This is a genomic window from Stenotrophomonas sp. Ker107b (assembly GCF_053847245.1).
Genome location: NZ_JBSPHX010000001.1, coordinates 55,507 through 167,455, shown reverse-complemented (window position 1 = coordinate 167,455; position 111,949 = coordinate 55,507). Strand labels below are relative to the sequence as shown.

The following is a 111,949-nucleotide window of genomic DNA, read 5'->3' as shown; positions in this document are numbered from 1 at the left end:
CCGAAATCTCCACCCCGTCCAGCCCCTGCGACAGCGTACGCGCATCACCGCCCTGCGAGAGCTTGATGCGCAGGCGCACTTCGTTCTGCGAATCGGCATAACGCAGCGCATCTTCGTAGCTGATCTCACCGGCCTGGTAGAGCTCGAACAGACTTTGATCGAAGGTCTTCATGCCCAGCTGGACCGAGTCCTTCATCACTTCCTTGAGCTTGTGGATTTCGCCGTCGCGGATGTAGTCCTGCACCAGCGGCGTGCCCAGCATGATCTCCATGGCGACCTTGCGCGACTTGCCGTCCGGCGAGGGAATCAGCTGCTGGGCGACCACGCCCTTGAGGTTCAACGAGAGATCCATCAGCAGCTGGTTGCGACGGTCTTCCGGGAAGAAGTTGATGATGCGGTCCATCGCCTGGTTGGCGTTGTTGGCGTGCAGCGTGCACAGCACCAGGTGGCCGGTTTCGGCGAAGGCGATGGCGTGGTCCATGCCCTCGCGGGTACGCACCTCGCCGATCATGATCACGTCCGGCGCCTGGCGCAGGGTGTTCTTCAGCGCCGCTTCCCAGCTGTCGGTATCGATGCCCACTTCGCGCTGGGTGATGATGCAGCCCTCATGCTTGTGGACGAACTCGATCGGGTCTTCGATGGTGATGATGTGGCCGGTCGAGTTGTGGTTGCGGTAGCCGATCATCGCCGCCAGCGAGGTGGACTTGCCGGTACCGGTCGCGCCCACGAACAGGATGATGCCGCGCTTGGTCATCGCCAGCGTCTTGATGATCGGCGGCAGGCTCAGCTCTTCCACAGTGGGAATGCGCGTCTCGATCCGGCGCAGCACCATGCCGACCTGGTTGCGCTGGTAGAAGCAGCTCACACGGAAGCGGCCGACCCCGGACAGGCCGATGGCGAAATTGCACTCGTGGGTCTTTTCGAACTCTTCGCGCTGCGCCGGCGTCATCACGTTCAACACCAGGTCGCGGCTCTGCTGCGGCGTCAGCGGTGTCTGGGTGATGGGCGAAATCTTGCCGTTGACCTTGATCGCCGGCGGCATGCCCGCGGTGATGAACAGGTCCGACGCCTTCTGGTGCGCCATCAGCTTGAGGAACGAGGTGAAGTCGATGGTGGTGGTGCTCATCGCGGTGTACTCCGAAGGTTTTCAGGAGCCGGCCAGCGGCCGGCACTACCACTATTCGAAAATCCGCTTGTCCTTGGCGTACTCGCGCGCCTGGTTGCGGGTGATCAGGCTGCGCTTGACCAGGTCCTGCAGGTGCTGGTCCAGGGTCATCATGCCCATCTGCTGGCCGGTCTGGATCGCCGAGTACATCTGCGCGACCTTGTCTTCGCGGATCAGGTTGCGGATGGCCGGGGTGCCCACCATGATTTCCCAGGCGGCCGTGCGCCCACCACCGACCTTCTTCAGCAGCGCCTGCGAGATCACCGCGCGCAGCGACTCGGACAGCATCGAGCGCACCATCGGCTTTTCGCCGGCAGGGAACACGTCGATGATGCGGTCGATGGTCTTGGCGGCCGAGCTGGTGTGCAGCGTGCCGAACACCAGGTGGCCGGTTTCCGCAGCGGTCAGCGCCAGGCGGATCGTTTCCAGATCGCGCAGTTCGCCGACCAGGATGATGTCCGGATCCTCACGCAGGGCCGAACGCAGCGCTTCGTTGAAGCCGTGCGTGTCGCGGTGCACTTCGCGCTGGTTGATCAGGCACTTCTGCGAGGTGTGCACGAATTCGATCGGATCCTCGACGGTGAGGATGTGGCCGTATTCGTTCTTGTTGATGTGATCGATCATCGCCGCCAGCGTGGTCGACTTGCCCGAACCGGTCGGGCCGGTGACCAGGATCAGGCCCTGCGGCTGATCGATCAGCTCACGGAAGATCGGCGGGCAGGCCAGGTCTTCCAGCGTGAGCACTTCCGAGGGAATGGTACGGAATACCGCACCCGCGCCGCGGTTCTGATTGAAGGCATTGACTCGGAAGCGCGCCAGCGAGGGAATCTCGAACGAGAAATCGACCTCGAGGAATTCTTCGTAATCACGACGCTGCTTGTCCGACATGATGTCGTACACCAGCGCGTGGACCTGCTTGTGGTCCAGGGCCGGAATATTGATGCGGCGGACATCGCCGTCGACGCGGATCATCGGCGGCAGGCCGGCCGACAGATGAAGATCCGACGCTTTGTTCTTTACAGAAAACGCCAACAGCTCGGCGATATCCATGCGCTGCTACTCCCCATGACTGCTGCGACTGGAAGGTTCTTTCCCCGGGCGGCAGTATAGAGCGAGATGTGCACAATACGCTCCAGCCCCTGATCCACCGGACCCGCCGTGACCATCCAGACCCTGCCTGCCATCCTGACGAACCTGCACAACGCGGCGGTGGCCGCCGGACGGCCAGATCCGGTCCTGCTGGCGGTCTCCAAGACCCAGCCGGCCGACGCCGTGCAGGCCTTGGCCGCGCAGGGCCAGCGGGCCTTCGGGGAGAACTACGTGCAGGAGGCGGTGGCCAAGATCGAGACGCTGGCGGCGCTGGGCCTGGAATGGCACCTGATCGGCCATCTGCAGTCCAACAAGGCCGAGCTGGCCGCCCGCCATTTCGACTGGGTGCAGAGCGTGGACCGGCCCAAGCTGGTCACCGCACTGGCCGCGCACCGCCCGCCCGGCCAGCCGCCGCTGAACGTGCTGATCCAGGTCAACATCGATGACGAGGACAGCAAGCACGGTTGCGCGCCGGAGGACATCGACGCGCTCGCGGCCGCCATCGCTGCGGCGCCGCAGCTGCGCCTGCGCGGGCTGATGGCGATCCCGGCGCCCTGGCCGGACGCCGCGCGTCGCCAAGCCGCCTTCACCCGCATGGCCGCGCTGTTCGCCACGCTGGCCGCAGCGCATCCGCAGGCGGATACGCTGTCGATGGGGATGAGCAGCGATTACCCTGAGGCCATCGCCCATGGCGCCACCATGGTCCGTATCGGCACCGCGCTGTTCGGCGCACGCCGGCAACCGATCTGAGCGCCCCGCCCGTTCCAAGGAGAGTTCATGAGTACGTCCCCCATCACCTTCATCGGCGGCGGCAACATGGCCCGCAGCCTGATCGCCGGCCTGGTCCGCCAGGGCGTGGCCCCGGCCAGCCTGCATGTCGCCGAGCCGGTCACTGAACTGCGTGAGCAGTTGACGGCCGAGTTCGGCGTCAAGACCTACGCCAGCGCGACCGAAGCCGCCGCGCAGGGCACGGTCTGGGTACTGGCGGTGAAGCCGCAGGTGCTGCGCGATGTCTGCGCCTCGCTGACCGATATCGCCCAAGGCAAGCAGCCGCTGGTGGTCTCCATCGCGGCCGGCATCACCAGCGGCCAGCTGGACCGCTGGCTGGGTCGCGGCCAGGCCGTGGTCCGTGCGATGCCCAATACGCCCGCCCTGCTCGGCGCCGGTGTGACCGGGCTGTTCGCCACCGCCGAGGTGAGCGCCGCGCAGCGCGCGCAGGCCGATACCGTGCTGGCCAGCGCCGGGCGCACCGTGTGGATCGAGGACGAAGCGCGCATGGATGCCGTCACCGCGGTCTCCGGCAGTGGTCCGGCCTATGTGTTCCTGCTGGCCGAAGCGATGGAAGCGGCCGGCATTGCGCAGGGCCTGCCTGCCGAGGCCGCCCGCACGCTGGTGGTGCAGACGCTGCTCGGTGCCTCGCGCATGCTCGATGAATCCGGTGAAGCCCCGGCCGAACTGCGTCGCCGCGTGACCTCGCCCAACGGCACCACGCAGGCGGCGATCGAGAGCTTCCAGGCTGACGGTTTCGAGGCCATCGTGGCACGCGCGATCGACGCGGCGACCACGCGTGGGCAGGCATTGTCGGCGGCAAATGATTGACGGCCAAACGCAGCCACGCATGGCGTGGCGCTACCCCTACGTTTACGGGAGACATGCACATGAAGATCCTGCTTGTCGGTGCCAGCGGCACCTTGGGCCAGGCGGTCGCCAGCACGCTCGGCGTACACCATGAACTGATCCACGCCGGCCGCCACGGTGGCGATGTGCAGGTCGATCTGACCGACGATGCCAGCGTGGAGGAGCTGTTCGCGAAGGTGGGCAAGGTCGATGCCGTGATCGCCACCACCGGCCGGGTGCACTTCGGTCCACTGGCCCAGATGCGGCCGGCCGACTTCAACCTCGGCCTGCAGGACAAGCTGCTCGGCCAGGTGCGGTTGAGTCTGGCCGCCCAGCATCACCTGAACACCGGCGGCTCGATCACGCTGACCAGCGGCATCATCAGCGCCCAGCCGATCCGCGATGGCGCCAACGCCACGGCATCCAATGCCGCGCTGGAAGGTTTCGTGCGCGCCGCCGCCTGCGAGCTGCTGCCGCGGGGGCTGCGCATCAATGCCGTGAGCCCGAACGTGCTGGCCGAATCGGTGGACGACTACGGCGCCTACTTCCCGGGCTTTGAACCGGTGACCGCGCAGCGCGCATCGCTGGCCTACCAGCGCAGCGTGGAAGGCATACAGAGCGGGCAGGTCTTCACCGTCTGGTGAGGCGGGAGCCGCCCAGCGGCCGGCCCTACTCCCAGCGGCGCGGGCCGTCGCCCTGGTCGCCGAGCGCATCACCGGGGTTGGTCAGGCGGCAGCGCTTCAAGGACAGGCAGCCGCAGCCGATGCAGTCGGTGAGCTGGTCGCGCAGCAGCAGCAACTGCTCGATGCGCTGGTCCAGCTCACTGCGCCACAGCGCCGACATCTTCGCCCACTCGGCCTTGGTCGGCGTCTTGTTCTCGGGCAACGCAGCAAACGCGGTCGCGACTGCTTCCAGCGGCATCCCGACCCGCTGGGCGACGCGGATCACCGCCAGCCGGCGCAGCACGTCGCGCGCGAAACGGCGCTGGTTGCCGGCGGTACGCAGACTGCGGATCAGCCCCTTGCGCTCATAGAAATGCAATGCCGATACGGCCACACCACTCCGTTTGGCGACGTCGCCTACACTCAGTTCCTGCGCGATCACTGCTTGACCTCAACCTTGGTTCAGGTGGCATCCTGCGCGCCGCCGGGGGTGCAGTGCAAGCCCGGCCCTCCTCCCGATGTCTGGAATCCGCATGTCCGCTGACGCCTCGTCTTCGCCCACCACCGCTCCGGTGGCGGGCGCCCCGATCCCCTCGATCCTGTCACCGGCCTACCGCGCCACCACGATCGGGATGGTCGCGCTGGTCTCGCTGCATGCCTTCGAGGCACTGGCCGTGGCCGCGGCGATGCCGACCGTCGCCCATGATCTGGATGGGCTGCGGCTGTACGCGCTGGCGTTCGGCGGCACCCTGGCCACCAGCGTGATCGGGATGACGCTGTCCGGCCGCTGGAGTGATCAGACCGGCCCGGCGCGGCCGCTGTGGCTGGGTCTGGCCTGCTTCGTCGCCGGCCTGCTGGTGGCCGGGTTCGCCCAGCACATGCCGGTGCTGGTGCTGGGCCGCTTGATGCAGGGCCTGGGCGCCGGTGCGATTTCGGTCGCGCTGTACGTGCTGGTCGGGCGCTCCTTCCCCGAGCCGATGCGACCGCGGGTATTCGCCGCGTTCTCCGCCGGGTGGGTGGTGCCCTCGTTGATCGGCCCCAGCATCAGCGGCCTGATCGTGCAGCATCTGGGCTGGCGCTGGGTGTTCCTGATCGTGCCGCTGCTGGCGATCCCGGCGGCGTTGCTGCTGCGTCCCGCCCTGCGCCAGGTCGGCCTCGTAACCGCAGGCAGCACCGGCCGCAACGTGGTGCCCTGGGCCGTGGGTGCCTCTCTGGGTGCGCTGGCGCTGTATATCGGCGGGCAACAACAGGGCTGGTTTGCGATCGCGCTGCTGGGCCCTGCATTGGCAGTGCTCGCGCTGTGCAGTTGGAAGCTGTTGCCAACCGGCACGTTGATGCTGCGCCGCGGCCTGCCCAGCGTGATCGCGCTGCGTGGCATCGCCGCCTCGGCGTTCTTCGGCTGCGAAGCCTTCCTGCCCCTGCTGCTGCAGCGCGAACGCGGCTTGACGCCGGTTCTGGCCGGTGTGGCGCTGAGCCTGGGCGCGCTGGGCTGGTTCTCCGGCTCCTGGCTGCAGGGCCATCAGCAGCGCGGCTGGTCGCGCCGACAGTTGCTGCAGTCCGGCGCGCTGTTGATGTGCGTGGGCATCCTGGCCACCTCGCTGGCGATCCAGCCCGGCATACCGCTGTGGTCGGCGATGGTGGGCTGGGTGCTGACCGGGCTGGGCATGGGGTTGATCTACCCCAGCCTGTCGGTGCTGACGCTGTCGCTGTCCGCGCCTGAGCACCAGGGCGCCAACACGTCTGCCCTGCAGCTCAGCGAGGCCCTCGGGGTGGCGACCACGCTGGCGATCTCCGGCTCGTTGTTCGCACTGTTCCTGGACGGCCGCGAAGTGCTGGGCTACCTGCTGACCTTCGCGATCATGCTGGTGCTGGCGCTGTCGAGCGTGGTCGTCGCGCGGCGGATCTGACGCTCAGCGGGACACGCCCCTTACGGATGCGTGTCGCCGACCTCTTCAAGATCCTCACGCAGGATGCGGCGGATCTCCAGCACGGCCTGCGGGGTTTCCTGCACGCTGTGCCCGGAGATGATCACCTTCTCCGACACCGCCCCCTCCAGGTGCGCGCTCCAGTACGGCACCAAGCCATCATCGGACTGCAGCAACGGCACTTCCGGTTTGCGCTGGGCGATGATCGAGTGGTACTTCAGCCCCGGCGTGATCGGCAGCGCACCGGCGGCCTTCACGAATGGATCGCTGGCCTTGAGGTTGTCGATGCTGTTGGGAATCTGCAGCTTGGTCGTGCTGTTGGCCGATTCGGATTCCTGCAGGGTCACGAATACATCCTCGAACTTGCCCAGCAGGGTGATCGGCAACCGCACCAGCCGGCCGATCAGGCGCCCCACCCGATTGCCGGCGATGTCCGTGCCCTTGTGCGGGGCGGCGATGAAGATTGCCCGCTCCACGTTCGGTTCGGCGGTGAAATGCAGCAGCGGCCCCAGCTTGGCTTCCACCCGCTTCAGGCGCTCGCCCTTGAGGTCGTAGTTGGCCAGCAGATCGTTCCACAGCACATCACCGGAGGAGGTCACCAGCAGGCGCGCGAGCACACCGCCCATGCTGTGGCCGATGAACACCATGTCCTTGGAAGCCGGCGTGCTGCCGGTCGGGTCGAAGTGGTTGAGCGTGTTGTTGAACGCCTGGTTGATCTCGTAGCGGTTGAGCGCGATCGGGGCGTTGGTCGGGTAATACACCTGCCAGACCTGGAAATGCCGGCGCAGCTCGGGATCGCCCATGATCTCGTTGGCCACGTTCACCCACGCTTCCGGGCTGCTGCCCAGGCCGTGCAGCATGAAGATGATGCGGCGGTTGGGATCCCACGGCTGCATCAGGTACATGTGCGGCGCACCGATGCCTTCGCTGAGGCCGAACAGCGTGCGCAGCGACTGGGTGGCAAAGCCGGACTGGGCCAGCCAGATACCGTAGGCAGCGGTGAAGTTGCCGGCCAGCGGCACCTTCTCACCGTGCAGGTCCACGCGCTCGGTGGATTCGGGCGAGTACACCTCGAACAGTACCTGGGTCGTATCCAGCACCTGCTGCAGGGTGTCGCCCTTGAAACGCAGCAGCGCGGTGGCGTTGATCGCCGACATCTCGCTGTACTGCGGAATCTCCACCTTTTCGCCATCGGCCGGGGCCACCAGCTTGGGCGGGTCCATGATCACCACCAGCTCGGCGCCGAAGCCATCACGGCGATAAGTACTGCGCAGGCCGGCGAAGCTCAGCGCCGAGGCGGACACCATCCGGGTCGGGATCGTCTGCATCCGCAGCTCGTCGAAATCGGCGGTCAGCGTCCAGCGCTCGCCCGCCACGGCGGCATTGTAATCCTCGCCTTCCAGCGCGCTCTCGCGGCTGCGCTTGAACACCACCGAGGCGGTCTGTTCGGCGGCGTAATTGTAGTAATCGCGGACCTGGGTCTGGCGATCCTCGAAGGCGCGGTCGGAGGGGGTGCGGCCGCTGAAGAACAGGTACGCATAGGCATAGCGTGCCGCCTCCAGCCAGGCATCCAGCGCCGCATCGGACATCGGCGTCTTTTCGCGGTCCTTGGGCTTGGGGGTGAGCGCCAGCGCCGTCTTCACCCACAGCTCGGACTGCGCGGACAGGCGCTGCTCCTCAGGAAGCACGTCGGTATGCCCCAGCGTCTTCTGGCAGGCGGCCACGTCCTTCTCGCACTGCGCCACGTCCATGCCGATGACGCTCAGCGTCTCCTGCGAGGCGGCGCTGAGCTTGCCAGAGGTGAGCACATCGCCGCGCTTGTTGGCGAGGTAGTCGGTCGGCGCCACCTGCTTCATGGTGACCATCGCACAGCCACTGGACAGCAGCAGCGAGAGCACCACGGCCAGCATCGGCAACGCGCGGTGCGGCAACAGCTTCAATGCGGAACTCATGGAACGCTTTCCTGCTCTGCCCCCGGGACGCCCCGGCGGATCACCTGTGAAAAATCATCGGTCTCGCTGCTGGCGCGTGCACGATCGGTAATGCGTCCGCGTGCCTTCAGCGTCTCGAACGGCACGCCCGGCGTGAGCACGCCCAGATCCCGCGCGTACTCGGCGAAGTAGCCCGAGGCCAGCAGCCGGTAATCCATCGGCAGGCCCGGCGCGATCTGCTTGGCCAGTTCGTACACGATGGTGGTGCAGTTGCTGGTCAGGGTGTTGTAGAACGCCGGCGCAGCATCGAGCTTGCGGGCCTCGCCCAGATAGGACAGGAACAAGCCCTTGAGCTGCTCGTGGGTCATGCCGTGCAGACGGTACAGATACACGTCTTCGCCCCGCGCGTTGGTACGCGTGCGCACGATGTCCGATTCCTCCGAAGCGACCAGGGTCATCTCGAACTTGCGGAAGAACCCGCCAAGCGCCGAGAACGACTCGCCGCGCTCCTTGCGGATCTCCAGTGAAAACACCAGGTAGCGGCCATCTTCGAAGCCGAACGAGATCAGCGTGTGCGCGATCGCCGGGCCCATCCAGTAGGACATGATCAGGTCGGCCGAGCGCAGCTGGTCCAGGTTGTACTCGCGGCGGACCCAGCGCGCGTCGTAGTCGGTCTCGCTGCGCCAGGTGAAGTCACGGACGTTGTCCAGCACCACCCGTGAGCCATCCACCTCGACCACTTTCAGGCGCTGGGCGACGTCATCGGCCCAGATCCGATCCTGGCGGGGAGTGAGCAGCAGCCACCAGATGCCCGAGAGCACCAGTGCAACGCCGTACAGGACGCCTGGCCAGCGCCCGGCGCGCGCACGCGCCACGCCCACCGCACCGGTGACGGCGAACACCGCCCACAGGCCCACCAGCAGATACCGCAACCAGCCCGGACCCGGCAGCTGATAGGCCAGCAAACCGGTGATCCACAGCGCCGCCAGCAGCATCAGCAGCGCCAGCCCCCGTCGTCCTGCCTTCTTCACGCATCGATCCGTCGTCTATCCGGGGCGCTAGTTAGCCATAACCCCTGTGTGCGCCGCATGTCGAGCCTGTTCAGCTTCGGGCGGCGTTCACCCGCCGGCAGCCGCCCGCTGGCCCGGGCCGGGCGACCGGCCGCATACTTCCAGCCCTCTGAACGGCTACAGGACGCGCCATCCATGCAGGGTCTGACCACGGTCGGGGGTGTCCCCATCCAGCGGCACCATTTACTCCGGTGTCATTGCGGCGCCGTCGTCCTGCGCCTGCATCTGCCCGACGGCGTGGTCTCGCCGCGGCGCTGCGACTGCTCGATGTGCCGGCGGCGCGGCGCGATCGTCGCCTCGGTGAAGCTGGCCGATCTGGAGGTCGTACAGGGGCACCACGAGCTGCGCCTGTATCAGTTCAACACACATGTCGCCCGTCATCACTTCTGCAGCGTGTGTGGCATCTATACCCACCACCAGCGCCGTTCATCGCCGGACGAATACGGCTACAACGTTGGCTGCCTGGACGGCGTCAATCCGTTCGATATCCATGAGGTGCCGGTCAACGACGGGGTCAACCACCCCGCCGATGCCAAACGCCCTTAGCGACGGCCTGGGCCAATCTTCTGCCACGGGGCCATGCCCTTGCGCCCGTGCAGTAGCGGGCGCTTGAGGGGCAGCCGGCGCGGCATCGGAATGCCCACCCCGGGTGCGGCCGTATCGTCCTGGCGCAGGGATTCCGCGCGCTCACCGACCAGCAGGGCCGCCACTTCTTCCAGTCCGTTGCGCATCGCGCGCGCGGCCGTCTGCAGGGGATTCATGGCATGTCTCCAAGTGCGGTGGGGACGATCTACGCTACTGACCGGTGGGCATCGAAACCGTGAACGGAATGGGTCAACAAGATGAAAGCGCCTTTTCCTGAACTCGCCAATGATGTGAGACGCATTTGCGTTTGAAGACCCCCGTCTCGATAATTCCGGCCCATACCGCGCCTCCAGCCATCGCCAGAGAGCTTTCATGCAACGTGCCACCATCAAGGCCTGGTTTGTGATCCATAAGTGGACCAGCCTGGTCTGTACCCTGTTCCTGTTGCTGCTGTGCCTGACCGGCCTGCCGCTGGTGTTCGCCGAGGAGATCGCCCACCTCAGCGAGCCGGAGGTCGCCACAACCGCCGCCGACGCCACCCCGCGTGATCTGGACGCGCAGGTAAGCACCGCGCTGGCGCAGTATCCGGGCGATGTGCCGCTGTTCGTCGGCTGGGATCCGGATGCGCCCACCGTGTACGTCAACACCGGCGCCCGCGCGGACACGCCGCCGCCGCAGATGCACACCGCGCTGCTGCATGCGACCACCGGCGAGGTACTGCCGGCCGCGCAGTTCAACGAAGGCGTGATGTATTTCCTCTACCGTCTGCACACCGATCTGTTCCTCGGTCTGCCGGGCATGTTGTTCATGGGCGCGATGGGGCTGTTGTTCGCGGTCGCGATCATCTCCGGGCTGGTGCTGTACGGACCGTTCATGCGCAAGCAGCGCTTCGGCACGCTGCGCACCGGTCGCAACCGTCGGTTGGCCTGGCTGGACCTGCACAACGTGCTGGGCATCGTCACCCTCGGCTGGGCACTGGTGGTGGGCATCACCGGCGCCATCAACACCATTGCCAAGCCGCTGGAACAGGCCTGGCAGAGCGAGCAGCTCGGCGAGTTCGCCGCCCGCTATGCCGGCCAACCGCGCCCGGCTACGCTGGCCTCGCTGCAGGCCGCCGTGGACACCGCCCGCGCCGCCGAGCCCGGCATGCGCCCGGCCTTTGTCAGCTTCCCCGGCACCGGCTACAGCGGTGACCATCACTATGGGGTGTTCATGCAGGGCAACACCGCGCTTACCGAACGGCTGTATCGCCCCGTGCTGATCGATGCCAAGACCGGCGAACTCACCGCGCAGCCGCAGCTGCCCACCTACATGAGCGTGCTGCTGCTGAGCCAGCCGCTGCACTTCGGCGACTACGGCAAGCTGCCGCTGAAGGTCCTGTGGGCGCTGCTGGATCTGCTCACCATCGTGGTGCTGATCAGCGGCCTGTACCTGTGGGTGAAGCGCGGCAGTACCGAGGCACGCGTCACCGAGATCGAGCGCGCCGCGAAGACCGGCGGTGCCGCATGAGCGCACCGGTGAAGCCACCGCGCAGCCCGTTCATCGCCCCGGCGTGGATCGCACTGGTCAGCGTGGTCGGGCTGGTCAGCGCCCTGATCGGCGACGGCGTGTTCGATGTGATCTCCTGGCTGGTGTTCACCGCGCTCATCGCGCTGGTGGTGCGCGCGTGGGTGAAGCGCACCCGTTGAGGCGGCGCGGTGGAGACGCCTCCGTGGCCAGATCCAGGAAATGGCGCAGCGCGGGCGCGGGCTCACTGGCCGGCGTGCACAGCTGCAACGCGAAGCGCGCCGCCTCGCCGGTGATCGGCCGGTAGACGATTTCGTCGGGACGAAAGCCAGCCATGCTGGCCGGCACGATCGCTACACCGGCTTCCACCGCCACCAGCGACAGCACCGCATGCATCCCGTGCGCTTCCTGCACTACCTGCGGATTGAAACCGGCATCGGCACACAGACGGATGACCTGCGCGTGAAAGCCTTGCCCCTCACGCGCGGGCCACAGCACGAACGGTTCGGCCGCCAGCGCGTCGACCGGCACGGTGACCTGCTGCGCCAGCGGATGGGCGCGCGGCAATGCAATGGCCAAGCGGTCCTCATCGAAGTCCTGCAGCCGCATGTCCGCCGCATCGTGGATCGGGGGGATCAGCACCGCCACATCGATGCGGCCCTCGCGCAGCAGCGTGAGCTGCCCTGCCGAGGTCGCTTCGATCAGCTCCAGCCGCACCTGCGGATGCTGCGCACGAAAGGCGCGGATCACCTGCGGCAACCGCCCGTACAGCGCGCTGCCCACATAGCCCAGCCTTACCAGCCCTGTGCGTCCGGCGGCTGCATCACGGGTGGCGAGCAACGCGTGGTCGGCCTGCTGCAAGGTCAGACGTGCTTCGGCCAGCAGCGTCTGGCCGGCAACTGTCAGCCCCAACGTGCGGTTGCCGCGCTGGATCAACTCCGCCCCGATCTCCTCCTCCAGCTTGCGGATCGCCGCCGTCAACGGTGGCTGCGACATATGCAGACGCGCAGCCGCACGGTGGAAGTGCAGCTCCTCGGCGACGGCGGCGAACTGACGGAGCTGGCGAAGATCGACCATGGGGCGGTGCCGGAGCGGGAAAACAGCCCCAAGGGTAGTACGCCGGGACGTGCGCAGGCGTCAGCGCGGCTCGATGGCCGCCGTGGCGATCTGCGGCCAGTGCGCGGCGACATCCTCCACACTGCCGGCGGACACCGCCTGCAGGTCGCGCGGATAGCGCACGCCCTCGGCCTCGGTCAGCCGCGTGGCATGGAACTGGCCGTTGCTGGAACGCAGGATCCAGCCACCCTCGGTGCAGGCGCGCGAGGCCAGGAACACCACACCGGGCGCCACCGCCTCCGGAAACAGTTCATCCGGCTCGCCCTGCACGCCCCACATGCGGGTTTTGGCCACCGGCGAGACCGCATTGACCACGATGCCCTGCGCCGCGCCCTCGGCCGCCAGCACGTTGACGATGCCGACCGCGGCCGATTTCGCCGCCGCATACGCCGCCAGCCCGTGCTGCACGTACTGCGGATACAGCGCGCGGTCGGAGGTGGTCAGCACGATGCGGCCATACCCCTGCGCCTGCATCGCCGGCCAGGCCGCCTGGGCCAGCCACAGCGGTGCCTTGGCCGCGACCGCCATCATGTGGTCGAAGCGATCCTCGTCCACCGCGTCGATCTGCTGATACTCGACCCAGCCGGCGTTGTGCAGGATCACGTCCAGGCGGCCATGCTGCAGCAGCAGCTCGGCAACCAGTGCGGCGGCCTCGATACGGGTAGCGATGCCTCGATGGCTGGCCTCGACAGAGAGGCCAGCCGCACGCAGGCGCGCAACTGCCTGATCGATCCGCTGCGGATCGCTGCCGGTGCCATCCAGCCCGGCGCCGACATCCTGCATCACCACGTGTGCGCCGCGCTGCGCGAGCAACCGGCTGTAGGCGAAGCCGAGACCGCCGGCGGCGCCGGTGACCAGGGCCACCTGGCCAGCGAAAGAAAGCGTGTTGTTGATCGTCATGTGGACAGCATCCGCGCTGCGCGGCGCGGATGCCAATACCAACCACAGGAGGCTGCGATACGCGGGACGTATCGCGAGCGGGCAGCTTAGAGGTGCGTCGGTTCGACGATCACCGCCGTGCCGTAGCACAGCACTTCGGTCAGACCGGTCATCACGTCGGTGGCGTCATAGCGCATCGCGATGATCGCGTTGGCGCCGAGCAGCCGCGCATGGTTGGACATGTCCCGGTAGGTCTCTTCGCGCGCCTGCTCGCACAGCTGCGTGTAGATGGTGATGTTGCCGCCGAAGATGGTCTGCAACCCGCCCAGGAAGTTGCCCACGATCGACCGCGAGCGCACGGTGATGCCGCGCACCACGCCCAGACTGCGCACCACGCGGAAGCCGGGCAGCTCCATCGCGGTGGTCACCATGGAATCATCGAGCCGGGTTGCGGGACCTGCGCGGCCACCGCTGTTGTAAGGATCTGCCATTGCTGCCTCTATCCAGGGTAAGTGCATCGGTCAGGCCAGCGCGCAGGGTGCGGCTGGAGCTGGCGGAAGGATAGCGCCAAGGCAAGCATGGAGGCGACGTCCCGTGACGCCCCAGCGGCGCCCCTATACCCCGCCGAGCCTGACCACTTGGTACACCGCGACATTGTGCTCGGCCAGCGCACGCACCACCTCGGGAATCAGCTGCATCGGCAGGTCCACTTCATAGCCGTGCGGACGCGCGTGCAGCAGCGAGGCGTCAAAGTCGAAGGCAGGATTGTCGCTGGCGCGCTCGACGAGGAAGGCGGAAATGGCATCGCCCGCGATCCCTTCCCACTCGCCCACTTCGAAGTAGACGCGGTATAGCGTGTCGCCGTAATCGTCGGGCGTGCCATGCACGGATGCCGCCGTTGAATCGGTCATCGTGTCCTCCTGTGTTGGCGCAAGCGCCGTGGCCAGCCGAAACCATACACCTCGGCCGGTCCACAGCGCCTGCACACAGGCGCACTTACGGGTGGCTCTCAGCGCCCGCGCGGGTCCACCAGATCGCTCTTGCTCCTGGCGAACACCGGCGCCCCCACGTCCAGCTCCGCATCACCCACCGGCCGACCCGCCAGGAAGTCCGTAATGCCCGCGGCGATGGCAGGGTTCCCGAGCCACAGCTCGTTGTCGTGACTGGCTCCACGCACCCGCAGCGTGCGGCTGTCGCTGAACCCCGGCCGCAGCGCCTCGGCATTGGCGGGCGGCGTGCGCCCATCCAACGTGCCACTGATGAACAACACCGGCACCTTGCTGCGCAGCGGCCCACGGAAAGCATCGCCAAGATCGACCAGTCCCAAGCCGTCCCCAAGTGCCGGGAACGGGAAGTTCAGCGCATCGCCGAACAGACTCTCGCGTGCCTGCGCGTCGACCAGTGCGCGGCGCTGCGGACTCTGGCCGGAGGCCACATCCATCGCCAGCGGCATCGCGCCGTAGCTGCCATGCTCGCTGCGCAGCAGCAGGACCATCGCTGCCAGCAGGTCGTAGTCGCCGTTCTCGGCGTCGCGCAGAATCAGCGGCAGCCACTGCTGGGTCATGCGGCGCCCGAGACAGGCACTGATCGCCAACTGCGCGTCGTACGCGCCGATCATCACCGGCTTGCCACCATGCATGACACTACGCCCCTGGCGTGGCTGCTCGCGCAGTGCTGCCAGCACGCGCGTGGCCGAGCCGGTCAGATCGTCGAATCCCGCCCCCTTGGCCAGCACGCTCAACTCAGCCAGCAGCGCATCGGCCGACAGCGGCAGCTTCAACGTGTCGTCGGGGCCTTCCGTCCCCATCAGCACCACGCGGTCCAGACCGGCGCCGTGCAGGCGCACCGTGGCCAGCGCCAGATGGGTGCCGTAGCTCATGCCCCACAGGCTGATCTTCGGTACCTTCAGCGCACGCCGCAGGTCCTCCAGATCGCCGGCACTCTCGGCGGTGGTGTAGGCCCCCAGGTCCACACCGGCTTCCCGCCAGTACGCCACGCAGCGGGCGGCGACGTCACGCAGCGCGGCGAGCGCCGCATCGTGCTGCAGCGGCTGTGCATCGTCGAACGTGTGCTGGTGCGGGCACGACGGCGGCGCCTCGGACTCGCCCGCCCCGCGCTGATCAAGCAGCAGCACATCGGTCTCGCGCCGGACCTGATCGAACACCGGCCAGCGCGGACCGCGCCCGGTCCCGATGCCCGAGCCACCGGGACCGCCGGCCAGGTACACCACGGGGGCCGCATTGCCATCGCCGCCTATCGCCGGAAGGCGCACCACCCGCAGACGCATGCGCGGTCCGTTGGGGTCGGCATGCCGACGCGGCACCTCCAGATAGCCTGCCTCGGCGTCGATGGTGCCGTGCTTCTGCGTCTCGAACGCGTACGGGGTGAACACCAGCGGCGCCGACGCGTCACGTGCCAGTACAGGCGAGGCGCCGACAAGGGCCAGGCACAGTGCCGCCAGTCGCATGACCCGCAGGCATCGACCGGACGAAGAGGAAGGTAACAGGCAGGGCGAGACAGTGGACATGACGGACTCCGCGTAGGAGGAAGGGGAACAGGGCGCCGAGGGCTGGCGCATGCACTACGCCGCCAGCATCACCGCGCCCAAGCCAACCGGGGACCGCCCGTCCGCCGAACAGCTCCAGGCGGGGGTCCAGTGACTCCGCGCAACCGATACGATGGGCCCATGCAGATCCCACGCACCCTGACCGCCCTCGCCGTCCTGCTCATCGCGGTCGCTGCGTGGCTGCTGTTGGTCGCGCCCCCACCGGGCGTGCACTACTACGAGCCACAGGAGATGGCACCCGCCACGTTGGATGCCGATGGCACACTGCCCACCGCACCACCGACGACACTGCAATGGCAACCGGCCAACCAACGCGAGCTGGTGCAGTGGCGCGGCCCTTACTGGCTGCGCTGGCGCCTGCCTGAGCAGACCGCACACGACGCGGCTGACCGTGCACTCCGCATCTCGGTGCGTGCCGCCAGTCAGCCCTTCTGGAACGGCAAGCCGTTGGCCGCCAATGGCGCCGTCGGCCGCAACGCAGACGAAGAGCAACCGGGACAGGTGGACATCATCCGCGTACTGCCGCCCTCCTCACCCAGCGGCGCCGATGAGCTGGTGCTGCTCGCCTCCAGCCATCACCAGTGGTTCAATCTGCGTGGCGCGGATGCCTTCGTTGCCATCGGGCCGGCCGCCTCGATCTACGGCCACGGCATCGGACCGTGGTTGATCGCCGCGCTTGCCACCGGTGCACTAGGCGCGGCGTGCCTGTACTTCCTCGCTGCACAGCGTGGCCGCCCGCACGTGCCGGGTGCGTGTCTGCTGCTGGCGCTGGGTGTGGTCGGCCTTGCACTACCCTTGGTTGAAGCATGGCGACCGCTGGTGGGCTATGCCTACCCGTGGCATGGGCCGCGTCTACTCATGCTCCTTCTGTTGCACCTCGCCGCAGCGATCCTGCTGCCCGCGTACCTCGCGCGTCGCTTCGAGGCCGCGGTGCCGAAGACAGCCCGCATGGTCTATCTCGCGACAGTGCTGGCGCTGGCCGCCTTCGTCCCCAGCTTCGATGGCCGCGGTGCCGCCCTCCTGCTGCTCAGCCTGCTGACCTCCGCCTACGTGCTGTTGCGCGCCCGTGGTGAGCCTGACGAGCGCTGGCCGATCCTGACGTTGGTGGTGGCCGGTGCACTCGCCGTGCCGCTGGCCGGTGGCATCTTCCTCGACGGCCCCTACTTCCTGTTCCTGGCCGTGCTGATGGGCTTTCTGCTGATCCGCCACGCCGCCCAGCTGCGGACGCTGGACCACCACAACGCGCAGCTGCGCGAAGAGCGTGCCCGCCTCTCGCTGCAACTGCTGCAACGGGGCATCCAGCCGCATTGGCTGATGAATACCCTCACCGGCCTGCAGGAGCTGATCGAACAGGTACCAATGCGCGCCAGCCGAATGGTGGAATCGCTGGCCGAGCAGTTCGATCGCCTGCGTGAAAGCAGCACCCGCCCCAGCGTGCCGATCGAAGAGGAGCTGGCGCTGTGCCGCAACCACCTGGACATCGTCGGCCTCGCGCTGGATCGCCACATCGGCTTCAAGGTCGAAGGCGAGCACACCAGCCTGTGGCTGCCGCCCGGCGTGCTGCATGCCCAGGTCGAGAATGCGCTCACCCATGCGGGGGCGGTGGCCTGTGCCGAGCATCCGTTCCGCCTGCGTGTTCAACGCGAGGACGATCGATGGATATTGGAGCTTCGCAGCGCACGCGGCACTGCTCCGCATCGCGGGCAAGGCACGGGCACCCGCTACATCGAGGCCAGCCTTGCAGCTACCTGTCCGGAGGGCTGGCGCTTTGAGCAGGGCCCCGATGGCAACGACTGGTACGGCCGCATGGAGCTGACATGCGCATCCTGATCGTCGAGGACGAGCTGTTGGTCCGCCAGCGGCTGCTGCGGATGTGTAGCGAACTGGCTGGCAGCCGCGCGCGATTCGATGCCGTGGCCGACCTGGACGCCGCCGGTGACCGACTGCAGCGCAGCGTGTACGACGGCCTGCTGCTGGATTTGAATCTGGGTGGAGAGGATGGCTTTGACCTGCTGAAGCGCGTGGTCGCTGGTCGCTATCACTGCGTGGTGGTATCAGCGCATCGAGAGCGGGCGCTGCAGGCGTTTGAGCATGGGGTGTTGGACTTCGTGCCGAAGCCGTTCTCGCGCGAGCGGTTGGGGCAGGCGCTGGAGCGGTTGCTGGATGTTGGGCGATATCGGTCTGGCGCGGCGCGTTACCTAGGCATCTGGCATGCGCAGGGGACCGCGATGGTGGAACTCGCGGATGTGCTGTGGATTCGTGCTGATGGGGATTACAGCGAGGTGCGCATGCGCGATGGGCGTAGCGAGCTGCATGACAAATCGCTGACCAACCTTACTGCTGTGCTACCGCCGGACTTTGTGCGTTGCCATCGGTCGTATCTGGTCAATCTGACGCATGTGCGGACGTTGCATGCGGCTTCGGGGAGCCGTTACTGGTTGGTGCTGAATGATGGGGCTGAGGTGCCGGTGGGGCGGGCGTTTGTTGAGGAAGTGCGCGGGGAGCTTGGGTCGATATAAGCGCTTTCCACCGAGCCTTCTCACTTGCCGGTCATCTTCAAGGCAGCGTCCGGCAAGCGCGCACCGCTGATACTGATCCGGGCCACGTCCTCATCGATACGCGCCAGGTCGGCCGCATCCAGTGCCAGTTCCACCGCACCCAGATTCTCATCCAATCGATGAAGCTTGGTCGTGCCGGGGATCGGTGAGATCCACGATCGCTGGGCCAGCAGCCAGGCCAAGGCCACCTGGGCAGGCGTGGCACCCTTCTCTGCCGCCATCGCCTTGACCACGTCAACCAACGCCATGTTGGCCCGGCGTGCTTCAGCGGAGAAGCGCGGCACCGCATTGCGAAAATCCGCTGCATCGAACTGCGTGTTCTCGTCGATCTTCCCGGTCAGAAACCCTGCACCCAGCGGGCTGAAGGGTACGAAGCCAATGCTCAGCTCTTCAAGCAAAGGAAGAAGCACCTTCTCTGGTTCACGCCAGAACAGCGAGTACTCGCTCTGCACCGCCGTCAGAGGCTGCACCGCATGCGCCTTGCGGATTGTCTGCACACCCGCTTCGGACAAACCGAAATGCGCAACCTTGCCCTCTGCAATGAGCGCCTTCACCGTGTCGGCAACATCCTCGATCGGCACCGCCGGGTCAACGCGATGCTGGTAAAGAAGGTCGATGCGCTCGGTGCGAAGCCGCTTCAGACTGGCCTCTACGGCAGCGCGGATGTGTGCGGGCTGGCTGTTGGTACCTGTGCCGCGAGCACCCGTCACCGGGTCGATGTCAAAGCCGAACTTGGTGGCGATCACCACCTGGTCACGAACGGGCGCCAGTGCCTCGCCCACCAGTTCTTCGTTGGCAAAGGGGCCGTAGGCTTCGGCGGTGTCGAAGTGGGTGATGCCACGCTCCACCGCAGTGCGGATCAGCGCAATCATGTCCAGCTTGCCTGCGGCCGGGCCATACGCCGCGCTCATGCCCATGCAGCCCAGGCCGAGGGCGGAAACTTCAAGGCCTTGTCCAAGGGTACGGGTCTTCATGGTCGACTCCTCATCGGGCAGTGTGCGGAGTGGTCAACCAGGCGTTGACGCTCTCCATGGTTTTACGTTCCTGGTCGGCCTGCATCACGAATGCATTCAGGATGCGGGCGTTGGGTGCGTGGCTGGCGACCACGCGCAGGCTGCTGCCCACGCCGAAGCCGCCGTGGGTGATGAACGGCACGATCGTCTTGCCCCTCATGTCGTGCTGCGACAACAACGATCGAATGATCGGCGGCGCGGTCTCGCCCCAGATGGGGAAGCCCAGGTAGACGGTGTCATAGCGATCCATGCTGGCAATGCGGGTGCGCAGTGCCGGCTCTACCCCATCGTCGCGCTCCTGCCGCGCCTGGGCCACCGTTTCCAGGTAGTCGGCCGGGTAGTCGACGGCAGGCTGTATCTCGAACAGGTCGCTGGGCATGCTGCGATGAATGAGGCCGGCAACGACCCGGGTGTTGCCCGAGCGTGAGAAGCAGGCAACCAGTGTCCGTGCGTCTGATCGACCCGCAGCGCCGCCCTCCGGCCGCTCCGCACCGGAGCATCCCAGCGGCAGCGACGCCAGCGCCGCAACGACTGCCCGGCGACCATGATTGGGGGTTGGAATCGTCATGGCGCCAATCTACGCCCCCCAAACACATTCTTGCAGAGGCATAATCGGATATCGCTTATATCCGATGCGCATCAATGAGCGTAGACAATTACGACCAGTTGGCCATGTTCGTCCTGGTGGCGCGGGAGCGCAGCTTTACCCGTGCTGCCGCCCAGCTGGGCATGTCCCAGCCGGCCCTGAGCCGATCGATGCGTCAGTTGGAAGAGCGCCTGGGTGTGCGCCTGCTTGCCCGGACCACGCGCAGTGTTTCGCCCACCGAAGCCGGAGAGCAGCTGCTGCGGGTGATTTCACCGCGCTTCGAGGAAATCGACACGGAGCTCGCCCAGCTCAACGCTTACCGCGACAAGCCCGCCGGTCGCCTCCGCATCACGGCGGGTGAGCATGCCGCGCTCACCGTGATGCAGCCGGTACTGGGCAAACTGCTGCCGGCCAATCCCGACCTGAACATCGAGGTGATCGTCGACTACGGACTGACCGACATCGTGGCCGAGGGCTTCGATGCCGGTATCCGCATGGGTGAGCAGGTGGCCAAGGATATGATCGCCGTGCGCGTGGGGCCGGACCTGCGCATGGCAGTGGTCGGATCGCCTGCCTATTTCCAGCACCATCCGAAGCCGAAATCACCGCACGACCTCACCCAGCACAATTGCATCACCATCCGCCTGCCGACCCACGGTGGCATTTTCGCGTGGGAGTTCGAAAAGAAGGGCCAGGAGCTGAAAGTACGGGTGGAAGGCCAACTGGTGTTCAACAACATCGCCCTGCGCCTGGGCGCCGCACTGGAGGGACTGGGGCTTGCCTACATGCCCGAGGATCTGGTGCGCGCCCATGTGCACGCAGGCACCCTGGTTCACGTGCTGCAGGACTGGTGCCCCTCCTTCCCCGGCTACCACCTGTACTACCCCAGTCGCAGGCAGTCATCGCCGGCGTTCACCGTGCTGCGTGATGCGTTGCGCTATCGGGAATGAGCGCTAACGCAGTGGCGCCTCCACGCCACTGTAGGCCTGTACCGCTGGCGGAAGACGCTCGCCCTGCACTGCCACCGCAGCAACTGCAGCATTGAGCTCCCGCAGCTCACCTGCGCTGAAGACCACCTCGCCTGCGCCCAGGTTGTCGAGCAGATGTGCCATCTGCGTGGTGCCGGGAATCGGCACGATCCAAGGTTGCTGCGCCATCAGCCAGGCCAACGCGATCCGTGCAGGCGTGGCCTGCTTTCGCTCGGCCCAGTCCCTGAGCAAGCGCACCAATGCCAGGTTATGTTCGATGTTCGGCGGGGTGAAGCGCGTTTCGATGCCGCGAATGTCGCCCTCGGCAAACCGTGTTCTGGCGTCGATCGCACCGGTCAGGAAGCCTACGCCCAGTGGGCTCCATGGCACGAATCCGATGCCCAGCTCGGCGCACGTGGCAAGCACCTCCTGTTCCGGTCCGCGCCAGAGCATCGAGTACTCGCTCTGCACAGCGGTCACCGGCAGTGCAGCGTGCGCGCGGCGAAGCGTCTTCAGGCCCATCTCGCACAGGCCCCAATGCAGCACCTTGCCCTCGGTCATCAGGTCCTGGATCGCACCGGCCACGTCTTCGATCGGCACCTGCGGGTCCACGCGATGCTGGTACAGCAGGTCGATGCGGTCGGTACGTAGCCGCGTGAGCATGCCCTCCACCGCCCGCTTGATATGTGCGGGCCTGCTGATCAGGCCCGGGCCACGCGCACCGGTTTCCAGGTCGATGTTCCAGCCGAACTTGGTGGCGATCACCACGTCGTTGCGGAATGAGGCAACGCCTTCTCCCAGGATTCGTTCCACTTCATGCGGGCCATAGGCCTCGGCCGCATCGTAGAACGTCATCCCCCGATCGAACGCGGCACGGATGATGCGGTGCATCTCGGTGCGCGAGGGGATGGTGGTCTGGTAGGTGCGGCTCATGTTCTGCACGCCCAGCCCGATGCTGGAAACCTGCAGCGTTCCGAGCGTGCGGCGGCCGTCCATTTTCTGCGCGGCAGCTGCGGGGGAGGCGTTTGCCGTGGACGTGGCCAGCGCGCCGGCCAGCGGCAGCGCCGCCAGCGTAGCGGCGCCCTTCAGAAGGGAGCGGCGTTGGGCATTGGTGGGTAGGGTGTTCATTGGGGTCTCCATGTGGGGCGCTGTCAGGGCCCGGGTGCCGGGGTCTGTTCCAGTGCCTGCACTGCGCGAGCGGATGCGGCTGCGTAGCCGCTGTGGGCCAGCAGTTGGGCCAGGTGCTGCAACTGTGCGCGGCTGAGGCCCACGCGCTGGCTGGCCGCCATGTGCGAGCGCAACTGCGCCTCCACGCCGGGCATCACTGCCAGCGCGCCAACCGTGCCCAGTTCACGGCTCTGCCAGTCCAGGTTGTCGCGCTCGAAGATGTCGCCGAACAGGTGCGTCTGCAGGTACTGGTTGATGATCGGGGCGAAGTCCATGAGCGGCCCGGTCACCGGGGCGCCGGAGATCCGGGTCTGGTTGGCGGTGCCCACCGCGCGCAGCGCGTCGCCCACGGGAACGTTCCTGGTGGGCGGCTGCCCGGGTGCAGTGGCGACGCCCTGCGCTTCACGTACGCGCACCACCTCCATCAGCTCGCCCAAGGCATTGAGGCTCTTCGGGAAACCCGCATAGGCATACAGCTGCACGAGCACTTCCTTGGTCTCACTCAGCGTCAGCCCTGCATCCAGTCCCCGGCGCAACGCGGCAGTGAGCTGCGGCATGTCGCTGCTGGCGGCGGCGGCCGCAATCAGCGGGATCGCCTGCTGCCTGGGCGAAAGCGGCCCGGCAACGGGAGCGACGATGCCTGCTGATGCCTCGCGATACTGGTCATCACTGACCTGCTCCAGCCACGCCACCGACTTGCCGTCTGCTACCCCGGTCACGGCAAGGTGGGTCATTGCGCTGTGGGGCGCGGCGCCGTGCCAATGCTTGACCCCGGCAGGACACACCACCACATCCCCGGCGTGTATCTGCTGCACCGGCTTACCCATTCCTGGGTCAGCCCAACGCCGGAGGTAACCACCAGTCGCTGACCGGAGGGGTGCGTGTGCCAGGCCGAGCGCGCACCCGGTTCGAAGCTGACGTATGCGGAAGAGACGTGCACCTGCTCGTCCGCCGGGAACAGCGGATCTACCCGCACCTTGCCGACGAAGGTCGCTGCCGGACCGGCAACGGACGACTGCGTTCCCGCTCGGGTGATCTGCTGCGTAGGTGTTTCGACGGCGCCAGCGAATGGTGCCGCCACGCTCAATGCCGCGCCAAGCAGCGCCGTCTGCGCGGTTGATTTACGAGGCGCGCTCATGGCGCAAGCGTCCGGCCGTAGAACGTGGTCAGCGAGGCGACGGCGGCGTCCACGTATTTCGGCACCCAGTAGGTTTCGATATGCGTAGCGCCGTCCAGCAGCACCAGTTGTTTGTCGGCGGTACCGGTCGCCTTGGCGAAAGCGTCCTGGGTCATGTACAGGCTGTCAGCCTTGCTACCGGCAATCATCAGCAGCGGCTGGTTGATGATCTCAAGCTGGTCGGTGGCGTCCCAACGCATGAGGTCCAGCAGGCTGCTGGTCGTATAGCGGAAGGTGGAGTTGGGATGGGCGTGCGTTTTCCAGTAGTACGCATAACCTTGCCGATACAGATCGAAGGGAAGCGTGGCGATCTGCGCGTCGGTGAGGTTGGCGTCGCCGGAGTACAGCACTTCGCCGCCGGCGGCTTCCTGTGCTCGCGCATTGGAAGCCTGCTGCAGGCGCTGCTGGATCGTGTCCAGCTGCGAGTCGGCATAGCCGTTACGGCGCACCCGGCCGGAGTTGAACATGCTGATCGTGGCTACGGCCATGAACCGCTTGTCGGTCTGCGCGGCCGCCAACGAATAGCCGCCGCCGCCACAGATGCCCAGCAGACCCAGGCGCGTAGTGTCGACCCAGGGGAATCGACTGATGAAGTCCGCCATGCCGTGGATGTCTTCGATGCGGTGTGAAGGCATGTCCACGCTGCGCGGCTGGCCGCCACTCGCGCCCTGATAGGCCGCATCGGCGGTAATGGCGATGTAGCCCTGCTCGGCCAAACGCTGCGCGTACAGGCCGGCCACCTGCTCCTTGACCCCACCATTGGGGTGGGCAACCACGATGGTCGGGTATTTCCGTGCAGCATCGAAGTTGGCCGGCGTGTAGAAGTTTGCCGCGATCTCGATTCCATTCAGCGGATAGGACACCGAGTGGACGTTGACCTCGCTGGGCACATTCCGTGTGATCGCACCTTCGTAGGCCAATTTGAAGGGGTTGAGCTTGTAGTCGGCGGCGGACGTGTTGCCTGCCGCCAAGCCAAGGGACATCGCCAACAGCGTGGCGTGCACGATGTGCTTCATTCAACTGCTCCCAGTGTGGACGTTACCCCGGCCGGTGCATGTGGCGCGCCCACGTTGGCGGGGATCAGGCGTAAAACTAACCGCCGTGCACTCATAGAAAAAGAGCATCAGCCGGATATCACTCATGCATGAATGATATGAATCTGGCGGGCGACGCAGCCGCCATGGCGCCACACGCCTTTCATGGCGCGATCAATGCACGAGGCAATCCGGCTCACTGATCCAGATTCTTCTTCGCCAGAAACCCGCTCACCAGATCGGCGATCTGGACGTTGTTGAGGTCCGAGAACAAGAAGTGGCTGTTGCCACGGATTCCCATGTCCGGCAAATGGATCAGGGTCACGTCCCCACCCTGCCGATTGACGGCGTCGCGCCAGGCGCGCGCCATTTCCAAGCGTGCCCGCCAGCTGTCCTGCGCGGGCAGGTCAACGGGCTTGTCAGGGATGTTGTCGCCATACAGCACCAGAATGGGAATCCGCGTCAGCGCCTTGAACGCTTCGGGCGAAACCACCGCCGGTGCGACCGTATCGAATGCACTGGGAATCGGCGCCGGCGCGTCGTTTTTGGGAAATACGAAACTGCTGCCAGGCTCGAAGGCGACGATGGCGCGCACATTCGGGCTTTTTATCGCCGTCATCCAGCCAGGGCCACCCGCCTGCGAATGGGTAAACAGGATGGCAGGACCGGTCTTCTGCAGCACGGCAGCTACTCCGTCGGAGACCAGCCCGAGGTCGAACGGCCCCGTATTCGGCGTGACCGAACGGAAAAACTGGTCAAGCGTCGCCTCCCCTGTCGGAAATTGACTGCCACCGAAATACGTCGGCCAGAGGCCAATTCGGAACTGGTTGAACCACATCTGATCGTCTGCCACGGGCTTCAGCGTGGACTCGACCATGCTTCGGCCGGCTTTGCCTCGCCGTGGCTGATCGATCAGGTAGGTAGTGAAGCGACGACGCAGGAACAGGTTCTGGAAGCCCTCGCGCCCATCGGCCGTCGTTTCCCAACTTTTGGACGACTGGCCCGCACCGTGCCACATCACAATCGGCAGCGAACGCGCATTCACCGGCGTCTGGTAGAAGGCATAGACGTGATCACCGTGGTAGCTCTGGCCCTGCGGATTGGACGGCTTCAACGGATCGAACGTGCCAGGTTCCGTCTTTTCCATGCCACCCGCGAGGAAACTCCCCTGCGCCTCGATCTGCAGTGGCTCGTTGGCCATGGCGGCCGTGGAACAGAGGGAAACCGCCATCCAGATCAGCGTGGAGGAAAAGCCAGGCACCAGAGTGCGAAGGCGGGTGCGTGTCTGCATGGGTCACTCCGTGACAGATTGTCAGGGGAATCTACCGTCGGGGCCATGCTGGAAGAAGCGCGCACGCGCATATCACTCATGCATGGGGGGTATATATGCCATATCTACGACATGGCAGTGGCCAGCAGGTGCACATCGTCGAGCGATATTTTCAATAAGGCGACCTCGTAAGCGGGGCAGCGAGCTGGGCGCGCCGGGCATTCGCGATTGGTCAGCGCGGCAAAGGAGGCGCATGTCGGCTTCCGGCCAGGAGCAGTCGTCGCGAAACGTAAGCCGAAGGTGGGCCTAGTCGAGCTTTATCGAGGAAGCCAGATCACCCTTTGTTGACACTTCAGCAAAGGCAGTCTCGGTTCCAGCCGGTAGTGGCACTCGCATCCCGAACCTGAGCTGCCTCGGGTTCGCCAAATATCTGGAGCGGAAGTCGTCGCCGGTACGGCGCGAACCAGCATCCGATCGGCAAGGGCCCGGACGGGGCGATGCCGCCCGGGCAGTGGCGTTACCTGCTCGTCGGCGAGAAGCTCTGAGCTCCGCGCGTCTTTCGCCACTGGATCCACGCGATCGCGGCGACGAAGAAGACGCTGCACAGGTAACTGCCTTCCGGCCCTTGCGCGCCACCGGTCAGGGTGTCGAGGCCTTGCGGGCGCAGCGCCACCAGCAGCGCCGGCAAGTGCGCATCCATGCCGGTGACGGGCAGTTCGAAGCCGGTCGCGAGCAACCAGTTCCACCCCGCGTGCCAGCCCATCACGCCCCAGATATTGCCGCTCCGCAGCGCCCAGGCGCACGCGAACAGCGAGAACAGGAACGTGCTGAGCATGACCAGGGGCGGCTGGTGCGGACTGAAATGCAGGAAACAGAAAACGAGCGACACCAGCAGCACTGCCACCGTGACATTGGTCTTGCGCGCCACCACCGACAGCATCCAGCCGCGGAAGATGACTTCCTCCACGCTCGCCTGGAACATGAAACTCACTAGCAGCAGACCGATGTGCAGCAGACTGACGGGCGACCGCCAGGCCTGCCCCACGCCCGCCGCCTGCATGCCGCCAGCCATCCAGATCGCGACTACGACCAGTGCGATCATGCCGAATCCAACGGCCAGTCCGCGCAGGAAGGTTTTCAGCGGCGCCGGACCGGTCAGCCCGATACTCGCCAGCGAGCGCCCTTCGACGAAGCGTACCCAGGCGAGCACGGCCGCCAGCGTCGGCGTAAAGCCGATCCACAGCAGCGCATGCAAGCCACCGAGGCCGATCGGATCGCCGCCCGGCGTCGACCAATGCTGCGACTGCATCCACCCGTCCAGCGCGATCACCGGTACCGCGTTGAACAGGATCATCAGGATCGGCGTCAGCCAGGCCCAGGGCAGCCAGCCGCGGGCCGGATCGGGCGAATACAGGACAACGGGGGTCATGCGGGGCTCCAGGTCGACGGCATCGGCGCTGCAAGTTGCCCTCCGCGCGGGGGCGTGGCAACCCGTTTGCGACCAAGCCACAGAAGCCGCCGATGAATCAGCCGGATCGCCGACGAAATGGCGCTGAGTCGTCGCCCGTCGTGTCCGCTTTGGGTGGCGGTTCCGACAGCCACAAGGCCCTGATGTGGGACCGCTGGCGGCAGGGCGAGTCGTTGCACCAGATGGCGAGGCTGTTCGATCGGCATCACTCGTCCGTGCGAGGGGTTCTCGTCGAGACTGGCGGGATCCGGCCGCGCTCCGTCCACGATCAGCCCGGAGATCAGGCGCAACGGAGGCATCGGCCCCTACCGGGCGAGCCATGCCGATCGAGCGGCCTGGGACCGGGCACACCGCCCCAAGGCTCGTAAGCTGGCGCTGCAGCCCACGCTGGCGAGACGGGTGGCGGACAAGCTGCAGCAGCAGTGGTCGCCCGAACAGATCGCTGGCTGGCTCAAGCGGACTTACCCGGACGATCCGAGCTGCCAGGTCTCACACGAGACGATCTATCGCACGCTCTTCATCCAGTCGCGCGGGACGTCCAGACACCGATCAAGCGATATCAACAAGCTGTTGCATTGACCAGTTGAAACCGCCGTCGAAAGCGGACATCACCAGCGGTCGGCGCCTCCGTCCTCCCCGAACGTCCACTTTCGGCCAGGAGCAGACACCGATGGCAACCGCCTACTGCAGTGCTTGCGATTCAGCCCCCTCGCCACGCCGGCGGGAAGTCTGCCGCGAATCGCATCAACCCAATCAGCGCGTCGGAACCCACGACCTATTCACTAGCCAGCAGCAGCGCGTGTGACTACGCGAAGAGGCCTACCTCGCCGGCGCCCCCAAAAGGCTTCCCAGGCACATAACTGCCCCACCCCAGCTCGGCACCAGAAACTTCGACCATCACATCAACTCTAGAAAGCTTGAGTATTCAATACTCATCGCGCAAGACGAACGGAACATTCCTTCAGATCGAATTGCCCGTAGATCTGCATGATCTCGAGATTCGCCCGCGCCCGTGAGTTTCCTTGTGCAGCCGCTTTGCAGTACAGGGATAGACCCGCATCAATGTCCTTGGTCACGCCGATCCCCTCGTAGTACATGTATCCCAGCATGGCCTGCGCCGGGGCGTACCCCGACGCTGCCGCCTTGCGGTACCAGTCGGCCGATTGAGCCACGTCCTTCTGCACACCGAGGCCCCGCTGATACATGTCACCGAGTGCGCTCTGCGCTTTTGCGTCGCCGCCCTCGGCCGCCGCCACCAAGTCGTCCACGGGACCGAACGCCCCGGGCGCATCGACCTCGGAACACCACACGCTGTTTTCGCCGCGATACTCGCAGAGCTTCTGGCGGGACTGCCTGACGCCCAGCTGCGAGGCGGCCTGCACAGCTGCCTTGCCGTACCAGCGTATGGCCTCAGCGTCATCTTCAGCGAGGCCGGCACCTCCTCTTTGATACAGACTGGCAAGGTTGTATTGCCCTGCGGGTAAACCCTGCTCAGCCGCCTTACTGAGCCAGAGAATGGCCTGGGTATCATCCTGTGGGACGGCAATTCCCTTGAGATACATCATTCCAAGATCGGACTGTGCCAGTGCTTCACCCTGCTCCGCCGCCTTGCGTATCCAGTCGCTGGCTTGCATCGCGTCTGGCGGCACGCCAACTCCGTGCAGATACAATCCACCGAGGGCGGATTGGGCCGGCGCATAGCCCTGCTCCGCCGCTTTGCGATACCAGATCGCCGCCTTCACCTCATCTTTGGCAACTCCAGCGCCCTGAAGATACCTGTTACCTAGGTCATTCTCGGCTTCAGCGCTACCCGCCTTGGCCGCTGCCTGCACTTCCTCAAACGAAGGCCGCTTGTCAGCGCCAGACGCCTGCGCACTGCAGGCGAAGGCAGCCAGGCCGACCCACATCACTACCCGAGCCAGGGTTCCAATCGGCCCTTCCATGAACATTCTCCATTCGTCATTCGATTGAGCGACGACGCGCCCAGGCATTTATTCAATGCTCCCATCAGATTTCGATGCGGCGTAATTGTCCCTCCCATGCGGAGGATAGTGGGGTCGCCCATTTCGTCCGCCAAGTCGCCCTGCTCAAGCCTAGAATGGCTAACCGCACGCCAACAAAAAAGCCCCCGTTTCCGGAGGCTTTTTCGACTGAATCATGGTGGGCGGTACAAGGTTCGAACTTGTGACCCTTGCCGTGTGAAGGCAATGCTCTACCGCTGAGCTAACCGCCCGATGCTGCTGAGCCGCTCATTATAGGGCGGCAAATTTTGACGTCAACGGTTTCGCCGAAATTTCTTCACATCGTGTGCGTGGGCTTGTCCGCGGTCAGGATGCCGGCCAGCAGCGTCTCGATCCGATGGCGGACGGTCTCCCCTTCCGCACCGTCGGCCAGCTGCACGCCGATGCCTGCGGCGCGGTTACCCTGCGCCCCGGCCGGGGTCACCCAGATCACCTTGCCGGCCACCGGCAGGCGCTCGCTGGAGTCCGGCAGGGTGAGCAGCAGGAACACCTCATCGCCCAGGAAGTAGCGCTTGGGCGTGGGCACGAAGATGCCGCCGTTCTTCACGAACGGCATGTAGGCGCTGTACAGCGCGGCCTTGTCCTTGACGGCAAGGGACAGGATGCCCTGTCGGGCGTTGGTGGCGCTCATGCTCTATTCCCCTTGGCGTGCCGTTCGTTGACCTTTCCCCAGGCCAGCAGCAGCTCAACCACCGCAAGATCGGCGCGCACCGTGGTGCGCAGCAGGTCGCGGGTGCGGTTGGCCGCATCGAACCAGGCGGCCAGCTTGTGCAATCGATCGGGATCGGTCAAGCCACCGCCGGTGGCCTGGGCCAGGGCGAGATCGGCGGCGTGGCGCAGGCGCAGGGCAGCGTTTTCGTCGGCGGTCCAGCGCTGGGCCAGTTCCACCGCACCGGAGCGGCCGGCAACGAGGGCTTCCAGATCGGTGGCGACCTGGCGGCGCAGGGCCAGGCCGTCTTCGCGCAGCCACTGGTCGGCCAGGCCGGGGTGGCCGCGGGCGGCGTCCAATGCTTCGCGGGCGCTGGCTTCGCTGTGGCCCAGGGTCTGCAGCCAGGCGAGGGCTTCCTCGCGCGGCGGCAGCTTGAACTCCAGGCGCTGGCAGCGGCTGCGGATGGTAGCCGGCAGGCGCGCGGGGTCGGCGCTGATCAACCACAGGTAGCGGCCGGGCTGCGGCTCTTCCAGGGTCTTGAGCAGGGCGTTGCAGGCGGCGCGGTTGATGGCGTCGGCGGGATCGACGATCACCACCTGGGCCACGCCGTACTGTGGGGTCAGCGAGAGCTTCTGCGAGACCTCGCGGATCTGCTCGATCACGATCTCGGTGCGCAGCTTGTCGCCGGATTTGTTGGGGATGAACGAGATCCGCTGCAGGTCCGGGTGGGTGCCGGCGGCCAGCAGCTGGGCACTGCGCTTGGCGGCCGCAGGCTCACCCTGCCCCAGCACGTGCTCGGCCAGCCGCAGCGCCACGCCCAGCTTGCCCAGGCCGGCCGGGCCGCAGAACAGCAGGCCATGGCCGAGGCGACCGGCGTCGAGCGCGGCGACGGTCTGGTCATAGGCGCGCTGCTGCCAGGGGGAAAAGGGTTCAGCCACGTTCCGGCTCCTGTGCCAACCATGCATCCACGGCCGCCACCACCGCGCCGGCGACGCCGGCCTGGTCCTGGCTGGCGTCGATCAGGCGGTAACGGGCGGGGTCTTCGCTGGCACGCTGGCGGAACACCGCGCGCACCCGCTGGAAGAAATCATCGTGCTCGCTTTCGATCCGGTCCGGCCACAGGTCGCGGCCGTTGGCGCGCGCACGGCCGACAGCCACGTCCACATCCAGCAGCAGGGTCAGGCCGGGCAGCAGGCCGACGGCGCGGCGCTCCAGATCGGCGATCCACGCCGCATCCAGGCCGCGGCCACCGCCCTGGTAGGCGTAACTGGAATCGGTGAAGCGGTCGCACAGCACATAGGCGCCGCGCTGCAGCGCCGGGGCGATCACCTGGCGCACGTGCTGGGCGCGGGCGGCGAACACCAGCAGCAGCTCGGCCTCGGCCGAGAGCGGCTCGGCGGCGATCTCCTCATCCGGCGTGAGCACCAGCGCGCGGATGCGCTCGGCCAGGGCGGTGCCGCCGGGTTCGCGGGTCAGCACCACCTCATGACCGCGGGCCTGCAGGGCCTCGCGGATCGCGTTGATGGCGGTGGTCTTGCCGGCGCCCTCGCCCCCTTCCAGGCTGACGAAATGCGGGTGCCGGTGCAGCGCGGGACTCATTGGGGTGCGGCCTCGTTGGTGCGTTTGCTGCGCAGTTGCTGCAGGTAGCGGGCAACGGCGGCGTTGTGGTCGGTGTAGTTGGCCGAGAAGATGTGCGCGCCACTGCCGTCGCCCACGGCCACGAAGTACAGCGCGTCGCCCTTGGCCGGCTGCGCGGCGGCATGCAGCGCATCGCGCCCGGGCATGGCGATCGGGGTCGGGGTCAGGCCGGCACGCGTGTACGTGTTGTACGGCGTATCGGTGGTGAGGTCGCGCTTGCGGATGTTGCCGTCGTAGCTGCTGCCGATGCCGTAGATCACGGTCGGGTCGGTCTGCAGGCGCATGCCGATCTTCAGGCGGCGCATGAACACGCCGGCAATCTGCGGGCGCTCGCTGGGCAGCGCGGTTTCTTTCTCGATGATCGAGGCGAGGATCAACAGCTCATACGGCGAGTTCAGCGGCAGGTCGTCCACACGGCTGTCCCACGCAGCGGTGAGTTCTTTTTCCATCGCGGCATGCGCGCGCTTGAGCACGTCGATATCGCTGTCGCCACGCTGGTAGACGTAGGTCTCGGGCAGGAAGCGGCCTTCCGGGTGTTCGCCGGGGAAGCCGACCGCCTTCATCAGGGCGGCATCGTCCAGCGCATCGGTGGTGTGCACCAGCGGATCGGCGCGCTTGAGCGCAGTGCGCAGCTGGCGGATGTTCCAGCCTTCCACGATGGTGACACGGTGCTGCAGGACACGGCCCTGGCGCATGCGGGTCAGCAGCTCGCGCGGGGTCAGCGCCGGATCGAGCGCGTATTCACCGACCTTGAGCTTGCCGGCCGCATCGAGCTGGCGCGCCAGCAGCTGCCACTGGGTATCGCTGCCTTCGTCCACGCCGGCCTGGCGCAGCTTGCCGAGCACGGTGCTGAAGCCATCACCGGAGGCGATCACCACGCTCTCCGCGCTGGGGGTGACCGGTGCATCGGCAAAGGCGCCCTGGCGATGCCAGAACCAAGCGCCTGCGGCCGCAACCAGCAGGGCCAGCACCAGCAACACGGCCAGTACGGCCAGACATCCCCGTTTCGCACCCGCCATGCTCACCTCGAATCCATTTCTTCGCCGCGCAGCATACCGCGCGGGTGCTGCACACCGCCAAACGGCTCAGGCATCACTGCCCAGCGCACGCAGCAGGCCGCGGGCCTTGGCGCGGGTTTCGTCCAGTTCCTTGTCGGCCACCGAATCGACCACGATCCCGGCGCCGGTGCGGAAGCTGGCGGTGTCGCCGGCCACTTCGGCGGTGCGGATCAGGATGTTCAGGTCCAGATCGCCATCGCGGTTCAGCCAGCCGAACGCGCCGGTGTAGGCGCCGCGCGCGGTCTGCTCCAGCTCGGCGATGATCTGCATGCAGCGCACCTTGGGGCAGCCGGTGATGGTGCCGCCGGGGAAGGTCGCGGCGATCACCTGGCCGGGGCTGACGTCCTCGCGCAGGCGGCCACGCACGTTGCTGACGATGTGGTGCACGTGGGCGTAGCTCTCCACGGTCATCAGCTCATCCACCTCCACGCTGCCCGGCGCGCAGATGCGGCCGAGGTCGTTGCGCTCCAGATCGATCAGCATCACGTGCTCGGCGCGTTCCTTGGGATGGCCGACCAGCTCCTGGATGCGCGCGGCATCGTCATCGCCGGCGAAGCGCGGGCGGGTGCCGGCGATCGGGCGGGTCTGCACGTCATCGCCATGCACCGAGACCAACCGCTCGGGCGAGGAGCTGACCACCGCCCTGCCCTGCGCCATGAACAGCCCGGCGAACGGTGCGGGGTTGGCCACGCGCAGCTGCGCGTACAGCGCCTGCGGCGAGAGCGCCTCGGCGAACTGCGCGTTCCAGCGCCGCGAGAGGTTCACCTGGAACACGTCGCCCGCGCGCAGGTAATCGATCACCTTGCCGACGCCGTCGGTGAAGCGCTGTGGCGCGTCCTCGCCGATCGCCACCGGGGGCTGCCACGTCGGCAACGGCGCCAGCGCGGCGGCCGCGGCGAGGTCGTCCTGCAGGGTCTGCAGCAGCGCGGCCTGGCCGGTCTCGCACACGGCATGGAATTGGCCCAGCACGCGGTCGTGCAGTACCGCCGCCGGGCAGCGCAGCGCCAGCGCGGACGGCAGCCCATCGGCGCGCGCAGGCAAGGCCAGCACGTCTTCGATCTGGCCGGCCAGTTCGTAATCCAGCATCAGTGCCCAGCCACCGCGGAACGGCAGCGTCGTCTCTTCGCGCGGCAGGCGCAGGGCGGCCCAGTGCGCATCCAGCACCTCGAGGAAGCGGCCGTCATGCGCGACGCCATCCGCATCACGCACCACGCCGTCGGCGTGCAGTGCGAGGGATTCCCCGTTGCCCATCAGCAGCAGATCCCAGCGGCCCTGCGCGGTGCCCGAGGCGGTGGATTCCATCAGCAGCGGGTAACGCTGCGGGGCCAGGCGCTGCAGGGCCAGCAGGTCGGTGGTGGCGGGCAGCGGAAGCGTCTGGAACATGACAGGACACCGGAAGGGCGCGCAGCGTGCGCGGGGGCCAGATACACCAAGGCCGCCATGATGGCGGCCCGGGTGGGAGTACACGGAACGGGCGGTCAGACGCGCTTGAACACCAGCGTGCCGTTGGTGCCGCCGAAGCCGAAGCCGTTGGACATCACCACATCGACCTTGGCTTCGCGTGCGGTATTGGGCACGTAATCCAGGTCGCAGCCTTCGCCCGCTTCATGCAGGTTGATGGTTGGCGGAATGATGTTGTCGCGCAGCGCCAGCACCGAGAAGATCGCTTCCACGCCGCCGGCCGCGCCGAGCAGGTGGCCGGTCATCGACTTGGTGGAGCTGACCATCATCTTGTAGGCGTGGTCGCCGAAGGCGGTCTTCATCGCCATGGTTTCGCCCAGGTCGCCCAGCGGCGTGGAGGTGCCGTGCGCGTTGAGGTAACCGACCTGCTCCGGGGTCACGCCGGCGTCCTTCAACGCCATGGTCATGCAGCGTGCGGCGCCTTCGCCGTTCTCGCTCGGCGCGGTCATGTGGTACGCATCCGAGCTGGCGCCGAAACCGGCAAGCTCCGCATAGATGCGCGCGCCACGCGCCTTGGCGTGTTCGTACTCTTCCAGGATCAGGATGCCGGCACCGTCGCCGAGCACGAAGCCGTCGCGTTCCTTGTCCCACGGGCGCGAGGCTTCCGCCGGCGCATCGTTGCGGGTGCTCATCGCCTTCATCGCGCAGAAGCCGCCCAGGGCGGTCGGCGAGGAGCCGCGCTCGGCACCGCCGACCACCATCACGTCCGCGTCGCCGTACTGGATCATGCGCATGGCGGTGCCGATCGAGTGGTTCGAGGTCGCGCAGGCAGAGACCGCCGAGAACGACGGCCCCTTCAGGCCGGTGATGATGCTCAGCTGGCCCGGGAGCATGTTGATGATGGTCTTGGGCACGTAGAAGGGCGAGATCTTCTTGCCCTCGTGGAAATCGATGGTCTGCTCTTCGATGCCCAGCAGGCCGCCGATGCCCGCGCCGACGATGGCGCCGATGCGCTCGGCATTGCCGTCGGTGATTTCCAGGCCCGAATCGTTCAAGGCCATGAAGGCGGCACCGAGGCCGTAATGAATGAACGGGTCCATCTTCTTGGCATCCTTGCCAGTGACCCGGAATGTGCCGAACTGTTCGTTGTCGGCGGTGATGTCGAAGTCCCTGACCTCACCTGCGATCTTGGTGGTGAAACGGTCCAGGTAGGACTGCGAAACGTTGGTCAGCGGACCGATGCCGGAACGGCCTTCGGTGATGCCCTTCCAACTGCTGGCCATATCATTGCCCAATGGCGAGACCATGCCCATGCCGGTAACGACGACGCGACGCTTCATTGCAGATTCTCCTGACCCGGGTGTTGCGGGTATCACGCGGTGTAACGCTCAAAAGCACAGGGCCGCAAGCGCGGCCCCATGGGTTTGCCGCACGCGGTCGCAGCGATCGCCACGGCCGCGCGCGAGCCGCCTGACATCAAGCCTTGACGTGGGCGTTGATGTAGTCGATCGCAGCCTGCACGGTGCTGATCTTTTCGGCTTCTTCGTCCGGGATTTCGCACTCGAACTCTTCTTCCAGCGCCATCACCAGTTCAACGGTGTCCAGCGAGTCAGCGCCCAGGTCATCGACGAACGATGCGCTGTTGGTGACTTCCTCTTCCTTGACGCCAAGCTGTTCGACGACGATTTTCTTGACGCGTTCTTCGATGGTGCTCATTGGATATCGCTCCAGATGGAGTAGTGGTTCAAAAATGACGCCATCCGGTGAGGGATGACCGTGGGATAGTGTAGTGGAAACCAGCGACACCTTGCATTGCAGCAAAACATCAAACGGATCAACCACTTGCGGCGCAATCCTTGCGCCACATGCTTACGGCATGTACATGCCGCCGTTCACATGGAGGGTTTCGCCGGTGATGTAGCTGGCCGAAGGACCGGCCAGGAACGCCACCGCGTTGGCGATATCGGACGGCTCGCCGAGCCGCTCCAGGGCGATCGACTTGACCAGGCCGGTGCGCTGCTCTTCGGGCAGGGCCTTGGTCATGTCGGTATCGATGAAGCCCGGCGCGACCACGTTGACGGTGATCCCGCGCGAGCCGATTTCCTTGGCCAGCGACTTGGAGAAGGCAATGATGCCGGCCTTGGCCGCGGCGTAATTGGCCTGGCCGGCATTGCCGGTCACGCCGATCACCGAGGCGATGTTGATGATGCGGCCCTTGCGCGCCTTCATCATGCCGCGCAGGACGGCCTTGGAGGTGCGGAAGACGCTGGTCAGGTTGGTGTCCAGGATCGCCTGCCAGTCTTCTTCCTTCATCCGCAGCAACAGGTTGTCGCGGGTGATGCCGGCGTTGTTGACCAGGATGCTGATGGCGCCGAATTCCTTGGCGATCCCATCCAGCACGGCCTCCAGCGAGGCAGCGTCGGTGACGTTCAGCGCGCGGCCGTGGCCGCCCACGGCAGCCAGGCGCTCGCCAATGGCGGCGGCACCGGCGTCGGTGGTGGCGGTGCCGATGACGGTCGCGCCCTGCGCGGCCAGTGCATCGGCGATCGCGGCACCGATACCCCGGCTGGCGCCGGTGACCAGTGCGATTTCACCCTGAAGGGGCTTGCTCATCTCAGTTCCTCAAACGGGACCGGTCCGGCTGGTCTGGCGCGAAGCCATTCCAGCACGGGCGCGATCGGAAGACATCAGGCGGCCCAGGTCTCGCGGGCCGTCTCGAAATCGGCGGGCGTGGACAGTGTGCGCGCGTCCAGCGATTTGTCGATGCGCTTGATCAATCCGCTCAGCACCTTGCCCGGGCCGCATTCGGCCACGCGGGTGACGCCACGGGCGGCCAGCGCCTGCACGCAGCCGGTCCACTGCACGGGCAGGTACAACTGCTGCACCAGCGCCTGGCGGATGGCGTCCACGCCGTCATGCACGCGGGCATCCACGTTCTGCACCACCGGCAGGGCCGGGGCGCGCCAGTCCAGGCCGGCCATGGTTTCGGCCAGGCGGTTGGCGGCTTCGCGCATCAGCGGGGTGTGCGAGGGCACGCTGACCGCCAGCTTGACGGCCTTGCGGACGCCCTTCTCGGCGAGCAGCGCCAGCGCACGATCCACGGCGGCAGCGTCGCCACCGATGACGATCTGGCCGGGCGAGTTGTAATTGGCGGGCACGACGACCTGGCTGCCGGCGGCCTGCTCGCAGACCTCCACGACCAGCGCGTCTTCGGCGCCGAGCACGGCGGCCATGGCGCCCACGCCCGTCGGGGCGGCTTCCTGCATCAGCTGGCCGCGCAGGCGCACCAGGTGCGCGCCGTCACGCAGGGTCAGCGCGCCGGCGGCCACCAGGGCGGTGTATTCGCCGAGGCTGTGACCGGCCAGGACGGCCGGCTGGACGCCGCCAACGGCGTTCCAGGCACGCCACACGCCGATGCTGGCCGCTAGCAGGGCCGGCTGGGTGTATTCGGTGCGGTTGAGCATTTCCTCGGGACCGCCCTGCGACAGCGCCCACAGGTCGACACCGGCGCCATCGGAGGCTTCGGTGAAGGCCTCGCGGATCTGCAGGTGCAGCTCGGCCAGTTCGGCCAGCATGCCCAGCGACTGCGAGCCCTGGCCCGGGAACACGAATGCGAGATTGGTATCGGTCACGCGATCATCCGCCTGCAAAAATCGAACGGCGAATGATAAAGGGGAACGTCGCCCTTCGTCTGTACTGCCGCGTATGTGGGCCTGTGCTCAGGTGAACAGCTGGAGGATGTCCAGGTCGCCATCGGTGAAGAAATCGAAGCAGAGCGCGACGACCATCAGCACCCCCAGCGTGGTGGCGCCATGCACGATCAGGATCGAATGGGCCAGCGCGCGCGCGGAGCGGCCCATCTTCAGGCTGGCGCGGGCCAGGCCCTGGAGGCGTCCGGTGACGTCATGGGCGTGGGCGAGGACCGGGGCTTCCGCGCCGTCCATGGCCTGGGCCATGAGGGCCTGGAGCTGCTGGGGACGGTCTTCGTAGTACTTGGCCACGCCGTAGCCGAACATCAGCCAGTCGCGGGCCTGCGCCTGGGCGAGGTCCATGACTTCAAGGGGGTCTTCTTCGAAGTCGATGAAGCCGATGGCATTGCCGTCCCAGGTGAGGTTGCGCGGGAGCGGCTGGCCGAAATAGGCGCCCTTCTGGTGCGCCTGGGCAATGGCGTTCATGGCCGCGGACACCAGGCGGTCGCGGCCGGCATTGTCGGCTTGGCGCAGGCAGGTATTGAACGAGGAGCCGTTGTCGCCCAGCACAAGGGCGGCATGACCGCTGCCGATCACGCTGGGGACGTTGACACCCTGCGCCTGCAGTTCGGACAGGCGGCGGGCTTCGGTTTCGCGGGCGGCATCGCCACCCCGGTGCGGCGGTGGGCGCAGAGCATCGAGCTGGAAGCGGCGGGCGATGAAGTTCAGCAGGCCCAGTGCGACCACCCGGCTTCCTTCCCCGTACTGCTTCAGCCAGGCGCGTTGGCCCTCGATGACGATGGGCTCAACCATGGCAGTTCTCCTGAAATGCATACGGCCCCGTAATGGGGCCGTAACGACAGCGTCACGTTGTCGTAACTGACACTATCAATAGCGCAGCAGAGCAGAACCCCACGTGAAGCCGCCACCGAAGGCTTCCAGCAGCAGCAGCTGGCCGCGCTCGACGCGGCCGGAGCGGACCGCGTGGTCCAGCGCCATCGGCACGGAGGCCGAGGAGGTGTTGCCGTGCTTGTCGACCGTCACCACCACCTGGTCCATGGACATCTCCAGGCGCTTGGCGGTGGCTTCGATGATGCGCAGGTTGGCCTGGTGCGGGATCAGCCAATCCAGGTCGTCCTTGGTCAGCGCGTTGGCTTCCAGGGTTTCATCGACGACCGAGTCCAGCGCCTTGACGGCGTACTTGAACACGTCATTGCCCTTCATCAGGATCGCGCCGCGGGCCGCTTCGCCCTCGCCGAAGCCGGCCGAGACGCCCACCGGGTTCCACAGCAGCTCTTTCTTGCTGCCATCCGAATGCAGGTGGGTGCTGAGGATGCCGGTCTCTTCGTCGGCCTTGAGCACGACGGCGCCCGCGCCATCGCCGAACAGCACGCAGGTGGTGCGCTCGGTCCAGTCGACGATACGGGTCAGCGTTTCCGCACCGATGACCAGCACATGGCGTGCATCACCGGAACGAATGAATTTGTCGGCCACGCTCAACGCGAACACGAAGCCCGAACAGGCGGCGTTGACGTCGAAGGCGGGGCAGCCGCTCGCACCGAGCTTGGCCTGGATCAGGCACGCGGTGGACGGGAAAATCAGGTCAGGCGTGGTGGTACCCACCACGATCATGTCGAGCTGCGAAGCGTCGATACCGGCCGCTTCAAGCGCACGCACCGCGGCGTGGTAGCCGAGGTCGCTGGTGGTCTCGTTCTCGGCCGCAATGTGCCGTTCGCGGATACCAGTGCGCGATTGAATCCACTCATCGCTGGTGTCGACCATTTTCTCCAGATCCTGGTTGGTCAACACTTTTTCGGGCAAATAACTACCGGTGCCCGCGATCCTCGAGTAGATCCGCTTGCTCATTGCATGTCCTGTAGCTCGACCGCCAAACGTGACGATCGGGAAGAATGGGGTAAAGGCCGCCGCCCGACCGGGCAGCGGCCTTCACAAATCAATCTTCTTCGACGGCCGAGTTCGACTTGGTCGTGATCACCTTCTTGCCGCGGTAGAAACCGTCAGCGGTGATGTGGTGACGCAGATGCACTTCACCGGTGGTCGGATCGGTGGACAGCTGCTTGGCGCTCAGGGCGTCATGCGCACGGCGCATACCGCGGCGGGACGGGGTGACACGGGATTTCTGCACAGCCATGGGATTGCTCCAAACTCGGTTCGTTTTGCTTCGTCGTATCGTCGCGCAGGACGCCAGCGCCCAGCACAGTTTTCGCTTTCGCCGCAGCCGCCGACGACAATCCGGCTGCTATTGTTTTTTCAGTGCCGCCAACGCCGCGAACGGATTGGCCTTGCTGATTTCTTCTTCGGTCGGTGCCCAGTCCTTGTCCACGGCCTCACCATCGGGAGACAGCGGCACGACGGGCACGGCCAGGACGAGTTCGTCCTCGACCAGTTCCAGCGGTCGCAGCATGCCGTCTTCCGGCACCAGCCACGGTTCCCAGCCTTCCGGCAACGAGGATTCTTCCTCTTCGCTGCGGATCAGACCGAGCCGCTGCACCATCGAAACCGGCAACAGGAAACGCTGCAGGCTGCGCTGACAGATCAGCGGCAGCGCGGTGTCGATGGACAGTTCAACATAGGATACCTGCAGGATGTCGTCGTGCGCGAATTCCAGTGCATAGGTGCACGTTCCTTCGGTATCGGCGACAAGGCCCTGGAGGCGGGTCAATTCCGCTAGATCCACCTGGCCGTCGAAGCACCTGCGTGCTGCGACCATCCGCCAAGCATCCAGCATTTCGGGCACGTTTGCGGACATAAGCCGCTGAATGTTAAGGATCGTCCGGGCTGCTGTCAAATGCCTGCGCAGTCAGGTTGCCGATCCCCGCCCGAAGGGCCCAGACTGCCGGCCTTCCGTGCCCGGTATTGTCGCATGACCCCACTGCTGCTTGCCTCCACCTCGCGCTACCGCCGTGACCTGCTGGAGCGGCTCGGCCTGCCCCTGCAAACAGCACGCCCCGAGGTGGATGAGACCCCTGCCCCCGGTGAGGCCCCACGGGCCGTGGCCGTGCGGCTGGCGCGGGCCAAGGCCGAGGCGGTTGCCCGCCTGTACCCGGGCCAGTGGGTGATCGGCTCGGACCAGGTGGCGGAACTGAACGGGGCCCCGCTGGGCAAGCCGGGCACGGTCGAGGGCGCCCATGCCCAGCTGGCGGCGATGTCCGGGCAGGTGGTGGACTTCCACACGGCGGTGAGCCTGGTGCGCGACGGCGAGGTCCTGGAGGCCTGTGATCTGACCCGCGTCCACTTCCGCGCCCTGGGGGCGGCGGACATCGAACGCTACGTGGCCGCCGAGCAGCCGCTGGACTGCGCGGGCAGCTTCAAGTGCGAAGGCCTGGGCATCACGCTGTTTAACGCGATCGAGAACCGCGACCCCACCGCGCTGATCGGGCTGCCGCTGATCGCGCTGAGCCAGCTGCTGCGGCAGGCCGGCTACACCCTGCCCTGAGCCTCAGCGCGCGGGAACGACGAAGGCCTGTTCCTGCCACTGCTCCACGCTGCCGTCCTTGCCGTGCAGCGTCATCCCGAGCCAATGACGGCCCGGGGCAAGGTGGCGGGTGTCCAGCGTGGCATCGAAGGCGACATGGGGGTGCTGCGGATCGGTGGAGATCTTCCAGGCCGCGGTGATGTCGAAGGCGCGCCCGTAGGCCGCGTCCCCCACCGGCTTGCCATCGATGAACAGCGCGACCCGCTCGATGCCCACGCCGTCCTTGAACGCCCAGCCATGCACGTCGAGGGTGTCGCCCACGGTCGCCCCGGACTGCGGCGCATCCAGCCAGGCCATCGCCGGCGTCACGCACGGCCCATCGACACGTTCGGCAGGCAGCTTGAACAGCAGGAAGCGCTGGTAGCCATGATCGTTGCTGACCACGCGTGGCGGCGGCAGCGGCCCCACCTGCTCGCAGATCGCGTGGTAGCGCGCGAGCAGATCGCGATAGCGCTGATCGCTGGGCGCGAGTACCAGCAGCATCGGCGTCTCGCGCTTGCCGTCGTGCAGCAGATGCCACAGACCCAGCTGCGCACTGCGGCCATGCTTGTCGTTCAAGGGATGCGGCAGCACCTCGATCGACGCGTCATCCAACTGGAAGCCCAGCTCCGCGCCCACCTTGAAATTGCCGGCGAGCACGCGCGTGCCGGGCGGCATGGACGTGAGTTCGTCGCGCACGGCGCCGGCCAACGGCTGCCAGCCCGCAAAGTTGCGCGGGTAGTACTTGTAGCCGGCCAACTGCTCCCGCGCCATCGGCATGGAAGCCATCAGGTAGTAGCCGAAGGCCAGCGCCAGACCGGTACCGGCCAACCACCAGCCGGTGCGGCGCAGCCAGCGCGGCCACCCGTTGAGGACCACCGGCACCGCGATCAGCAGTGCGAGATAGCCGGGCAGCGGCCAATGGAAACTGATGCGCTCCACATCGGTGAAAAAGCCCAGAGCGAAGATCGACAGGGTCGACACCGCACCGATCAGGCCGAAGTAGCGCCACTGCGCACGCGCACCGCCGCCGGAGCGGGTGCCGGCCAGGGCCACCTTCCACATCGCGATGCACAGGATCGGGGTGACCAGCATCGGCTGGATCACCAGGAACCACAGCCCGCTCCATTCGAACGCCCACGGATGGCGCTCGACCACCTGGAATTTCAGCCCCGCATCATGGTTGTCGGCGTTCCACGACAACAGCGGCAACCATGCCACCACGCCCACGGCCAGGGCGACCCACACGCGCGGATCGCGCAGCATGCGCCGGCCCTGCGGCAGCACCAGCAGCGCGATGAAGCCGACCACGATGACGCCGATGAAGCGGTAATGGCTGAGCGCGCCGATCGACAGACCGGCGGCCAGCTTCACCGCCGCCGCCGCATCGACACTGCGCAGCAGGCGCGCGCCGGCATCCAGGCACAGCACCGCGGCCAGGGCCATCGGCACATCCGGCACGGCCAGCATGCCCAGCGTGGCCGACAGCGGCATCAGCAACGTCAGGCTGCCCGCCTGCCACCCCGCCACCGCGCCGAACCAGCGCGTGGCAATGCGTGAGACCAGCCAGGGCAGCCATGCACCGATCGCCAGGAACGGCAGGCGCAGCCCCAGCACGTGATTGCCACCGATCTCCACACCCAGGCGGGCCAGCCAGGCAGTCAGCCCGGGCAGATCGGAATAGGCCGCCGCCAGATGCTGGCTTTCCTGCCAGTAGAACGCTTCGTCCACGAACAAGGGCAGACGAGCGGCCACCACCAATTTGACGGCGGTGACCAGCGTCCACAACAACAGGAATATGGTGCGTGCGCGTTGTTCGCCCTGCATTGCTCTATAGAATCAGTGGAATCATCGAATCGAGACGGACATGGATCATTCGCCCCCCGTGCCAGCCATGCTAACCGATGTACTGCGACAGTCCCTTCGCGCCGCCCAGGATCAGGTCAACGGGTTGGTGCTGGGCAAGGCGCAGGAGGTGCGGCTGGCCTTCGTGGCGCTGCTCTCCGGCGGCCACCTGCTGATCGAAGATCTGCCCGGCCTGGGCAAGACCACCCTCGCCCACGCCCTGGCCTCCAGCCTCGGGCTGGGCTTCCAGCGCGTGCAGTTCACCTCCGATCTGCTGCCGGCCGACGTGCTCGGCGTCTCGGTCTACGACGCGGGCAGCCGCCAGTTCCAGTTCCATCCCGGCCCGGTCTTCACCCACGTACTACTGGCCGATGAGATCAACCGCGCGCCGCCGCGCACCCAGAGCGCGCTGCTGGAAGCGATGGCCGAACAGCAGGTCACCCTCGATGGCGTGACCCATCCGTTGCCCGACCCCTTCTTCGTCATCGCCACCCAGAACCCGGTCGACCTGTCGGGCACGTTCCCGCTGCCGGACTCGCAGCTGGACCGCTTCCTGCTGCGGCTGGCGCTGGGCTACCCCAATCCGGAATCGGAGCGCGAGCTGCTGCGCGGCACCGATCGTCGCCACCTGATCGCGCAGGCCACCGCGCGGTTGAGCGAGGTGGAGGTACGCACGCTGCGCCAGGCCGTTGGCCAGGTGCATGCCAGCGAAGCCCTGATCACCTACGTGCAGGCACTGCTGGCCCGCAGCCGCCAGCATGCCGGCGTGCGCGTCGGGCTCTCACCACGCGCCGGGCTGGCCCTGCTGCGCGCGGCGAAGGCACATGCCCTGCTGCTGGGCCGCGCACATGTAGTGCCCGAAGATGTGCAGACCCTGTTCGTCGCAGTGGCCGGACATCGCCTGGTGCCGGAGGCCGAAGCCTCCAACGGCCCGGCGCTGGCGCGCGCCATCCTCCAGACCGTGCAGGTCGACTGAGATGCGCCGCGGCTGGGGAGCCCGCTGGCAGCACCTGCAACACCTGGCGCGACCACGCCACCCCGAGCAGCTGCCGCGCCGGTTCGATCGGCGCCGCATCTATGTGCTGCCCACCCGCTTTGGCCTGTTCATCGCGGTGCTGCTGTCGGCAATGCTGCTGGGCGCACTGAACTACAACAACAACCCGGCCCTGCTGCTGGCCCTGCTGCTGGCGACGGTCAGCATCGCCAGCGCGATCAGCGCACATCTGCAGCTCTCCGCGCTGCAGGTGGACGCGGTGTCCGCCGAGCCGGTGACGGCCGGTGCACCGCTGCGCCTGCGCATCAGCCTTTCGCGCAACGACACCCGTGCACGTCGCGGGCTGCAGGTGGAACACGGCGGCGTGGCGGCCTTCGGCCACCTGGTGGACAGCGATCAGATCGAAGTGGACCTGGACCTGCCCACGCACCAACGCGGCTGGTTCGATCTGGAGCGGATCCGCATCGCCACCACGCAGCCGCTGGGCCTGGTGCGCGCATGGTCATGGGTGTGGCCGGAAACGCCGTTGCTGGTGTACGCCGCACCGGAACCCCACGCGCCGGCACTGCCGGAAAGTGGTGGCGACCCGCTGCACACCCGCGTGCATGCCAGTGGCGATGAGCTGCATCAGCTGCGTCCGTATCGCGCTGGTGACCCCACCCGCAGCATTGCGTGGAAGCACTCCGCGCGGCGCGACACGCTGCTGGTGCGCGAGTATGAGAAACCGGTCGGCGTGGAGATCGTGCTGGACTGGCGCCAGCTGTCACCGCTGCCGGCCGAAGCGCGCATCGCGCGGTTGGCACACTGGGTGGATCTGGCCGAACGCGAGGGGCGCCGCTACACACTGACCCTGCCCGGGCAACCCGTGCTCGGCCCCGGCAATGGCAGCGCCCACCACCATCTCTGCCAGCGCGCCCTGGCGCTGATGCCGCATGACTGACGCCCCCGTTTCCCCGCTGGGCACCGGTGCCCGCTACTGGACCCTGGGCAGTGCCGCGCTGTGCCTGGTTCCGTTGCTGCTGCAGCTGCCCTTCCTGCTGGCCACGATCTTCGCCGGCGTGGCGGTGCTGACCGCACTGGCCTCGCGGCAACGCCTGCTGCCCGGGGCACTTCGCCTGCTGCTGGTGCTCGCGATGTTGGCCGCCATCTATTGGCAGATGGGGCCGCGGCCGGGCCGTGACACCGGCTGCGCGCTGCTCGCGGCGATGCTCGCGCTCAAGTCCAGCGAGCTGCGCAGCCTGCGCGATGCACGCAGCCTGGTCGGCTTTGCGCTGTTTGCCCCGTTCGCCGCCTTCCTGCTCGACCAGGGGCCCACGACGATGGCGCTGGCGGTGCTGGCCGGCCTGGTCGCACTGCTTGCCCTGCAACGGCTGGCGCACCTGGAGGGCCAAGCGCCACCGGCACCGCTCAAGCGCCACCTGCGCGGTATCGGTCGCCTGGTGCTGCTCGGATTGCCATTGGCGTTGGCCGGCTTCTGGCTGTTCCCGCGGTTGAGCGAACCGCTGTGGGGCATTCCGGACCGCGCGGTCGGCAAGCCGGGGCTGTCGGACACGATGGAGCCCGGGGAGTGGCTGGACCTGATGGCCGATGACACCCCGGCGCTGCGCGTGCAGTTCTTCGGCGCCATTCCGGACCCCCAGCAGCGCTACTGGCGCGGGCCGGTACTGACCCATTTCGATGGCCATCGCTGGGAACAGGACAAGCGCCAACTCGAGCGCCCGCCCGCCGCCGTCACCCACGCCAGTACGCAGTGGGAGTACCAGATCGACTACGAACCCACCGACCGCCGCCAACTGGTCGCGCTGGACCTGCCACTGCAGGCACCGCCCGGCAGTGATCTGGATGCCAACCACAGCCTGCGCAGCCGCACGGCATTGAACGCGATGACCCGGTGGCGCCTGCAATCGGCCCCGGCGCTGACCTATACCGACCCGCTGACGCCGTACGAGCGGCGCCTGGCACTGCAGTTGCCGGACGGCTTGAATCCACGCACCGCCGTGCTGGCCCGGCAGTGGCGACAGGACGCCGGCAGCAACGATGCCGCGATCGTGCAGCGCGCGCTCGACTGGGTGCGCGCGCGTTTCGTCTACACCCTGGACACGCCCGAGCCCGGGCGCGACGGCGTGGACGAATTCCTGTTCGATCAGCAGGCCGGTTTCTGCCAGCACTTCAGCTCCTCGTTCGTGGTGCTGATGCGCAACGCCGGCATCCCCGCGCGGGTCGTGACCGGCTTTGCCGGCGGCATCCGCAACCCCTATGGCGATTATTGGGTGCTGCGCCGGATGGACGCCCACGCCTGGGCCGAGGTCTGGCTGCCCGGGCGCGGCTGGGTGCGGGTCGACCCGACGGCGGCCGTCGCCCCCGAACGCATCTACGACACCATCGAAGACCGGCTGGCGGCGGGCGATGCCGGGGCCACGCTCAACAACCGATGGTTGCAGATCGGGCAGATGGGCGACTGGCTGCGCCGGGGCTGGAACGACCTGATCCTGTCCTTCGATGCCAACCGCCAGCAGCAGCTTCTTAAACCGTTTGGTTTCGAGCGGCTGGATCCGAGCCAACTGGTCGGCATTTTCATCGTCTTCGCGCTGGCCGCGCTAGGCTGGATGGCATGGCTGCTGGCCCGGGGCGAACGCGAGCGCGACCCGCTGCTGCGGGCCTGGCACCGGATGGGACGCCGGTATGCCCGCTATGGCTTGTCCCGTGCTGGCGCCGAACCCGCCAGCGCATGGGCCCGCCGGGTACATCAGCACCGCCCCGACCCGGCGTTGTTGTCGCTCAGCGAGCGTTTCGTCCAGGCGCGCTACGCTGGCGCTGACGTCGACCTCACTTCATTATTGCGCGACCTGCGCAGGCATCGCCCGACCTCCGGAGCATCCCCATGAAGATTCAAATCCTGCTTCCCCTTGCTGCCTCTCTGGCACTGGCTGCCTGCGCCACCGCGCCCAAGCCGCTGCAGGGGCAGTTCAGTATGGTCAGCCCGCGCGACGCGGTTCCCACCCAGCAGGTGGGCACCCCGGTACGTTGGGGTGGTCGCATCATCGAAACCAATCCGGGCCAGGGCCAGACCTGCTTCCAGATGATTTCGCGCCCGCTCAACGGCAGTGGCCGCCCGAGCACCACCTCGGCCGACGCCAGTGACGGCCGCTTCATCGCCTGCCGCGCCGGCTTCTACGATCCGGCGGTGTTCGAGCCGGGCCGCGATGTGACCTTCATCGGCAAGATCGGCGGTTACGAGAACACCCGGATCGGCGAGTACGACTACCGCCTGCCGAAGCTGGACGCCGACGTGATCTATCTGTGGCCGGAACAGCGCCAGGTGGATGTAGTGCCCGCCTACCCGTACGGCCCGTGGGGCCCGGGCTGGGGTCCGGGTTGGGGCTACCGCGGCTGGGGCTGGTGGTAACACGCTGACGCAGAAACGCCGCCCTCGGGCGGCGTTTTTGTTTGCGCCCGGCCGGCTCAGCCGTTCGCCGTGCCGAAGTGGCCCAGCGGCGCACCGGCCAGCAGGTGCAGATGGATGTGGAACACGGTCTGCCCGGCGTGCTCGCGGCAGTTCATGACGATGCGGTAGCCGTCCTGTGCGAAGCCTTCGCGGCGTGCGTAGTCCGCCGCGGCCATCGCCAGCTTGCCGATCAGGTGTGCCTGCTCCGGCTGCACATCGTCGAGGGTAGGAATCGCCTCGTGCTTGGGAATGAACAACACGTGCACCGGCGCCTGCGGGGCGATGTCCTTGAAGCCGAGCACCTCCTCGTCTTCGTAGACGATGGTGGCCGGAATTTCGCGGCGGATGATCTTGCCGAACAGGGTGTCGTGGCTCATGAGGGCACCTCGTGGAACAGGGCCTTGGAGAGTAGCGCGGATGCGCCCCCGGTTTCGATCATCGCCGCGCGGTGCGCAGCGTCATTCCTGCACTTCGGTACGCGTGCCGAAGGCGTGCGACAGCGTGCCGCGATCCACGTATTCCAGTTCGCCACCCAGCGGCAGACCCTGCGCGAGGCGGCTGGGCCGCACCTTGTAGCTGCGCGCCATCTGCGCCAGGTAATGTGCGGTCGCTTCGCCTTCCACGGTGGCACTGGTGGCGATGATCAACTCGTTGACCTCACCCTGCTTCAGGCGCGCTTCCAGCTGATCCAGGCCCAGCTCGCGCGGGCCGATGCCGTCCAGTGGCGACAGCCGCCCCTGCAGTACGAAGTACACCCCACGGAAGCCGGTGGCCGTTTCGATCGCCAGGCGATCAGCCGGTGATTCCACCGCACACAGCTGCTGGCGCTCGCGGCTGCCGTTGGCGCAGACCGCGCAGATATCGGTCTCGCTGAAATCCCGGCACTGTTCGCAATGCCCGATCCGCTCGATCGCCTTGGCCAGCACCTCGGCCAGCTTCTGGCCGCCCTCGCGCTCGCGCTCCAGCACGTGGTACGCCATGCGCTGGGCGGTCTTCTGGCCCACGCCCGGCAACACGCGGAAGGCCTCGATCAATTGTTCGAGCAGGGGCAGGCTCATGGCGGATCGCTCATCTCAGAAACAAGCGCGCGAAGCCCGGAGGCTTCGCGGCGCGGTCACCACGGTCGCGCCAGGCACGGGCCCGGCGCAGGCGGTGGGTCAGAACGGCAGCTTCATGCCCGGGGGCAGCTGCATGCCGGCGGTCGCCGAACCCATGCGGTTCTTCGACTCGGCGTCGATCTTGTTGGAGGCATCGTTGAACGCGGCGGCCACCAGATCTTCGGTCATTTCCGCATCGGACAGCACCGACGGATCGATACGCACCTTGCGGCATTCCTTGGTGCCGGTCAGGGTCACGCTGACCATGCCGCCGCCGGCGCTGCCGGTCACTTCCAGCTTGGCGAGGTCTTCCTGGGCCTTCTGCAGGTTTTCCTGCATCTTCTGGGCCTGCTGCATCAGTTGGGCGATATTGCCGCGCATGGGTCTTTACTCTTCAAAAGGACGAATGGAATCGGCGACGACCCGGGCACCGTGTTGCTGGACCAGCAACTGCACCGAAGGATCGGCCATGAAAGCGGCTTCCGCCGCCGTTTGGCGTTCGCCACGCTGACGGTCAGCGCGCTGATGCAGGGTCTCGGCACCGGCTGCACCGGTATCGATCACCAGGCGCGGGGCCTGCCCCAAGGGGCCGGTCAACGCCGCGATCAGCGCCGCCTGCGAGCGGTCCGAACTCAAGTACTCAAATCCGGGCGAAATCGCCAGTTTCAAGACACCGTGCTGATAGCTGATGAACGCCGAGTGCGCGGCCAGCTGCTTGGACGGACCATTGAGCTGGCTGCCGGCCACCAGTTCCAGCCAGGCATCCGCGGTCAGGTCACCTGTCTCGCCTGCGGGCGCAGCGTTCGCTTCCGATGGTGCGATGGCGATGCCCTGCGGGCGGGCTACCGGAGCGGGCGCTTGCGGGGCAGGTGCGGGGGCAGCAGGTGCCACGACACGCTCGGGCGGCGCTTCCCACGGCGCGACCATGGCCGCATCCGGGGTGGCCATTTCGGCCGCCAGCGCTTCGTCGCGATCAGCCGCATCGCTCTCGTGGTGCCACGGCGGCAGATCGTCGTCGGCAGCGGGCGCTGCGACGGCGGGCTTGGCCGGTTTCACCGGCTCGGCGGCGGCCGGGGCCGGCGTCGGGGCGGATTTTTTCGGTGCCGGCGGTGCGGGCTCAGGCGCTGTGGAGACCGTAGCAACCACGGGCGCCACGGAGGCCGGCTGAGCGACGGGGGCGCTGGCCTTGGCCGGCGCAACGGCCGAAGCAGCAGCCGCGGTCGCTGCCGCAGCGGCCATGCCGGTGCCTTGGCCGCTGGCCTGGCCACCACTGTTCACGTCGGTCCCGGTGCCCGGATCGCGGGGCACCGGCGGTACCGCGGCGGCCGGACGGAACGCCAGCATGCGCAGCACGGCCATCTCGAACCCGGCGCGCGGGCTTGGGGCCAGGTGCAGGTCACGGCGGCCGCCCAGGGCCATCTGGTACCAGAGCTGCACCACTTCCGGGCGCAGGCGCTGGGCGAAGGCTTCGGCATCGATCCCCTCGCCCGCCGTCGCCGCACCCGGCACCAGCTGCTGCACCTGGATCCGGTGCAGGGCCTCGGCCAGGGCGTCGAGCACCCCGCTCCAGTCCGGCGAGAACTCGGCCAGCAGCGCCACGGTCTGCAGCAGGCGCGGACCATCGCCATCGGCCAGCGCATCCAGCATCGCGGCGACCTGGGTGCGGTCGACCGTGCCCAGCATCGCGCGCACCACATCCTCGCGCAGCGCGCCGCCGGCATAGGCGATCGCCTGATCCAGCAGCGACAGGCCGTCACGCAGGCTGCCATCGGCGGCCTTGGCCAACTGCACGATCGCGGTCGGGTCGGACTCGATCTCCTCGGCGGCCAGGATCTTGGTCATCTGGCCCTGGATCTGGTCCTCGTCCAACCGCTTCAGGTTGAACTGCAGGCAGCGCGAAAGCACCGTCACCGGCAGCTTCTGCGGATCGGTGGTGGCCAGGAGGAACTTCACATGCTCCGGTGGCTCTTCCAGCGTCTTGAGCAGCGCATTGAACGCCGCCTTGGACAGCATGTGCACTTCGTCGATCAGGTAGACCTTGTACTTGCCGCGGGAGGGCATGTACTGGGCGTTCTCGATCACCTCGCGGACATCATCCACACCGGTATTGGACGCAGCATCGATCTCGAGCAGATCGATGTAACGGCCGGAGTCGATATCCAGGCAGGCCGGGCACTGACCACACGGATCAGCGCTGGTGCCCTGCTCGCAGTTCAGCGACTTGGCGAAAATACGGGCAATGGTGGTCTTGCCGACACCACGGGTGCCGGTAAACAGGAACGCATGGTGCACCCGGCCGCTGTCCAGCGCATTGCTGAGCGCACGGACCACGTGTTCCTGGCCCACCAGCTCGGCAAAACGCTTCGGACGCCACTTGCGGGCAAGGACGAGATAGGACATCAGGCCACCGTCTTCATCGGGACGACCATTGTGCCACGCCTGTCCAGCCCCCCTGCCCTTCGTGACGAACCGCTTGTGCGAATCCAATTCCCCCGCTAGAATCTGCGCCCCTGCAGCGGGTTATCGCAGCAGGTCCGGAGAGGTGTCCGAGCGGTTGAAGGAGCACGCCTGGAAAGTGTGTAAGCGTCTAAACCGCGCTTCGGGGGTTCGAATCCCCCTCTCTCCGCCAGATTAAGCAAACCCCTGTTTACGCAGGGGTTTTTGCTTTCTCTGGCTTGGCTGTCTGTGGCGATGCAAGGCGAGACACATCTCCCATGCGCATCCCCCATCACTTGGTTCGAGCCCGCTCTGGGCTCTGGTCGTTCCGCCAACGAGTTCCCGTCGAACTTCAGCCGGTCGTTGGCCGTCTGACGTTCAAGCGCACGCTGCGCACCTGCGACATGAAAGAAGCCCGGCTGCGCGCCCTGATGCTCGCGGCCAGCTATGCTCAAGCCTTCGCCGTGTTGAGGGAACGACGCGTGGAGAAGTTGAGCAAGAAGGAGGCCGATGAGCTGATTGCGCGGCTCACCGAGAGCACCAGCCTGCGTGATCTGACCCTTCACCGGACCCAGGCACCGGACGGCACGATCAACGAGCGCTGGCAGATCGATAGCCCCGAGGACGTGCAGCTCTATCGACGGATGATGGAACTGACCGCAGCCATGGACCGCCGGGCCATGCCGCGCCCCAGCCTGCTCTACGGCCCAACGGCGGCATCGGCCGCTGCCCCGCCCCCCGCGCCAAAGCCGGCGATCGAAACAATCAACTTGGGCAAGGCCAGGGACGCCTGGTTGGCCAGCATCAAGGGCAGCACCCTGCCCAAGACTTGGACGATCAAGAAGACGGCCGTCGAAATGCTGACGAGCTTCCTGGGCGAAAAAACGAAGATCCATGCCATCACCCGCTCCGACCTGGCGCGTTGGTATCAGTACATGCGGGACGGAGGGGCGTCCACCCCCACGCTGACCAACAAGCAAAGCTACATCGGCGGAAAAGGCGGGTTCTTCGACTGGGCGTTGGCGTCGGGCTACTACCCCAAGGGGGACAACCCCGCCAACGGCCATGTGAGCTACTCCACTCGGGAAAAGCGGGCCCGGAGAAAGTTCGGCTTCAAGGCCTACGACACTCACCAGGTCCAGGTGCTGTTTGCCCCGGCCGCCTTTGAGAGCCTCCCTCTGCCGGCCCGCTGGGCATCTTTGATTGGCCTTTACACCGGTGCTCGAGCATCCGAAGTGGGTCAACTGTTGATTGGCGACGTGTTTGAGGATGGTGGAGTGCCCTGCATCCAGATCTCCGACGAGGGCGAGCACCAGCGGGTCAAGACTGATGTCAGCCTGCGCACCGTGCCGGTCCACCCCGACCTGGTGGCGCTCGGCCTGCTGAAATGGATCGAGGGCCTGCGGACCGAGGGCCACGCCCGATTGTTCCCCGGCGCCAAAGCCGAGGCCAAGAATGGCCAAGGCAACTGGGTGACCAAAGCGTGCAGCCGGTATCTGGCCGAGGTGGGCAAGAACTGGCCCAACGCCCGGCGTGGCTTCCACTCCCTCCGCAAGACCCTGATCCAAGAACTCCAAGGCGCAGGCGTGGTATCGGAGCTGCGGGCGCAAATCGTGGGCCATGAGTTGGACGACGAGCACCACGCCACTTACAGCCGCGACTTCACAGGTAAAGAAAAGCTGGAGGGACTGGGCGCCCACTCGCCGGGCCTCCTGTCTCTCAACTACGGACTCAACCTGGAGGCCCTGCGGCCCTTGGTGGATCCGGCCCTGCTGCCCGAAGGCAGCCTCCCCAAGAACAGCCGCCGAGCAAGGAGCAACGCGTGAGCATCGTGCCTTTGGAATCCCGCGTCGCCGTCCTGGTTGATTGCGACAACGTCCCGCCTGAAATTGTGGACCACGCCCTGCTCATGGTGGCCCAGTTTGGTCGCGTGGTTCTTCGGCGCGGCTATGGGAACCACCAGACCCTCGCCCGCCGTTGGCAAGAGGTATTGGTTCGGCAAGCCTTTACGCCGTGCTTGCAATACCAATATGCCGCGGGAAAGAACACCTCAGACATCGCGCTGGCCCTGGATGCTTTGGAGGCGATGTTCGATCAACGGGCCGACACCTTCTGCTTGGTGACGAGCGATTCGGACTTCGCCCACCTCTGCCGCAAGTTGCGGGAGCGCGGGGCCACGGTTTGCATCGTCGGAGAGCCCAAGACGCCCGACGCCTTGCGCAATGCGTGTGACCAGTTCTTCGAATGGGTCCCCAGCGAGCCGGTCCAAGCCCAGGAAGAAACGGCTGCGCCCGCCGCGGTCGAAAAGGCCCAGGCACCCTCAGAACCTGTCGCCAAAGCGGAACCCACCAAGCCCCTGCCCAAGCGGCGCCCTCGCTTTCTTATCGAAGCGGTCGAGCTATTGGCGGATGGGACCGCAGATGGGAAGGTCGATCTGGCCGCCTTGGGCCAATACCTGAAACGCACCAACCCATCTTTTACCCCGAACCTCTACGGGCACTCGGGCCTTCTAAGCATGATCCGAACCTACGACATGTTGAGCACAGAGCAGGAGACGACGGGACACTGGTCGGTCCACCTTGCCAGCAAGCCCGTTGGAGAAGCCGAAACAGCAGCAACCTGAGATTGGCGCGGGGGGTCAGCTGGCCGGCAATTTGAATTCAGCAGGGCACCGCGGCGGCAATGCTCGTCGCCGCGGCCGCCTCGCCTGGGCTTGCTGGCGGGGCTCGCCTAAGGCATACGCCCCCATGATCAGATCTGTGAAGTTGGTCGCGCTCATCTTCTTGCGCAGGTGAAATCGAGTGCTTGGATGAATCGTCATTTCACTCAGGAGCCATCGTGCCCACAGACGTTCAACTCCGCATCGCAACCCAAGTCTTGCCTGGATTGCTAGCTCAAAACCCCACCCGGGCCATCGCCACGCAGATGGTTGACCTCCGGTATTCCCTGGAGCTCGCCTCTGCGCTGGTCCAACTCCATGCAGAGAAAAATCTTGGCGGGGCGCTCGCCCTGCTGCCGCCATCCGGGTCGGCACCCCGAGTGCAAGCGGCGTCGGTCGACCGAGACCGGCAGCCTCCATCCATGCCGGCGTCTCCGGATGCGTGGCGCGCTTCCAGAGGACTTCCGCCTGCCAAACCAGAGAAGCCCAACCCCAGTCGCTCTGGCCCTCAAATCCGATAACAGCCAAAGCCCCGCAGATGCGGGGCTTCCTCTAAGCTCAGTGGAGCCGTGGCGGCTTCGGACTGCCAGACAAACCTAGGGCAGGTGGAGCCGCGCTGTTGCCAGCAGGACATTCGGCCTTCGGGGCAAACGCACATCTCCGCAGCAGCGCATCAGCATGCACCTCAATGGCCCGATCTAAGGCCTCTAGCGCTTCGGAGGAAGCCTGTTTACGCGCCTGCCCCAGCTCAGCCGTGCGCTTCTCAAGGGAAGACAGCCGCCGGGTCCGGCGCTCGGTCCATTCGCTTGGCGACCAGTAGCCAGGTCTGGGGTGATCAGTGGTGAAGCGCTCCCACTCCTGCTCAGCCATGTGACGCAGCCGCTCAACACTCGAAAGCGTCATTAGGCGACGTGCCCGGCTCATCAGAAGGTTCCGCACCGCCTTGATCTTGGCCACCACCTCGCTGACCAGGCCTCGAAGCCCTCGGGACTCCCCACTGGAAAAGACTTCGGTTCTTGCCTGCTCCAGCCACCGACGGACGGGCTGAAGCGCCAGATCGGCACGCGCCTGCGCAACTTCGGCTAGAGCCCTTATCCCTTCTTCATGAGTTCAGGCAGCGATTGCAGGGGAGGCCCCGCGTCCGCGTCCGCGCCGATGAGCTTGGAAAGCCGCATGCCGGAGACGCCGCGAATCTCCAACCCGGGGACTGGGGTGACAACTCCTAGACGTGCGCCAGCGCCTCCATGGGCGGTGCTAGGGCGGGCATCAGAGGAAGATGCCATTGGCTCGCCTTGGAACGGTATCTGGTCCAGCAGTTGCGCACGGAGCTCCCGGTTCTCCAAACGGATCTCTTCGTTCGCCTGGGCCCGGCCCGAGGCTTGCCCCCGGCGAGCCAAGGCCGTGGCTGCCTTACCGACGTGGCGGGTGGGTTCGCGCGCCAAGACGGCCGCCTCAATGGCGTCGCCGCGCAACATGGCCGATCGGGCCTGCTCCGCCAAGCCACGGTGATCAATGCAGGCGTCGATCCCGGCAGACGCCAGATGGGCATTGGTGGTTGCGGCCACCATTTCCCGGATCCACTCAACTTGGGCCTTGCCAGAAGGGCCGCCATCAAGCTCGCGGGTTTTTTCGGCGAAACCGTTCGCGCCGATGCGCCGGGTCGTTGCCAGCAGATGGACATGGTGGTTCAACCCGTCGGCAGTGCCAGGCGAGTGGATGCTGGCTTGGAGCGCAAAGCCGTATCGGGCCGCCAACGCCTCAGCAATGCAGAACGCGAGCTCGGCTCTCTGCTCCCCCGACAGCTCATGAGGCAGTGCAACCTCAAACTCCCGAGCCACGGTAGCGTCCCTTCTCTTCTCAGCGGCCTCGACAGCAGGCCAGAGCTCTGCAACGTCGGTTGCCCAGGGTGGAGCGCCTTGGGGGGCAAGGCAGAAGCTCTCGACCACCCCGCCGCGGCGTCGGTAGTCGTGCTGCTGCCCGGTGAGGAAATCGGCGAGCAGCAAGCCGCCCCGGTAGGCGGCCGCTGCGATAGAGGATTGCCCCTTTCGGCGGCTAAAGGTTTTGACTGAGGTGTGGAAGATTGCCATGAAAACTCCTGTGAAAACAGGAGTCTTTATGGATCAGCTTCGGCTTTTGGCAAGCCTCGTAGAGGCTTAGGGTTCCAGGGGCGGAGCCCTTGGCGCACGCATCCGTAATGATGCCTAAGTGCGCTCTTGCTCTCCCTACTGATCCGCAACGGTGATGATTTGAATCGAAATCTCCGGTAGATTTCCAGACTCCAATGACAAAGTCATGGATAGATAAATGGTCAGCAAAGAAAACCCTGTGCGCACTCGCCAGGATTCCATCGACACACTTGATCGCGCAGCTGCGGCAAACGGGGACGCGAAAACGATGCGCGGCATGAAAGAGATCTGGCAGGCAGCTGAAGCCGTTAGACCCAGTGATATCCCAAATCCGGTAAACAAGATCATGATCGAAGATGGCATCGCAAAGGCAACCAAGCCCGAACTTGAACAGCTCTCAGAGGATTGCGGGAAGCTCAGCCAGCACGCGAAAGCCGAAGACGAGGCCAAGCTTCAAAAACAAGCACTAATAGATGCATTGAACAATCCATCAGCTCCGGACGACGACGTTTCCGCGGCTACGGAAGAAAAAAATGCCTCGCCTACTGAGGCCGACACTTCCCCAACTCCGCGCCGGCTCTAATTCATCCGATGGGCGGCAGCGCAGTGCTTACTGTCGCCCACTTGAGGATCAGAGTCTAAGCGACAGATTTCAGCCAGGACCGAGGGTCGAACAAGAATTTGATCCCAATGTTGTAAATCTCATGGCCGGGGCGGATGACATAGCTCGCGTGCACTGCTTCACCCGCCTGATAATAGCGGGCCTCCTTCAGAAATCCCGCCCGATCAATCCCGCCCAATAGCCACATCTTTCTTGCGGCGATCTCATAGCTCATGAAGAAGAACTGATCGACGGGTTCGACTGCATGTTTGGCGCTGATTTGCGCGGTGTAGCTAGGAAGTGGAGCCCCTTTCCTCTTGACTGTCTTGACACCGACGCTGGCACCGGAATCTGAAATGAAGTCTGCCTTCCAGCAGGCTCTTCTCGGGATGTAGGTCAGCGGCTCATTAACGTTCGCACCGCACCAGGCGTCAAAGACGATCTTCCCAAGGTCTCCGCCCCAACGCGCACTCCTGGCTGCCTCGCGACACGAGTTCACGTAGCGGCGACCTCGCGGGGAGGTCGCAGGGCCTAGTTTACACGCGACAAGAAGAAGCCCCGGGCAACGGCAATTCGGCGATGAATGAAAATCAGTACGACTCGACTGCTATTGGATGGGCAGCCGGGCCTGTGAATCACCACCCAGTAAATAACACCTGCTCGGGCCGAACTACTTCCCCTTCTTGGATGAACCGTCTCGCTCATGAGAGGGATTGTACCCCTCAAAGGTAATAACTAGATCCGGCGCATCCACCTCGGGAGGTCGCAAAGGCTTTTCCAACGGCGGCACATATACCTTTCCATCCTTATCTTTTTTTTCATCAACCATATTATTTAACCGCAACACTAAGTAGAAAGACAATAACACTGACGGTCAAACAGCCAACTGAAAACGATATCTCGCCATACGCCTTCTCGACGTAGCGTAGCTTCTTATTATAGAGGCCCTCAATGATGAGGATTGCTTCAGAGTACTTTCGAGAAAGACCAAGCAAAACAGCCGGAGGATGATTTTCCAAGAAGAATTCAACCATCTCCTTCGCTGCGGACAACTTCACCATGTTCGCCAACCGCGTTGCACGGAAGCAAAATGACCAGGATGAAATAAATGATCCAAACGTATAAATAAGCAGTGCAATCACCAGCCAGTCGAAAAAACCTTTCGCAGGGACAACAGTCTCACCAGCCCATTTCGCCACCACAAAAAACGCAGCGATGAAGAAAGACATCGAGGCAAGATACTTTGCCGCCTTTTCCTCCAATCGCCGATATCTTTCGACCTCAAGCAAAAATTGAGCCTTTTGATGTTCATACATCAACTTAAGCTTATCGACCTCCACGCCCCCAGAATCCACTCACCCTCCGAAATAATCAAGATACAACATTATTTACAAAAATTAACACAGGCCCTGCTTCCATTCGGGCGACTTTAGTCAACATTGACGTCTCGGTCATTGAATAGCCGCTCCGCCGGCTATGCCCTCACTGGCCTCAGCTCCACTTCGCAATCGTCACGAAGTGACGCAGCGCTCTCGCCCTGTCCAGCCAGGCATCCAGGCTCCATGGAGGGCTATGCATCTACATCATCAGCGCCGAGCCTCCCGGATAGCAGGACGTCCCGAATTAAGGCATTGCCGGCATCACGCAGCGCCTGATTTCGCGGCCGCAACTTATCTATGAGCCTCCGGACGCCTAGGAGAGGTTCATGAAGGCAACTCGCTTCCAAGCCGGCCACCGGACCTTGCGGGCGATGACCGCCCCCAGCGCTGGTGACCCAATTGCCCCATCGCCATGCATGCACGGGTATGCTCAGTTGAGCTCGGCCAAGCGAACATGGTAGGCGTCTGCCACGCACGACGTATCCGCGCACACGTCGCGCACCTCGCGTCTCCAACGACCCTGATCAGCGCTCACAGAACTGGGATCAGTGGAATGGGAACGTGCCACCTTGAAGGCCTCGGCCGTTGCGCTATCCAGACGGGCCAGCTCACCGTCGGCACATATCATTTGCTCCACCGACGATGATGCCTTGGAGCAGTCAAAGCTAGGACCGGGCGCACCCAACGAAGGCTCAACCTCCTCGACGTCCGTGTACTCATCTGCCTTTACCGATGCCAAGTCGTCAAACTCCTCCTGCGCCGCGGGTGCAGGTTCACTTGCGAGCGGAGCGGCGGTGAGTTCAGGCGCTTTCTGCTTGCCTTGAAGGTTGGAGCGGATCGCAGCCCCTATGCCGATGAGATCACCAGGAAGCACGCGCACCTCCGCTAAGTGGTCCCCGTCGACGACTTGAGAGGTGTACTCGAGCCTAAGTTTGTAGACGTCCTGGCCGGGGTTGTTGAACGGCGCTGTGAGGTCCGCCTCGCAGCTGTAGCGGCTGATTGCCTCGTCGAAGCTGGTGGGGTGCGCCAAGGAAATGGGCAGAACCTCTTGCAACGCCTTTGCGTCCAGGGACGCTGCGGAACTGCCCGCGCCCAGCTCCCGCTGGATGATGCTTCTGACCAAGTCCAGCGTGCTTTCATCACCACAAGCCGGAGGCTTGCTCACGCCGCAACCGGCCAGCAACAGCGGGATCAACGCCACACCAAAACCAATGATCTTTCTCGACATCCTGTCCTCGCGCAACCTGGCTGGAATAACTTGATGTTATATCGGCTTGCTGCGTCGTTTCTTTAGCTTTCAGAACATACAAGCCCCGAGGGGACCGATCAGGTGCTGTTCGCCGTCGCTTAAGCCTTAGGGGCTGGGCCACAAATGCAGGGCAGCACCCCCGTCGTGTACGGCTACACGAGCCCATCAGCCCGATAGGCTTCGAGTCGCCTTACAACCGCTTTGGAATCGAGAGCACCCCAAGAAGGAGCCGTTGCGACCGTTCCGCGACTGAAGCACCCCTTGTTTGCATACGGGGCATTGGTCACCTGCCCGTGTGCTCGCTGGCAGTCGCTGGGTTCGAGGTTTGACCTGGACTTTCAAAGACGCGTCTTGGTCCGCCTTGACCTTGAAGGTGCAAGCGGGGAAGCGACTGCATCCGTGAAAGTCGCCGTAAGGTCCCGACCGCAGCTGCAAGATCCCACGCCCACACTGTGGGCACGGCTCCAAGGCCTCACCATCGATGGGTTCGATCTTGAGGTGCCCTTGCTTCACCAACTCCACCAGAAAGCGCGAAGGCTGGTTGAGGGTTGTATACAGCCTAACCTGCTTACGTGCACGGGTCATGGCTACATAGAACAGGCGCCGCTCCTCCGCCACAGGGAAGGGGTCGGGTGCCGGCATGGCCAACTGCAGCGCAGGGTCGTCTTGGATCTGGCTTGGAAACCCTCGGGTGCCCTCCACCACGTTCAGGACGAAGACGTATTCTGACTCCAACCCCTTGGAACCGTGGGCAGTTCGATACTCGATGCGCAGCTTGTCGCCGAAGCGGCGTTGCCACACCTCCAACGCACCCGGCCTGTCATCCCGGTAGCGCCCCAGAAGCATGACGGTGATGTGTTGACCCTTGAGCGGCGTCAGCTTCCCGCTGACAGCTAGGTGATGCATATGGGCCAACTGCTTTTCCACATAACCCACGATGCTCGCCTGCTCGGCAAACCCGTAGGCAAGGAGTGGAGTCTTGGTCAGCGGATTGGTGGTCTTTACCTTCTTCTTGATCTGCGCGGGATTGGCTTGGATGAACCGGCTGGAGATATCGCAAAGTTCCGGGGGGCACCGGAACGTGGTGCCCAAGGACAAGCGCGTGGCGTGGGCGAACGTCTTCTCAAATTCGGTCATCACGGTGATGTCAGATCCAGCGAAACGATTGATGCCCTGCCAGTCGTCGCCCACCACGCAGAGGTGCGCCGGCGGATCAGATTGGTTCGACAACGCCTTCAATAGCCGAATGCGGGCCCGTGAACTGTCTTGGAACTCATCAGCCAGAATAAGAACGAAGGGGCTCTTGTATGCACCAGACTCCACGTGTCCCGCGGCCAAGATCAGCATGTCCTCGAAGTCAATGAAGTTGCCGCGCTGGAGGCGCCGTTCCCATTCCACGGCGATCCGCTCGTAGAGGGCCAAATACATGCGCAAGCGTGCGCCAAACCCATCCTGAGACTGGGCTATCAGTGCGGCTTGAAGATCTTGCCGGGTAAGACCGTTGTTCTTGACGTGCTGCTGGAACACCCGGAACGAGCTTGCCAAGTCCTTCGCCTGCACAGGCGACAGTCCTCCCCCCTCCCTGTCAGGCTCAAAGACCAGACGCACACCGCGCGCGAGGAGTGCCTTTGCCAAGGCGGGGATGGCCTCGCCGGTCAGCAGGCCATGCGACGTGGTCTCAAACAGGGCCGTCCCGAACTTAGCGTGAAGCTCCCGTTTCCACTCGACCCCCGCCAGATAGTCCTTGAACTGCTTTGGCGCATGCCCTTTTCCGTTAAGGGCGAAATGCTCGTGGTACAGCTGAATGTCTGGGTAGTAGAAGTCTGGAAAATACTGCCGGAACTGGTGGTCGGCCGTATCGTGCTCGTATGCACGCTCATACTCGTAGGTCACGCCGTTGTAGAACAACCAGTCGGCGATCGTGCGTTCCTCTTTGCTTTTGACCACCTCACCACGGGCCGTGCGGAAGCCACGCACGCCGTTGCCGTAGGCCTCAGGCTCGTCCGGTTGGCCCCATTTTCCAACATCCCGCGCGTATACGGTTCGGAACATGTCCCAGTCACGTTTGAAGGCCTTGTCCTGTTCGCACAGCATTTCAATGATGTCGCCCACCTCCTTTACGTCAGCGCCGGGGTTACCGGGATCGACCCAAGGGGCCAGGGACGGCTTCTTGCCCGTGGCCTTCGCGATGACGTCAATGCCAAAAGCGTGGAAGGTGCTGGATCGGACACTCTCCACCTGAGGCACCCCCTTCAACTGCTCTGCAATGCGAACGCCCACTTCCTCAGCGGTAGCCTTGTTAAAAGCCAGCAGCAATATCTGCTCGGGCTTGGCCAAACCTTGGTGCAAGGCATAGCCAGTTTTGGCCACCATCGTGGAGGTCTTGCCCGAACCGGCTGCGGCGACGACCATGACCGCATCGTCCATGCAGATGCAAGCAAAGATCTGCTCTTCGGTGAGGGGGTTCTTTTCCACCGTCCTGAAGAAGCTATCGCACACGACCCTCTGGATCACCATGTGTTGGCTATTCGACTTTCCATACCGCAGCCGCAGGGTTTCCTCAGGTGATGAATCCCCAACAGCCTGCTTCCAAGTCTTGGTTTGATGCTTGGGGGCCGGGTGGGATGCCAGAAACCGACTCGCCGTTCCCTTGGGAATCCAGCGCCCTTGACCGGCAAAGGCCAGAGCTTCTTCGATCCATCGCTTGAGCTTCTCATCAAAGGCGGCCTGCGATTGAGCTGCATTGGCGCGAGGTTCCTCCGCCACCTTTGGATCGACCGGGCGAGGCTTAGGTGGCTTCTTGCCGAAGATCGCACCAAGAAGCCACAGCACCCCAATGAATATTAGAAACTCCACTGCCCCACCCTCGGTCCTTCCGCCCCGCGCCCTGGGGGGAGCCAATGATGCCATGGGGACTCCAACCCACGGCGAATATCGCGCAATCTGACCAGTTGTGTATCGAGGCCCATCCGTCCCCAAGATTATTGAGGGTGTGCTGTTATTGAACGAAAGCCGGCCAACTGTGCGCCGACCGAGGAGACTCGGGAGGCCGCGCTCGTCTGGCGAAGCAGCAGGTCATGATCGACTGAGAGGCAGCCTAGCCCGAGGCCAATAACCCTTGGTTGACTAAGGAGTCGGCTCCAACGACAGGCTTGGAGTCCAGCCCACCAGCCCCCTAGAATGGCGCCAGAGCCTGTAGGAACCGCCCCTGGCTTTGCTGGACTCAGCCTTCAAAAAGGCCATGACGAGGCATTCCATCGGAAGACGCGACCAACTCAAGGAAGAACATGCGCACTCAAGCCACACCTACCATCCTTGCCCTACTCATGGCGTTGGTCTTGACGGCTTGCGACAGTAGCCGCGACCTTCGCAAAGAAGTGGAAAGGCTTGGCGAACAAGCTGCCCAGAGTCGCGAGCAATGCGACCAGGCCCGCGAGCTGGAAACCCGAGACTCCAACGAGGTTCGACAGCGTCTGATACGCATTGGCGAGCTGAGGGCCGACGAGGAGTGGGACAAGTTGGTCAAGACAGGGGAGGCCGGCACTTCTGAAATGCTCATCCAGGAAAAGAGGCGCATTTCAGACCCGGATTACCAAACCAAGCGTGAGCGAGAGTTGGCAGACCTCGATCGAGAGATAGCTCTATATAAAGAGGACGAACCTCGCCGACGCGAAGATCGGCAGAAAGCTTGCGCGGTGCTACTGATGAGCAATGACGCATATCGGTCCGCCAAAGCAAAGCTGGCCGCGGCGACCAAATCCTTGCAGTAGTGCCCACCTGTTCTTTACCCGCTCGCCGACGACACGCCGCCCCGACTGGCGGTACTTAGACGCCTTAGACACCATCACACGTAGACCGCAGGTAGACTGAGCAGAAACCTTCATTGCCAAGGAACGCTACTGACATGCAGAATCACTGGGAAGTGGGTGTGGTTTTGGCGCTGCGCGACGCGCAGTGGCTTCAAGCTAATCCGGGAGCTCAGATTCCTGCTATAAATATTTCCTTGGATGGAAATGCGGAATCCAAGATGGGCGATGGCGTTCATCAAGTCGGCGAGAAATTCGCCCTGCTGGAGATCAAACCGGATCAATCCTTCTGCGAAAGCGAGTGGGTGGGAAGCAAAGCCCCGAAGCGAGCCTACAAGAAGCTTATGGACCTGGCAGCAATCGACGAGGGCAATAACGGATCAGTCGAGTCAAGGAAGGAGCTGAGCCGAAGCACCAGGGGGCACTTCTTTGCCTACTGGGGAGAGACCGAAGGTACTGAGAGTCACTTGGATCAGCTTTTTTTGCAGCCCTATCTTCTAACAGCTTTAAAAGCCCTGCCGGCCGGAGCAACCCTTAAACGGCCTGGCTCTTGCTACTCAGGGCGCCCGAGTTCACAGCATGCCTCAGTCCTTTTAAGGTCGCTGACAGTCGGGTTAACAAATGGATCCATCCTTATCCCTCGCTGGCCGCTATCCCTCTCGGATTTGTTTTCCGAATCCATCACAGCTCGTTTCTGCCACAAGCAGCCGACGGCCACATCTGTTCCATTTAAAGATCTGCTGGAGTTAGGCCTTGAAGTGGACGAACTTCAAACCTACGTCAGCTTCCTATGCACTGAAAAGGCGTCAGACGGCTGTGAAAAAGACGTTCTTGAAGAAGATCTGAAGATGATGCTAATCGGGAGCCAAGGCTTCATCAGGCATATAACCAGTACCGCTGAGCTAATGAATGTCATCGCCGCTTACCGAGAGCATCGCTTGACGGCCACCCCAGGCCTCAAGCCTGACATAAGCCAGCATTCTCGGCTTTCTGTGACCCCGCCGAAGTCTAAGTATGGCGTCAATGGTCCATGAGGTCCCATGCAGAGCGCCATTCCGCTTTGCTGGCAGCATTACCGTCAGCAAATAGACTCGAAACGATAACCCCTGTCTTCTTCGCATAGCCATCCAAGGCACTGTCAGCCTGCGTCGCTGCAGACACGAGCGATGAACTTTCAGCCCATTCCCTAGCGAAGGCAGCAGACCATACATCCCTAGCCGACACCCTGCGAAAAAGGAGAGCATCGGCGTTTTCAGCTCCAAATCCGCCAGTGTTCCAGTGCTCTTCGTGCCCAGCCTTCGATGCAGCGAAGGAGACATGCATCCCCTCTTTTTCCTTGGTCCACATAAACCTGTGCAGCTGAAGTGCCGCATCTGCTTTCGCAAGCGCAGTGGTGACGTCGAACTTCACTAGCCCGACCTTGAACGCCTCCGTCCAAAAGCGCTCTTCATTGTAGATAGCTGATTCGACCATCACCGTCTTGCGTCCCCAACAAAAACGGCATGCTAGACAAGCTTCCGGCTTCGTCAAGCCAATAGGGACACCCTGAATGCGCATCCCCAAGGCGACGCATGTCCGAGTTAGAAAGGTGAGGAGCCCACCTCCAAGGGGACTCTTGGCACGCCAAACTCAACACGCATCAATGTGGACCAATAAGCTGGCACAGGAGGTTGCTGACTGATCTATGGATTGTCCTTCAACACAAGCAGAGCCTTCACCATCTCTTGCTCAATGGGATCGTTTGGATTTGCGACGAGGCTCAAATACCGTTCCCGATCCTCCCCCTCGCTGCCTGAAAGAAGCATGGCTGCGTCCAGGAGCCTGGAGTAAGCGCTTTGAATCGCTTTGATGGCCACAACAACCTTCCGCCCGGCCGTTGACCACTGGAAAGCTCTCAGGCCTCCCGCTTTCGCCCAAGGAACGTTGCTCCGCAACTGGTTTTCACAGGCGTATAGCATCATATAGGCGCTTCTGACGCTCCGCATTTCATCGAACGCCACCTCTGCCACTTGGCCTTCAAACACCTCGGAGCCAACATTTGAAGGCGCATTCTGAAGCTTTAGATGAGCCTCACCCCTTGCCTTATGTGCAGCCTGATAAAGATCTTCGGCAGCACAGCGAAAAACTTGTTCCACCGGAACCTGGCTAAAATCAACTCTACCGTAGTCCATCAACTCGTTCCCTGGTTGAGCGCGGATCCGCCCGCGCTGGCAAACCCTAACAAGATCCACAGAGCCTGCCAACAATGGATACGCACAATGATGGTCGATACGGACTTTAATATTGCCGACCTGCTGATCAAGCTACTAACCGGGATCGGTCAACTTACCGTGGCATTCGCGGTTGGCTACATTGCATACCGCCAGTGGCGCACCGCACAGCAACAGGCGGAAACCGCGAGGAACAAGCTCAAGCACGACCTCTTTGATCGTAGATTGAAGGCATACGAAGCTTTGCGCGAGAGCGCTCAATACGCCTTCAATGCTCGTCCGAAGGAGAACGCGGAACAAAGGGTCGCCGACAGTCTCAAGGAGCTAAGGTGGCTATTCGGCAAGCCCGTCCACGATTTCGTGTGGAAGAATATCTACTTGCCACTGGTAGATTTGTGGGAAGCCAACAACGTCATCCATGACTCACCGCCCCCACGCAGTGATGTTCAGCGAGAGGAGCGGAGAGAAGCCGCTGCCAAGGCGTCCAGCATACGCAAAGAGCTCCATCGTGACCTCGCCAAGCTTGAAGAGATGATGGCTGATTTTTTAACACTCAATCACTAGGCCAGCGCAGCTCAAGGGCCAACAATCATCATCCGCACTAAGGGGCGATGGCATTCCAATGCGTGGAAAGCCTTGGGGGACCGTGGCAGCTATCGTCCCCGGGTCTGGGCGGCCCCCAGAACGCAAATCCCTACCAGGGAATGTCATCCAGATCTGCCATCGGTTCTGTGCCGGCATCTGTATTTCCCGATGGTGCCATCATCTCCACCAAACGCTCCCCTTGTGCCAGGAGGTGGTCGTAGGTCATGACCGTGATTCCATGCATGCGCCGATTGAGACCGTGGAGGGCGCGCTGCTGCTCGTCAGTCCAATTATGAGAGCGCCCGATCACGATGATGGCGCGTGGGTGGTAAGCCACTACCTCCTTGTGATCAAGCAAGCCCTTGTCTGCGAAGTCGTGGAGCATGTCGAGATAACGATGGCACTGACCGATGGCTTTCGACACCTCGGCTGAGAAGTAGTGGTTCTTGTGTGCCTTGTCATAGAGAAGCACCTCCATGTCGGGCCGCTTCAGCTCAACGATGTCTCGATATCCAGCAATGACGTTAGGCAACATCAGGTCGATGCTGTCCCCAGTGGTGATTGCCCGCACCTCGTCCCGAACCACGTAGGCATTGCCAAACGCCCAGCAGTGCTTTTCGCACCAGGACTGGTAGACCTGCTCCGCCGCCTCTCCACGCCCTAGGCTGGAGCGCAGCTCAGCCACCGCCGAGCGCATCTCGCTGAGGCGGACAGATCCGCGTAGCGCGGCGGTCAGCTCGTGGGTCAGCTCAGTGCTAGCGAGGTGCTTGACCAGCTCTGAGTGCGACAGGACCTTGGTCAAAGCACCCACCAAGGACTGCGGATCATGCCCAGCAAGGTCAACCGCGCCGTTGGCCACCTTGATCAGGATGAACTCACCGGCTTCCCGCTGCTGCGTCAGAGGGAGATGGGTCTGAAGGTATTTGAAAAGCTTGAGTGTCGACACCTCGCTCAGGTTGATCGTCTTGGGCTCATCCTCCTCCCAAGGTGAGGACTTCGTCTTCTTGTAGCCCTGGAGCTTGATGGAGAATCCCGTATGGTCGCTGTGCGGAATCAGCAACCCCAATACATCGAGCTTGGACTTCGTGGTCTCATTGAGCACCACCACAGGGACGTAATCCAACTTGCCACTGCTCGCCGTCTTTCGAACCAATTTTGCCAACTCGGGTGAATCGCTCATGCATAGTCCTCTCGCCCCAAGCCTTCCTCTGGTCCCCTAGTCCCGTTTCGACAGCGCAATGAGATGCCGCAGCGCCGCTGAACGATCACGCCAAGTGTCCACATTCCAGGACGGATGATAGACCCAGGTCATGAGGGCGGAGCCACCTTTGTAGTCCAAGGACCAAACATCACGCTCTTCGACGTATCGACGGCGACCGTTCTTCCGGTTCACCTCTTTCGCTATGAATGGACTCAAAGCCGGTTCACGTCGGCCATGACTTAGGAACCACCAAGTCATCCGACCCAGCACAAGGACAACGGTCGGCTTTAGCACTGGCAGGATGTCCCGAACTAAAACGTCGCCGCCCTCTCGCAGCGCTTCGTTTCGTGGCCTGTGATTTGCCTGGGAGCCGGCTAACGACTGGGAAAGATTCATGAATGCCACACGCTTCCAAGCGTCGGCCGCCTCCTGTAACTCGAAGTCCCGTTGCCCAACGAGCACCAAGTCGAGCGCATTGAAAAATGGCCCTTCGTGTTTCCGGACTGGCGAGGCCATCTCACGGAAGTGCTCTTGCGTGAAGGGGCGGGTCACTTCGAGCGAATCGCTTAGCCCCTCCTTCCTGTAGTGGGACTCTCCCAGCAACAGGACACGCTCCCCGTCCATGCCCTCCCAGTAGAGGTCACCCCAATACGGTATGAAGCGGACGGCGTCAGGCCATGGATGGTTTGTCAGATCTACTACGGCGCCGTCGCCTTGCCATGAGGTCGGAACAGCTGATGAAATCCCTCTCATTTCCCTTGTTCCTTTAGAAAGCTGTAAGTGACCAGCACGGGTCGGTGTCGGCCAGCGGAACCACTTCTTACCCTTCTTACCCTTGTTTTGCACTTGGCTCAAGGCGGATCTTGCACGGCGGCCTTTAACGTCGCTACACGTCCTGCCATCCCGACGAACCGCAAGGGCCGCCATTTCCATACAAATTGGGGAATCCCGGTTAGCCTTCACGTGGCGGCTCGCAGTGGTCTAGCAAGGGCGCAGCGGGGAGTTCGTGCGGCTGAGGCGGCACCTCCGGCGCTCCAAACTTCTGGTGGAGTTCCTCTCCACAGCGGGAACTCGATCGAGACCGTCTCGTTGTTGAGCGGTTCGGTGGAGCCCACTTTGTTCATCGCCCGCCTGTAGCAATTGCCTTCCTTAGCCGTTGATGGCGGCTAGCAGCTCGTCGCGAATGCTCCCCGTCTTGCCCCCCGTCATCTGGGCCATGACGTAGATTCCCCGGCCCTTGCTGGCCTTCTGCCACAGCGCGCCCACCAGGCGTTTCTCTTCACTCTCGTCATTGGAGAACCGATCGCTGCCCTTAAACTCGACGACAAACAGCCGCCCGTCTTTCAGCTTGGCCACGAAGTCGGGGTAGGTACGCATGCGTGAGGTCGGCATCCAGAACTGGCTCTTGTGCACCAGGTTACGCACCCAAAACTCCACCTCGTCCAGTTCGTCTATGACCCTCGCGCATTCGAACTCCTGCGCAACCTTCCCCGCCGATGTCTTCCACCGCAGGTCCCCGACCTTGGGATAGAAGTGCTTACGGAACTTGTACAGCCCGCCATCGTAGTAGCTATGCGCGGGGTATTGCGTCATGTCGGCCGGGTAGGAGAACGCATAGTCCGAGCCTTCCGGCGCGCGCACCTCGCGGTCGGGAGCGAACAAAGCCTGCTGGAATCCTTGGCGGTAGGCATCGGCCTTGGCGCCGAGCAACTCCTCGCGCAGCTTGCGCCGCAAGACGAACTGGCCCCGCAATAGCTGGGCGAGCGAGAACCCACGATCCTCAACCAGGCCCTTGACGGCGCGCCGGACCCACTCACGCGACACCGGTTGCTTCACCGAGTGATCGCGCACTCCGATGTCGAGCCACCCCACCAGGTCATCGACCGTCCGGTCCTGAGCAAATCCAGGCAGGTAGGTCGCCACGTCGTCTTTGACCAGGTGGTATTGGACTTGCTTGCCGTCGAGGAAAACCTCGTAGGTCTGGCTTTCCTCGTTGAACCCGAACTTGGACAAGTCGGCTGGATGATCGCGAAGATCCCAGCTGAAATCTGCCGCCACGGCCTTGGCTTCCACGAGATCCAGCTCGCCTTGATCCATGGCATACAGCCTAGGGACTTCGAACACCGCGCCCCGTTCACTGGGGGCCTTGGCGGCCGCGGTGAGGCTTTGGTGGAGTGCCAAGCTCTTTAGCGCATCTTCCGCGTCTACCGCAGCTTGGGTGATGGCCTCCATCGTGGCCTCGTCCAGCTCGTCTTGGATCTCCAGCACCCCACCCTTCCCGGTTTTGTTGGGTGTGAACTTCACGCGCTCCGCGTCCCGTGCGGGCACGTTAGTCAGGTCAGGTTCCTTGGCAACCGGCACCTTGGTGGTGGGCAGCTCGGGCGTGTGCATGGCCCCACCCACCAGCGGAAGTTTCGGCGTGGCGGTCTCCTTCTGAATCGCCGCCGCGGCCTCGAGGGGATTGAAGCCAATATCGACCAGGGACTGGGTCAGCTCGCCGGCTGCCCGCCCGAAGTCGTCCGTCACCACATGGGCATAGGCCTTGGACATGCTGTCTTGGCTGCGCTTGGTGGCATACGGCATGCGCAGCACCCGCCCGAGCAACTGCTGAATATCCTTGTCGGACTTCACCTGGGCGACGGAGCAGAACACGTAGGCGAAGGAACAGTCCCAACCTTCTTTGAGCGCTTGCTTGGTGATGATGTATTCGATGGGGCAGTCTTTCGCGAACAAGTCCACCCCGTCCAGCTCCCGCTGGTCCCCGGTGGCAATGGCGATGGCTTTTTCAGCCACGCCATCGGTCTCGATCAGGTGCTTCTTGACCTCCTCCACCGTGGCCGTGCCGGACTTGCTCTCCGCCTGAATGAGCGCGATGGGACGGATGTAGTCGGGTTCCTTCTGCGCGTCCTTAGCCAGGCTCTTGCGTCGGGCCACCGAAGAACTGACCGCCGCCGGCCATTCCCCGTTGTGCTCCTTAAGCACCACGGGGAACTTGATCATGTCCGCACCCTTCAGCTCGAAAGCCGATACCGACACCAGCACGTTGCTCGATGTGGCGTTGGGCGTGGCGGTGAGTTCCACCACTGCTTGCGGGCGCAGGCGCTGGTAGACGGTGTAGGACAACTCCGTGTTGGCGTTGTGAGCCTCATCAGTGATGACCAGGGGTCGGTGAAGGTGGCAGACATTGGCAAACGAATGAACTGCCTTGCCGGCCTCGTTCCGATCCAGGTGAGGCAAATCGTCCAGCGACCCGCCGAAGTGGTCATCCAGATCCTCATGGTCTTCGTAGACCTTGCGACCCTCCTTTTCCTCCACGCGCAACGCGGCAATGGTGGCCATCACGATGCAAACCTTGGTGCCGAGATCCGCCGGCCGGATTTCCGTGAAGTGGGCGATGTCGAACACCGCCACCTGGCCCTTGAACGCCTCGTCCAGTTGCTGGCGATACGGGTGCGTAGGCTCCTGGAAGGCCTCCAGGGTCTGGCTCTTGATTTGCGTAGTGGGCACCAGCCAAAGCACCAACGGATACGTCTTATCGAGAAACCCGCGAGCTGCATCGATGATGTCCGCGCCCATGATGGTCTTGCCGCCCCCCGTGGGGATGCGCAAGCACGCGTAAGGAACATCGGGGAGTCCAGGCATGGGCTTGTAAACGGTATCCAGCCCCTTGTCGACGGTGCTTTCAAAGGCATCGGCGGCGCCCATGATCTGGGCCTCATCGAGGAACCGCCGCAACGTGTTCACGGATCGGGTTTGATACAGCTTGAGTTGGTGTGCCATCAGCGGGCCTTCAAGTCATAAGGGGTCTGGCGGAAGGCGATCTGGTGCTCTTCAAGCACCTCCTCGGGAAGCGGACACGCCTCGCCGTAAATGACCTTCGGCCCGTTGAACTTCGGCAAGCGCCGCAACATCGTCTTGGACAGCACGTTGCCGCCGGTGGCGCTTTGGTCGCCCATGATTCCGTTGTAGAGCAGGAAGTAGCCCGTTCCCTGGTGCTCGCCCAGGAACACGTCCTTGGCCGCTTTCGTGGATCGCGGCGTGCGAGTCTCGGCAAACCACACGTGCGCGGCCAGGTGCTCGAATGGGATGCCCTCTCGGATGTGCCCTGCGTCATCGAAGATGGGCGGGCCAAGCTTGAGGAAGCGAAAGCCCCCGCCGCCCTTCCAGCCCTGGGACTTGGAGATGCCGGAAGGCTCTCCGTCCACGACCGCACGCAGCCGTGGGGCGCATTTGGTCTGGGCGTGTTCCCCACGCTCGATCCCGATCCACTGCCGACCCATCTTGTGGGCTGCTGCGGCCGTGGTGCCCGATCCCAGATAAGCGTCGAGCACCAGATCTCCTTCGTTCGTGGCCAGCTCCAAGCAGCGCTTGATGAGCGCCTCGGGCTTCTTGGACTTGGGGAACTCCACCCCACCTTCCTTGTGGAGATTGTTGGACAGCAGGTCGTCCCAAAGCGTGGTCAACGGCTCCCCGGCCATCATTTCGCCGTCCACTTCCTTGAGCTTGCCGGCGTAGAAGATGATCCGCTGGCCCCCAATGAAATACATATCCGAATGCGCTTCGCGAGCCAGGTGAAAGATCTTCGTGGGCTGGGCCAGCGAGACATCGATCATCGCTTGGGCGTCCTTGCTCACGGCGTTGTAATCGGGGCGCACGAATTGCGCGACCTGCTTGGCGTGTTCCACCACAAAATCGTTGAGGAAGGCTTCGTAGCCGTCGCCCAGCTCTTTTTTCAAGTCGCTCGCGCTCTTGCCCGATGCCTGCTTGACCGCCGCCGTCAGAGTGGTGAACTTCCACTCCGAAGGGTCAGCGTCGGGGTTGACCAAGAACTTCCCGTAACGCTTGTCTCGCTCACGACCGGTAAACACCCGGTTGGGGGTCCACTGGGCCTTGTTCTTGGCATAGACGGCAATGAAGTTGGTGGTGCTGACCATGCCGGGATTGATGGCCTTGTGCCCTGTTGGCGCCCCTTGCTTGAACGAGACCAGCGCCATCCGGTTTCGGCGTCCCATGATCTCGTCGAGGATCACGAGCAGGTAGGCCAGTTCGTTGTCGTCGATGTGAACAAACAGCGTGCCGTCCTCGGCCAGCAAGTCTCGCTGCAGCACCATCGCCGGATACATCATCGACAGCCAGATGGAGTGCTCCAGGTTGTCGTCGTAGTCGTCCAGCGCCTGCTTGGTGTTGAATGGTGGATCGGCATAGATGCACTTCACGCTGCCCCCGAAATACGGCTTCAGGGCCTTGAGCGCGTCCAGGTTGTCGCCTTGGATGAGCAGGTTGTGGGCGTCTTCATCCCCGTAGTGCAGATTGGACACAGACTCGAGCAGGCGATAGGGCGTAAGGGCGGCCCGCGTGAGGTCTTTCTCGCGATCGCGCCAGTCCAGCAATGGCATGTGGCAGTTCCCCGGCCGAGCAGTCGCACGGCTTCTGATCCCATTCTAGCCCGCCGGCCAGTCGCACGGCTTCTGATCCCGTTCTAGCCCGCCGGGTCTCATAGGTTGATCCGCTCTGTCCCGCTTGAACATGACCCGCCCCTGCGTGCAACTTACTATGGTCGGGCCCTTCCCGGGGATGATCGGCGCCGGAAATGATCAGCATGAGTCGGGGGCGCAGCTTCCCCAACACCCGCAGCGATGATCCGGTGATTGCGCTGGCAATTCCCGATGGCGACGACTACCCACTGGGCGAGGAGCGGCGGCTGTTCTACGTGGCCCTGACACACGCTCGGCGGGGCGTGGCCATGTTCACCGCCCGAGGCCAGTGCTCCAGCTTCTTGCGGGAGTTGGAGGAGGACGGTGTGGTGGCCCTCGCCGACACCGATGGCAAGGCGGTCCGTGAGGAGATTTGCCCGTCGTGCAAGCAAGGCGTGTTGATCTTGCGCACCTGCCGCTACGGGAGTTTCGTTTCTGCTCGAACTTTCCTGCCTGCAGCTTCAAGCCAAAGAAGCTGGGCACCCCAGCTCAAAGGCCGCCTGCCCCAGCCGGCCCAACCCGAACATCATTCCCGCCGCTGCCGACTCGGTCGCAATCCCGAGCTGTCACGGCACAAACCCTCGCTACACCCGCTCCCCCGAAGCAATCACGGAAGGGCACGGTGGCCACGCTGTTGGAAAAGGTCAGCAGGACCGCGGAGGAGTTCAGGCGCAATACGGAGCGCAGCTTGGCCGTGCGAAAGGCGACCTCGGAACTGGAACTGGACCTCCACTCCGAACGGATCGTGATCGAATTGGCCATCAAGGGCGCAACCACCCAAGTCGAAGTCGATGCCAAAAGTCCTGAATACCGCGAGCGCTTTGAGAAGGCCTTAATGCGCCTTGACGCGCTCGACCAGGACAAGCCCGAACCGGCATCCATCGCGCACCGCAGGGCTCCCTCGTTTGACCAGGTCCAACTCCACGCCGATCCGGACATCAACAAGGCCATCCGGGAACAAGTGGACAGGCTGCGAAGCAATCGACAGGCAGTCCTGACTGGCGTCCGTGCCAAGCTCACCGCGGACGCGGAACTTCGGAACCACTTCCTTAAGCGACTTCACGAACTCAACGCTGACCACTACTTACCGGGACTGGACCCCACCTCTGCCTTGAGCCGGCGCTAGTGAAGTGGCTCGACCATACCTGGCCAAGTGCAATGTGGTAGCTCAATCATGGTTTGGCCAACGTGGCGCCGTGCTCGGCCTCCACCGGCGCAATGAGCACCTGGACCTGCAAACGCTTGCAAAACCGCTTGGTGGTTAACTCCGGCGAACGGCTCCGACATCCCCCCGCTTTTGAGGCCGGCATGGCCGTGTCGGAACTCACCCGATGAGACGCGGCTTCGCCGGCAGGGCACCCGCTCCGATCCCACACCCATGCCAGCCAGAACACGGGGCCAGCGCGGGCAGGCCCGTTTTTGTGCCCTAGTGGGTCGTTGACTTAGTTCCCTCCGGCCTCCCCGCCCCTTGCTGCCCGCGGCAGCAAGCTCGCCGCCAGCCCTAAATCACACCGCCCTCGCGGTCTGAAAATTTCCCCAACTTTTTTTCGACTCGCTGGGATTTCCCCACCTTACGAGCTTGATCCAGCGGACGCCATGCTGCGGCCAACGATAGGCAATGGTGCCTATCGCTCCATAGAGGCATCCAATGAGTCTTTATCCCTCCGCCGGCAACGCCGGACATCGCCCTCGACAACAAACACACCGCCGCGTTCTGCTGGGGCATGGTCAACCACACCCGGCACCGCCAAGGCCTGGGCACGCAGCTTTCCCACGCGCGGCTGGCCCATGCAAAAACACTCGGCGCCCAGCGCGTGACGCTCAGCACCAGCCAGCACACGCAGGATTTCTACGCCGGACTCGGCTTCGTCGTCACCAGAGTTACCCCCGATGGGCACGGCCCCGGGTTGGACGCGGTGGAGATGGCGCTGGAACTGGCGCCGCGTTGAGCGGCGCCAGGGATTGGAGTGCGTCGGGATTGCGCCAGCCACGCATGGCGTGGCTCTACGCTTGAAGCCGCAGCGTGCGTTTTGAACGCGTCAGCTGCTCGACAGCTTCATCAGCACCAATCCGCTCACGATCAACACCGCTGCGGCAATCCGCATCGCGCTGATCTGCTCGCCGAGGAAGGCAATCCCGATCACGAACGCGCCGACCGCACCAATGCCGGTCCAGATCGTGTACGCAGTGCCCAGCGGCAACGTGCGCATCGCCAGTGACAGCAGCCAGAAGCTGGCAATCATGGTGACGAGGGTGATGATCGAGGGAGTGAGCTTGCTGAACCCCTCGGACTGCTTCATCGAGAACGCCCAGACGATTTCCAGTACACCGGCTGCCAACAGATAGATCCAGGCCATGCGGCCCTCCTTGATGGGGGCCAGGCCGTCCTGGTCAGTGGTTCCCGAAATGGGGGAGGCCGTTCCTCCTGTGCTGCGTATTTTACCGCCCTACCCGCGCAATGGCCGCGACTGACGGCATCGGGCTACACGGGATTCAGCCTCGGCGTCTGGCACTGCGTGCCGCGCATGCGCTAGAATGCGCGACTGCACTGCCGGACCTGTTCCTGCCTTGCACCTTCCGCCTGCGGCCGGCTGATCCCTGATCGCCCCGCAGCCGGAACGTCTCTATGGTGGCCCCGTCGGCCCCTCGCGACGCTAGGTCGAAAATCCCGCCAGGGCCGGAAGGCAGCAACGGTATCGATCGACGCGGGCGCCGAGGTCAGCCGGCGGGGCCGCCACCTTTTTGGGCTCCCTGTTTTCCTTCGCGATGCTGCCGACTAAGGCACCGCCAACTGCGCGACATCACCGCGGACCGCTGGCGCATGCAACGCGCGTTCGAGCGCCTGCAGATGGGCGGCCAGCGCGTCGTCCATGCTCAGGGAGGATCCTGGGCCAGCACGTGCATCGCGGTCGGGGTAGCCAGCGCCACACGCTCACCGGGCAGGGCCACACGGTGGCCACGCTGGCGCAGCGCCTCGCCGTCAGCCTCGCTGGCGTAGTGATAGAGCATCATCCGCGCCTGCAGCTCGGGCGTGTACTCACGCTCCAGGTCGTCTACACCGGTATGCGACGGATTGCCGTGCAGGCCGCAGTCGTGGGCGATCAGTTCGTTGTCGTCGGCGTAGCGCGCCAGCATTTCCGGAATCGGGCGGGTATCGCCGCTCCAGGTGACCGCACCCTTCAGGCGCAGGCCATAGGCGGTTTCCGGCCAGTGATGGCGCACCGGGAAGACTTCCAGACGCACGCCGTCATGCCAGAACGCATCGCCGACCACGATCAGCTGGAAGGCATCCCAGAAGTTCGCACCGCCCTCGGCCAGCACGTTCGGGTAATCGGCCACGCGCTTGTGCAGCAGCGGCACGACCGTCGCCGGCACGTAGAGGCGGATGCGCCCACGACGCTGCGGCGAGAAATAGGCATCCACGAACAGACGTTCGAAACCAGCGACATGGTCCAGGTGCACATGGGTGACGAACAGGGCCTGCGGCACATGCCCGTAGTGCGCCTGGAAGGCGGTCAGCCCTTCCCCGCCACAATCAATGGTCAGCCATGGGCGGCCATCGCGCTCGATCACCGCCATCGGCGAACCCAGCTGCACGGCCGACGCATTGCCGACCCCCATGAAACGCAGTGCCCAGTCCATCAGTAACCCCGGTTCCAGGCGAGATCGTAGGCGCGGCGAAGCCGTGCGTAGTCCTTTTCGACGTCGTCATGACTGCGCTCACCGCGTAGTTTGATCAACGAGCGCAGCAGCCGCTTGAGATTGCGTTCGCGCCAGCGGGTGGCGGGAATGCGCAGCACGCCGCGATCGAAATCGATCAGCCAGCCATGGCCGTTGGCGTCGAACAGAATGTTGTGGGCGTTGAGATCGGCATGGTCCAGCCCGGCGCGGTGGAAGCGCGCGATCAGCCGGCCCGTCTCCTCCCAGGGGGCCCCGCGCCCGGCGACCAGCGCGCGGTCGGCCAGCGAGCGCACGCCCTCCAGCCGCTCCATCAGGATCGCCGCTTTGTAGCGCAGGCCTTCGCGCATGTAGAACGCGGCGATCGGGCGCGGTACCGGCAGCTTCTGCGCGCGCAGGGCACGCATCAGCCGGAACTCGGCAAAACTGCGGGTGCGATTGGCGCCACGCCAGATGTAGTGGTCCCGGCTGAGCTTGGCTGCCAAGCCACCGCGCAGGTACTGGCGCAGCACGGCATGACCAAAGGGCGCATCGACGAACCAGGCGCCGCCGCGGCCGCCATCGCCGACCGGTCGCGCCCGCTCGCCCCAGTGGGCCGGCGCGAACAGGCTCATCTCTGCTTGCCGCAAGGCTTCGCGGTCGAACAGAATGGCACCGATACCGCGTCCATCGCGGCAGGGCGTCAGCGCTTCAGTGGCGTCGAATGCGACCATTCCTTCGAGTCTAACAACACCATGGCACCAACGTCCTCTTCCTTGTGTCTTTTGCGTTTGTCCGCGCTGGGGGACGTGACCCATGTGGTGCCGCTGGTGCGCACCCTGCAACAGGCCGATCCCGGCGTTTGCCTGCACTGGATCATCGACAAGGCCGGCCACAAGCTGCTCGACGGGCTGCCGGGTGTGACCTTCCACAGCTACGACAAGAAGACCGGCCTGGCTGGTATGCGCGCCCTGCGCGAGAGCCTCCCTGCCGGGCGCTTCGATGCGCTGCTGCAGATGCAGGTGGCCTTCCGCGCCAACGTGCTGTCCGCCTTCGTACCGGCCAAGCGCCGCATCGGCTACGACAGATCGCGCTCGAAGGACCTTCACGGGCTTTTCATCAATGAGCGCATTCCCGACCGCCCGGGCATCCACGTACTCGACGCGATCGGCAGCTTCTGCGAGCCGCTGGGCCTGAAACAGACCGAGGTCAGCTGGGACCTCGCCGTGCCGCCGGCGGCGTTCGAGTGGGCCAATGCCCAGTGGGCCGACGACGGCCGCCCGGTGCTGATGATCTCGCCCTGCTCCAGCCACGTGCGCCGCAACTGGTATGCCGATCGCTATGCCGCCGTGGCCAACCACGCCACCGCACGCGGCTGGCGGGTGGTGCTGTGCGGTGGGCGCAGCGATCTGGAGCGCGGCATGGCCGATGCCATCCAGGGGCAGCTGACCACGCCGGCGCTGGATCTGGTCGGCAAGGACACCCTCAAGCAGCTGCCGGCCCTGTTGGCCCGCGCCGCGCTGGTGATGACGCCCGATTCGGGCCCGATGCATATCGCCAACGCGATGGGCGCCAAGGTGCTGGGCCTGCATGCGGCCAGCAACCCGCACCGCAGCGGACCCTACTCCGACCGCCGCTACTGCGTGGACCGCTACGACGATGCGGCGCGCAAATTCCTGGGCAAGCCGGCCAGCGAACTGAAATGGGGCGCGAAGGTCGAATTCGACGATGTGATGCAGCTGATCACGGTCGAGGACGGCATTGCCGCCTTCGAGCGGTATGTCGCCGATTACGCGCCGCGCGGTGCGTAATCCTTGTACGACTTCTCTTCCACGTAGAGCGAGCCCAGTGCCAGGTTGATGTCCTTCTTGATGCGGGCGCGCTCATCGTTCTGCTGATAGACACTGCGGGCCAGTTCGACGAAATGGTCGTCGAAGGCCTCGGCCTTGTCCTGCAGGCGGATGTTGTCTTCGATGTCCCACAGGCGCTCGTTGACGGCCTTGAGCTCGGCACGCAGGCGCGCGATGTCCTTGACCCCGGCCGGGTGCGCCATCCAGGTCGTTTCCAGTGCGCTCAGCTCGGTGCGAATGTTGGCCAGCTTGGCCTCATCGCTGATGCGCTCGGATTTGATCTGCAGGATCGAGATCTTGTCGAGCAGTTCACCGAAGGACACGGGGACGAGGATTTCAGCGGTCATGGTGGGGATCCGTTACGTGAGGTGGGCAGTTTAGCGGAGCGCATGTTGGGCGGGTGTGGGGCGGGGGCTCTACCGCGATGACGTCGCGTGGATTGCGGGTGGCCACTTCATTGCGGGGATTGCTGGGTGCATCCATGCACCCAGCCCTTCCGCGCTGCGCGCTCCAGGGCCAGACGTTCGTCTGTCCGGATCTGCTCCTGCAGATCCGTCGAACCCCGTCGGGGGTTCTCGTCCGCCCATCAGGCCGGATAAAAAGAAAAGGGCCGCCCGATGGGCAGCCCTTTTCTTTTTATCTGGCGGAGAGGGGGGGATTCGAACCCCCGAGGCGCTATAAACGCCTGCCTGATTTCGAGTCAGGTACATTCAACCGCTCTGCCACCTCTCCAGATGGTCCCGGCGAACCGGGACGCGAATGATACGGGCAGGACGCGCTGGCGACAAGTCATTGCGTGCAAAGAAGTGAATTTCTTCTGTATGGATGCCTTGCCGGATGTCCGGCGGGCCGCGATCATGCCGTTATCCCTCGCAATCCTCACCGGCACGCGCCTTCATGATCGAATTCGGACACCTGACCCACCCCGGCCTGCGCCGTGACCTCAATGAGGATACGTATTACGGGGATGGCGAACTGGCGCTGTGGCTGGTCGCCGATGGCATGGGCGGGCACGCCTGCGGTGAGGTGGCCAGCGCGCTGGCGCGCGAGACCATCGTGCGCGAGATCCGCCGCGGGGCGACGCTGGCGCATGCGATCCGGATCGCCGATGAGGAGATCATCCGCACCTCGCGCCGCCGCAACGACAGCCTGCCGATGGGCACCACTGTGGTGGCGGCCCGTGTGCAGGGCAATCGGTATGAGGTGGCGTGGGTCGGCGACAGCCGCGCGTACCTGTGGCGCGACGGCACGCTGGCCCAGCTCAGCCAGGATCACAGCGTGGTCCAGGAACTGGTCGCCCAAGGCAATCTGACCGCAGAGCAGGCCCGTGCGCATCCGCATCGCAATGTGGTGACCCAGGCGCTGGGGGTGACCGATCCGGCACATCTGAATGTGGCGACCACCACCGGCGAGCTGCGCCCGGGCATGCAGCTGCTGCTGTGCAGTGACGGGCTGACCGAAGAGGTCGAGGACAAGGGCATCGCCCGCACCCTCGCCTTCGACGATGCCAGTGCGCAGGAATGCGTGGATACGCTGGTCGCCGCCGCGCTGGATGGCGGCGGCTCGGACAACATCACCGTGATTCTGGTGCGGTGCCATTGAGGCAGCCATCCCGACCAACGGCCGGGATCTACCGGGGTCGGGCCCTCAGGCGCTGACTGCTTCCACCGCGTCGGGCTCACCATCCCAGATCGCGCGGCCCGCCTTCTTGCGCAGTTTGGCCAGGCGCGCTTCGTGCGCTTCCCGCTCCGAGGCGGTGGCGACCACGCGCGGGCGCGGCAGCAGGCGCGAGGTGTCGAAGGTCTGCGCGTGGGCGCTGCCGGTTTTCTGGTCATCGGCCGAGCCGAAGCCGATTTCCTCCTGACCCGAGGTCAGCGCGATGTACACATCGCCCAGGATCTGCGCATCGAGCAGGCCGCCGTGCAGCTGGCGGTGGGCATTGTCGACGCCCAGGCGCCGGCACAGTGCATCCAGCGAGTTGCGCTGGCCGGGGAAGCGCTCACGCGCCATCTTCAGCGTATCGATCACCGTGCAGCGGTCGGTGATCTTGCCGTAGTGGTCGCCCAGCAGCGACAGCTCGTTGTCCAGGAAGCCCAGATCGAACGCCGCGTTGTGGATGATCAGCTCAGCGCCGTCGATGTAGGCGAGGAAGTCGTCGACGACCTGGGCGAAGGCCGGCTTGTCGGCCAGGAACTCCAGGGTCAGGCCGGTGACTTCCTGCGCGCCCTGTTCGAACTCACAGTCCGGCTTGAGGTACTGGTGGTAGTTGTTGCCACTGGGGCGGCGCTCGAGCAGTTCCACACAGCCGATTTCGACGACGCGGTTGCCCTTCCGCCATTCCAGGCCGGTGGTTTCGGTATCAAGGATGATCTGACGCATGGGCTCAGTGTACCGGGCCGGCGGCGCGGATCCGGATCGCGGCGTCGCGCGCCAGCTGATCCACGCGCTCGTTGTCCGGGTCGCCGGAATGGCCCTTGACCCAGCGCCAGTCGATGGTGTGCTTGAGCGTGGCCGCGTGCAGGCGCTCCCACAGCTCCCGGTTCTTGACCGGCGAGCCGCCGGCGGTTTTCCAGTTCTTGCGGATCCAGCCGGGCATCCACTCTGTCAGGCCCTGGCGCACGTACTGCGAATCGGTGAACAACACGATGTTGCACGGCTCGGTGAGGGCTTCCAGCCCCGAGATGGCCGCCATCAGCTCCATGCGGTTGTTGGTGGTATGCGCTTCGCCACCGCTCAGTTCGCGCTCGTGCGCGTTGTAGCGCAGCAACGCCGCCCAGCCGCCGGGGCCGGGATTGCCGAGGCAGGAACCGTCGGTGTGGATTTCTATCGTCTTCATTCCATTCCAGATCAGGTGGCAACCGTGCCGTGCCAACGTGGCACGGCCACGGGCGTCGGTCCCGGCAATGCCAGAGTGCGTTTTTCAGCGGTGAACAGACAGGCGGCCCGCAGCGGGGCGAGGTCACGCCGGGCCGGCGAGCGGTTGCGCCACATCGGGCCGAGGTAGTGCAGGTCCTCGCAGCTCAGGCCAGCCTGCGTGAGGGTGTGCCGCAGCCGCTGCGGGCTGCGCACGACCAGCCCGTGATGGCGCCACTGGCGGCGGTACGGGCTGAACGGGTTGAGGGTGGACAGCCACAGCCGGCCGCCGGGCATCAGCACGCGCGCGCACTCGGCGATCAGCTGCTCGGCGTCACGGGCGGTGACGTGCTGCAGCACGATGGCGTTGACGCTCTCGTCCGGCAGCGGAAGCGGCAGGGCGCACTGGACATCGCCGGCATACTCGGCGCCCTGGCGGTACAGGCGCAGGCCGCGGCCCGGCAAGTCCACGCTTTCCAGCCAGCCAGGCGTCGGCGCCACCCACAGCCACGGGTTCACCGGGCGCTCGGCGAGCAGGCTGCGCAACCGCTCCGATTCCAGACGGCACAACGCTTGTGCCGGTTCAGTATCAAACCAGGATGCGACTGTCGCTTGACGGGGGCTCAACGCGGGGGGCATGGTCCAATTCTATGCGACTGACCGCCCTACCCGCGTTTGCGGACAATTACATCTGGGCGCTGGTCGCCGACGACGGCCGCGCCGTGGTCATCGACCCCGGCCAGGCCGCCCCCGTTCTGGCTGCCGCAGCGCAGCAGGGATGGGTCCCGCACAGCATTCTGCTGACCCATCACCACGACGACCACATCGGCGGCGTGGCCGAACTGCAGGCCCATTTCCCGGCGGTGGAGGTCTACGCACCGGTCGAACCGCGCATTGCGGTCCCGGCGCACCGGGTGGGCGAAGGTGAACACGTTCAGGCACTGGGCCTCGGGTTCCACGTAGTATCCGTGCCCGGGCACACCCGGAGCCATATCGCGTTTCACACCGCTGAACATCTTTTCAGTGGCGATTCGCTGTTCAGCCTGGGCTGTGGGCGCATGTTCGAAGGTACGCCTCCCCAACTTCTGGCATCCCTGCGGAAGCTGGCGTCCCTGCCAGCGCAACTGATGGTCTGTTGCGCCCACGAGTACACCCTGTCCAATGCCGTCTTCGCGCGGCATGTAGACCCCACCAACGCTGCGCTGTCGCAGCGCCATGAGGAGGCCTTGGCCATGCGCCGCGATGACCTGCCCACGCTGCCGGTTTCACTGGCAAGCGAGCTGGAATGCAATCCGTTCCTGCGTACGAACACCCCCGCCGTCCACGCGGCTGTCAGCGCCCATCTCGGGCGTCCCGTTACCGATGAAGTCGATGTTGTCGCAGGCCTGCGGCACTGGAAAGACGGATTTCGAACATGAGTCGGCGATTGTTGCCGCTCGCGCTTGGCCTGGCGATCGCCGTGGCCGGCAGCGCGGGCGCCCAGTCGTTGACCGCCGGCATGTCGCAGAACGTGGCCGGCCTGTCCTCCCTTCCCCTGACCGCTGCGGCCCTGCCGCCGGCTTCGGTGCGCAACGGGCAGGAGATCTTTGCCAGCTTCCGCGATGGTCTGGCCGAACCTACCTGCGACGCCGAGGCAACCAGCCCGCGTTGGCAGAAGCAGTTCGCGCATGCCCCCTCGCGGCTGGCCAACCAGGACGATGACGCGCTGGTGCTGTTCGGCTATGTGGTCGAAGAGCTTCGCAAGTCCGACCTGCCGACCGAATTCGCGCTGATTCCCTTCGTGGAAAGTGGCTACCGGCCCAACGCCCGCAATGGCAGCGGCCCGGCCGGCCTGTGGCAGTTCATCGCCACCACCGCCAAGAACCACCGCGTGCAGATGACCCCGGGCTATGACGGCCGCCTCTCTGCCGTGGATTCCACCCAGGCCGCGGTGCGCTACCTCAAGACCCTGCATGGCATGTTCGGCGGCGACTGGCGCTTGGCGACGATGGCCTACAACGCCGGTGAGTACCGGGTGCTGCAGTCGCTGCGCAAGGCGGGCATGAACGCGCAGAACGCGCGTCCGGCCGAGTTGCCGGGGCTGTCGCCGGTCACCTATGCCTATGTCGAGAAGCTGCATGCACTGGCCTGCGTCCTGGAAGACGCGGAAACCGAGCCGGCGGTGATGGCCTCGCTGGACCGCACCGTGCCGGTGCTGAAGGGCCACACGCTGCCGGCCGGCACCAGCGTCCAGCAGTGGGCCCAGCAGCGCGCACTGGACCCTGCCCGGATCGCCCGCCTCAATCCGGCCCTGGCCAGCGGCAAGGGCCGCCCGAGCGGCCAGGTGACGGTTCTGGCCCCTACCGCGCACGCCCCGGTGGATGCCAGTGCCAGCGTGGCCGCTCTTGCGGTGGCGCCCAGCGCACCGGCCGACACCACGGCGGCGCGTACGGCGCCCGGCCCGGTGGCCACCCGTACCGTGGCCAGCGCGGACCGCCCGCGCAGCCGCCGCCACACCGTGCGCGATGGCGAGTCGCCCTGGACCATCGCCCGCCGCTACGGCATGCCGCTGAAGGCGCTGCTGTCGCTCAATGGGCTCAGTGGCAGCAGTGTGCTGAAGCCGGGCGCGGTGCTGCGCGTCGAAGACTGAGCGCGCGCGGATCCTATTGCTGGTAACGACACTGCCCGGTTCTGCCGGGCAGTGTCGTTTTCAACAACAAACAGCCCGGCATTGCCGGGCTGTTTGTTTTCCTGCAGAAGCCGACCCCGTTAGAGGTTGGCTTCTTCGGTCTGCACCTTGAAGTGCTTGCGCATCGCTTCGACGTAGGCCTTGGCGGCGGCCATGCCGTCGATCTGGCTCAGCTGCTCCTTGAGCTGCTGCTGCTGGGCGGCATCTACTTCGGCCACGTTGCCCGGGGTGACCTTGCTGACCGCGTAGATCACGTAGCGGCCCTGCACGGCGACCTTGCCGTAGCTGGGCTTGCCTTCGGCCGGCAGCGGCGCGCTGAACACCGCGCGGTTGATTTCCGGGGTCGGCACCGGCTGGGTGCGCGGCAGGCCCGGCAGCGGGCTGATCTGCAGCTGGTCACTGGTCGCCAGCGCCTGCAGGGTCTGCCCGGCCTTCAGCTTGGCCAGCACGGCGTCCACGGCCTTCTCGGAAGCCTGGCGGGTGCGGTCGGCATGGATCGCAGCGATGACCTGCTCACGGGCCTTGGCCAGCGGCAGTGCCTGCTCCGGGCTGTGCTCGGTCACGCGGATCATCACGTTGTGGTTCGGGCCCAGCTCGATCGGGTCGCTCACCGTGCCATCCTGGGTCAGGATGTCGGAGAACGCCGCACGCAGCACGGCCGGGTTGGCCGCGATGCCACTGGCGGTGGCGCGGGTGAACGGACCGAGCGTCTGCACCGGCAGGCTCATGTCCTTGGCCGGGCCTTCCAGCGAGGTCGGGTTCTTGTAGACCAGATCCACCAGGCGGCCACTCAGTTCAGTGAACACGCGATCGGTATCGGCCTTGAGCTGTTCGGCAGCCAGCTGGTCACGCACGTCCTCGAACGCGCGGCCTTCGCCACCCTTGGTCTCGCGCAGCTTGAGCACGTGGTAGCCGAACTCGGTCTTCACCGGCCCAACCACTTCGCCCGTCTTCATGGCGAACAGCGCGTCTTCGAACGGCTTCACCATCGCGCCGTGTTCCACCCAGCCCAGGTCGCCGCCGGTGTCCTTGGAACCCGGATCTTCCGAGTTGGCCTTGGCCAGCGCGGCGAAATCGGCACCCGGCGCCTTGGCTTCCGCGGCAATGCGCGTGGCCTTTTCTTCGGCCGCCTTCAGCTTGGCCGGATCGCTGCCATCGGCGGTGATCAGGATGTGCGAGGCCAGACGCTGTTCCGGGGTGGCGAAGCGTGCCTTCTCATCCTGGTAGCGCTTGCGCAGCGTGGCTTCGTCAGCCGCGGCTGCGGCCGGCAGGTTCGCACCGTTGATCTCGACGTACTCCAGCGACACGGTTTCCGGCTGGCGGAAATCCTTGGTGTGGCTGTCGTACCACTGCTTGATCTGTGCGTCGGTCACTTCGGCGGTATCGGCCGGCGTTTCCGGCAGCGCGGCCAGCTCCACGTCACGCGTTTCACCGAGCAGCTTCATCAGGCGCTCGGCCTCGCTCTGGGTGGTGAACCCCGAACGCTGCAGGGCCGACGGAATGATCGACTGCTGGATGCTCTCGCGCACCAGCGCTTCGAACTGCGTCGGCGTGCGCGGCGGATTACCGCTGGCCAGCGCGATGCGGTAGTTGTCCTGGTTGAACTTGCCGTCCGCATCCAGGAAGGCCGGGATCGAGGCAATGTACTCGCGCACGGCACCATCGCCGATCACGATGCCGGACTGTTCGCCAGCCAGGCGCACGACCTGCTCATCGATCATCTGATCGAGCACGGCCAGCTTGCTTTCGGTGCTTTCGAACTGGCGCGGATCGAAATCCTCACCCTGTTCCTGGCGTGCCTGCTGGCGCGCTTGCTCGAAGCGCACGCGGAAATCGTTGGAGCTGATTTCATGGTGCTGCCACAGGAACGAGACCGGCCACCACGACGGGGCGGATTTCCACCAGGTCGGCGGGGCGGCCACTTTGGCCACGTTCTGCGAGCCGACGCCACCGAGGTAGCTGGAGTCGATCACGAACAGGAACGGAATCATCAGCAGCCCCAGGATCACGGTAACGATCCAGCCCGAGGTCTTGTCGCGAAGTTTCTGCAGCATGGGAAAAATCAAGGCCTGATTGGCGAGCCCGGCAGTGTAACCCGCTTCGCGGCAGGCTCCAAAAGTGCCCGCCTCGGCCGCGCCGGCCTGATCCACCGGGTCCCACGCCCGGCCATGGCAACGGATGCACGGTCAGTCGCGCGCCGTTGATCGACCCGCTGAATTGGAAACAAAAAAAAGCCCTTGGTTTTCACCAAGGGCTCTTCAAAGATTGGCGGAGCGGACGGGACTTGAACCCGCGACCTCCGGCGTGACAGGCCAGCATTCTAACCAGCTGAACTACCGCTCCGCACTTGAAACTTTGCAGGCGCTCATTCTATCCGAAGATATTCAGATTGCCCACCCCGAAATGTTGCTTTTTTCGAGGTTTTTTTAAAACTGGCGGAGCGGACGGGACTTGAACCCGCGACCTCCGGCGTGACAGGCCAGCATTCTAACCAGCTGAACTACCGCTCCGCACTAAACCGCTTTTGTTTCCACCGCGACCTGCGTCGCTGGAGAAAACAAGGCCCCCGATCGCTCAGGGGCCCTATTGAAACTGGCGGAGCGGACGGGACTTGAACCCGCGACCTCCGGCGTGACAGGCCAGCATTCTAACCAGCTGAACTACCGCTCCACATTTCAAAACTTTTTACTGGCAGTGCCTGGTGGGTGCTGAGGGTTTCGAACCCCCGACCCTCTCCGTGTAAAGGAGACGCTCTACCGCTGAGCTAAGCACCCCAGCAAGCCGCTTAGTTTACGGCATCCTTCAGGGCTTTGCCAGCCTTGAACGACGGATTCTTCGACGCAGCGATCTTGATGGTGTCGCCGGTCTTCGGGTTGCGGCCGGTACGGGCAGCGCGGTCGCGGACCTGGAACGTGCCGAAGCCCACCAGCGTCACCGCGTCACCGCCCTTCAGGGCCTTGGTGACGGAAGCGATGACGGCATCAACGGCGCGGCTGGACTCGGCCTTGGTCAGGTCGGCGGCTTCAGCAACGGCGTCGATCAATTCGGTCTTGTTCATTCTCTACAGCTCCTTTGGCGGGGATTCCGCGGATTCAACATTGAGACACCCGAGGACGATACGCCGCCGGATGCCAGTGAAGTTCTCTGTTCGCCGAATTCAGCATGACGCTGACTCACGAGTGGTGCTTTTATACCAGTGCCCCCCTACCCGCGCAAGCTGAAAAGCCAATAACGACGCGGGTTTCGGGCACTTGGACAGCGCGCGTCAATGCTTGACGCGCGTGGTGGAAGCTGTCTTGGACTTGCCACGTACCGTGACACGCTGCCCATCTTTCTTGGGCTTCGGTGCGGTCAGCGGCGTCTCCAGGGCCAGGTCGAGCACTTCCTCGATCCACTTCACCGGCACGATCTTCAGATCACGGGTGACATTGGCGGGGATATCGGCCAGATCCTTGCGGTTCTCCTCGGGGATGATGACCGTGGTGATGCCGCCACGCAGCGCCGCCAGCAGCTTCTCCTTGAGGCCGCCAATGGCGGTGACGCGACCGCGCAGGGTGATCTCGCCGGTCATCGCCACTTCGGCCCGGATCGGCACCTTGGTCAGCGTGGACACCAGCGAGGTGACCATGGCGATGCCCGCGCTGGGGCCATCCTTCGGGGTGGCGCCATCGGGTACGTGCACGTGCACGTCGTGCTTCTGCAGGAACTCGTTGTCGATGCCCAGCCGCTCGGCACGCGAACGCACCACCGACAGGGCCGCCGAGGCGGATTCCTTCATCACGTTGCCGAGCTGGCCGGTCAGGATCAGCTGGCCCTTGCCCGGGACGAGTGTGGATTCAATCTGCAGCAGATCGCCGCCGACTTCCGTCCAGGCCAGGCCGGTGACCAGGCCCACTTCGTTCTGCTCTTCGGCACGGCCGAAATCGACGCGGCGCACGCCCAGGTACTTGTCCAGGTTCTTGCCGTTGACCACCACCAGCGCCTTCTTCTTCGCACTGGTCTTCTTGGTGGCCTTGGCCGGCTTGGCCGGTGCGACCGGACCGGCGAGCGCGATCTCCTTGACTACCTTGCGGCAGATCTTGGCGACTTCGCGCTCAAGGTTGCGCACGCCGGATTCGCGCGTGTAATAGCGCACGATGTCCTGGATCGCGTCGGCCTCGATCTCCAGCTCTTCCGGCTTCAGGCCGTTGGCCTTGATCTGCTTGGGCACCAGGTAGCGCATGGCGATGTTGAGCTTCTCATCCTCGGTGTAGCCGGGGATGCGGATCACCTCCATACGGTCCAGCAGCGGGCCGGGGATGTTGAGCGAATTGGAGGTCGCCACGAACATCACTTCGGACAGGTCCAGGTCCACTTCCAGGTAGTGATCGTTGAACGCGTTGTTCTGCTCCGGATCGAGCACTTCCAGCAGCGCCGACGACGGATCGCCCCGGAAGTCCATCGACATCTTGTCGATCTCATCGAGCACGAACAGCGGGTTCTTGCTGCCGACCTTGTTGAGGTTCTGCACGATGCGGCCCGGCATGGAGCCGACGTAGGTACGACGGTGCCCGCGGATCTCGGCCTCGTCGCGCACGCCGCCCAGACTCATGCGCACGAACTTGCGGTTGGTCGCCTTGGCGATGGACTGGCCCAGCGAGGTCTTGCCCACGCCGGGCGGGCCGACCAGGCACAGGATCGGGCCCTTCATCTGCTTCACGCGCGACTGCACCGCCAGGTATTCCAGGATGCGGTCCTTGACCTTGTCCAGACCGAAGTGATCGGCATCCAGCGTGTCCTGTGCGGCCTTGAGGTCCTTGCGGACCTTGCTGCGCTTCTTCCACGGCACGCCCAGCAGCCAATCCAGGTAGTTGCGCACGACGGCAGCCTCGGCCGACATCGGCGACATCTGCTTGAGCTTGTTGAGCTCGGCCTTGGCCTTGGTCTCCACCGGCTTGGGCATGCCCGCCTCGGCGATCTTGCGGGCCAGCTCGTCCATCTCGCCGGGCGCGTCATCCAGGTCACCCAGTTCTTTCTGGATGGCCTTCATCTGCTCGTTGAGGTAGTACTCGCGCTGGCTCTTCTCCATCTGCGACTTCACGCGGCCGCGGATGCGCTTTTCCATCTGCTGCACGTCGATCTCGCCATCGACCAGGCCGACCAGCATTTCCAGGCGGTCGCCGATCTGCAGCGTTTCCAGCAGGCGCTGCTTGTCGGCCAGGCGCACGCTGATGTGCGCGGCGATGGTATCGGCCAGGCGCGCCGGCTCATCGATGCCGGCCAGGGTCTGCAGCAGCTCCGGCGGCAGCTTGCGGTTGGTTTTGACGTACTGTTCGAACAGCGACATCAGCGAACGGGCGATCGCCTCGATCTCGCGCGGCTCGCGCGATTCGTCCGATTCGATTTCCATGCCCACGCCGTGCAGCGAGCCATCGCGCTCGGTCACGTCGGTGACGTTGACGCGCGACAGGCCTTCGACCAGTACCTTGATGGTGCCATCGGGCAGCTTCAGCAGCTGCAACACCTGGGCGAGCGTGCCGACCTGGTACAGATCGGCGGCGGACGGATCATCCGTCTCGGCGGACTTCTGCGCGAGCAGCAGGATGCGCTTGTCCGCCTCCATCGCCTGCTCCAGCGCATGCATGGACTTGTCACGGCCGACGAACAGCGGAATGACCATGTGCGGGAACACCACCACGTCACGCAGCGGCAGTACCGGCAGGTCGAGAGTCTCAGTTGGGGAACGGGCCATGTGGGCTCCAGTGGAACAGTGGGGATGGCCTCCGGGCGCCTCGCCCGGATACAAAAAAAGCCGATGGCCTCGTTATGGGGCCATCGGCTTCTAGATGCAAGCTGTTCTGAAAAAATTCTATCAATTCAATTACTTGAACTGATTATTCAGCGCCAGCCGCCTTCTGTTCAGGCGCCGGTGGCGTCTGGTAGATCAGGTACGGTTCGGACTTGTGTTCGATCACCGATTCGTCCACTACCACCTTGCTGACGTTCTCTGCCGAGGGCAGGTCATACATGGTGTCCAGCAGGACCGATTCGACGATCGTACGCAGGCCACGGGCACCGGTCTTGCGCTTGAGCGCCTTGCGGGCAATGGCGGCCAGTGCGTCCGGACGGAACTCCAGCTCGACGTGCTCCATCTCGAACAGCTTCTTGAACTGCTTGGTGATGGCGTTCTTCGGCTCGGTGAGGATGCGCACCAGGGCGGCCTCGTCCAGCTCTTCCAGCGTCGCCACGACCGGCAGGCGGCCGACGAACTCCGGAATCAGGCCGAACTTGATCAGATCTTCCGGCTCGACTTCGGCCAGGATCTTGCCCACTTCCTGCTTGCGCTCGGAACTCTTCACCTTGGCACCGAACCCGATGCCGCCCGAATCGTTCGAACGCTGCTGGATCACCTTGTCCAGGCCGGCAAACGCGCCGCCACAGATGAACAGGATGTTCTTGGTGTCCACCTGCAGGAATTCCTGCTGCGGGTGCTTGCGACCGCCCTGCGGCGGCACGCTGGCCACGGTGCCTTCGATCAGCTTCAGCAGGGCCTGCTGGACGCCTTCGCCGGACACATCGCGGGTGATCGACGGGTTCTCGCTCTTGCGCGAGATCTTGTCGATTTCATCGATGTAGACGATGCCCTGCTGCGCCTTCTCGACGTCGTAGTCGCACTTCTGCAGCAGCTTCTGGATGATGTTCTCCACGTCCTCGCCCACGTAACCGGCTTCGGTCAGCGTGGTGGCGTCGGCCATGGTGAACGGCACGTTGAGCAGGCGGGCCAGGGTCTCGGCCAGCAGCGTCTTGCCCGAACCGGTCGGACCGACCAGCAGGATGTTCGACTTCGCCAGTTCGACCTCGTCGTTCTTCTGGCGGCTCTCGATGCGCTTGTAGTGGTTGTATACGGCCACGGCCAGGGTCCGCTTGGCGCGGTTCTGCCCGATCACGTACTGGTCCAGGACCTCGAGGATCTCGCGCGGCTTGGGCAGCGAACTGCGGGCCGACTGCGCCTTCTCCTCCAGCTCCTCACGGATGATGTCGTTGCACAGCTCGACGCATTCATCGCAGATGAACACGCTCGGACCCGCAATCAGCTTGCGCACCTCATGCTGGCTCTTTCCGCAGAAAGAGCAGTAGAGGATCTTGCCGGTGTCCGTGGAACGACCTTGGCGGTCTTCGCTCATGCTTCGCTTACCCAGTTACCCCACCCGACTGAACGGGGGTTCGATTCGAGAATAGCACAGGGTCAGGAGGACGCCAGTCCTGCCCGACCCGGTGGAAACAAGCCGGTTTCCCGGCCTGGCACAACCTTACGCCGGCTGGATCGACTCTTCCGGGCGACGCTCCAGGACCTGGTCGACCAGGCCGTAGGCCACCGCATCGACCGCGCTCTTGAAGTTGTCACGCTCGGTATCCCGGGCGATGGTCTCCAGCGACTGGCCGGTGTGCTTGGCCAGCACTTCGTTCAGGCGCGAACGCAGGGTCAGGATTTCACGGGCATGGATGTCGATATCCGTGGCCTGGCCCTGGAAGCCGCCCAGCGGCTGGTGGATCATCACGCGCGAGTTCGGCAGGGCATACCGCTTGCCAGCCGCGCCCGACGCCAGCAGCAGGGCGCCCATCGAGGCGGCCTGGCCGACGCAGATGGTGCTCACGTCCGGCTTGATGTACTGCATGGTGTCGTAGATCGCCATGCCGGCGGTGACCACGCCACCGGGCGAGTTGATGTAGATGCTGATGTCCTTTTCCGGGTTGTCCGCTTCCAGGAACAGCAGCTGCGCCACCACCACGTTGGCCATGTGATCGTCGATCGGGCCCACGAGGAAGATCAGACGCTCTTTCAACAAGCGCGAATAGATGTCATAGGCGCGCTCGCCGCGGCTGGTCTGTTCGACCACCATCGGAACCATGTTCAGGGCTGTGGTTCGGTTGTCCATTAGTGAGGCACCTATTTTGGGGGGAACGACCCCGCGCCAGGGCGCGGGGCGTAAAACGCGGGCCGCTTACTGGCGGATCGCGTCCTGGAACGACAGCTTCTCTTCGGTGTGCTGGGCGCGCTCGGCGATCCAATCGATCACCTGCTCTTCCATCACGCGATTCTGCAGCCCAGTCATCAGCTGGGGGTCATTGCGGTACATCTCAATGACCTGCTCCGGCTCTTCGTAGGTCGAGGCGATCAGGCGCATGGTTTCATTCAGGCGCTTCGGGTCCAGGCGCAGGTCATTCTTGCGCGCCACTTCGCCGACCAGCAGGCCGACCAGCACGCGCTTGGCAGCGGCGTCCTTGAAGCCTTCATGGGCGTCAGCCGGGACGTCGCCCGGGTTGCGGCCGCTGCGGCGGATCTGATCGATCTGCTGGGCCAGCATGGCGCGGGCTTCGTTCTCGACCAGGCGCGGCGGCATTTCGACCGAGGCGTAGGCGGCAATCAGCTGCTCGCCGACTTCGCGGCGCAGGCGGTTCATCAGGGCGCCCTTGAGCTCACGCTCCAGGTTGGCGCGGATGTCCTTGCGGAACTGCTCTACGTCGCCACCCTTCACGCCGAAGCTGGTGATGAAGTCGGCATCGACCTCCGGCAGCACCGGCGCGGACACGTCCACCGCCTTGACGGTGACCTTGACCTGCTTGCCGGCCAGCGCGGGCACGCGCCAATCGGCCGGGAACTCGACGTCCAGGGTCTTTTCTTCACCGGCGGTCAGACCTACCAGGCCCTGTTCGATCTGCTCGAACATCATTCCCTGGCCCACGATCACGCTGCCCTTTTCGGTGCCTTCGGCCGGCAGGCGCTCATCGCCGGCCTGCGACCAGGTTTCCAGGGCGACCAGATCGCCGTCCTGGGCGCCACGGGTGACCGGGCTCCAGCTGCGGCGCTGTTCGCGCAGGTTGGTGATCATCTGGTCGATGTCGGCGTCGTTGATCTCGGCGGTATGGCGGACCACGGTCAGCTTGCTGACGTCCACGTCGCCGAAGTCCGGCACCAGCTCGACGGTGGCCACGAAGGACAGCTCGCCCTCGCCCTTGTCGATGCGCGGGGTGCCGGCGATGCGCAGCTCGTGCTCGCGCAGGGCGGCATCGAAGGTCTCACGCAGCAGGCCGTCGACGGCTTCGCTGCGGACCTGCTGGCCGAAACGCTGCTCGATCACCTTGGCCGGCACCTTGCCAGGGCGGAAGCCCTTGATGCGCGTGGTGCGGGCGATTTCGCCCAGACGGCCGCTGATGTGCGTCTGCAGACGGTCTTCCGGCAGCGAGAAGGTCAGGCGGCGTTCCAGATTGCCAGTGGATTCGATCGAAGCTTGCATGTTGACTCCTGCCACCGGCGGCATGGGCCCCGGCACGATGTGATGGATGAAACGGGTTTTGGACGCGGGGTCGTGGACGCGCATGCCCGCCGCAGCCCTGTAGTTTCGCCGATAAATGCCAGCGCCGCCAGCGCGGGCCGAGAACGCTCGGGGCCGCCAGAGACCCAGCATGTGGCCGTCTCCCCGATCGGGGACGTGCCCATGGTCATGGTGCGGGCGAAAACGCCCTGCACTGGTGCGAAAGGGGGGACTCGAACCCCCACGCCTTGCGGCACTGGAACCTAAATCCAGGGCGTCTACCAATTCCGCCACTTTCGCGAGTCTGAACACTCAGGCGCGCATTGTTGCAGGCCCGAACCCAAAGCTGAAGCGCTTTGACAAGAAAAAAGCCGCCTGGCGGACCAGGCGGCTTTCGTCTTGGTGGGCTGTCAAGGATTCGAACCTTGGACCTATTGATTAAGAGTCAACTGCTCTACCAACTGAGCTAACAGCCCGAAAATCGGGAGGCGAATTATGCAGGGTTTCCTGCGTGCGGCGCAAGCACTTTGTTTGGATGGATGGCGAATGGCATCCGTAACCACCCAACGATCCGCCTGCTCCACGCAACATTCAAACAAGAAAAAAGCCACCGGGCGGACCCGATGGCTTCTGTCTTGGTGGGCTGTCAAGGATTCGAACCTTGGACCTATTGATTAAGAGTCAACTGCTCTACCAACTGAGCTAACAGCCCTGAAAACTCAGGCGCACATTGTAGCGTGTGTGCTGCCTTTTGCAACCCTGATTCACTTTCGGTGAACCAGTTTGAATCAGTGGGGTGGCTGAGGGGACTCGAACCCCCGACCACCGGAATCACAATCCGGAACTCTAACCAACTGAGCTACAGCCACCACTGAAAACCTTGTCTCCTACCGCTTGCACCGGATGGTGCGCCCGACAGGAATCGAACCTGTAACCGCCGGCTTAGAAGGCCGGTGCTCTATCCAGTTGAGCTACGGGCGCTCGGTCCGGATTGTCGCACTCCAATCCCGATTTGAGCAGCGGGCTTGGTCGGGGTAGAGGGATTCGAACCCCCGACATCCTGCTCCCAAAGCAGGCGCGCTACCAGACTGCGCTATACCCCGGCGGTTTGTTTCCCTCCGGGGTTCCCCCCGAAAGAGCCGCCTATTGTGGGAATCGGCATGGCATCTGTCAACGGTTTTCACACATCAATTCACATGTCGTCATTGCCGATGGCGGCTTCGGCTATGCTCGGGGCAGCGGCCGGAGGGCCGAACCCCTACCCCATCAAGGAGATTGGCAATGCGCAGCGGCAATCCCGCACTTTCCGAGTCCACCTTCCTCGACCTGGCCAGCGGCTCGGTCGTGGCCCGCCCCGACCAGGCGATGACCATCAACGGCACCGTCAACAAGACCGGCGTGTTGCTGTTGCTGACCGTGCTGACGGCCGCGTTTGCGTGGAGCCAGTCGGTCGATGCGAACGGCCTGCCCACCTCCAGCGCCATGCTGTACACGCTGGTTGGTGCGATCGGCGGCCTGGTACTGGCCCTGGTGACCGTGTTCAAGAAGGAATGGTCGCCGGTCACCGCACCGATGTATGCACTCGTCGAAGGCCTGTTCCTCGGCGCGATCTCGGCGATGTTCAATGCCAAGTTCCCCGGCATCGTGATGCAGGCGGTGATGCTGACCTTCGGCACGATGTTCGTGATGCTGGCGGTGTACCGCAGCGGCCTGATCAAGGTCACCGAGAACTTCAAGCTGGGCGTGGTGGCGGCAACCGGCGGCATCGCGCTGCTGTACCTGGCCTCCTTCGTGCTGAGCTTCTTCAACATCAACGTGCCGATGATCCACGAAGGCGGCTGGATGGGCATCGCCTTCAGCCTGTTCGTGGTGGTGGTGGCCGCGTTGAACCTGGTGCTGGATTTCGACTTCATCGAAACCGGCGCCGAGGCACGCGCACCGAAGTTCATGGAGTGGTACGGCGCGTTCGGCCTGATGGTCACGCTGGTGTGGCTGTATGTGGAATTCCTGCGCCTGCTGTCCAAGATCCAGCAGCGCTGAGCCACGCGCCCGCAGCGAGATGACGAAGGCGCCGCAAGGCGCCTTTTTCATGCCCCGGCGCTCGGCGCAGGACACATCACGCAACAAAAAAGCGGGGCGCCGAAGCGCCCCGCTTTCTGGACAACCGACCCGCGCGCTTACAGGCGGCTGGCGATGGCCTGGGCGAAGCCCATGGTGTTGCCGGTGCCGCCCAGGTCGCCGGTCAGCGAATCCTTGGCTTCCAGCGTGGCCACGATGGCCTTGCGCAGGCGCTCGGCATTCTCGACCTGGCCGACGTGGTCCAGCATCTGCGCAGCGGCCAGCAGCAGCGCGCACGGATTGGCCTTGCCCTGGCCGGCGATGTCCGGCGCGGTGCCGTGCACGGCTTCGAAGATCGCCGCGTTCTCACCGATGTTGGCGCCCGGGGCCAGGCCCAGGCCGCCGACCAGACCGGCACACAGGTCGGAGATGATGTCGCCGAACAGGTTGGTGGTCACGATCACGTCGAACTGTTCCGGACGCATCACCAGCTGCATGCAGCAGTTGTCGACGATCATTTCCTGGAACTCGATATCCGGGTACTTGGCCGCCACTTCGCGCGCCACGGCCAGGAACAGGCCCGAGGTCGACTTGATGATGTTGGCCTTGTGCACGGCGGTGACCTTCTTGCGGCCGGTGCTGCGGGCCAGCTCGAAGGCGTAGCGCACGATGCGCTCGGAGCCCTTGCGGGTGATGCGGGTGCCGGAGAAAGCGGTCTCGCCATCGGCCGACACTTCCTGGCCTTCGGCCAGGTACGCGCCTTCGGTGTTCTCACGGACGGTGATCAGGTCCACGCCATCACCGAAACGCGACTTGGTGTTCGGGAACGAGACGGCCGGGCGCACGTTGGCGTACAGGTCGAAGTGGCGACGCAGGCTGACGTTGATCGAGGTGAAGCCACCACCGACCGGCGTGGTCAGCGGGCTCTTCAGCGCGATCTTGTTGCGTGCGATCGACTCCAGCGTGGAGGCCGGCATCAGATCGCCGTGCTTTTCCAGCGCGACCAGGCCCGCGTCGGCGTCTTCGTATTCAAAGCCGGTGTCCAGCTTGCCGAGCACGAACAGGGTAGCGTCCATGATCTCCGGGCCGATGCCGTCACCGCGGATGACCGTGATTTTCTGCGTCATTGATGTGTATTCCGAACCGAGGGGGGAGCGCCATCCGTGAGGTGCGCGAAGCGCGGGCGCAAGGGAAGTTTCATCGGCAATTATGCCTTACCCGCCCGATGGACCCCAAATAGGCCATTGGTCCAAGGCGGGTAAGGCAGAATTGCCCGCGCATGCCTCCTCTACCCCGCGCCGTTGGCGCGCCCCTGCAAACCGCGAAGCGGTTTGCCCGCGCATTCCTCCTCTACCCCGCGCCTGTCGGCGCGCCCCTTCAACAGAAGGGGCTTTCCTCCAGAGGCATTGCTATCCGGGTTGCTGAACGGGGTCTCGCACCTGAACGGTGCGCCACCGGGGGCGACGACATTGCCGGGGTGCCGGAGCAGCCGAGCAACGGTCGGCGCCTACCGCGGCGGGGCCATCACGGCCCCGGCTCAATGCTCGTGAACGGCCGGCGCTTCGGCGCCACCTTCGAGCTGATCCAGGAAGTCCACGGCGCGCCGCAGGTGCGGGATCACGATGGAACCGCCGACCACCAGACCGACCGAGAAGGTCTCGAAGAACTCCTCGCGGGTCACGCCGGCGTCCTTGCACTGGGCCACGTGGTAGCTGATGCAGTCATCGCAGCGCAGCACCATCGAGGCGACCAGGCCCAGCAGTTCCTTGGTCTTCACATCGAGCGCGCCAGCCTGGTAGGTCTGGGTGTCCAGGGCGAAGAAGCGGCGCACGACCTGATTGGGCTCGCCCAGGATGCGCTGGTTCATGCGCTGGCGGAACTCGGTGAATTCGGCGATGCGGTCCTTGCTGCCGTCGTCGGCCGCGCTCATGCCGGGTCCTGCCCGGCCAGCAGCGGCTCCAGCTTGCCGGCGCGGTGCAGCGCCATCATGTCGTCGTAGCCACCCACGTGGACCTCGCCGACAAAGATCTGCGGCACGCTGGTGCGGCGGGTCTTGGCCATCATCTTCTCGCGCTCGGCGGCGTCCAGGTCGATCCGGACCTCGGTCCACTCGCGGCCCTTGCTCTTCAGGAAGTTCTTGGCGGCCACGCAGTACGGGCACACCGCGGTCGAGTAGATGGTGATGGCGGGCGCACCACCCGGGGGGGTAACAGCATCTTGGCTCACGGGAAACTCCACAGCGGAACGTTGGTCTGTATATGGTAGCGGTCTGCTGGATTTTCCACGTCACCGCCGCAACACTGTGGTTTAACCGCAGGTTGCACTGGCCCTGTCACGCTGTCGTCCGTCATCCCCCCAGGAGCTCCGTTTGCGCCCTCTGCTGCTCTCTGCCGCGTTGACCCTTGCCTTGGCGGTGCCGTTGGCCGGCGCCCAGGAAAGCAAGCTGCCGGACATCGGGTCCTCGGCCGGCGAGCTGCTGACCCCGGCCCGGCAGGCCGAGTACGGCGGGATGATGCTGCGTGAACTGCGCAACTACGGTTTTCTGCTCGACGACCCGCTGGTCGATGACTGGTTGCAGACCATGGGCGCCCGGCTGGGCTCCAACAGTGCCCAGCCGCGCCAGTCCTACACGTTCTTCATGCTCAAGGACCGGCAGATCAACGCCTTCGCCACCCTGGGCGGCTATATCGGGGTGAATGCGGGCCTGGTGCTGACCGCCGAACGCGAGGACGAAGTGGCCGCGGTGCTGTCGCACGAAATCGCCCACGTCACCCAGCAGCACGTGCTGCGCGGGGTGGAGCGCGCCCAGCGCGACCAGATCCCCATCCTGCTGGGCATGCTCGCCGCGGTCGTGGCCGCGCAGCAGGCCGGCGGCAATTCCGCCGGTGATGCCACCATGGCCGCGATCACCTCCGGCATGGGGCTGATGCAGCAGCGCCAGATCAATTACACCCGTTCCAATGAGTCCGAGGCCGACCGCCTGGGCATCCGCACCCTGGCCCGCAGCGGCTACGACGTGGATGCCATGGCCGGTTTCTTCGAGCGCATGTCGGCCTCGATGCGGGGCAATCAGGGCGGCTACAGCGTGCCGGATTTCCTGCAGACCCACCCGGTCACCACCACCCGTATCAGCGAGGCCAAGGCCCGCGCCGAGCAGATGAAGAAGGACACGGTGCTGCTCACCACCGAGGTGCCGGGCGGGGTGCGCCAGGAGCGGGTGAACCCGGCTGACCCGGCGTTGTCCGATCCGCTGGTGCGGCGGAGCAACCCCCTGCTGCCAGCCTCGATGCAGATTTCGGTCAATTCACTCAGCCGCGGCAGCACGGGGCAGTTCGAGTGGGCACGCGAGCGCCTGCGCGTGCTCAGCGCCGATACCCCCGCCGATGTGATCAGCGAGTACGAAAGCCTGCAGCGCGCGCAGAAGAACGGGCTGACCGAACCGCAACGCTATGGGCTCGCGCTGGGGCGGCTGCGCAACAGTGCGGCGGCACAGGCCACCCGCGACCTCACCGAGCTGCTGCGCGATCATCCCGACAATGTCTGGGTGGCGCTGGCATTGGGCGAGGCGGAGTCGCGCTCGGGCCAGCAGGCGCAGGCCAATGCGCGCTTCGAGACCCTGATGCGCCAGCATCCCGGCAGCCGCCCGGTGGCCCTGACCTACGCGTCGATCCTCAACGAACAGGGCGGGCGCGAGGCCGGCCAGCGCGCGCAGGCGATGCTGCGCCCGATGCTGTCGCAAAGCGGCAATGATCCGGTCTTCCAGCAGCGCTTCGCCCGTGCCAGCGAACTGGCCGGCGATACCACCCGGGCCAGCGAGGCCTACGCCGAGGCCGCCTTCCTGAGCGGCCGCCCCGAGCAGGCCTTGATCCAGCTGCAGGCGCTCAAGCGGCAGCCAAGCCTGGATTACGTGGTGCGGGCCCGGGTCGATGCCCGGATCGAGAGCATTACTCCGACCGTGCTGGAAATGCGCCGGCAGGGGATCGACGACCCGGACCTGGACCGCCGCTGAGGCGGTCCGCGCCAACCGGCTCATGACCGCCAGATGGCGGTGACCGACGGGAACGGCCACCTCGTCACAAACCTGTCATGAAACCGTAGTCTACTGAGCTCAATCCCGATCTGATGAGCAATACGGTGGGCACGTGCAGAAACGCATCCTGATCGTCGATGACGAACCCGCGATCCGCGAAATGGTCGCCTTTGCCCTGCGCAAGGGCGACTACGACCCGATCCATGCTGGCGACGCCCGCGAGGCACAGACCGCCATCGCCGATCGCGTCCCGGACCTGATCCTGCTGGACTGGATGCTCCCGGGCACCAGCGGCCTGGACCTGGCCCGGCGCTGGCGCAAAGAAGCCCTCACCCGCGAGGTGCCGATCATCATGCTGACCGCACGTGGCGAGGAAAACGATCGCGTCGGTGGCCTGGAAGCCGGTGTGGACGACTACGTGGTCAAGCCGTTCTCGGCACGCGAACTGCTCGCCCGCATCCGTGCGGTCATGCGCCGCGCCCGCGACGATGACGAAGACGGCAGCGTCGCGGTCGGTACGATCCGCATCGATGGCGCCGCGCACCGTGTCTTCGCCGGCGACCAGCCGGTGCCGATCGGTCCGACCGAATACCGCCTGCTGCACTTTTTCATGACCCACCCCGAACGCGTCTACACCCGTGCCCAGCTGCTGGATCACGTGTGGGGCGGCAGCGTGTATGTGGAGGAGCGCACCATCGACGTGCACATCCGCCGCCTGCGCAAGACGCTGGAGCCGTTCGCTGCGGAGAACATGGTGCAGACCGTGCGCGGCGCCGGTTACCGGTTCTCGACCTCGACCTGAGTCTCGTCGGGCCGGTCCCGGGCGCGCATGCCCGGTTCCGGCCACTCCTGCTATAACCTTGGATCGATTCCGAGGCCCGCACTTTCTGCGAGACCGCAATGCCCCGCCACATCCGTTCTGCCTGGTTGAAAACGCTGGCCACCCTCGCCGCCCTGCTGCTCGCGGCCGGCTTGCTGGGCCTGGCGGTCGGCCATGTCTGGATGTGCATCGCACTGGCCTCCATCGGCGCACTGACCTGGCATTACTGGCGGCTGCGCCGCGTGCTGCGTGGCCTCACCGCGCGCCATCGCTGGGACATGGGTGACGGCACCGGCGTATGGAACGAGCTGGACCGCCTGCTCTACCGCAACCAATGGGAAATGCGCACGCGCAAGCGGCGCCTGCTGGACATGCTGCGCAGTTATCGCGCCGCGGCCGCCGCCCTGCCCGATGCCGTGGTCGTGGTCGACCGCAACAGCCAGCGGGTGCAGTGGTTCAACGAAGCGGCGACCTCGCTGCTCGGCCTGCACCATCCAGGCGATCTGGGCGAGGCGCTGGTCGAACGCCTGCAGCCGATGCCGCTGGCGCACTGGCTGGCCGGTGGCCGCAATGCCGAACCGATCCTGGATGTGCCCTCGCCGGTCGATCCGGCGATCCGCCTCAACCTGCGCCTGATTCCCTATTCGCCGGACTACTGGCTGCTGATCGCACGCGATGTCAGCAAGCTGCTGCGGCTGGAACAGGTACGCCGTGACTTCGTTGCCAACGTCTCGCATGAACTACGCACGCCGCTGACCGTGGTGCACGGCTATCTGGACATGATGGATCCGGAAGATTTCCCCGGCACCGGCCCGATGCTGGAGGAAATGCGCAAGCAATCCCAGCGCATGGCGCAGCTGGTCGAAGACCTGCTCACCCTGTCCCGACTGGAATCGCAGGAACACACCGAAGCCGAAGCCGTGGCGATGACGCCGATGCTGGCCACGCTGCGCCGCGAGGCCGAAGCGCACAGCCAGGGCCGTCATCAGATCAGCATCATCGATACCGCCGGCGTGGATCTGCAGGGCTCCAACAAGGAACTCCACAGTGCGTTCTCCAACCTGGTCACCAATGCGGTGCGTTACACCCCGGCCGGTGGCCGCGTGGAAGTGGAATTCGCGCGCGAAGGCGATGGCGTGGTGCTGTCGGTGCGCGACACCGGTTACGGCATTCCGGCCAACCATCTGCCGCGCCTGACCGAACGTTTCTACCGCGTCTCCAGCAGCCGCTCGCGCGAGAGCGGTGGCACCGGGCTGGGGCTGTCGATCGTCAAACACATTCTCGGCCTGCACCATGCCCGCCTGGAGATCCAGAGCGAGGTCGGTAAAGGCAGCACGTTCTCGTGCCATTTCGATGCCGACCAGGTGCGTGCGCGCAACGAGGTCGTCTCCCTTCCTTCTTCTGAAGACTTTTCCGCATGAGCACTCCTGTTCCCGTCGCCGTGCCTGTGGACGGCGATCCGCTGCGCGATCCAGCGCTGTACATCAACCGCGAGCTGTCGCAGCTGGATTTCAACTTCCGCGTGCTGGCCCAGGCCATGGACCCGCAGGTGCCGCTGCTGGAGCGCCTGCGCTTCATGTGCATCTCCTGCACCAATCTGGATGAATTCTTCGAGATCCGCGCGGCCGCGGTGCGCCATGCGCAGGAATTCGGCCTGCCGCCCGCGCCGGACGGCATGACGCCGCAGGCGATCCTCAACGCCATCCATGACCGTGCCGCGCAGTTGGTCGACCAGCAGTACCGCTGCTGGAACGAGACCCTGCGCCCGGCACTGCATGAAGCCGGCATCGACGTGCTCGGCCGGCACTCCTGGAACCATCGCCAGAAGCGCTGGCTGCGGGCGTATTTCCGCAACGAGATCATGCCGGTGCTGTCCCCGCTCGGCCTGGATCCGTCGCACCCGTTCCCGAAGATCCTCAACAAATCGCTGAACATCGTGGTGGTGCTCAAGGGCACCGACGCGTTCGGTCGCGCGGGGCATCTGGCGATCGTGCGTGCTCCGCGGTCGCTGCCGCGCATCATCCAGCTGCCGGAAAAACTTGGCGGCCCGCAGACCTTCGTGTTCCTGTCCTCGGTGCTGTCCACGTTCGTCGATGAGATGTTCCCGGGCATGGAAGTCCAGGGCGCGTATCAGTTCCGCGTGACCCGCAATTCCGAACTGGTGGTGGACGAGGAAGAGGTCGAGAACCTGGCCCTGGCGCTGCGCGATGAGCTGGTCGATCGTGGCTACCGACCGGCCGTGCGGTTGGAGATCGCGCAGGACTGCCCGCGCGACATCGTGCGCACCCTGCTGCAGAACTTCGGGCTGACCGAGAACGCGGTCTACCGCATCGACGGCCCGGTCAACCTCAACCGCGTGGTCCAGCTGTACGACGTGATCCAGCGGCCGGACCTGAAGTACCCCTCGCTGAGCCCGCGCGTACTGCGCGACAGCGATGGCATCTTCGAGATCGTCGCGCGCCGGGACGTGCTGCTGCACCATCCCTTCGATGCGTTCACCGCCGTGCTCGATGTGATCAAGCAGGCGGCGGTCGACCCGAACGTGCTGGCGATCAAGCAGACGCTGTACCGCACCGGCAAGGATTCGCTGATCGTCGATGCCCTGATCCAGGCCGCACGCAACGGCAAGGACGTCACCGTCGTGGTCGAGCTGCGCGCGCGCTTCGATGAAGAAGCCAACCTCGGCCTGGCCGACCGCCTGCAGGAAGCCGGCGTGCAGGTCGTCTACGGTGTGGTCGGTTTCAAGACCCACGCCAAGATGCTGCTGATCGTGCGCCGCGAAGGCCGCAAGCTGCGCCGCTACGTGCACCTGGGCACCGGCAATTATCACAGCGGTACCGCGCGGGCCTACACCGACCTGAGCCTGATCACCGCCGATGCGGACATCGGCAACGATGTGCACCTGCTGTTCCAGCAGCTGTCCGGGCTGGCCCCGCGGATGAAGCTCAAGCGCCTGCTGCAGTCGCCCTTCACCCTGCACCCGGGTCTGCTGCAGCGGATCGAGCGCGAAACGCGCCTGGCCGCCAGTGGCCGTCCGGGACGGATCATCGCCAAGATGAACGCCCTCAACGAACCCCAGATGATCCGTGCCCTGTACGCGGCGTCGCAGGCGGGCGTGCAGATCGACCTGATCGTCCGCGGCGCCTGCACGCTGCGCCCCGGCGTCCCCGGTGTCTCGGACACCATCCGGGTGCGCTCGATCGTCGGCCGCTTCCTGGAACACAGCCGGGTCTACTGGTTCGGCAATGACGGGGCCTCGGAACTGTTCTGCGCCAGTGCGGACTGGCTGGAGCGCAACCTGCTGCGCCGGGTCGAGACCTGTTTCCCCATCCTGGACCCGGAACTGGCGCGCAAGGTCTACCGCGACGTGCTGCAGAACTACCTGGACGACAACCTCAATGCCTGGGAGCTGCAGGCCGACGGCAGCTACATCAAGTGCACGCCCGGCCACGACGAGCCGCCGCACGCGGCGCAGATGGCCCTGCTGAAGGGTCTGTAACCTGCGACCCCACGTCGCATCCCCTGTGAAGGTGGTGCGGTGACGCGGGGGGCCTGCCTTCGGCTAACATTCGCCCATGCCGCATACCTCCACGACTCCGCCCGCTTTGCAGGATGGCGACCTGCTCGCCGCCATCGACCTTGGATCGAACAGCTTCCACATGGTCATCGCGCGATACACGCTCGGGCAGTTGCGGGTGGTCGACCGCCTGCGCGAGACCGTGCGCATGGCCGATGGCCTGGATGGCAAGGGCGGCCTGTCCGCCGAGGCCCGTCAGCGCGCGTTGGAATGCCTGGCCCGGTTCGGCCAGCGCATCCGTGCGATCCCCCCGGTACGCGTCCGCGCCCTGGCCACCAACACGGTGCGCCAGCTGCGCTCGCCGCAGGCCTTCCTGATGCCGGCCGAAACCGCGCTCGGGCATGCGATCGAAGTGGTCAGCGGCCGCGAAGAGGCGCGTCTGATCTACCTCGGCGTGGCCCATGCGCAGCCCCCCAAGGCGGACCAGCGCCGGCTGGTGATCGATATCGGCGGTGGCTCCACGGAATTCATCATCGGCCAGGGCATGCAGACCCTGGAGCGCGAAAGCCTGCAGGCCGGCTGCATCGCCAGCACGCGCCGCTTCTTCCCCGGCGGCAAGCTCAGCAAGAAGCGCTGGAAGGACGCCCTGACCGAAATCGGCGCGGAGTTCCAGCAGTTCGCCAACAAGTACCGCGCGTTGGGCTGGCACGAGGCACTGGGCTCGTCGGGCACGCACAAGGCGATCAGCGAAATCTGCGCCACGATGAAGCTGAGCAAGGGCGCGATCACCGCCGAGGCCCTGCCGCAGCTGCGCGATGAGCTGCTCAAGGCCAAGCGCATCGAGGACATCGACCTGCCGGGCCTGTCCGCGGATCGTCGCCCGATCATCGCCGGTGGCATCCTGGTGCTCGAAGCCGCCTTCCAGGCACTCGGGCTGCAGAAGCTGCTCGTCAGCAAGGCCGCGATGCGTGAGGGCATTCTCTACGACATCCTCGGCCGCGCCAGCGAGAACGACCTGCGCGACGAATCGGTCGCGGCACTGACCCAGCGTTACGGCATCGATACCATCCAGGCTGATCGCGTGGAAAACACCGCGATGTACCTGCTCGCCCAGGTGGAAGAAAGCTGGCAGCTGGACCCGGACGATGCCCGCATGCTCGGCTGGTCCGCACGCCTGCACGAGCTCGGCCTGATGATCGCGCACAGCGGCTACCACGTGCATGGCAGCTACGTGCTGGAGAACTCGGACATCGCCGGTTTCTCGCGGCAGGAACAGCAGCTGCTTGCCGCGCTGGTACGCAGCCACCGCCGCAACATCTCCAAGTCCGCCTTCGAGGCGCTGCCCGAGCGTCTGCTGCAGCCGGCACGGCGCATGACCGCGCTGCTGCGCCTGGCGGTCCTGCTCAACCGCGCGCACGAAGACACGCCGATGCCGGCACTGGAACTGACCGCCGATGACGCACGCCTGTCACTGATCCTGCCGCAGGCCTACATCGATGCACGTCCGCTGCTGCGCGCGGACCTGATCGGCGAAACAGAAGGCATGGCCGGTCTGGGTGTGCAGTTCCGACCCTTCGTTGCCTGACGCTTTTTACCTGCTTCGTAGCGTGCATCTGCAGCAATTTTTAGGCTCAATTCGCAGAACGCCAAAGCCGTGAATTATTTGTGAGAACCCCCTCACATCTCCCTCATGGAAACTTAACCAATCGATCTACTCTCGGGAGACCGGCCTTCACACGGCTGGATTTTTGAGGAAGGCGGTACTTGGGTCCGCCGACCTCTTGGACGTCGTTCCGATAAGAGAGAGAGTCGATCATGTCTTCATCCACCACCCCGCTGGGGCAGGCGATCCGCCTTGCCCTGGTTGCCGGCACCGCTGGCCTGGCTTCCACCGCCGTCCTCGCCCAGGACGCCACGCCGACCACGCTGGACCGCATCGAGATCACCGGGTCGCGCATCCGCCAGGTCGATGTGGAATCTGCCCAACCGGTGCTCGCGATCAGCCGCGCCGATATCGAACGCCAGGGCTTCAGTTCGGTCGCCGACATCCTGCAGAACCTGACGGCGGTCGGCAGCCCGGCATTGAGCCGCTCCAACGTGCTCAGCGCCGGCGAGACCGCCGGCGGCACCTACATCGACATGCGCAACCTCGGCGCGCAGCGCACCCTGGTGCTGATCAACGGCAAGCGCCTGGGCATCACCACCAGCGGCTACCAGGACATCTCCAGCGTGCCGGTCTCGGCGATCGAGCGCATGGAGGTGCTCAAGGACGGTGCGTCTGCCATCTACGGCTCGGACGCGATGGCCGGCGTGATCAACATCATCACCCGCAGCAACGTCGACGGCGTCACCGCCAACGTCTATTACGGCCAGTACGGCCAAGGCGATGGCGCGCGTAACCGCGTCGACGTCGTCGCCGGCTGGTCCAACGACCGCGCCTCGCTGACGTTCTCGGCCGAGCACACCGAAGAGAAAGAGGTCTGGGCGCGCGATCGCTGGTTCAGCCAGTTCCCGAATACCACCCGCCACCCGGGCGACAGCTGGACCCAGATCAGCCAATGGGGCCAGATCAACGGCCTGAAGGGACCGGGCTGCACGGCCGCAGCGGGGTGCAACTATTCGCTGGACCGCGGCACCGATCCGACCAACCCGGCGAACTATCACCTCAGCGATCTGACCCCGTTTACCGGCGACCTCAGCAACGCGCAGGAACAGATGCACCTGATCTCGCCGCTCAAGCGGGATTCGCTGTTCCTGGATGGCCGCCTGGACCTGACCGATGACATCCGCCTGACCACCCAGTTGGGCTACAACAAACGTTCCTCGACCCGGCAGATCGCCGGCTATCCCCTGCAGTCCTCCACCGAAGGCATCGGACGGATGTCGGCCGACAGCTGGTTCAATCCCTTCGGCAACCATCACGGGTATGAAACGCCCACCGACATCGCCTGGAACCGCCGCACCTGGGAAGTGCCGCGGGTCAGCACCAGCGACCTCACCACCTGGCGTGCGGTGGCGGCACTGGAAGGCAGCTTCGAGCTTGGCGAGCGCTACTTCGATTGGGAAGTGGGCTACCAGTACAACCGCAGCGAACTGCTGCAGCACGCCACGGGCAACCTCAACAAGGAACGCGTCAAGAACGCGGTTGGCCCTTCCTACTACAACGAGACCACCGGCAAGGTCGAATGTGGCGTGCCGGGCGCGCCGATTGCCGGCTGCATGCCGTGGAATCCGCTGGTGCCGTACGGCTCAAACGACCCCAATGGCCTCACCGGCAATCAGGAGCTGATCGACTACCTCTTCCCGCCGGAAATCTCCCGCGGCAAGACCACCTCCCGCAATGCGTTCGCCAGCGTCGCCGGTACCGTGATGACCCTGCCGGCCGGTGACCTGGGCTTTGCCTTCGGGGTGGAAACCCGCAACGAAGCCGGTGAATTCACTCCCGATCCGCTGGCCCAGAGTGGCGCGACCACCAACCTGGCCGCCGGCCCGACCGGTGGCGGCTACAAGGTCAACGAGGCCTACCTGGAGCTGAGCGTGCCGATCCTGGCCGACCTGCCCGGCGCGCGCGAGCTGAGCCTGAGCGCAGCCACGCGCCATTCGGATTACAGCACCTTCGGTAAGACCCTCAACAGCAAGTTCGGCTTCAAGTGGAAGCCGATCGAGCAGCTGCTGGTGCGTGGTACGTGGGCCCAGGGCTTCCGTGCGCCGACCATCTCCGATCTGTACGGCGGCGGCTCGGAAACCTTCACCACCGGCTACCGCGATCCCTGCGATACCGTCTACGGCGCGTCGGCCAGCAGCGCCGACGTGCGCGCGCGCTGTGCCGCCGACATCGCCAATGCGGACAGCTACCGCCAGCTGCGCCAGGGTGGCGTGCCGATCACCTCCAGCAGCGATCAGACACCGGTGCCGTTCACCAACGGCTCCAACCCGGACCTGCAGCCGGAGACCTCGACCAGCCGTACGCTGGGCCTGGTCTGGAGCCCGACCTTCGTGCCCAACCTCAACGTGGCACTGGACTGGTGGAAGGTACGCATCGACAACACCATCGTCAGTGACCACCCCAACGACATGCTGCGCGACTGCTACGAGCTGGGTATCGCCTCGCGCTGCAGTGGCTTCACGCGCGACCCGGTGACCGGCATTGTCGACACGCTGAAATATGGCAAGCGCAATTCCGGCTTCCTGGAAACCGAAGGCTACGACCTTGAGCTCAGCCACCGTCTGGATACCCGTTACGGCACGCTGAGCACGGGATGGACTACAACTTATGTCAGCTCGTATCTGTCGCGTACGACCAACGACACCGACGTCGTGCCCACCCCAAGCAACGGCATCGGCAGCGGCTTCCGCGTGCGCTCCAACCTGACCCTGGGCTGGGACGTGGGCGATTTCGGGATGAGCTGGACCGCGCGCTACTACTCCGGGGTGAAGGAACGCTGCCTCAACGCCAAGACGCGTCCGGACGAATGCTCCGACCCGGGCGTGCGGGCACCGTGGTACGCCGGTACGCGTGACTACAACCAGCGTGGCTCGGTCACCTTCCACGACGTGCAGTTCCGTTACAACCTGCCGTGGGATGCCACCGTCTCCGTCGGTGCCAACAACGTGTTCGAGAAGTACGGCCCGATCATGTACAGCCAGCCGAACTCCAACTTCTCCTACTACGGCGGCTACGACATCGGTCGTTTCATGTACATGAAGTACCAGCAGCGTTTCTGATCGCTGCCGGGTAACACCGTTTGACCACCACGGCCCTTCGGGGCCGTGGCTTTTTCTGTCAGGCGCCGGCGTCATCCGAACGTCATACGACAGTCATGTCGGCTACATCGCCCGGCCCCAGCATGCGTGGCATACCGGAGGCCCGCCATGCGCTATGCCATCGTCACCGAAACCTACCCCCCTGAAGTCAATGGCGTTGCCTTGACCGTGCAGGGTCTGGAACTGGGCTTGCGTGCCGCCGGTCATCAGGTTGATCTGATCCGGCCACGGCAACCCTCCGACACCGAGGCGATCGACAGCACCGTGCTGGTCACCGGTGCCAATCTGCCACGGTATCCCGGCCTGCGCTTTGGCCTGCCGGCGCCCACCCGGCTGACCCGCCAGTGGCAGCATCAACGGCCGGACGCGATCTATATCGCCACTGAGGGTCCGCTCGGCTGGTCGGCGCTGCGCACCGCACGGAGGATGGGAATCCCGGTCGCCACCGGCTTCCATACCCGCTTCGATGAGTACCTGCCCGACTACGGCGTGGCCTGGCTGCAGGCCGCCGCGCTGCGCTGGATGCGCCGCTTCCACAACCAGGCCGATGCCACCCTGGTACCAACCCAGGAGCTGCAGCAGTTCCTCGGCGAACAAGGCTTCGATCGCGTGCGCCTGCTGGCACGCGCCGTGGACAGCAGTCAGTTCGAGCCCGAGCGCCGTGACCCGGCACTGCGCGAGGAGTGGGGGATCGATGGCAATGGCTTCGCCGCGATCTACGTTGGCCGCATCGCCCCGGAAAAAAACCTCGGGTTGGCGGTCAAAGCGTTCCGACGCCTGCAGCAGGTGCGGCCGAAGGCGCGGTTCGTGTTCGTCGGCGATGGCCCGTCACGCGCCAAACTGGCGCACGACAACCCGGACTTCATCTTCTGCGGCGTGCAGCGCGGCGATGCGCTGGCGCGGCACTTCGCCAGTGGCGATCTGTTCCTGTTCCCCAGCCGCAGCGAGACCTTTGGCAACGTGACGCTGGAAGCGATGGCCAGCGGCCTGGCGACGGTCGCCTTCGACTACGGCGCCGCCCGCGAATACCTGCGCACCGATGAAAACGGCATCGCCGTGAATGACGACAACGACTTTGTGACCGCTGCCGTGCAACTGGCCGGCGACGATGCATTGCGCCACCGGCTGGGCCGCACTGCCGCCACCGCGATGAAGCGACTGCACCCCCAGCACGTGGTGGCCGAGTTTGATGCGCTTCTCGCCGAACTGGCCCAGGCCCGGAGGCCGCATGCCGACCATGCTGCTTGATGCCCTGCGCGGGCGCGAAACGCGCTGGTGCCGACGCGCCAACCACTACTGCCGGCGCCGCCGGGTGCGGCACGCCTTCGCCGTCATCAGTCGTCTTGGCGACGGCGCGGCCTGGTACGCGCTGATGGCCGCACTGGTGCTGCTGGACGGCTTCGACGGCCTGCGTGCTTCGTTGCACATGGCCGCCACCGGCTTGATGGCACTGCTGCTGTACAAGGGCCTCAAACGCTGGACGCGGCGCCCGCGGCCCTTTGCCGCCGACCTGCGCATCCGCGCCTGGGTGGCGCCGCTGGACGAGTTCAGTTTCCCGTCCGGGCACACCCTGCACGCGGTGTCCTTCACGATCGTGGCGCTGGCCTACTACCCGTGGCTGGCCCCGTTGCTGGTGCCCTTCACCGTGCTGATCGGCCTGTCGCGGGTGGTGCTGGGCCTGCACTACCCCAGCGATGTGCTGGCCGCGACCGGCATCGCCGCACTGCTGGCCGCCGCCAGCCTGCAATGGCTGCCGTTGTAGCCGGGATCGTCGCGCCTCCTGTTGACCCGGCAAGGGCGATTCACCCTGTAGCGATGCCTCGCCCCGTGATCCCGTTTTACAATGGGTCCATGACCACGCTGTTCATCTCCGATCTGCACCTGGACCCGAGTCGTCCAGCCATCACCGACCTGTTCCTGGCCTTCCTGCGCGATGAAGCGATGCAGGCCGAGGCCCTGTACATCCTGGGCGACCTGTTCGAAGCCTGGATCGGCGATGACACGCCCTCCCCAGCCGCCGATGCGGTGGCGATCGCGCTGCATGCCGTGGCTGATGCCGGCGTGCCGGTGTACTTCATCCGCGGCAACCGCGATTTCCTGGTCGGCGAGGACTACGCGCGCCGCGCAGGGTTCACGATTCTCCCCGACCCGAGCGTCATCGATCTGTATGGCCGTCCGGTACTGCTGCAGCACGGCGATCTGCTGTGCACCGACGATATCGCCTACCAGCAGTTCCGCACGCAGACGCGCGACCCGGTGTTCCAGGCACAGTTCCTGTCGCAGCCACTGGCCGCGCGCATCGCCTTCGCACAGAAGGCGCGCGATGCCAGCCAGGCGCGTCAGTCGGAAATGAAACAGGGCGACCGCGCGCAGTTCGAGACCGTCACCGATGTCGCACCAGCGGAAGTCGATGCCACGTTCGGCCGCTATGGCGTGGACACGATGATCCACGGCCACACCCACCGCCCGGCCATCCACACGCTGCAGGCCGGCGGACGCAACTGCACCCGCATCGTACTGGGCGACTGGTACGAGCAGGGTTCGGTGCTGCGCGTCACCCCCGAAGGCTGGACACTGGACGCACTGGCGAACTGAACCGACCCCGCGACGGCGCAGTGGCCGCCGCGGGAAACGCAGATCAGCGGAACGCGGCCACGGCTGCCTTGGTGTTGACCAGTACGCGCTGGTTGTCGGCGCTGCTGGCGATGCCCGTCGGGATTCCGTTGTAGCTGATGTTCGGGTTGGACCAGTAGTTCAACCGCGGGCAGCTGCGGGTGCAGTTGTAGGCCATGATCGTGCGCCAGCCGGTACCGCCCGCCGGCTCGTAACGATAGCCATGGCCGTACGCATACGGCGAGGTGCTTGAGTCGGTGGCGATGTCATGCCGCGCGCTCTGCAGGTGGCCGATCTCATGCGCGAAGGAGTAGTAACCGGTCGCGCAGTCCCAATGCACCGCGGCGAACGCGGTGGCCGCCGTGGAGCCGATACCCGAGGCCAGCCCACACGAGCTGGCGTTGTTGATCACCAGCACCGCGACATCGGCGCGGGTGGTGTTGCGGCTGGTATGGATGCTGTCCATCACCCCATCGCTGGTAGCGCGGAAGCGCGCCAGATCAGTGGAGAAACTGCTCGACTCGGCATAGCTGGTGGTCTCGTACCCGGCCAACTGCAGGGTGATGCCGACATTGCTGTTGCTGTAGCCCTGATTGGATTCAGCCACGGCCAGTTGCACCAGCGACTGCATGTTGCCGCCATACGCCGCCACCGCACCGTTGGTGGCCACCACCAGCACGCGGATGGTGGCCGGCGTACCCGACGAGGCTGCCGCGATCCCTGCCCGGTCCGACGCCGGCATCGCGATGGTAGGCAGGCTGTTGTAGTCGGCCGGATGATCGGCCGGCATGCGCGCCTCATCCACTTCCACCAGCACATGCCGTCCGTCACTGACCGGGCGCAGCCGGTACAGCTGGCCATTCTTGCGGATCGAGCCGGTCACGGTATCCCCCGAGCGCACCAGGATCACCGCGTTCATCGGGTCCGGCGCACCGGCCTTGATCAGGCGCGCGCCGGCGCGTGTGCCGATCTGGCCGTACCAGATGCTGCCGCCATCGGCGAGCGTCTCGACCTTGCTCTGCAGGGCCTGCACCGGCTGCCCCAACAGCTCGAATTCCAGTTGTTTCTGCACCGGCGAGACGGCCGCTGCATCCACCCGGACCTCCTGCACTGCGCTGGTCGAGGGCGAGCCCATGACCCCCTGCAATGCCGGCTGGTCTGCGGTGCCGGCCCGGCTCAGCACTGTGACCGGCTCGAACAGCGGCGCGGCGGCAGCGCCACCGGCCCCCAACAGACACAACGCGAACACACCTGCGGCCTTGCTCATCGAACTGGACATCATGTCGCCTCTCTTTGAGTGAAAAACGGGAGTGAAGTCGTTGTTGCAGTCGGCCGACCGGGCCGGCACGTCCATCTGGCGCGCCCTGGCCCGGTGAATTCAATAGAAATTACGGATGGAATTCCGGAACTGTGATCGAGTGCTTCTTGGTTCAGCC

At 64.9% G+C, this 111,949-nt stretch carries 102 protein-coding genes, 13 tRNA genes, 1 other RNA gene and 4 pseudogenes (2 of these 120 running past the window's edge); 41 read left to right on the top strand and 79 right to left on the bottom strand.

Annotation, left to right across the window (positions count from 1 at the left end; translation table 11 throughout):
• A protein-coding gene (locus ACWV8V_RS00895) for a PilT/PilU family type 4a pilus ATPase (protein ID WP_123728545.1) crosses the window boundary here: on the bottom strand, window positions 1-1,126 show its 5' portion. The gene continues 11 nt to the left of window position 1, outside the view; the window shows 1,126 of its 1,137 coding nt (coding positions 1-1,126); it begins with the start codon at window positions 1,124-1,126; its stop codon lies beyond the left edge, outside the window.
• Between the two features lie 51 nt (window positions 1,127-1,177).
• Complete coding sequence (locus ACWV8V_RS00890) at window positions 1,178-2,215, bottom strand: type IV pilus twitching motility protein PilT (protein ID WP_019185385.1); 1,038 nt, start codon at window positions 2,213-2,215, stop codon at window positions 1,178-1,180.
• Between the two features lie 108 nt (window positions 2,216-2,323).
• Here ACWV8V_RS00890 and ACWV8V_RS00885 point away from each other — a divergent pair, with 108 nt between their 5' ends.
• Genes ACWV8V_RS00885 through ACWV8V_RS00875 form a run of 3 tightly spaced genes read left to right on the top strand, consistent with a single transcriptional unit; the run spans window position 2,324 to window position 4,515 of the window.
• Window positions 2,324-3,004, top strand: coding sequence for a YggS family pyridoxal phosphate-dependent enzyme (locus ACWV8V_RS00885; protein WP_455898703.1), 681 nt, complete (start codon window positions 2,324-2,326; stop codon window positions 3,002-3,004).
• A gap of 27 nt (window positions 3,005-3,031) precedes the next feature.
• Window positions 3,032-3,853 (top strand): pyrroline-5-carboxylate reductase, encoded by an 822-nt coding sequence (gene proC, locus ACWV8V_RS00880; RefSeq protein WP_455898702.1) that lies wholly within the window; start codon window positions 3,032-3,034, stop codon window positions 3,851-3,853.
• A gap of 59 nt (window positions 3,854-3,912) precedes the next feature.
• Window positions 3,913-4,515, top strand: coding sequence for a short chain dehydrogenase (locus ACWV8V_RS00875; protein ID WP_455898701.1), 603 nt, complete (start codon window positions 3,913-3,915; stop codon window positions 4,513-4,515).
• Window positions 4,516-4,540: 25 nt separating this feature from the next.
• On the opposite strand, the gene soxR is transcribed toward ACWV8V_RS00875, so the two are convergent.
• Window positions 4,541-4,975, bottom strand: a complete 435-nt coding sequence (gene soxR, locus ACWV8V_RS00870; RefSeq protein WP_184997011.1) for a redox-sensitive transcriptional activator SoxR — start codon at window positions 4,973-4,975, stop codon at window positions 4,541-4,543.
• Window positions 4,976-5,066: 91 nt separating this feature from the next.
• Here soxR and ACWV8V_RS00865 point away from each other — a divergent pair, with 91 nt between their 5' ends.
• Window positions 5,067-6,440, top strand: coding sequence for an MFS transporter (locus ACWV8V_RS00865; RefSeq protein ID WP_455898700.1), 1,374 nt, complete (start codon window positions 5,067-5,069; stop codon window positions 6,438-6,440).
• Window positions 6,441-6,460: 20 nt separating this feature from the next.
• On the opposite strand, the gene ACWV8V_RS00860 is transcribed toward ACWV8V_RS00865, so the two are convergent.
• A complete protein-coding gene (locus ACWV8V_RS00860; protein WP_455898699.1) occupies window positions 6,461-8,410 on the bottom strand; it encodes an esterase/lipase family protein in 1,950 nt (649 codons plus the stop codon).
• A complete protein-coding gene (locus ACWV8V_RS00855; protein WP_455899586.1) occupies window positions 8,407-9,384 on the bottom strand; it encodes a lipoprotein N-acyltransferase Lnb domain-containing protein in 978 nt (325 codons plus the stop codon). Before ACWV8V_RS00855 ends, ACWV8V_RS00860 begins: the two co-directional genes overlap by 4 nt.
• A gap of 210 nt (window positions 9,385-9,594) precedes the next feature.
• Between ACWV8V_RS00855 and ACWV8V_RS00850 the strand changes: the two genes are divergently transcribed.
• Window positions 9,595-10,005: a GFA family protein gene (locus ACWV8V_RS00850; protein ID WP_455899585.1), complete on the top strand. Its 411-nt coding sequence runs from the start codon at window positions 9,595-9,597 to the stop codon at window positions 10,003-10,005.
• Here the strand turns inward: ACWV8V_RS00850 and ACWV8V_RS00845 are convergent.
• Window positions 10,002-10,220 (bottom strand): hypothetical protein, encoded by a 219-nt coding sequence (locus tag ACWV8V_RS00845; RefSeq protein ID WP_346468519.1) that lies wholly within the window; start codon window positions 10,218-10,220, stop codon window positions 10,002-10,004. The genes ACWV8V_RS00850 and ACWV8V_RS00845 overlap by 4 nt on opposite strands.
• Before the next feature lie 196 nt (window positions 10,221-10,416).
• Between ACWV8V_RS00845 and ACWV8V_RS00840 the strand changes: the two genes are divergently transcribed.
• Together ACWV8V_RS00840 and ACWV8V_RS00835 are read left to right on the top strand one after the other, a co-directional pair.
• A complete protein-coding gene (locus tag ACWV8V_RS00840; RefSeq protein WP_259261227.1) occupies window positions 10,417-11,553 on the top strand; it encodes a PepSY-associated TM helix domain-containing protein in 1,137 nt (378 codons plus the stop codon).
• Window positions 11,550-11,732 carry a hypothetical protein gene (locus tag ACWV8V_RS00835; protein WP_259261225.1) on the top strand — a complete coding sequence of 61 codons (183 nt, stop codon included), beginning with the start codon at window positions 11,550-11,552 and terminating at the stop codon, window positions 11,730-11,732. Before ACWV8V_RS00840 ends, ACWV8V_RS00835 begins: the two co-directional genes overlap by 4 nt.
• On the opposite strand, the gene ACWV8V_RS00830 is transcribed toward ACWV8V_RS00835, so the two are convergent.
• From ACWV8V_RS00830 to ACWV8V_RS00810, 5 genes are all read right to left on the bottom strand, one after another.
• Window positions 11,689-12,627, bottom strand: a complete 939-nt coding sequence (locus ACWV8V_RS00830) for a LysR substrate-binding domain-containing protein (protein ID WP_455898698.1) — start codon at window positions 12,625-12,627, stop codon at window positions 11,689-11,691. The genes ACWV8V_RS00835 and ACWV8V_RS00830 overlap by 44 nt on opposite strands.
• 60 nt (window positions 12,628-12,687) lie before the next feature.
• Window positions 12,688-13,566, bottom strand: coding sequence for an SDR family NAD(P)-dependent oxidoreductase (locus ACWV8V_RS00825; protein ID WP_455898697.1), 879 nt, complete (start codon window positions 13,564-13,566; stop codon window positions 12,688-12,690).
• Window positions 13,567-13,652: 86 nt separating this feature from the next.
• Window positions 13,653-14,036 (bottom strand): YbjQ family protein, encoded by a 384-nt coding sequence (locus ACWV8V_RS00820; RefSeq protein WP_088432854.1) that lies wholly within the window; start codon window positions 14,034-14,036, stop codon window positions 13,653-13,655.
• Window positions 14,037-14,159: 123 nt separating this feature from the next.
• Window positions 14,160-14,456: a hypothetical protein gene (locus tag ACWV8V_RS00815; protein WP_259261220.1), complete on the bottom strand. Its 297-nt coding sequence runs from the start codon at window positions 14,454-14,456 to the stop codon at window positions 14,160-14,162.
• Between the two features lie 98 nt (window positions 14,457-14,554).
• Complete coding sequence (locus tag ACWV8V_RS00810; protein WP_455898696.1) at window positions 14,555-16,072, bottom strand: alpha/beta hydrolase; 1,518 nt, start codon at window positions 16,070-16,072, stop codon at window positions 14,555-14,557.
• Between the two features lie 159 nt (window positions 16,073-16,231).
• Between ACWV8V_RS00810 and ACWV8V_RS00805 the strand changes: the two genes are divergently transcribed.
• Both ACWV8V_RS00805 and ACWV8V_RS00800 read left to right on the top strand, forming a co-directional pair.
• Entirely contained in the window at window positions 16,232-17,941 is a 1,710-nt protein-coding gene (locus tag ACWV8V_RS00805) for a histidine kinase (RefSeq protein WP_455898695.1), read from the top strand.
• Window positions 17,929-18,630 carry a LytR/AlgR family response regulator transcription factor gene (locus ACWV8V_RS00800; RefSeq protein ID WP_455898694.1) on the top strand — a complete coding sequence of 234 codons (702 nt, stop codon included), beginning with the start codon at window positions 17,929-17,931 and terminating at the stop codon, window positions 18,628-18,630. The genes ACWV8V_RS00805 and ACWV8V_RS00800 overlap by 13 nt, the downstream gene beginning before the upstream one ends.
• A gap of 20 nt (window positions 18,631-18,650) precedes the next feature.
• On the opposite strand, the gene ACWV8V_RS00795 is transcribed toward ACWV8V_RS00800, so the two are convergent.
• Both ACWV8V_RS00795 and ACWV8V_RS00790 read right to left on the bottom strand, forming a co-directional pair.
• The gene (locus ACWV8V_RS00795; protein ID WP_455898693.1) at window positions 18,651-19,643 is read right to left on the bottom strand and encodes an aldo/keto reductase; all 993 of its coding nucleotides are present in this window, start codon (window positions 19,641-19,643) and stop codon (window positions 18,651-18,653) included.
• A gap of 10 nt (window positions 19,644-19,653) precedes the next feature.
• Window positions 19,654-20,250 (bottom strand): flavodoxin, encoded by a 597-nt coding sequence (locus tag ACWV8V_RS00790; protein ID WP_115676984.1) that lies wholly within the window; start codon window positions 20,248-20,250, stop codon window positions 19,654-19,656.
• Between the two features lie 74 nt (window positions 20,251-20,324).
• Between ACWV8V_RS00790 and ACWV8V_RS00785 the strand changes: the two genes are divergently transcribed.
• Window positions 20,325-21,218 carry a LysR family transcriptional regulator gene (locus ACWV8V_RS00785; protein WP_115676985.1) on the top strand — a complete coding sequence of 298 codons (894 nt, stop codon included), beginning with the start codon at window positions 20,325-20,327 and terminating at the stop codon, window positions 21,216-21,218.
• A gap of 3 nt (window positions 21,219-21,221) precedes the next feature.
• On the opposite strand, the gene ACWV8V_RS00780 is transcribed toward ACWV8V_RS00785, so the two are convergent.
• From ACWV8V_RS00780 to ACWV8V_RS00770, 3 genes and pseudogenes are all read right to left on the bottom strand, one after another.
• A complete protein-coding gene (locus ACWV8V_RS00780) occupies window positions 21,222-22,232 on the bottom strand; it encodes an aldo/keto reductase (RefSeq protein WP_455899584.1) in 1,011 nt (336 codons plus the stop codon).
• A 155-nt stretch (window positions 22,233-22,387) separates the two neighbouring features.
• Entirely contained in the window at window positions 22,388-23,041 is a 654-nt protein-coding gene (locus ACWV8V_RS00775) for a carboxymuconolactone decarboxylase family protein (protein WP_455899583.1), read from the bottom strand.
• A 12-nt stretch (window positions 23,042-23,053) separates the two neighbouring features.
• Window positions 23,054-23,379 (bottom strand): annotated as a pseudogene (locus ACWV8V_RS00770) ((R)-mandelonitrile lyase); the annotation flags it as partial.
• Here ACWV8V_RS00770 and ACWV8V_RS00765 point away from each other — a divergent pair.
• Window positions 23,338-23,523, top strand: coding sequence for a hypothetical protein (locus tag ACWV8V_RS00765; RefSeq protein WP_455899635.1), 186 nt, complete (start codon window positions 23,338-23,340; stop codon window positions 23,521-23,523). The pseudogene ACWV8V_RS00770 and the gene ACWV8V_RS00765 sit on opposite strands and share 42 nt — an antisense overlap.
• Window positions 23,524-23,537: 14 nt before the next feature.
• Here ACWV8V_RS00765 and ACWV8V_RS00760 read toward each other — a convergent pair whose 3' ends face one another.
• The 3 genes from ACWV8V_RS00760 to ACWV8V_RS00750 form a co-directional block, all read right to left on the bottom strand.
• Window positions 23,538-24,596: an alpha/beta hydrolase gene (locus tag ACWV8V_RS00760; RefSeq protein WP_115676988.1), complete on the bottom strand. Its 1,059-nt coding sequence runs from the start codon at window positions 24,594-24,596 to the stop codon at window positions 23,538-23,540.
• Window positions 24,597-24,810: 214 nt separating this feature from the next.
• Window positions 24,811-25,905, bottom strand: a complete 1,095-nt coding sequence (locus ACWV8V_RS00755) for an alpha/beta hydrolase (protein ID WP_455898692.1) — start codon at window positions 25,903-25,905, stop codon at window positions 24,811-24,813.
• A gap of 496 nt (window positions 25,906-26,401) precedes the next feature.
• Window positions 26,402-27,313, bottom strand: a complete 912-nt coding sequence (locus tag ACWV8V_RS00750) for a CPBP family intramembrane glutamic endopeptidase (protein ID WP_455898691.1) — start codon at window positions 27,311-27,313, stop codon at window positions 26,402-26,404.
• 182 nt (window positions 27,314-27,495) lie between these two features.
• Between ACWV8V_RS00750 and ACWV8V_RS00745 the strand changes: the two are divergent.
• Window positions 27,496-27,886: pseudogene (locus ACWV8V_RS00745) on the top strand (transposase); the annotation flags it as partial.
• A 398-nt stretch (window positions 27,887-28,284) separates the two neighbouring features.
• On the opposite strand, the gene ACWV8V_RS00740 reads toward ACWV8V_RS00745, so the two are convergent.
• The 15 genes from ACWV8V_RS00740 to ACWV8V_RS00670 form a co-directional block, all read right to left on the bottom strand.
• Window positions 28,285-29,295, bottom strand: coding sequence for a tetratricopeptide repeat protein (locus tag ACWV8V_RS00740; RefSeq protein ID WP_455898690.1), 1,011 nt, complete (start codon window positions 29,293-29,295; stop codon window positions 28,285-28,287).
• Between the two features lie 215 nt (window positions 29,296-29,510).
• Window positions 29,511-29,585, bottom strand: a tRNA-Val gene (locus tag ACWV8V_RS00735).
• Window positions 29,586-29,650: 65 nt separating this feature from the next.
• Complete coding sequence (locus ACWV8V_RS00730) at window positions 29,651-30,004, bottom strand: PilZ domain-containing protein (RefSeq protein ID WP_088432861.1); 354 nt, start codon at window positions 30,002-30,004, stop codon at window positions 29,651-29,653.
• Window positions 30,001-30,960, bottom strand: coding sequence for a DNA polymerase III subunit delta' (locus ACWV8V_RS00725; protein WP_455898689.1), 960 nt, complete (start codon window positions 30,958-30,960; stop codon window positions 30,001-30,003). The genes ACWV8V_RS00730 and ACWV8V_RS00725 overlap by 4 nt, the downstream gene beginning before the upstream one ends.
• Window positions 30,953-31,621, bottom strand: a complete 669-nt coding sequence (gene tmk / locus ACWV8V_RS00720) for a dTMP kinase (protein ID WP_455898688.1) — start codon at window positions 31,619-31,621, stop codon at window positions 30,953-30,955. Before tmk ends, ACWV8V_RS00725 begins: the two co-directional genes overlap by 8 nt.
• Window positions 31,618-32,679, bottom strand: coding sequence for an endolytic transglycosylase MltG (mltG, locus tag ACWV8V_RS00715; RefSeq protein WP_455898687.1), 1,062 nt, complete (start codon window positions 32,677-32,679; stop codon window positions 31,618-31,620). The genes tmk and mltG overlap by 4 nt, the downstream gene beginning before the upstream one ends.
• 66 nt (window positions 32,680-32,745) lie before the next feature.
• Complete coding sequence (locus tag ACWV8V_RS00710; protein WP_455898686.1) at window positions 32,746-34,101, bottom strand: aminodeoxychorismate synthase component I; 1,356 nt, start codon at window positions 34,099-34,101, stop codon at window positions 32,746-32,748.
• A gap of 95 nt (window positions 34,102-34,196) precedes the next feature.
• Complete coding sequence (gene fabF, locus ACWV8V_RS00705; protein ID WP_455898685.1) at window positions 34,197-35,459, bottom strand: beta-ketoacyl-ACP synthase II; 1,263 nt, start codon at window positions 35,457-35,459, stop codon at window positions 34,197-34,199.
• Between the two features lie 136 nt (window positions 35,460-35,595).
• Window positions 35,596-35,835 (bottom strand): acyl carrier protein, encoded by a 240-nt coding sequence (gene acpP, locus ACWV8V_RS00700; protein ID WP_017357544.1) that lies wholly within the window; start codon window positions 35,833-35,835, stop codon window positions 35,596-35,598.
• Window positions 35,836-35,988: 153 nt separating this feature from the next.
• Complete coding sequence (gene fabG, locus ACWV8V_RS00695; protein WP_123728515.1) at window positions 35,989-36,732, bottom strand: 3-oxoacyl-ACP reductase FabG; 744 nt, start codon at window positions 36,730-36,732, stop codon at window positions 35,989-35,991.
• 74 nt (window positions 36,733-36,806) lie between these two features.
• On the bottom strand, window positions 36,807-37,751 hold the full coding sequence (fabD, locus tag ACWV8V_RS00690) for an ACP S-malonyltransferase (RefSeq protein ID WP_455898684.1): 945 nt from the start codon (window positions 37,749-37,751) through the stop codon (window positions 36,807-36,809).
• A gap of 87 nt (window positions 37,752-37,838) precedes the next feature.
• On the bottom strand, window positions 37,839-38,621 hold the full coding sequence (locus ACWV8V_RS00685) for a serine/threonine protein phosphatase (protein ID WP_455898683.1): 783 nt from the start codon (window positions 38,619-38,621) through the stop codon (window positions 37,839-37,841).
• 75 nt (window positions 38,622-38,696) lie between these two features.
• Window positions 38,697-39,674 (bottom strand): beta-ketoacyl-ACP synthase III, encoded by a 978-nt coding sequence (locus ACWV8V_RS00680; RefSeq protein WP_259261189.1) that lies wholly within the window; start codon window positions 39,672-39,674, stop codon window positions 38,697-38,699.
• Window positions 39,675-39,762: 88 nt separating this feature from the next.
• Window positions 39,763-39,960, bottom strand: coding sequence for a 50S ribosomal protein L32 (gene rpmF / locus ACWV8V_RS00675; protein WP_017357626.1), 198 nt, complete (start codon window positions 39,958-39,960; stop codon window positions 39,763-39,765).
• Between the two features lie 108 nt (window positions 39,961-40,068).
• Entirely contained in the window at window positions 40,069-40,578 is a 510-nt protein-coding gene (locus ACWV8V_RS00670; RefSeq protein ID WP_121043054.1) for a YceD family protein, read from the bottom strand.
• Between the two features lie 114 nt (window positions 40,579-40,692).
• Between ACWV8V_RS00670 and ACWV8V_RS00665 the strand changes: the two genes are divergently transcribed.
• Window positions 40,693-41,265, top strand: a complete 573-nt coding sequence (locus ACWV8V_RS00665; RefSeq protein ID WP_259261186.1) for a Maf family protein — start codon at window positions 40,693-40,695, stop codon at window positions 41,263-41,265.
• Between the two features lie 3 nt (window positions 41,266-41,268).
• Here ACWV8V_RS00665 and ACWV8V_RS00660 read toward each other — a convergent pair whose 3' ends face one another.
• On the bottom strand, window positions 41,269-43,110 hold the full coding sequence (locus ACWV8V_RS00660; RefSeq protein WP_259261184.1) for a glycosyltransferase family 39 protein: 1,842 nt from the start codon (window positions 43,108-43,110) through the stop codon (window positions 41,269-41,271).
• A gap of 40 nt (window positions 43,111-43,150) precedes the next feature.
• Between ACWV8V_RS00660 and ACWV8V_RS00655 the strand changes: the two genes are divergently transcribed.
• Genes ACWV8V_RS00655 through ACWV8V_RS00640 form a run of 4 tightly spaced genes read left to right on the top strand, consistent with a single transcriptional unit; the run spans window position 43,151 to window position 47,528 of the window.
• Window positions 43,151-44,104 (top strand): AAA family ATPase, encoded by a 954-nt coding sequence (locus ACWV8V_RS00655; protein ID WP_259261183.1) that lies wholly within the window; start codon window positions 43,151-43,153, stop codon window positions 44,102-44,104.
• 1 nt (window position 44,105) lies between these two features.
• On the top strand, window positions 44,106-45,062 hold the full coding sequence (locus ACWV8V_RS00650; RefSeq protein ID WP_455898682.1) for a DUF58 domain-containing protein: 957 nt from the start codon (window positions 44,106-44,108) through the stop codon (window positions 45,060-45,062).
• A complete protein-coding gene (locus ACWV8V_RS00645) occupies window positions 45,055-47,007 on the top strand; it encodes a transglutaminase TgpA family protein (RefSeq protein WP_455898681.1) in 1,953 nt (650 codons plus the stop codon). Before ACWV8V_RS00650 ends, ACWV8V_RS00645 begins: the two co-directional genes overlap by 8 nt.
• Complete coding sequence (locus tag ACWV8V_RS00640; RefSeq protein ID WP_019185338.1) at window positions 47,004-47,528, top strand: Slp family lipoprotein; 525 nt, start codon at window positions 47,004-47,006, stop codon at window positions 47,526-47,528. Before ACWV8V_RS00645 ends, ACWV8V_RS00640 begins: the two co-directional genes overlap by 4 nt.
• Before the next feature lie 56 nt (window positions 47,529-47,584).
• Here the strand turns inward: ACWV8V_RS00640 and ACWV8V_RS00635 are convergent, their stop codons facing one another.
• The 4 genes from ACWV8V_RS00635 to dnaX all read right to left on the bottom strand — a co-directional run bounded on the left by ACWV8V_RS00635 (window position 47,585) and on the right by dnaX (window position 51,064).
• A complete protein-coding gene (locus ACWV8V_RS00635; RefSeq protein WP_259261180.1) occupies window positions 47,585-47,944 on the bottom strand; it encodes a histidine triad nucleotide-binding protein in 360 nt (119 codons plus the stop codon).
• Window positions 47,945-48,025: 81 nt separating this feature from the next.
• Entirely contained in the window at window positions 48,026-48,625 is a 600-nt protein-coding gene (gene recR, locus ACWV8V_RS00630) for a recombination mediator RecR (protein ID WP_265309516.1), read from the bottom strand.
• A gap of 99 nt (window positions 48,626-48,724) precedes the next feature.
• Window positions 48,725-49,045 (bottom strand): YbaB/EbfC family nucleoid-associated protein, encoded by a 321-nt coding sequence (locus ACWV8V_RS00625; RefSeq protein ID WP_019185335.1) that lies wholly within the window; start codon window positions 49,043-49,045, stop codon window positions 48,725-48,727.
• A 6-nt stretch (window positions 49,046-49,051) separates the two neighbouring features.
• On the bottom strand, window positions 49,052-51,064 hold the full coding sequence (dnaX, locus tag ACWV8V_RS00620) for a DNA polymerase III subunit gamma/tau (protein ID WP_455898680.1): 2,013 nt from the start codon (window positions 51,062-51,064) through the stop codon (window positions 49,052-49,054).
• Window positions 51,065-51,200: 136 nt separating this feature from the next.
• Between dnaX and ACWV8V_RS00615 the strand changes: the two genes are divergently transcribed.
• The 3 genes from ACWV8V_RS00615 (at window position 51,201) to ACWV8V_RS00605 (ending at window position 53,723) form a co-directional block, all read left to right on the top strand.
• A tRNA-Ser gene (locus ACWV8V_RS00615) sits at window positions 51,201-51,293 on the top strand.
• An 85-nt stretch (window positions 51,294-51,378) separates the two neighbouring features.
• Window positions 51,379-52,926, top strand: a complete 1,548-nt coding sequence (locus ACWV8V_RS00610; protein ID WP_455898679.1) for a DUF6538 domain-containing protein — start codon at window positions 51,379-51,381, stop codon at window positions 52,924-52,926.
• The gene (locus tag ACWV8V_RS00605; protein ID WP_455898678.1) at window positions 52,923-53,723 is read left to right on the top strand and encodes an NYN domain-containing protein; all 801 of its coding nucleotides are present in this window, start codon (window positions 52,923-52,925) and stop codon (window positions 53,721-53,723) included. The genes ACWV8V_RS00610 and ACWV8V_RS00605 overlap by 4 nt, the downstream gene beginning before the upstream one ends.
• A 594-nt stretch (window positions 53,724-54,317) precedes the next feature.
• On the opposite strand, the pseudogene ACWV8V_RS00600 reads toward ACWV8V_RS00605, so the two are convergent.
• Window positions 54,318-55,846 (bottom strand): annotated as a pseudogene (locus ACWV8V_RS00600) (MobA/MobL family protein).
• 217 nt (window positions 55,847-56,063) lie between these two features.
• Between ACWV8V_RS00600 and ACWV8V_RS00595 the strand changes: the two are divergent.
• On the top strand, window positions 56,064-56,468 hold the full coding sequence (locus ACWV8V_RS00595) for a hypothetical protein (protein ID WP_455898677.1): 405 nt from the start codon (window positions 56,064-56,066) through the stop codon (window positions 56,466-56,468).
• A gap of 55 nt (window positions 56,469-56,523) precedes the next feature.
• Here ACWV8V_RS00595 and ACWV8V_RS00590 read toward each other — a convergent pair whose 3' ends face one another.
• The 4 genes from ACWV8V_RS00590 to ACWV8V_RS00575 all read right to left on the bottom strand — a co-directional run bounded on the left by ACWV8V_RS00590 (window position 56,524) and on the right by ACWV8V_RS00575 (window position 62,024).
• Window positions 56,524-56,985, bottom strand: a complete 462-nt coding sequence (locus tag ACWV8V_RS00590; protein WP_455898676.1) for a hypothetical protein — start codon at window positions 56,983-56,985, stop codon at window positions 56,524-56,526.
• Between the two features lie 331 nt (window positions 56,986-57,316).
• Window positions 57,317-57,826: a hypothetical protein gene (locus ACWV8V_RS00585; RefSeq protein WP_455898675.1), complete on the bottom strand. Its 510-nt coding sequence runs from the start codon at window positions 57,824-57,826 to the stop codon at window positions 57,317-57,319.
• Between the two features lie 469 nt (window positions 57,827-58,295).
• Window positions 58,296-59,093: a lysozyme inhibitor LprI family protein gene (locus tag ACWV8V_RS00580; protein WP_455898674.1), complete on the bottom strand. Its 798-nt coding sequence runs from the start codon at window positions 59,091-59,093 to the stop codon at window positions 58,296-58,298.
• A gap of 186 nt (window positions 59,094-59,279) precedes the next feature.
• The gene (locus ACWV8V_RS00575) at window positions 59,280-62,024 is read right to left on the bottom strand and encodes a UvrD-helicase domain-containing protein (RefSeq protein WP_455898673.1); all 2,745 of its coding nucleotides are present in this window, start codon (window positions 62,022-62,024) and stop codon (window positions 59,280-59,282) included.
• A 377-nt stretch (window positions 62,025-62,401) separates the two neighbouring features.
• On the opposite strand from ACWV8V_RS00575, the gene ACWV8V_RS00570 reads away from it, so the two are divergent.
• Window positions 62,402-62,884: a hypothetical protein gene (locus tag ACWV8V_RS00570; RefSeq protein ID WP_455898672.1), complete on the top strand. Its 483-nt coding sequence runs from the start codon at window positions 62,402-62,404 to the stop codon at window positions 62,882-62,884.
• 134 nt (window positions 62,885-63,018) lie between these two features.
• Window positions 63,019-63,954, top strand: a complete 936-nt coding sequence (locus ACWV8V_RS00565; RefSeq protein WP_455898671.1) for a hypothetical protein — start codon at window positions 63,019-63,021, stop codon at window positions 63,952-63,954.
• On the opposite strand, the gene ACWV8V_RS00560 is transcribed toward ACWV8V_RS00565, so the two are convergent.
• Both ACWV8V_RS00560 and ACWV8V_RS00555 read right to left on the bottom strand, forming a co-directional pair.
• A complete protein-coding gene (locus ACWV8V_RS00560; protein WP_455898670.1) occupies window positions 63,941-64,393 on the bottom strand; it encodes a hypothetical protein in 453 nt (150 codons plus the stop codon). The two genes, ACWV8V_RS00565 and ACWV8V_RS00560, sit on opposite strands and share 14 nt — an antisense overlap.
• Window positions 64,394-64,602: 209 nt before the next feature.
• On the bottom strand, window positions 64,603-65,091 hold the full coding sequence (locus tag ACWV8V_RS00555) for a hypothetical protein (protein ID WP_455898669.1): 489 nt from the start codon (window positions 65,089-65,091) through the stop codon (window positions 64,603-64,605).
• Window positions 65,092-65,181: 90 nt separating this feature from the next.
• Between ACWV8V_RS00555 and ACWV8V_RS00550 the strand changes: the two genes are divergently transcribed.
• Window positions 65,182-65,694: a hypothetical protein gene (locus ACWV8V_RS00550; protein WP_455898668.1), complete on the top strand. Its 513-nt coding sequence runs from the start codon at window positions 65,182-65,184 to the stop codon at window positions 65,692-65,694.
• A 130-nt stretch (window positions 65,695-65,824) separates the two neighbouring features.
• Here the strand turns inward: ACWV8V_RS00550 and ACWV8V_RS00545 are convergent, their stop codons facing one another.
• The 4 genes from ACWV8V_RS00545 to ACWV8V_RS00530 all read right to left on the bottom strand — a co-directional run bounded on the left by ACWV8V_RS00545 (window position 65,825) and on the right by ACWV8V_RS00530 (window position 72,312).
• Entirely contained in the window at window positions 65,825-66,895 is a 1,071-nt protein-coding gene (locus ACWV8V_RS00545) for a Shedu anti-phage system protein SduA domain-containing protein (protein ID WP_455898667.1), read from the bottom strand.
• Window positions 66,896-66,931: 36 nt separating this feature from the next.
• Window positions 66,932-67,669, bottom strand: a complete 738-nt coding sequence (locus ACWV8V_RS00540; protein ID WP_455898666.1) for a hypothetical protein — start codon at window positions 67,667-67,669, stop codon at window positions 66,932-66,934.
• Window positions 67,670-68,065: 396 nt separating this feature from the next.
• Complete coding sequence (locus ACWV8V_RS00535; protein WP_455898665.1) at window positions 68,066-70,696, bottom strand: DEAD/DEAH box helicase; 2,631 nt, start codon at window positions 70,694-70,696, stop codon at window positions 68,066-68,068.
• Window positions 70,696-72,312 carry a site-specific DNA-methyltransferase gene (locus ACWV8V_RS00530; RefSeq protein WP_455898664.1) on the bottom strand — a complete coding sequence of 539 codons (1,617 nt, stop codon included), beginning with the start codon at window positions 72,310-72,312 and terminating at the stop codon, window positions 70,696-70,698. The genes ACWV8V_RS00535 and ACWV8V_RS00530 overlap by 1 nt, the downstream gene beginning before the upstream one ends.
• Before the next feature lie 700 nt (window positions 72,313-73,012).
• Here ACWV8V_RS00530 and ACWV8V_RS00525 point away from each other — a divergent pair.
• Both ACWV8V_RS00525 and ACWV8V_RS00520 read left to right on the top strand, forming a co-directional pair.
• Window positions 73,013-73,516 carry a hypothetical protein gene (locus tag ACWV8V_RS00525; protein WP_455898663.1) on the top strand — a complete coding sequence of 168 codons (504 nt, stop codon included), beginning with the start codon at window positions 73,013-73,015 and terminating at the stop codon, window positions 73,514-73,516.
• Between the two features lie 577 nt (window positions 73,517-74,093).
• A pseudogene (locus ACWV8V_RS00520) lies at window positions 74,094-74,339 on the top strand (GNAT family N-acetyltransferase); the annotation flags it as partial.
• Between the two features lie 90 nt (window positions 74,340-74,429).
• On the opposite strand, the gene ACWV8V_RS00515 reads toward ACWV8V_RS00520, so the two are convergent.
• Window positions 74,430-74,747, bottom strand: coding sequence for a DMT family transporter (locus tag ACWV8V_RS00515; RefSeq protein WP_455898662.1), 318 nt, complete (start codon window positions 74,745-74,747; stop codon window positions 74,430-74,432).
• Window positions 74,748-75,025: 278 nt separating this feature from the next.
• Here ACWV8V_RS00515 and ffs point away from each other — a divergent pair.
• Window positions 75,026-75,122, top strand: an RNA gene (gene ffs, locus ACWV8V_RS00510) — signal recognition particle sRNA small type.
• 142 nt (window positions 75,123-75,264) lie between these two features.
• On the opposite strand, the gene ACWV8V_RS00505 is transcribed toward ffs, so the two are convergent.
• Window positions 75,265-76,032, bottom strand: coding sequence for an MBL fold metallo-hydrolase (locus tag ACWV8V_RS00505; RefSeq protein WP_259261175.1), 768 nt, complete (start codon window positions 76,030-76,032; stop codon window positions 75,265-75,267).
• Complete coding sequence (locus ACWV8V_RS00500; protein WP_088432881.1) at window positions 76,032-76,781, bottom strand: 3-deoxy-D-manno-octulosonic acid kinase; 750 nt, start codon at window positions 76,779-76,781, stop codon at window positions 76,032-76,034. Before ACWV8V_RS00500 ends, ACWV8V_RS00505 begins: the two co-directional genes overlap by 1 nt.
• A 21-nt stretch (window positions 76,782-76,802) precedes the next feature.
• Between ACWV8V_RS00500 and ACWV8V_RS00495 the strand changes: the two genes are divergently transcribed.
• Window positions 76,803-77,858: a glycosyltransferase family 9 protein gene (locus tag ACWV8V_RS00495; protein ID WP_455898661.1), complete on the top strand. Its 1,056-nt coding sequence runs from the start codon at window positions 76,803-76,805 to the stop codon at window positions 77,856-77,858.
• On the opposite strand, the gene ACWV8V_RS00490 is transcribed toward ACWV8V_RS00495, so the two are convergent.
• A complete protein-coding gene (locus ACWV8V_RS00490) occupies window positions 77,837-78,244 on the bottom strand; it encodes a DUF6165 family protein (RefSeq protein ID WP_455898660.1) in 408 nt (135 codons plus the stop codon). The genes ACWV8V_RS00495 and ACWV8V_RS00490 overlap by 22 nt on opposite strands.
• 294 nt (window positions 78,245-78,538) lie before the next feature.
• Window positions 78,539-78,629: transfer RNA gene (locus ACWV8V_RS00485), tRNA-Ser, on the bottom strand.
• 165 nt (window positions 78,630-78,794) lie between these two features.
• On the opposite strand from ACWV8V_RS00485, the gene ACWV8V_RS00480 reads away from it, so the two are divergent.
• The gene (locus tag ACWV8V_RS00480) at window positions 78,795-79,499 is read left to right on the top strand and encodes a PP2C family protein-serine/threonine phosphatase (protein WP_176990741.1); all 705 of its coding nucleotides are present in this window, start codon (window positions 78,795-78,797) and stop codon (window positions 79,497-79,499) included.
• Between the two features lie 45 nt (window positions 79,500-79,544).
• Here ACWV8V_RS00480 and dnaQ read toward each other — a convergent pair whose 3' ends face one another.
• The 3 genes from dnaQ to ACWV8V_RS00465 are packed head-to-tail and all read right to left on the bottom strand — an operon-like array spanning window position 79,545 to window position 81,389.
• Window positions 79,545-80,276: a DNA polymerase III subunit epsilon gene (dnaQ, locus tag ACWV8V_RS00475; RefSeq protein ID WP_455898659.1), complete on the bottom strand. Its 732-nt coding sequence runs from the start codon at window positions 80,274-80,276 to the stop codon at window positions 79,545-79,547.
• Between the two features lie 4 nt (window positions 80,277-80,280).
• The gene (gene rnhA / locus ACWV8V_RS00470; protein WP_121042991.1) at window positions 80,281-80,733 is read right to left on the bottom strand and encodes a ribonuclease HI; all 453 of its coding nucleotides are present in this window, start codon (window positions 80,731-80,733) and stop codon (window positions 80,281-80,283) included.
• 11 nt (window positions 80,734-80,744) lie between these two features.
• The gene (locus ACWV8V_RS00465) at window positions 80,745-81,389 is read right to left on the bottom strand and encodes a methyltransferase domain-containing protein (RefSeq protein WP_455898658.1); all 645 of its coding nucleotides are present in this window, start codon (window positions 81,387-81,389) and stop codon (window positions 80,745-80,747) included.
• A gap of 11 nt (window positions 81,390-81,400) precedes the next feature.
• On the opposite strand from ACWV8V_RS00465, the gene gloB reads away from it, so the two are divergent.
• The gene (gene gloB / locus ACWV8V_RS00460; protein ID WP_455898657.1) at window positions 81,401-82,168 is read left to right on the top strand and encodes a hydroxyacylglutathione hydrolase; all 768 of its coding nucleotides are present in this window, start codon (window positions 81,401-81,403) and stop codon (window positions 82,166-82,168) included.
• Window positions 82,165-83,379: a transglycosylase SLT domain-containing protein gene (locus ACWV8V_RS00455; protein WP_455898656.1), complete on the top strand. Its 1,215-nt coding sequence runs from the start codon at window positions 82,165-82,167 to the stop codon at window positions 83,377-83,379. The genes gloB and ACWV8V_RS00455 overlap by 4 nt, the downstream gene beginning before the upstream one ends.
• A gap of 119 nt (window positions 83,380-83,498) precedes the next feature.
• Here the strand turns inward: ACWV8V_RS00455 and ACWV8V_RS00450 are convergent, their stop codons facing one another.
• From ACWV8V_RS00450 to ACWV8V_RS00375, 16 genes are all read right to left on the bottom strand, one after another.
• Window positions 83,499-85,472 carry a peptidyl-prolyl cis-trans isomerase gene (locus ACWV8V_RS00450; RefSeq protein WP_259261161.1) on the bottom strand — a complete coding sequence of 658 codons (1,974 nt, stop codon included), beginning with the start codon at window positions 85,470-85,472 and terminating at the stop codon, window positions 83,499-83,501.
• 212 nt (window positions 85,473-85,684) lie between these two features.
• Window positions 85,685-85,761: transfer RNA gene (locus tag ACWV8V_RS00445), tRNA-Asp, on the bottom strand.
• Window positions 85,762-85,851: 90 nt separating this feature from the next.
• Window positions 85,852-85,928, bottom strand: a tRNA-Asp gene (locus tag ACWV8V_RS00440).
• Window positions 85,929-86,011: 83 nt separating this feature from the next.
• Window positions 86,012-86,088, bottom strand: a tRNA-Asp gene (locus ACWV8V_RS00435).
• 29 nt (window positions 86,089-86,117) lie between these two features.
• Window positions 86,118-86,192: transfer RNA gene (locus ACWV8V_RS00430), tRNA-Val, on the bottom strand.
• A gap of 11 nt (window positions 86,193-86,203) precedes the next feature.
• Window positions 86,204-86,476 (bottom strand): HU family DNA-binding protein, encoded by a 273-nt coding sequence (locus ACWV8V_RS00425; protein ID WP_019185801.1) that lies wholly within the window; start codon window positions 86,474-86,476, stop codon window positions 86,204-86,206.
• Window positions 86,477-86,683: 207 nt separating this feature from the next.
• Window positions 86,684-89,149, bottom strand: a complete 2,466-nt coding sequence (gene lon / locus ACWV8V_RS00420) for an endopeptidase La (RefSeq protein ID WP_259261159.1) — start codon at window positions 89,147-89,149, stop codon at window positions 86,684-86,686.
• Window positions 89,150-89,291: 142 nt separating this feature from the next.
• A complete protein-coding gene (gene clpX, locus ACWV8V_RS00415) occupies window positions 89,292-90,581 on the bottom strand; it encodes an ATP-dependent Clp protease ATP-binding subunit ClpX (protein WP_019185803.1) in 1,290 nt (429 codons plus the stop codon).
• A gap of 126 nt (window positions 90,582-90,707) precedes the next feature.
• Entirely contained in the window at window positions 90,708-91,334 is a 627-nt protein-coding gene (gene clpP / locus ACWV8V_RS00410; RefSeq protein WP_121042979.1) for an ATP-dependent Clp endopeptidase proteolytic subunit ClpP, read from the bottom strand.
• Between the two features lie 66 nt (window positions 91,335-91,400).
• Window positions 91,401-92,693 (bottom strand): trigger factor, encoded by a 1,293-nt coding sequence (gene tig / locus ACWV8V_RS00405; protein ID WP_259261157.1) that lies wholly within the window; start codon window positions 92,691-92,693, stop codon window positions 91,401-91,403.
• Between the two features lie 233 nt (window positions 92,694-92,926).
• Window positions 92,927-93,011 (bottom strand) — tRNA-Leu (locus ACWV8V_RS00400).
• Between the two features lie 100 nt (window positions 93,012-93,111).
• A tRNA-Lys gene (locus ACWV8V_RS00395) sits at window positions 93,112-93,187 on the bottom strand.
• A gap of 160 nt (window positions 93,188-93,347) precedes the next feature.
• Window positions 93,348-93,423 (bottom strand) — tRNA-Lys (locus ACWV8V_RS00390).
• Between the two features lie 80 nt (window positions 93,424-93,503).
• Window positions 93,504-93,580: transfer RNA gene (locus ACWV8V_RS00385), tRNA-His, on the bottom strand.
• A 35-nt stretch (window positions 93,581-93,615) separates the two neighbouring features.
• Window positions 93,616-93,692: transfer RNA gene (locus ACWV8V_RS00380), tRNA-Arg, on the bottom strand.
• Window positions 93,693-93,737: 45 nt separating this feature from the next.
• Window positions 93,738-93,814: transfer RNA gene (locus ACWV8V_RS00375), tRNA-Pro, on the bottom strand.
• Between the two features lie 178 nt (window positions 93,815-93,992).
• Between ACWV8V_RS00375 and ACWV8V_RS00370 the strand changes: the two genes are divergently transcribed.
• The gene (locus ACWV8V_RS00370) at window positions 93,993-94,751 is read left to right on the top strand and encodes a Bax inhibitor-1/YccA family protein (protein WP_123728491.1); all 759 of its coding nucleotides are present in this window, start codon (window positions 93,993-93,995) and stop codon (window positions 94,749-94,751) included.
• 137 nt (window positions 94,752-94,888) lie between these two features.
• Here ACWV8V_RS00370 and ACWV8V_RS00365 read toward each other — a convergent pair whose 3' ends face one another.
• From ACWV8V_RS00365 to grxC, 3 genes are all read right to left on the bottom strand, one after another.
• Window positions 94,889-95,896 (bottom strand): isocitrate dehydrogenase, encoded by a 1,008-nt coding sequence (locus ACWV8V_RS00365; protein ID WP_121042973.1) that lies wholly within the window; start codon window positions 95,894-95,896, stop codon window positions 94,889-94,891.
• Between the two features lie 410 nt (window positions 95,897-96,306).
• Entirely contained in the window at window positions 96,307-96,699 is a 393-nt protein-coding gene (locus ACWV8V_RS00360) for a carboxymuconolactone decarboxylase family protein (RefSeq protein ID WP_019185812.1), read from the bottom strand.
• On the bottom strand, window positions 96,696-96,995 hold the full coding sequence (grxC, locus tag ACWV8V_RS00355) for a glutaredoxin 3 (protein ID WP_123728488.1): 300 nt from the start codon (window positions 96,993-96,995) through the stop codon (window positions 96,696-96,698). Before grxC ends, ACWV8V_RS00360 begins: the two co-directional genes overlap by 4 nt.
• A 142-nt stretch (window positions 96,996-97,137) precedes the next feature.
• Between grxC and ACWV8V_RS00350 the strand changes: the two genes are divergently transcribed.
• From ACWV8V_RS00350 to lpxH, 9 genes are all read left to right on the top strand, one after another.
• Complete coding sequence (locus ACWV8V_RS00350; RefSeq protein WP_259261153.1) at window positions 97,138-98,778, top strand: M48 family metalloprotease; 1,641 nt, start codon at window positions 97,138-97,140, stop codon at window positions 98,776-98,778.
• Window positions 98,779-98,911: 133 nt separating this feature from the next.
• Window positions 98,912-99,601, top strand: coding sequence for a phosphate regulon transcriptional regulator PhoB (gene phoB, locus ACWV8V_RS00345; protein ID WP_123728486.1), 690 nt, complete (start codon window positions 98,912-98,914; stop codon window positions 99,599-99,601).
• A gap of 98 nt (window positions 99,602-99,699) precedes the next feature.
• Window positions 99,700-101,040, top strand: coding sequence for a phosphate regulon sensor histidine kinase PhoR (phoR, locus tag ACWV8V_RS00340; protein WP_259261151.1), 1,341 nt, complete (start codon window positions 99,700-99,702; stop codon window positions 101,038-101,040).
• Window positions 101,037-103,118 (top strand): polyphosphate kinase 1, encoded by a 2,082-nt coding sequence (gene ppk1, locus ACWV8V_RS00335; RefSeq protein WP_455898655.1) that lies wholly within the window; start codon window positions 101,037-101,039, stop codon window positions 103,116-103,118. The genes phoR and ppk1 overlap by 4 nt, the downstream gene beginning before the upstream one ends.
• Before the next feature lie 76 nt (window positions 103,119-103,194).
• Complete coding sequence (ppx, locus tag ACWV8V_RS00330) at window positions 103,195-104,721, top strand: exopolyphosphatase (RefSeq protein ID WP_259261149.1); 1,527 nt, start codon at window positions 103,195-103,197, stop codon at window positions 104,719-104,721.
• A gap of 230 nt (window positions 104,722-104,951) precedes the next feature.
• On the top strand, window positions 104,952-107,861 hold the full coding sequence (locus tag ACWV8V_RS00325) for a TonB-dependent receptor plug domain-containing protein (RefSeq protein ID WP_455898654.1): 2,910 nt from the start codon (window positions 104,952-104,954) through the stop codon (window positions 107,859-107,861).
• Window positions 107,862-108,008: 147 nt separating this feature from the next.
• Window positions 108,009-109,148 (top strand): glycosyltransferase family 4 protein, encoded by a 1,140-nt coding sequence (locus ACWV8V_RS00320; protein WP_455898653.1) that lies wholly within the window; start codon window positions 108,009-108,011, stop codon window positions 109,146-109,148.
• A complete protein-coding gene (locus tag ACWV8V_RS00315) occupies window positions 109,129-109,662 on the top strand; it encodes a phosphatase PAP2 family protein (protein WP_455898652.1) in 534 nt (177 codons plus the stop codon). Before ACWV8V_RS00320 ends, ACWV8V_RS00315 begins: the two co-directional genes overlap by 20 nt.
• An 89-nt stretch (window positions 109,663-109,751) precedes the next feature.
• Entirely contained in the window at window positions 109,752-110,495 is a 744-nt protein-coding gene (gene lpxH, locus ACWV8V_RS00310; protein WP_455898651.1) for a UDP-2,3-diacylglucosamine diphosphatase, read from the top strand.
• A 43-nt stretch (window positions 110,496-110,538) separates the two neighbouring features.
• Here the strand turns inward: lpxH and ACWV8V_RS00305 are convergent, their stop codons facing one another.
• Window positions 110,539-111,795 carry a zinc-dependent metalloprotease gene (locus tag ACWV8V_RS00305; RefSeq protein ID WP_455898650.1) on the bottom strand — a complete coding sequence of 419 codons (1,257 nt, stop codon included), beginning with the start codon at window positions 111,793-111,795 and terminating at the stop codon, window positions 110,539-110,541.
• Between the two features lie 148 nt (window positions 111,796-111,943).
• Window positions 111,944-111,949, bottom strand: partial view of an insecticidal delta-endotoxin Cry8Ea1 family protein gene (locus tag ACWV8V_RS00300; protein ID WP_259261142.1) — the final stretch only. Its footprint extends 1,407 nt past the window's final position; the window shows 6 of its 1,413 coding nt (coding positions 1,408-1,413); its start codon lies off the right edge, out of view; the stop codon is at window positions 111,944-111,946.

Bases quoted from the DNA above. Each gene is read 5' to 3' on its own strand.
- ACWV8V_RS00365 (WP_121042973.1), bottom strand. From the start codon at position 95,896: ATGACGCAGAAAATCACGGTCATCCGCGGTGACGGCATCGGCCCGGAG.
- ppk1 (WP_455898655.1), top strand. From the start codon at position 101,037: ATGAGCACTCCTGTTCCCGTCGCCGTGCCTGTGGACGGCGATCCGCTG.
- recR (WP_265309516.1), bottom strand. From the start codon at position 48,625: ATGAGCCTGCCCCTGCTCGAACAATTGATCGAGGCCTTCCGCGTGTTG.
- ACWV8V_RS00815 (WP_259261220.1), bottom strand. From the start codon at position 14,456: ATGACCGATTCAACGGCGGCATCCGTGCATGGCACGCCCGACGATTAC.
- ACWV8V_RS00855 (WP_455899586.1), bottom strand. From the start codon at position 9,384: ATGCTGCTGGCGGCGCTGTGGATCACCGGTTTGCTGGCCTATCAGCTG.
- ACWV8V_RS00455 (WP_455898656.1), top strand. From the start codon at position 82,165: ATGAGTCGGCGATTGTTGCCGCTCGCGCTTGGCCTGGCGATCGCCGTG.
- ACWV8V_RS00490 (WP_455898660.1), bottom strand. From the start codon at position 78,244: ATGACCGCTGAAATCCTCGTCCCCGTGTCCTTCGGTGAACTGCTCGAC.
- mltG (WP_455898687.1), bottom strand. From the start codon at position 32,679: ATGGCGGGTGCGAAACGGGGATGTCTGGCCGTACTGGCCGTGTTGCTG.
- ACWV8V_RS00360 (WP_019185812.1), bottom strand. From the start codon at position 96,699: ATGAGCGCGGCCGACGACGGCAGCAAGGACCGCATCGCCGAATTCACC.
- ACWV8V_RS00760 (WP_115676988.1), bottom strand. From the start codon at position 24,596: ATGAAGCACATCGTGCACGCCACGCTGTTGGCGATGTCCCTTGGCTTG.
- fabG (WP_123728515.1), bottom strand. From the start codon at position 36,732: ATGAGCAAGCCCCTTCAGGGTGAAATCGCACTGGTCACCGGCGCCAGC.
- ACWV8V_RS00670 (WP_121043054.1), bottom strand. From the start codon at position 40,578: ATGTCCGCAAACGTGCCCGAAATGCTGGATGCTTGGCGGATGGTCGCA.
- ACWV8V_RS00540 (WP_455898666.1), bottom strand. From the start codon at position 67,669: ATGAGAGGGATTTCATCAGCTGTTCCGACCTCATGGCAAGGCGACGGC.
- ACWV8V_RS00825 (WP_455898697.1), bottom strand. From the start codon at position 13,566: ATGACGATCAACAACACGCTTTCTTTCGCTGGCCAGGTGGCCCTGGTC.
- ACWV8V_RS00570 (WP_455898672.1), top strand. From the start codon at position 62,402: ATGCGCACTCAAGCCACACCTACCATCCTTGCCCTACTCATGGCGTTG.
- ACWV8V_RS00635 (WP_259261180.1), bottom strand. From the start codon at position 47,944: ATGAGCCACGACACCCTGTTCGGCAAGATCATCCGCCGCGAAATTCCG.
- ACWV8V_RS00465 (WP_455898658.1), bottom strand. From the start codon at position 81,389: ATGCCCCCCGCGTTGAGCCCCCGTCAAGCGACAGTCGCATCCTGGTTT.
- ACWV8V_RS00320 (WP_455898653.1), top strand. From the start codon at position 108,009: ATGCGCTATGCCATCGTCACCGAAACCTACCCCCCTGAAGTCAATGGC.
- ACWV8V_RS00890 (WP_019185385.1), bottom strand. From the start codon at position 2,215: ATGGATATCGCCGAGCTGTTGGCGTTTTCTGTAAAGAACAAAGCGTCG.
- gloB (WP_455898657.1), top strand. From the start codon at position 81,401: ATGCGACTGACCGCCCTACCCGCGTTTGCGGACAATTACATCTGGGCG.
- ACWV8V_RS00315 (WP_455898652.1), top strand. From the start codon at position 109,129: ATGCCGACCATGCTGCTTGATGCCCTGCGCGGGCGCGAAACGCGCTGG.
- ACWV8V_RS00860 (WP_455898699.1), bottom strand. From the start codon at position 8,410: ATGAGTTCCGCATTGAAGCTGTTGCCGCACCGCGCGTTGCCGATGCTG.
- ACWV8V_RS00665 (WP_259261186.1), top strand. From the start codon at position 40,693: ATGACCCCACTGCTGCTTGCCTCCACCTCGCGCTACCGCCGTGACCTG.
- ACWV8V_RS00655 (WP_259261183.1), top strand. From the start codon at position 43,151: ATGGATCATTCGCCCCCCGTGCCAGCCATGCTAACCGATGTACTGCGA.
- dnaQ (WP_455898659.1), bottom strand. From the start codon at position 80,276: ATGCGTCAGATCATCCTTGATACCGAAACCACCGGCCTGGAATGGCGG.
- ACWV8V_RS00495 (WP_455898661.1), top strand. From the start codon at position 76,803: ATGGCACCAACGTCCTCTTCCTTGTGTCTTTTGCGTTTGTCCGCGCTG.
- ACWV8V_RS00640 (WP_019185338.1), top strand. From the start codon at position 47,004: ATGAAGATTCAAATCCTGCTTCCCCTTGCTGCCTCTCTGGCACTGGCT.
- ACWV8V_RS00370 (WP_123728491.1), top strand. From the start codon at position 93,993: ATGCGCAGCGGCAATCCCGCACTTTCCGAGTCCACCTTCCTCGACCTG.
- ACWV8V_RS00625 (WP_019185335.1), bottom strand. From the start codon at position 49,045: ATGCGCGGCAATATCGCCCAACTGATGCAGCAGGCCCAGAAGATGCAG.
- ACWV8V_RS00505 (WP_259261175.1), bottom strand. From the start codon at position 76,032: ATGGACTGGGCACTGCGTTTCATGGGGGTCGGCAATGCGTCGGCCGTG.
- ACWV8V_RS00685 (WP_455898683.1), bottom strand. From the start codon at position 38,621: ATGGTTGAGCCCATCGTCATCGAGGGCCAACGCGCCTGGCTGAAGCAG.
- proC (WP_455898702.1), top strand. From the start codon at position 3,032: ATGAGTACGTCCCCCATCACCTTCATCGGCGGCGGCAACATGGCCCGC.
- ACWV8V_RS00450 (WP_259261161.1), bottom strand. From the start codon at position 85,472: ATGCTGCAGAAACTTCGCGACAAGACCTCGGGCTGGATCGTTACCGTG.
- tig (WP_259261157.1), bottom strand. From the start codon at position 92,693: ATGCAAGCTTCGATCGAATCCACTGGCAATCTGGAACGCCGCCTGACC.
- ACWV8V_RS00530 (WP_455898664.1), bottom strand. From the start codon at position 72,312: ATGCCATTGCTGGACTGGCGCGATCGCGAGAAAGACCTCACGCGGGCC.
- ACWV8V_RS00820 (WP_088432854.1), bottom strand. From the start codon at position 14,036: ATGGCAGATCCTTACAACAGCGGTGGCCGCGCAGGTCCCGCAACCCGG.
- ACWV8V_RS00575 (WP_455898673.1), bottom strand. From the start codon at position 62,024: ATGGCATCATTGGCTCCCCCCAGGGCGCGGGGCGGAAGGACCGAGGGT.
- ppx (WP_259261149.1), top strand. From the start codon at position 103,195: ATGCCGCATACCTCCACGACTCCGCCCGCTTTGCAGGATGGCGACCTG.
- fabF (WP_455898685.1), bottom strand. From the start codon at position 35,459: ATGAAGCGTCGCGTCGTCGTTACCGGCATGGGCATGGTCTCGCCATTG.
- ACWV8V_RS00515 (WP_455898662.1), bottom strand. From the start codon at position 74,747: ATGGCCTGGATCTATCTGTTGGCAGCCGGTGTACTGGAAATCGTCTGG.
- ACWV8V_RS00740 (WP_455898690.1), bottom strand. From the start codon at position 29,295: ATGGAAGGGCCGATTGGAACCCTGGCTCGGGTAGTGATGTGGGTCGGC.
- ACWV8V_RS00425 (WP_019185801.1), bottom strand. From the start codon at position 86,476: ATGAACAAGACCGAATTGATCGACGCCGTTGCTGAAGCCGCCGACCTG.
- clpX (WP_019185803.1), bottom strand. From the start codon at position 90,581: ATGAGCGAAGACCGCCAAGGTCGTTCCACGGACACCGGCAAGATCCTC.
- ACWV8V_RS00780 (WP_455899584.1), bottom strand. From the start codon at position 22,232: ATGGACGGCCGCCGCACGCTCGGAACGCTGCAGGTTTCCAGCATCGGG.
- ACWV8V_RS00550 (WP_455898668.1), top strand. From the start codon at position 65,182: ATGGTCGATACGGACTTTAATATTGCCGACCTGCTGATCAAGCTACTA.
- ACWV8V_RS00480 (WP_176990741.1), top strand. From the start codon at position 78,795: ATGATCGAATTCGGACACCTGACCCACCCCGGCCTGCGCCGTGACCTC.
- ACWV8V_RS00710 (WP_455898686.1), bottom strand. From the start codon at position 34,101: ATGTTCCAGACGCTTCCGCTGCCCGCCACCACCGACCTGCTGGCCCTG.
- ACWV8V_RS00730 (WP_088432861.1), bottom strand. From the start codon at position 30,004: ATGAGCGCCACCAACGCCCGACAGGGCATCCTGTCCCTTGCCGTCAAG.
- acpP (WP_017357544.1), bottom strand. From the start codon at position 35,835: ATGAGCACCATCGAAGAACGCGTCAAGAAAATCGTCGTCGAACAGCTT.
- ACWV8V_RS00750 (WP_455898691.1), bottom strand. From the start codon at position 27,313: ATGACCCCCGTTGTCCTGTATTCGCCCGATCCGGCCCGCGGCTGGCTG.
- ACWV8V_RS00800 (WP_455898694.1), top strand. From the start codon at position 17,929: ATGCGCATCCTGATCGTCGAGGACGAGCTGTTGGTCCGCCAGCGGCTG.
- tmk (WP_455898688.1), bottom strand. From the start codon at position 31,621: ATGAGTCCCGCGCTGCACCGGCACCCGCATTTCGTCAGCCTGGAAGGG.
- ACWV8V_RS00850 (WP_455899585.1), top strand. From the start codon at position 9,595: ATGCAGGGTCTGACCACGGTCGGGGGTGTCCCCATCCAGCGGCACCAT.
- ACWV8V_RS00580 (WP_455898674.1), bottom strand. From the start codon at position 59,093: ATGTCGAGAAAGATCATTGGTTTTGGTGTGGCGTTGATCCCGCTGTTG.
- ACWV8V_RS00845 (WP_346468519.1), bottom strand. From the start codon at position 10,220: ATGAATCCCCTGCAGACGGCCGCGCGCGCGATGCGCAACGGACTGGAA.
- ACWV8V_RS00660 (WP_259261184.1), bottom strand. From the start codon at position 43,110: ATGCAGGGCGAACAACGCGCACGCACCATATTCCTGTTGTTGTGGACG.
- lpxH (WP_455898651.1), top strand. From the start codon at position 109,752: ATGACCACGCTGTTCATCTCCGATCTGCACCTGGACCCGAGTCGTCCA.
- ACWV8V_RS00650 (WP_455898682.1), top strand. From the start codon at position 44,106: ATGCGCCGCGGCTGGGGAGCCCGCTGGCAGCACCTGCAACACCTGGCG.
- ACWV8V_RS00835 (WP_259261225.1), top strand. From the start codon at position 11,550: ATGAGCGCACCGGTGAAGCCACCGCGCAGCCCGTTCATCGCCCCGGCG.
- ACWV8V_RS00565 (WP_455898671.1), top strand. From the start codon at position 63,019: ATGCAGAATCACTGGGAAGTGGGTGTGGTTTTGGCGCTGCGCGACGCG.
- ACWV8V_RS00325 (WP_455898654.1), top strand. From the start codon at position 104,952: ATGTCTTCATCCACCACCCCGCTGGGGCAGGCGATCCGCCTTGCCCTG.
- ACWV8V_RS00785 (WP_115676985.1), top strand. From the start codon at position 20,325: ATGAGCGTAGACAATTACGACCAGTTGGCCATGTTCGTCCTGGTGGCG.
- ACWV8V_RS00545 (WP_455898667.1), bottom strand. From the start codon at position 66,895: ATGAGCGATTCACCCGAGTTGGCAAAATTGGTTCGAAAGACGGCGAGC.
- ACWV8V_RS00610 (WP_455898679.1), top strand. From the start codon at position 51,379: ATGCGCATCCCCCATCACTTGGTTCGAGCCCGCTCTGGGCTCTGGTCG.
- ACWV8V_RS00830 (WP_455898698.1), bottom strand. From the start codon at position 12,627: ATGGTCGATCTTCGCCAGCTCCGTCAGTTCGCCGCCGTCGCCGAGGAG.
- ACWV8V_RS00810 (WP_455898696.1), bottom strand. From the start codon at position 16,072: ATGTCCACTGTCTCGCCCTGCCTGTTACCTTCCTCTTCGTCCGGTCGA.
- rpmF (WP_017357626.1), bottom strand. From the start codon at position 39,960: ATGGCTGTGCAGAAATCCCGTGTCACCCCGTCCCGCCGCGGTATGCGC.
- ACWV8V_RS00535 (WP_455898665.1), bottom strand. From the start codon at position 70,696: ATGGCACACCAACTCAAGCTGTATCAAACCCGATCCGTGAACACGTTG.
- ACWV8V_RS00555 (WP_455898669.1), bottom strand. From the start codon at position 65,091: ATGGACTACGGTAGAGTTGATTTTAGCCAGGTTCCGGTGGAACAAGTT.
- ACWV8V_RS00645 (WP_455898681.1), top strand. From the start codon at position 45,055: ATGACTGACGCCCCCGTTTCCCCGCTGGGCACCGGTGCCCGCTACTGG.
- ACWV8V_RS00790 (WP_115676984.1), bottom strand. From the start codon at position 20,250: ATGACGATTCCAACCCCCAATCATGGTCGCCGGGCAGTCGTTGCGGCG.
- ACWV8V_RS00840 (WP_259261227.1), top strand. From the start codon at position 10,417: ATGCAACGTGCCACCATCAAGGCCTGGTTTGTGATCCATAAGTGGACC.
- ACWV8V_RS00865 (WP_455898700.1), top strand. From the start codon at position 5,067: ATGTCCGCTGACGCCTCGTCTTCGCCCACCACCGCTCCGGTGGCGGGC.
- rnhA (WP_121042991.1), bottom strand. From the start codon at position 80,733: ATGAAGACGATAGAAATCCACACCGACGGTTCCTGCCTCGGCAATCCC.
- dnaX (WP_455898680.1), bottom strand. From the start codon at position 51,064: ATGTCCTATCTCGTCCTTGCCCGCAAGTGGCGTCCGAAGCGTTTTGCC.
- ACWV8V_RS00805 (WP_455898695.1), top strand. From the start codon at position 16,232: ATGCAGATCCCACGCACCCTGACCGCCCTCGCCGTCCTGCTCATCGCG.
- phoR (WP_259261151.1), top strand. From the start codon at position 99,700: ATGCCCCGCCACATCCGTTCTGCCTGGTTGAAAACGCTGGCCACCCTC.
- ACWV8V_RS00755 (WP_455898692.1), bottom strand. From the start codon at position 25,905: ATGCAGACACGCACCCGCCTTCGCACTCTGGTGCCTGGCTTTTCCTCC.
- ACWV8V_RS00680 (WP_259261189.1), bottom strand. From the start codon at position 39,674: ATGAGCAAGCGGATCTACTCGAGGATCGCGGGCACCGGTAGTTATTTG.
- ACWV8V_RS00875 (WP_455898701.1), top strand. From the start codon at position 3,913: ATGAAGATCCTGCTTGTCGGTGCCAGCGGCACCTTGGGCCAGGCGGTC.
- clpP (WP_121042979.1), bottom strand. From the start codon at position 91,334: ATGGACAACCGAACCACAGCCCTGAACATGGTTCCGATGGTGGTCGAA.
- ACWV8V_RS00500 (WP_088432881.1), bottom strand. From the start codon at position 76,781: ATGGTCGCATTCGACGCCACTGAAGCGCTGACGCCCTGCCGCGATGGA.
- lon (WP_259261159.1), bottom strand. From the start codon at position 89,149: ATGGCCCGTTCCCCAACTGAGACTCTCGACCTGCCGGTACTGCCGCTG.
- ACWV8V_RS00560 (WP_455898670.1), bottom strand. From the start codon at position 64,393: ATGGTCGAATCAGCTATCTACAATGAAGAGCGCTTTTGGACGGAGGCG.
- ACWV8V_RS00595 (WP_455898677.1), top strand. From the start codon at position 56,064: ATGGTCAGCAAAGAAAACCCTGTGCGCACTCGCCAGGATTCCATCGAC.
- ACWV8V_RS00305 (WP_455898650.1), bottom strand. From the start codon at position 111,795: ATGATGTCCAGTTCGATGAGCAAGGCCGCAGGTGTGTTCGCGTTGTGT.
- ACWV8V_RS00795 (WP_455898693.1), bottom strand. From the start codon at position 19,643: ATGAAGACCCGTACCCTTGGACAAGGCCTTGAAGTTTCCGCCCTCGGC.